Origin of the sequence: Pseudomonas sp. NPDC089406, from assembly GCF_044900265.1 — a bacterium.
Lineage (GTDB): Bacteria > Pseudomonadota > Gammaproteobacteria > Pseudomonadales > Pseudomonadaceae > Aquipseudomonas > Aquipseudomonas fakonensis.
This window is the reverse complement of record NZ_JBJDNC010000004.1, coordinates 57,214-172,556: the sequence shown is the minus strand read 5'-3', so window position 1 is coordinate 172,556 and position 115,343 is coordinate 57,214. Positions and strand designations below refer to the sequence as shown.

Sequence of the window (115,343 nt, the reverse complement as noted above, 5' to 3'; positions counted from 1 at the left end):
TGCGTTCAAGCCAGGCGCGACCTGCAAAGGGTGATCAACTGTTGCATGATGTACCTCCTTTGCTGTCGGGTGAGAGAAGGCGGGCATCTTAGGTGTGTAATTGCCACCTTGCAACAACCTTGATCACAAAAACCATACACTGGCGGTACAGTGCCCAGCTTCCACCCACTTCGCCAAATTACGCTCAACACCAGTAACCACGCTACTTCCAGCTAACTATGCCTACGCCAGGCTAGGCACGGTTTCACTGGGTTTGCAGCGTCTCCAGGCAACGCATAATCCTTTGCGTCCACGGTTCGAGTCCGTGTGGGCCCAGCAAAAACCAAAAAGCCGCGCTATTGCGCGGCTTTTGCGTTTCTGGCCCCCTGAATCATCCGCACACAGGCAATGTGCCTTTAGCACACCCGTCCTATTTTCTCCCTCGCGGCACCGCCCCAGAATCCCGTGCACTGCTTCGGCACCGGGTCGAAGCCCAGCATCCGAGGGAACGTCACATGAACACCAAGGGAATGATCGGGGCTCTGCTCGTTGCCCCCCTGCTGGCCTCGCTTGGCGGTTGCGTAGCGCCTGGCGGGCAGCAGCAAGGCTTTGGCAGCACTCAGGCGGCCAACGCCAACTCGCCCTGCACACCATCGGCCAGCGACAGCCTGATCTCCACCGGGCGCAGCCTGCTGAGCATCGCCAACTCGGTGCTGGAGACCAAGCAGAGCCTGAGCGGCGATTCGACCACCTACGCCCAGCGGGTGAAGGCAGCCGAAAGCGCGCAGAAGGTCGAGAAAGGCAACCAGATGATGGACCAGCTGGCTAGCCTTTCGGGAAGCAGCTCTTCGCCTTGCACGGCAGCAGCAGGGCAGACCAGCGCCTCGCGTTGAGCCCGGCTTACCGCACAACCGCGATGCATGGCACCGGCAGCGCCGGTGCTCGCGGTCAAAGGCGCTCAAGCCCCAGAGAAATGAATTTCGCAAATGCACCAAGGCGAGGGGCAGCACCCGCCTGAAGACCATGCGGTCCCTGTGGGAGCGGCTTCAGCCGCGAAGCAGGCACTGCGGTGGATGGCACCGGCTCTGCCGGTGTTCGCGGCTAAAGCCGCTCCTACAGGTACTCAACAGCGCTGGCAGATGTGTGCAGCGTAACGCCCAGCAACTCGCTTACCCTTACGCCAATACCTTGCCGCCCCGCCGCGAAATCTCGATACGCGCGTACTGCGCCTGCTCCAGCGCATCGATGCGTTCAAGGCAGGCCGCCGGGTCGTTCAGCGGCAGCTCGAGCAATTGCCGGGTGTCCTTCTCCCACCAGCGCGACGCCAGCAGCCGTTCGATCATGTCTTGCGGGTAGCGGTAGCGCATCACCTTGGCCGGGAACCCGGCCACCACTGCATAGGGCGGCACATCGCGGGTCACCAGGGCACGGGTGGCAATGATCGCGCCGGTGCCTACCTCGACACCCTCCATGATCATCGCGCCCTCGCCGATCCACACGTCATGCCCTACGCGGGCCGGGCGGCTCGGCGGCTCGTACTGCCACTGGGTGCCGGTGAACTGGAACGGGTGGGTGCTCAGCCAGTCCGTGGGGTGGGCGTGTTTTTCCTGGCCGATCACCACGCCGCTGCCGATCGAGCAATAGCGGCCGATCGAGCCGACCACCTGCAACGACCCACCACTGCGCATGTAGGTGTTGGCGCCAATCGATACCTCGAGGGTGGCCACGCTCACCTGCACGTCGCCCAGGCGCACATCGCCCTCCAGCGTCAGCCGGGCGCGCTTGCCGAACGCCGAAACGCCGGTGCTGACCTTGCAGCCGTGTTGGCGGATCCAGCGCCGCCAGTACCAGTCCTTGAGACTCATGTGTCGTTCACCCTGCCATCGTCCAGGCTGCCCGATTGCAGCTGGCCGCTATCGTACCGCCTCGCCGGCGGAAAGCCAGTACCGGCCGGGCCTTGCGCAGCCTGGCCGGGGTTCAATAGGCTAGCGGCTCGACCCAAGGGACCTACCATGCCGGCCACCTCCACCATCGCCCTCGACGACATCGACCGCCAGTTGATCGCCCTGCTGCAGATCAACGCCCGTGAAAGCGTCGCCACCCTTGCCCGACAACTGGGTATCGCCCGCACCACGGTGAACTCGCGCCTGGAACGCCTGGAACGGCACAAGGTCATCACCGGCTACGGCGTACGCCTGGGCCAGCGCCTGATCGGTGGTGGCCTGCAGGCCTATGTCGGCATCAAGGCGCAGCCGCGCTCGGGCAAGGAAATCGTGCGTCACCTCAGCGCCATGGGCCAGGTGCAGCAACTGTGCGCGGTCAGTGGCGAGTTCGATTATGTAGCCTGGCTGCACAGCGACTCGCCCGAGCAACTGGACCAGTTGCTCGACCAGATCGGCAGCCTGGAGGGGGTGGAGAAGACCACCACATCGATCATCCTCAGCAGCAAGGTAGACCGTGGGCAACCGGGCTGACGGCACCGCCACCATCAGGCGCCATTGCATCAACCAGGCCCTCCATCAGCATTGGCGACAGGCCGCGTAAGACAATTCTTCGTTTTCGACTGATCTGTAGGAAATAAGCAGCTGCCAACACCCAGCTTGCTGCTTTCAGCCCTTCCAGCACCTCAGGAACTTCAAGAACCTTCTGTTTATCGACATATCCAGCAACTTTCCCCACCTCCTTACTACCTGCCAACCCCATTTAGGCTCAGTCCAGTCCGACCCATTGACGGGCCGCCTATTCCACCTAAAATATACGCAGGTAACGTACAGAGCATGGATGCCCTATTTGTTGAATTGCCCGCTTTCGAGCGCTATCGCCCCGAGTATCTGGACGACGAGGATCTCAGACTGCTGCAACGGCTGTTACTGCTGCATCCGCATGCTGGTGACCTGATCAAGGGTACGGGCGGCCTGAGAAAGCTACGTTTCGCAGATGCGCACCGCCATAAGGGAAAACGGGGCGGCACCCGGGTCATCTACTACTGGTGGACAGCCGGCCAGCAGTTCTGGCTGTTCACGCTGTACGGCAAGCAAATCCAGGACGACCTGAGCCCACCGCAACGCCAAGCCCTTAAGCAGTTGCTCGAGCGCGAGTATCTGAGGAGAACAACCAATGCCACGCAACATCTTCACTGAACTCACCGAAGGCTTCGACGCTCTCGCCGGCGAGCGTGCCGGTAAGCTCACCCTGCGCTCGCACAAGGTCAGCTTCGCAGAGTTGGCCCCCCTGGCCCCGAATGAACTCATCGAGCTGCGCCAGCGCCTGAACATGTCACGCGCGGTGTTCGCCGCTTACCTGCGCACCAACGTACGCACCCTGGAAAACTGGGAACAAGGTCGCTCGCAGCCCAATGCCCAGGCCATAGCCCTGATTCGCCTGGTGCAGAAATACCCGCAGACCGTGGATCACCTGGCTTCTCTGACCTGAACCGTCATATTGGCTAAAGTGTGATACATAACGACCAATAAGAAGGCATAACGACCACACTCTGCATCTTATTTACGAACACCCCGCTCCCTAAAATGACCGCCAGGCATTTCCTATACTCAGGCTCCGCCCGCAGCGCAGCCCCTCTGGCAAGGTCACTCCATGAACAAGAACAACCGCCACCCCGCCGACGGTAAAAAGCCGATCACCATCTTCGGCCCGGACTTCCCCTTCGCCTTCGACGACTGGCTGGAGCACCCCGCCGGGCTGGGCAGCATCCCGGCCGAGCGGCACGGCGAAGAAGTGGCAATTGTCGGTGGTGGCATCGCCGGGCTGGTGGCGGCCTACGAGCTGATGAAGCTGGGCCTCAAGCCTGTGGTTTACGAGGCCTCCAAGCTGGGTGGCCGGCTGCGCTCGCAGGCCTTCAACGGCACCGACGGCATCGTCGCCGAGCTGGGCGGCATGCGCTTCCCGGTGTCGTCCACCGCCTTCTACCACTACGTCGACAAGCTGGGCCTTGAGACCAAGCCCTTCCCCAACCCGCTGACCCCAGCCTCGGGCAGCACGGTGATCGACCTCGAAGGCCAGACCTACTACGCCGAGAAAGCCGCCGACCTGCCGCAGCTGTTCCACGAAGTGGCCGAGGCCTGGGCCGACGCCCTGGAGAGTGGCGCGCAGTTCGGCGACATCCAGCAGGCCATCCGCGATCGCGACGTGCCACGCCTCAAAGAACTGTGGAACAAGCTGGTGCCGCTGTGGGACGACCGCACCTTCTACGACTTCGTCGCCACCTCGCGCTCGTTCGCCAAGCTGAGCTTCCAGCACCGCGAAGTGTTCGGCCAGGTGGGCTTCGGCACCGGCGGCTGGGACTCGGACTTCCCCAACTCGATGCTGGAAATTTTCCGCGTGGTGATGACCAACTGCGACGACCACCAGCACCTGGTTGTAGGTGGCGTCGAGCAGGTGCCCCAGGGCATCTGGCGCCATGTGCCGCAGCGCTGCGCCCACTGGCCGGCGGGCACCAGCCTCAGCGGTCTGCATGGCGGCGCGCCGCGCACCGGGGTCAAGCGCATCGCCCGCGCCAGCGACGGGCGCCTGGCAGTCACCGACAACTACGGCGATGTGCGCCACTACGCGGCGGTGCTCACCACCTGCCAGAGCTGGCTGCTGACCACCCAGATCGACTGCGAGGAAGCGCTGTTCTCGCAAAAGATGTGGATGGCCCTGGACCGCACCCGCTACATGCAGTCGTCGAAAACGTTCGTCATGGTCGATCGGCCGTTCTGGAAGGACAAAGACCCGCAAACCGGCCGCGACCTGCTGAGCATGACCCTCACCGACCGCCTCACCCGCGGCACCTACCTGTTCGACAACGGCGACGACAAGCCCGGGGTCATCTGCCTGTCCTACGCCTGGATGAGCGACGCCCTGAAAATGCTGCCGCACCCTACCGAAAAGCGCGTGCAACTGGCCCTGGACGCACTGAAGAAGATCTACCCGAAAACCGACATCGCCGGGCACATCATCGGCGACCCGATCACCATCTCGTGGGAGGCCGACCCGCATTTTCTCGGTGCCTTCAAAGGTGCGCTGCCGGGCCACTACCGCTACAACCAGCGCATGTACGCGCACTTCATGCAGCAGGACATGCCCGCCGAGCAGCGCGGCATGTTCATCGCCGGCGACGACGTGTCGTGGACCCCGGCCTGGGTCGAAGGCGCGGTGCAGACCTCGCTGAATGCGGTGTGGGGTATCATCAACCACTTCGGTGGCCACACCCACCCGGACAACCCAGGCCCGGGCGATGTGTTCCACGACATCGGCCCCATCGCCCTGGCCGACTGAGCGAAGGAGTAGCACCATGCGCATCGCCCTGTACCAAGGCACCCCCGGCCCACTGGATGTGCCCGGCAACCTCGAGCGCCTGCAACGCCAGGCCGAGCTTGCCGCCAGCCGCGGCGCGCAACTGCTGGTGTGCCCGGAGATGTTCCTCAGCGGCTACAACATCGGCCTGGAGCAAGCCGGCCGCCTGGCCGAGGCCTGCGATGGCCCGGCGGCGATGCGCGTGGTACAGATCGCCCAGGCCCAGCGCATCGCCATCGCCTACGGCTACCCCGAACGCGGCGACGACGGTGCGCTGTACAACAGCGTGCAACTGATCGACGCCCACGGCCGCAGCCTGTGCAACTACCGCAAGACCCACCTGTTCGGCGAACTCGACCGCACCATGTTCAGCCCAGGCGCCGACCACTTCCCGGTGGTCGAGCTGGATGGCTGGAAGGTCGGCCTGCTGATCTGCTACGACATCGAGTTCCCCGAGAACGCCCGGCGCCTGGCCCTGGCCGGTGCCGAGCTGATCCTGGTGCCGACCGCCAACATGACCCCCTACGACTTCGTCTGCCAGGTGACCGTGCGCTCGCGCGCGCAGGAAAACCAGTGCTACCTGGTGTACGCCAACTACTGCGCCAGCGAAGGGGATATCCACTACTGCGGGCAGAGCAGCATCGTCGGGCCGGACGGCAGCCTGCTGGCGATGGCCGGGCGCGAAGAGTGCCAGTTGCTGGCAGACCTTGAGCATGAACAGGTGCTCAAGGGGCGCCTGGCGTTCCCGTATCTGGCAGACCTGCGCCGCGACTTGCACCGGTAACCGGGGCCGCGCTGCCCAATCAACCACGCCAACCCTGTAGGAGCCGGCTTGCCGGCGATGAGGCCAGCACAGACAACCTCGCCACGGCGCGCTAGCATTGCCCCATGCCCGACACCCTCCAGCACCTCACCCTACCCAACGGCCTGCACCTCACCCTGCGCCACGCCCTGCGTCTGAAGCGCGCCGCTGCGGCCCTGCGGGTGCACGCCGGCAGCCACGACGCGCCGCCCAACTGGCCGGGGCTGGCCCACTTTCTCGAACACCTGTTCTTCCTCGGCACGCCGCGTTTCCCACTGCAAGACGGCCTGATGCGCTACGTGCAGGGCCTCGGCGGCCAGGTCAACGCCAGCACCCGCGAACGCACCACCGACTACTTCTTCGAAGTACCCCCCGCCTCACTGGCCGGTGGCCTGGAGCGCTTGTGCCAGATGCTCGCCGAACCGGACCTGGAGCTTGCCCGCCAACGCCGCGAACGGGAGGTGATCCATGCCGAGTTCATCGCCTGGTCACGCAACCCCGAGGCCCAGCAGCAGTTCGCCCTGCTGCAAGCTGTTTCGCCCCGTCACCCGCTCAGCGCCTTCCATGCCGGCAACCGCCACAGCCTGGTGCTAGGCAACCCCGCCTTCCAGCAAGCCCTGGCGCAATTCCACCAAGGCTTTTACCACGGCGGGCAGATCACCCTGAGCCTGGCCGGCCCGCAACCAGTCGAACAGCTGGAACAGCTCGGCCGACAGTTCGCCGCGTTGTTCGTCAAAGGGCAGCGGGTTGCGCAACAAGCCCCACCGCCACTGCTCGACCAGCCATTGGCGCCCGCCCAGAGTGACGACCTGCTGTTCGCCCATGACGGCCTGCCAGCCGGCGCCGAGCAGGCCCTGGGCCTGCTGCTCAGCCACCTCACCGATACCCGTGCCGGCAGTTGGCTGGCCGAGCTGCGCCAGCGCGGCTGGCTGCGTGACTGCAAGGCCCAGCTGCTGCATGCCCACGCCGGGCAACTGTTGTGGCACCTCAAGCTGCAATTGGCCGATGCCGCCAACCGCGACCAGGCCCGCGCGCTGCTGTATAGCTGGTTGGGGTTCTTGCGCCAGCAGGATCGCCAACGCCTCAACCACAGCTACGCCCGCTTGCAACAACGTCTGGAACAAACCGCCAGCGCCCTGGACCTGGCGCGCCACGACAGCGCCGGCGAAACCTTCGACGGGCTAGCCCCGCAAAGCCTGGCGGCGCTTGATGCATTACTGGACGACCTGCCCCACACCCACTCAGGCCAATGGCAGCTGCCAGCAGATGACGCCCTGCTGGACAACACCCTCGGCCCGGCAGCCGCTCCGCTACCAGCCGCCCTGGCTGTCAGCGACGCTGTACCTGCCACCCGCCAGTTCGCCGTGCTGTACCTGCGCTGGCAAGTCAGTTCGCCGCTGCGCGCGCGCTTCTGGCCGATACTCGAACGCGCCCTGCAGCCACTGCAGGCGCGCGCCGAGCGGGCTTCGCTGCAACTGGGGCTGAGCTGCGCCGGGCAGTACTGGCAACTGCGTATCGCCGGGCAACCCGAGCCGGTAATCAAGGCTGTACACGAGGCGCTTGAGCTACTGCGCTGCCCGGCCGCCGAACACTGGCATGCCGCCCTTGCCGCCGAACCAGCGCTGATCCCGCTGAGGGCATTGCTCAAGGCACTGCCAGGCGCCCTGCAACCAGTCGATAAGCACCCACAACCCGCCTGCCTGCTCGAGCAACCCTTGCTCGACAGCCTTTGGCAGCACGCCCGCTGGCAAGGCCTGGCAAGCGGCTTCGACAGTACCCAGCTCGGCGCCCTGGGCGCCGCGCTGCAAGGCATCATGGGCCAGCCGGGCGACCTCGCCCCGCCATCGCCCATGCAGGGCATGCACTGGAGGCAGGTCGACACCTCGGCCAGCGAAGCGGCGCTGCTGCTGTTCTGCCCGCTGCCAGAGGCCTTGCAAGCTGCCGGGCGCCTGCTCGCGCACCTGCTGCAAGGGCCGGTGTACCAGCGCCTGCGGGTCGAGTTGCAACTGGGCTATGCGGTGTTCAGTGCCTTTCGTCAGGTCGAAGGGGTCGGCGGGCTGCTGTTCGGCGTGCAGTCGCCCCACGCCAGCCACGGGCAGATTCTCGGCCATGTGCTCGACCTGCTGCAGCAAGGCATACGCCTGGACGCCACGGCGCGCCAGCAACTGGCCGAGCAGTTCGACGAAAGCGCCATGACCAATGCCGAGGTCAGCGAATGGCTGTGGCAGGCGCATATCGCGAAACACAATTCAGACCTTTCCTACACACGCTGGTCTATTCTGAAAGTCGAGCAGCACTCTCTGGACGTTTTGTTGCAGCAGCTGATCAGCGCCCGCCACGGCTGGCTCTGCCTGGCCAATGCCGCAGCACCGGACGCTCGCTGGCAGTAGGTGCAGGTGGATTGTTACCTGAAACGTAACAGCGCTTTTCGAAGAATTAACCTTTTAGTACAAATAATTCTTGTAAGATAGCGCAACCCCCTTTCAGGGAACCTCCTGCCCCAGGCGGTACCCAATGAACAGTTGTTCAACCCACCCCATCCGGAAGGAGACATCCCATGTGGACTAAACCTGCATACACCGACCTGCGTATCGGCTTCGAAGTCACCATGTACTTCGCCAACCGCTGATCAGCCGTTCTGCGGTTCAACGCCTCGGCCCGCCGGGGCGTTTTTGTTTTCAGCTACGGTTAACTGCATAGATAGAGAGTGGCCATGCACATCCAGATTCTCGGCTCTGCCGCCGGTGGCGGGTTCCCGCAGTGGAACTGCAACTGCGTCAACTGCAAGGGTTACCGTGACGGCACCCTGCGCGCCACGGCCCGCACCCAATCGTCCATCGCGCTTTCCGACGACGGCGAGCACTGGATCTTGTGCAACGCCTCGCCCGATATCCGCGCCCAGTTGCAGGCCTTTGCGCCCATGCAACCGGCCCGCGCCCTGCGTGATACCGGCATCGATGCCATCGTGCTACTGGACAGCCAGATCGACCACACCACCGGCCTGCTCAGCCTGCGTGAAGGTTGCCCGCACAAGGTGTGGTGCACCGACATGGTCCACCAGGACCTGACCACGGGCTTTCCGCTGTTCAACATGCTCAGCCACTGGAACGGCGGCCTTGAGTGGAACCGCATCGAGCTTGAAGGCAGCTTCGTCATCGACGCCTGCCCCAACCTGCGCTTCACCCCCTTCCCGCTGCGCAGCGCCGCCCCGCCCTACTCGCCGCACCGCTTCGACCCGCACCCGGGCGACAACCTCGGCCTGCTGGTGGAGGATACCCGCACCGGCGGCAAGCTGTTCTACGCCCCGGGCCTGGGCCAGGTGGACGACAAGTTGCTGGCGATGATGCACGGCGCCGACTGCCTGCTGGTGGACGGCACCCTGTGGGAAGACGACGAGATGCAGCGCCGCGGCGTCGGCACCCGCACCGGCCGCGAGATGGGCCACCTGGCGCAGAACGGCCCCGGCGGCATGCTCGAGGTGCTGGACGGCTTCGCGCGCCAGCGCAAGGTGCTCATCCACATCAACAACACCAACCCGATCCTCGATGAAGACTCGCCCGAGCGGGCCGAGGTGCAGCGCCGGGGCGTGGAAGTGGCCTTCGACGGCATGAGTATCGAGTTGTAAGGGCTGCCCTTGCACAACCAACCCTAACAGGAGCCCCCATGAGCGATGCAATGCCCCTGTCCCCTGCCGAATTCGAGCAGGCCCTGCGCGCCAAGGGCGCCTTCTACCACATCCACCACCCCTACCACGTGGCGATGTACGAAGGCCGTGCCAGCCGTGAGCAAATCCAGGGCTGGGTGGCCAACCGCTTCTATTACCAGGTCAACATCCCACTGAAGGATGCCGCGATCCTGGCCAACTGCCCGGACCGCGAAATCCGCCGTGAGTGGATCCAGCGCCTGCTCGACCACGACGGCGCCCCCGGCGAGGACGGTGGCATCGAAGCCTGGCTGCGCCTGGGCCAGGCCGTGGGCCTGGACCCCGACCAGCTGCGCAGCCAGGAACTGGTACTGCCCGGCGTGCGTTTTGCGGTGGACGCCTACGTCAACTTCGCCCGCCGCGCCAGTTGGCAAGAGGCCGCCAGCAGCTCGCTGACCGAACTGTTCGCCCCGCAAATTCATCAGTCGCGCCTGGACAGCTGGCCGCAGCACTACCCGTGGATCGACCCGGCCGGCTACGAGTACTTCCGCACCCGCCTGGGCCAGGCCCGGCGTGACGTGGAGCACGGCTTGGCGATCACCCTGCAGCACTACACCACCCGCGCGGGCCAGGAGCGTATGCTGGAAATCCTGCAGTTCAAGCTGGATATCCTGTGGAGCATGCTCGACGCCATGAGCATGGCCTACGAGCTGAACCGCCCGCCTTATCACACCGTCACCGATCAACGGGTATGGCACAAGGGGATCGCCCTATGAGCTTGGACCGCAACCTCACACCCAGCTGGCGCCCCGGCTACCGCTTCCAGTACGAACCCGCGCAGAAGGGCCACGTGCTGCTGTACCCCGAAGGCATGATCAAGCTCAACGACAGCGCCGGGCTGATCGGCGGGCTGATCGATGGCCAGCGTAGCGTCGCGGCGATCATCGATGTGTTGCAACAGCAATTCCCCGACGTGCCCGAAGTCGCCGACGATATCGAGCAATTCATGGAGGTGGCCTGTGCCGAACACTGGATCAGCCTCGCCTGAGGTGCCGGTCGGCCTGCCGTTGTGGCTGCTGGCCGAGCTGACTTACCGCTGCCCGCTGCAATGCCCGTACTGCTCCAACCCCCTGGACTTCGCCAAACAGGGCAAGGAGCTGAGCACCGAGCAGTGGTTCAAGGTAATGGCCCAAGCCCGCGAAATGGGCGCCGCGCAAATCGGCTTTTCCGGCGGCGAGCCGCTGGTGCGCCAAGACCTCGCCGAGCTGATCGGCGAAGCCCGGCGCCTGGGCTACTACACCAACCTGATCACCTCCGGCATCGGCCTCACCGAGCAGAAGATCGCCGCCTTCAAACAAGCCGGGCTGGACCATATCCAGATCAGCTTCCAGGCCAGCGACGAGCAGGTGAACAACCTCTTGGCCGGCTCGAAAAAGGCCTTCGCGCAAAAGCTGGAGATGGCCCGGGCGGTCAAGGCCCATGGCTACCCCATGGTGCTGAACTTCGTGACCCACCGGCACAACATCGACAAGATCGACCGCATCATCGAGCTGTGCATTGCCCTTGAAGCCGACTTCGTCGAGCTTGCCACCTGCCAGTTCTACGGCTGGGCGCACCTCAACCGGTTGGGCCTGCTACCAACCCGCGAGCAACTCGAGCGGGCCGAGCGCATCACCAACCAGTACCGCGAAAAGCTCAAGGCCGCCGGCAGCGCCTGCAAGCTGATCTTCGTCACCCCGGACTACTACGAGGAGCGCCCCAAGGCCTGCATGAACGGCTGGGGCAGCCTGTTCCTGACCATCACCCCCGACGGCACCGCCCTGCCCTGCCATGGCGCGCGCCAGTTGCCGGTGCAGTTCCCCAACGTGCGCGACCACGACCTGCAGCACATCTGGTACGACTCGTTCGGCTTCAACCGCTTTCGCGGCTACGACTGGATGCCCGAGCCGTGCCGCTCGTGCGACGAAAAAGAGAAAGACTTCGGCGGCTGCCGCTGCCAGGCCTTCATGCTCACCGGCGACGCCAGCAAGGCCGACCCGGTGTGCGGCAAGTCGCCGGACCACGGCATCATCCTCAAGGCCCGCGAAGAGGCAGAACACGCCACGCTTAAGATCGAACAGATGACCTTCCGCAACGAACGCAATTCCCAGGTCATCGCCCGTGGCTGATTTCAGCGCCGCCCAGGCGGTGGCCGCCGGTACCGACTTTGCCGAGCTGAAAGCCAGTATCGATGGCCTGTTCTGGGTCGAGTTCCGCCCCGCCGACGGCGCCTGCCGGGTATGGCACTGGCTCTATCACCAGGCCCGCTGCCTTACCCCCGAAGGTTTCAGCGTGCGCAGCCGGGTGTACGAATACGGCGGTGGCAGCTTTTGCCTGGGCGGCGACGGGCTGTTGTTCGTCAACGAAAAGGACCAACAGGTCTACACCCAGGCACTGGACGGTTCGGCCCCCGTCGCACTGACCTGCGACAGCGCCTGCCGCTACGGCGACCTGCAATGGCACGACGGTATGCTGCTGATGGTCGAGGAGCGCCACTGCGAACAGGTGGAGCACCGCCTGGTGGCATTGGCCGACGGCGTGCGCCAGGTATTGGCCGAAGGGGCGGACTTCTACGCCTCGCCAACCCTCAGCCCGGATGGCCAGCGCCTGGCCTGGGTTGAATGGGACCGCCCGGCGCAGCCGTGGACCGTCACCCGCCTGATGTGCCGCGAGCGCGATGGCGAAGGCTGGGGCCCGGCGCGCTGCATGGCCGGTGCTGATGAGTCGCTGCAACAACCCCGCTTCGACGCGGCCGGCCAGCTGTACTGCCTGTCCGATCGCAACGGCCACTGGCAGCCCTGGGGCGAAATCGATAGCCACTGGCAGGCTCTGCCTGCCGCAGCCGCCGACCACGCCGCAGCGCCCTGGCAACTGGGCGCCAGTACCTGGTTACCCTTGGGCCCGGCGAGCTACCTGGCCACCTGGTTCGAGAACGGCTTCGGCCAGTTGGGCCTGCGCGCAAGCGACGGCGAGATGGCACGCTACGCCAGCGCCTACACCCGCTTTCGCAGCCTGGCGATGGACGCCGACCAGCTCTACGCCATCGCCGCCTCGCCCATCAGCCCGCCCGCCGTGATCGCCATCGACCGGCACAGCCACGAAGTCAGCATCCTGGCTGGCGGCGCCGAAGTGCTGCCAGCCGCACGCATCAGCCAGCCCAAACCGATTCGCTACCCCAGCGGTGATGGCGAGGCCCATGGCTTCTTCTACCCGGCCATGACCGGCAAGGGCCCATCGCCACTGGTGCTGTTCATCCACGGCGGCCCCACCTCGGCCTGCTACCCGGTACTCGACCCGCGCATCCAGTACTGGACGCAGCGCGGCTTCGCCGTGGCCGACCTCAACTACCGCGGCAGCAGCGGCTATGGCCGCGCCTATCGCCAGGCGTTGCACCTGCGCTGGGGCGAAGCCGACGTGGAAGATGCCTGCGCGGCGGTGGCGCACCTGGCCGAGCAAGGGTTGATCGACCCGCGCAAAGCCTTCATTCGCGGCGGCAGTGCCGGCGGCTACACCACCCTCTGCGCCCTGGCCTTCCACGATGTGTTCCGCGCCGGCGCCAGCCTGTATGGCGTCAGCGACCCGCTGGCGCTGGGTCGGGCCACCCACAAGTTCGAAGGCGACTACCTCGACTGGCTGATCGGCGACCCGGTGCAGGATGCCGAGCGTTACCGCCAGCGCACGCCACTGTTGCACGCCGAGCAAATTCGCGTGCCGGTGATCTTCTTCCAGGGTGAGCTGGATGCGGTGGTGGTGCCGGAGCAGACCCGCTCGATGCTGGCCGCGCTGCAGGCCAACGGCATCGAGGCGGTCGCGCATTTTTACGAGGGCGAGCGGCATGGCTTTCGCCAGGCGGCGAACCTGGCCCATGCGCTGGAGGAGGAGTGGAAGTTCTATTGCCGGGTGCTGGCTGAAAAGACGCCCCCACTGTAGGAGCCGGCTTGCCGGCGATAGGGCCGGCACAGGCGAATGCTGGCACCGGCTGCGCCGGTGATCGCCGGCAAGCCGGCTCCTACAGGATCGCGCGAAGCCCGAACCAGGCGCCATACCTGTAGGAGCGGCTTTAGCCGCGAACACCGGCGAAGCCGGTGCCATCTAGCGCGGCGCCTGCTTCGCGGCTAAAGCCGCTCCCACAGGTGATCTCCTACAGGCTCATGCTTCTAGCGCTTGGCGATGATGTACACCGCATGCACGATCCCCGGAATGTACCCCAGCAGCGTCAGCAGGATGTTCAGCCAGAACGCCCCAGCGAAGCCGACCTGAAGGAACACCCCCAGCGGCGGCAGAATGATCGCGATGATGATGCGGATGAAGTCCATACGAAGCGCTCCTTGAAGGGTTAAAACAAAGACTCGCCGCGCTGGCCAGAGGTTCCACAGGCAAAAAAAACGCCCCGAGCCAAATACCTCTTGGCCAGGGGCGGTGCGCAGAAACGCGAGACGGTTCGTTGAAATTCGGTTGCCGGGGTGCCCTGTCAGGCGGTCACTGCGCGGCGCTCGTGTTGCCGGGCATGCAGGCGGGCGAAGGCCCGGGCCAGGCGCAGCAGCATCTCGTCGATGCTGCCCCGGCTGACCGTCAGCGCCGGCGAAAAGCGCAGCACATCGGCCTGCGGCGCGCTGAGCAGCAGCCCCTCGTGCAGGGCCTCGGCCAGCAGCGCCTGGGCATCGTTTTCACGCAGTTGCAGTGCCCATAGCAGGCCCTGGCCACGCACCTCACCCTGACCGTAGCGGCCCGCCAGGCGGCTGAGCCCGTCGCGCAGGTGGCGCCCGTTGTCCTGCACCTGCTCGAAGAAGCCCGGCTCCAGCACGGTGTCCAGCACTGCCAGGCCCGCCGCGCTCATCAGTGCGTTGCCATGGTGGCTGCCCTGCAGCTCGCCAGGCTCGGCGCAGCAGGCACTGCCACGGGCCAGCAGCGCCGCCAGGGGCACCCCGCCGCCCAGGCCCTTGCCGAGGGTGATGATGTCGGCGCGCACGTTGTAGGTTTCTTCTGCCAGCAGGGCACCGCAACGCCCTACCCCGGTCTGCACTTCATCGAGGATCAGCAGGATGCCCAGTTCACGGCATAGCTGCTGCACCCCTTGCAGGTACTCACGGGTGGCCGGGATCACCCCGGCCTCGCCCTGGATCGGCTCGAGCATGATCGCCACGGTGCGCGAGTCGACCTCGGCATGCAGCGCCGCCAGGTCGTTGAACGGCACCTTGCTGAAGCCTGGCAGGCCCGGCTCGCAGCGGTTGCACGGCAGCGGGTCGGACGCCGACAGCGCACCCAGGCTACGGCCATGGCAGGCCTGGCTGGCGGTGATGATGTGATAGGCGCCATTGCGGTGCAGTTGGCCCCACTTGCGCGCCAGGCGGATCGCCCCCTCGCAGGCTTCCGAGCCACTGTTGAGCAGGTAGGCCTGGTCGCTGCCGGTGCTCTGGCACAAGCGCTCGGCCAGGCCAAGCAGGGCATGGCTGGCAAAGCCCGCACCAGGGTTGATCAGCGCCTGGGCCTGGCTGCCCAGCGCCTTGACCAGCACGCTCGGGCTGTGGCCAAGGCTGTTGACCGCACAACCCTGGCTGAAGTCCAGGTAGGCGTGGCCGGCGTTGTCCCACAGCCAGGAGCCCTGACCACGCACGAACACTTGCGGTGCCTGCTGAGTGCCAGGCATCAGCCGTTCGGCGCAAGGCTGCGCAGCGGCCACGGCCGGGGCAGGCTTGGGCTCGGCAGCGGCAGGCGCCGGGCGGCGCAGCTTGAACAGGTTCATCGGGGCTCCAGCCAGTCACGGTCAGCGGCGGTCAAGGCCCCCGGTCGAGCGCCGGGTGGTTATTTTGCCTTACCTATCAAAAGTGTTTTTCATGCGGGGTAACAATCACGCTTTGCAGCGCTATAACCTGCTGCAATACGGCGCTAGACTAGGCTTCAACGGCCGTGCGGGCCATTTCGTTTTATCAGCTTTTTCAATAAGTAATACTTATGGATTTTCGCCAACTGCGCTATTTCGTCGCGGTCTATGAAGAAGGCCATGTGGGCCGCGCCGCCGAACGCCTGTCGCTGTCGCAGCCGGCCCTGTCGCAGCAGATCCGCCAGCTCGAGCACAGCCTCGACCTGAGCCTGTTCGAGCGCAGCAACAAACGCCTGTTGCCGACCCTGGCCGCCCACACCCTGTACAACCACGCCCAGCCGCTGCTCGACGGCCTGCAACGCGCCCACGAGGCCATGCGCAACTTCAAGGGCCAGGCCCTGCGCACCCTGGCCATCGGCGTGCTGCAGACCGTGCGCCCGAGCCTGGTGCCGCAGTTGCTCGAGCGGGTGCGCAAGGCCCAGCCGCATTTGGTCGTGCAAATCTATGAACTGTCGGGGCTGGAGATCGAACGGCGCCTGCTCAACGGCAACCTGGATATCGGTATCAGCTACCTGCCGCCGCGCCAGCCGGGCCTGCATGGCCTGTTGCTGTACGAAGACGAACTGCAACTGGTCATCCCCAATACCCACCCGCTGAAAGACTTCAAGAAGGTCTCGATTCGCCAGGCGGCAGAGCTGCCGATGCTGATGCTGGGTGAGGAGTTCCAGATCCGCCAGATCTGGAAGGAACAGCTGGCCAACCAGGGCCGCCGGCCACAGGTGCAAGCCGAGATGAACAACATGGCGGGGATTCTCGACAGCCTGGCGCACACCTCGCTGGCGACGATTTTGCCCGGGCGGGCCAAGGATGCCGCCGAGGATGACCAGGCGCTTTTATGGAAGCCGCTGAGCGAGCCGCGGGTGCCGCTCAAGGTCGGGCTGGTGTTTCGTGATGCCCAGCGCCAGCAGGCTTCTGTGGAGCTGCTGCGTACGCTGCTGGAGGCAGAAACCGAGCCGCGCCAGCCGGCGGGCTCGCCGCTGGATGTGCTGGGCTAAAACACGCGCACAAAGAAAACCCCGCCGAAGCGGGGTTTCCCAGACTGTTTCCCTTGTGACATCCCTTTCGCCCCGCCGTCCTGGCAGGAAATCCTACGTGTGTCCCTGTTCTGTCCATTGCGCTTCCTGCGCTCCGTCCATGTAAGAAAGAGTAACCGTGGATCCAATTGTAGGAAAGAGGAGAAAAGTCACCGCGTGTTGTAGGAAAAAGCTTACACAGGCGCTGTGTTCTCATACATTCCCTGAGCCCCCAACAGCATCGCCGGCAAGCCGGCTCCTACAGAGCTGCAGTCGCCTGTAGGAACCGGCTTACCAATGGTGATTCCATCCTCAGAACTGCGCAGCATCCAGCAGGTACAGCGACTCGCTCCCGGCCTTCACCGACGCCACCAGCGACTGCACCCGCGGCAGCAGGCGTGCAAAGTAGAACCGTGCAGTGCCAAGCTTGGCGCCATAGAACTGTTCATCGCCTTCACCGGCCTGCGCCGCCCGGGCCATCAGTGCCCACATGTAGGCATATGCCACATAGCCGAAGGCGTGCAGGTACTCCACCGAAGCCGCCCCGATTTCATCAGGGTTACCCTTAGCCTTGTGCAGCACCCAGTCGGTCAGCTCATCGAGCTGGCCCAGCGCCTGCTCCAACGGTTGGGTGAACTCGCGCTGCTCGGCGCCGGCACTGGCAATGAACTGGCGGATCTCATCGGCGAACAGCTTGTAGTACGCACCACCGCTGGCCACCACCTTGCGCCCCACCAGGTCCAGGGCCTGGATACCGTTGGTGCCTTCGTAGATCTGCGTGATGCGCACATCGCGCACCAGCTGCTCCTGGCCCCATTCACGGATGTAACCATGGCCGCCGAACACCTGCTGGCCGTGCACGGTGCACTCCAGGCCCAGGTCGGTGAGGAAGGCCTTGGCCACCGGGGTCAGCAATGCCACCAGCTCTTCGCTGCGCTTGCGGGTGGCCGGGTCTTCGCTGTACTTGGCGCTGTCCAGTTGCATCGCCACGTAGGTGGAAAACGCCCGGCCGCCTTCGATCAGGGCTTTCATGGTCAGCAGCATGCGCCGCACGTCGGGGTGGACGATGATCGGGTCGGCGACCTTGTCCTTGGCCTGCGGGCCGGTCGGGGCACGGCTCTGCAGGCGGTCGCGGGCATACTCCACGGCGTTCTGGTAGGAGCGCTCGGCCGAGGCCAGGCCCTGAATGCCGACCCCCAGGCGCTCGTAGTTCATCATGGTGAACATGGCCGCCAGGCCCTTGTTCGGCTCACCGACGATGTAACCCACCGCCTCGTCGAAGTTCATCACACAGGTGGCCGAAGCCTGGATGCCCATCTTGTGTTCGATCGAGCCGCAGGTCGCCGGGTTGCGCGCCCCGAGGCTGCCGTCGGCGTTGACCAGGAACTTGGGCACCAGAAACAGCGAGATGCCCTTGGGGCCCGCCGGGGCGTCCGGCAGCTTGGCCAGCACCAGGTGGATGATGTTCTCGGTGAGGTCGTGCTCGCCGCCGGTGATGAAGATCTTGGTGCCGCTGACCTTGTAGCTGCCGTCGGCCTGGGGTTCGGCCTTGGTGCGGATGATGCCCAGGTCGGTGCCGGCGTGGGGTTCGGTCAGACACATGGAGCCGGCCCAGACGCCGGCGTACATGTTCGGCAGGTATTGCGCCTTCAGCGCTTCACTGGCGTGGGCGTTGATCGACAGGCAGGCACCGGCGGTGAGCATCGGGTACAGGCCGAAGGCCAGGCTGGAGGCGTTGACCATTTCCTCGACCTGCGCCGAGATGGCCTTGGGCATGCCCATGCCGCCGAACTGCGGGTCGCCGCCAACGCCCACCCAGCCACCTTCGGCGTAGGTGTTGTAGGCATCGATGAAGCCGGCCGGGGTGCGCACAGCGCCATTGTCCCAGTGGCAACCTTCTTCGTCGGCGGCGCGGCTCAGCGGGGCGATGGTCTTGCTGGTGACCTTGCCGGCCTCCTCGAGCACGGCCATGGCGGTGTCGGCGTCCACCACCTCGGCAAGGCCCGGCAGTTGCGACCAGAGTTCGGCCACGTTGAAGACTTCGTTGAGGACGAAGCGCATATCGCGCAGGGGCGCTTTATAGTCAGCCATGACAACCTCTCGCTATAAGGGTCGGGGCGGTCCGGCAGGACCGCGGCACTGGGATGCAAGCAGTGTAACCGAACAACTTTTACGAGACATAGGGTCATCATGCGACTGAATAGTCAGCAACAGTCACGCCATGCGAACGGCTCCACGGCGTGATTGCTGACCGTAGGCCATCACGCAGTTACGCCCGGCGCCCTTGGCGCTATACAGCGCCTGGTCGGCAGACTTGAGCACTTCTTCAGGGTTGCGGTGGTCCACCAGGCGTTCGGCCACACCGATACTGATGGTCACCGACACCGTGGTGTTGGCGCCGCCGCTACGCCGCTGGCGCCCGGCGGAATCATCCTGCGGGCGGCTGTTCTGGTCGCGCAGCTGGATGGCGTAGTTGGCGATCATTTCGCGCACCGCTTCCAGGTGCGGCAGGCATTCCTCGATGGTCTTGCCGGCGAACACCAGGGCGAACTCCTCACCGCCGTAACGGTAGGCGCGCCCGCCCCCGGTCACCTTGGACAGCCGGCTGGCGACCAGGCGCAGCACCTGGTCGCCGACATCGTGGCCGTGGGTGTCGTTGAATTTCTTGAAGTGGTCGACGTCGGTCATGGCGATCACATAGTTGCGCCCCAGGCGCTGCATGCGCTCGTTCAGCGCACGCCGGCCCGGCAAGCCGGTCAGCTCGTCGCGGAAGGCCATCTGGTAGGCCTCGTGGGACACCGCGGCGGCGATCATCAGCATCACCTGGCTGCACATGATGTTCAGGGTGAACGGCAGGATGAAGGTCTTGGGCAGCATCCAGAAGACGCCCAGCAGGCCGATGACCTGCGCCGCATGCAGTGGCCGCGGCTCACGCAGGTACTGCACCACCAGCAGGATGAACACCACCAGAAACAGCGGGTAAGCCAGCTGGATCAGGCTCATCCACTGGCCATGCAGCGACGGCCAGCGAATCTCCGCCAGCCAGCCCAGCAGCGCCTCCGGGAAGCTTTGCTCCAGGGCTACCGCCACGCTGCCCACGGCGAACAGCACGGCAAAGCGGGCGAGCATGTCCTGGGCCAGGTGGGTGCGCTCCTGCCAGGCCGCGTACAAGCCGAACAGCGCCGGCAACAGCAGGCACACCAGGTGGAAGATCACCGCAGCGTCCTCGCGCACCCGGCCGTTGTCGCGGTAGTAGTCGGTCTGGGTGTCGAGCAAAAAATAGGCGATGTACACCGTGACCATCAAGAACAGCTCGCGCTGGCGGCGGTACACCGCGCAATAGGCGCCGCCGAGCAGCAGCACCAAGGTTGGCAGCACGTTGAACAGTGAAGTGAAGAAGACGCTGAGGTCTCTTACATAAGCTGCCCCAAGCCCCGCCACCAACAGCAACAGCGAAGGCAGGAAGTGGCTCGGACGTACAGCGGATAAACGAAACAAGGGTAATCTCCGACCCGGCAGATCAATAATGGCATTGTGCCCTTACTTCATCGGCAGCGCACATGAATAGATAAATTTTGACGTCGGTTTAACGGCAGGTCGGGCGGGATGCTTGAGGGTTGATCGTTACCGGATGCGTCGGCCTGCACATATTTCATGTTGAGGCGCGTGGGAGCGGGCTTGCCCCGCGATGGCGTCGGGTCATATTTACGCGCTGCCCAGGATGCCCCCATCGCGGGGCAAGCCCGCTCCCACGCCGTCGCTTGCGCCTCGCCTGGCCCACGGCAAAAAAAAACCGCCTGCCGGTAAAGGCAGGCGGTCTTTCGTACAGCCGTCAGGCTCAGTAAGACAGGCCGAAGTCTTCGTCCTTCATCGCCATCAGGTTGTCGGCACCCGACAGCATGGTCGCCACGTGGGTGCGGGTGCGCGGCAGGATGCGCTGGAAGTAGAAGCGCGCAGTCTGCAGCTTGGCGGTGTAGAACGCCTCTTCGCTGGTGCCGGCAGCCAGCTTCTCGGCAGCCAGGCGGGCGATGTCGGCCCAGAAGTAGGCCAGGCACGCATAACCCGAGTACATCAGGTAGTCCACCGACGCCGCGCCGACTTCTTCGCGGTCCTTCATGGCGGCCATGCCGATCTTCATGGTCAGCTCGCCCCACTCCTTGTTGATCGCCGCCAGCGGCTCGACGAACTCACGGGTGGCTTCGTTGCCTTCCTGGCCCTGGCAGAACTTGTGCACGATCTTGGTGAAGCCCTTGAGCGCCTCGCCCTGGGTCATCAGCACCTTGCGGCCCAGCAGGTCCAGGGCCTGGATGCCGGTGGTGCCTTCGTACAGCATCGAGATACGGCTGTCGCGCACGTTCTGCTCCATGCCCCACTCGGCAATGAAACCGTGGCCGCCGTAAATCTGCACGCCATGGTTGGCCGACTCGAAACCGACTTCGGTCATGAACGCCTTGGCGATCGGGGTGAGGAACGCCAACAGGGCGTCAGCCTTCTTGCGCTCGTCTTCGTCCTGGCTGTACTTGACGATGTCTACCTGCTTGGCGGTGAAGTACACCATCGCGCGGTTGCCTTCGGCGAAGGCTTTCATGGTCAGCAGCATGCGCCGCACGTCCGGGTGGACGATGATCGGGTCAGCGGCCTTGTCCGGGGCTTTCGGGCCGGTCAGGGCGCGCATCTGCAGGCGCTCGCGGGCGTACTTCAGGCCACCCTGGAAGGCCACTTCGGCGTGGGCCAGGCCCTGCAGGGCGGTGCCCAGGCGTGCAGTGTTCATGAAGGTGAACATGCAGTTCAGGCCCTTGTTGGCCGGGCCGATCAGGTAGCCGGTGGCGGCGTCGAAGTTCATCACGCAGGTGGCGTTGCCGTGGATGCCCATCTTGTGTTCGATGGAGCCGCAGCTCACGCCGTTGCGCTCGCCCACGCCGCCTTCGGCGTTGGGCAGGAACTTCGGCACGATGAACAGCGAAATGCCTTTGGTGCCGGCCGGTGCATCGGGCAGGCGGGCCAGGACGATGTGGACGATGTTGTCGGCCATGTCGTGCTCACCGGCCGAGATGAAGATCTTGGTGCCAGACACCTTGTAGCTGCCGTCGGCCTGGGGTTCGGCCTTGGTGCGCAGCATGCCTAAGTCGGTGCCGCAGTGCGGCTCGGTCAGGCACATGGTGCCGGTCCACTCGCCGGACACCAGTTTGGTCAGGTAGGTGTGCTGCTGCTCAGGGGTGCCGTGGGCGGAGATGGTGTTCATCGCGCCATGGGACAGGCCCGGGTACATGCCCCACGACCAGTTCGACTCGCCGACCATTTCGCTCAGGGCCAGGCCCAGCGACTCCGGCAGGCCCTGGCCGCCGTGTTCGATGTCGTGGGCCAGGCTCGGCCAGCCACCTTCGACGAACTGCTCGTAAGCTTGCTTGAAGCCGGTCGGGGTCTTCACGCCCGACTCGCTCCAGGTGCAGCCTTCCTGGTCGCCAACGCGGTTCAGCGGTGCCAGCACCTGCTCACAGAATTTCGCGCCTTCTTCGAGGATCGCATCGACCATGTCCGGCGTTGCGTCCTGGCAGCCCGGCAGGCTCTGATAGTGCGCCTCATAGCCGAGCAGTTCGTCGCGGACGAAGCGGATATCACGCAAGGGGGCTTTGTAATCAGGCATTGCGATGAACCTCTGTGATGAGTTCGGTAGGGAGACCGCGGATACCGACCAGCTCTTGGCGGCTTTCGGTCAAACAGTTGTTTGAAACTTACGTTTAGGGGGCAGTCTTGTCAAGGAGAGGGCATAGCGACATTTACGCCGCCGAACATGGCATTTATGCCACGCCCACCCAAAAGCATCGCGGGGCAAGCCCGCCCCCACGCAGCTGCCGCAAGGCAGGCATGGGGGCGGGCTTGCCCCGCGAGTGGTAACGGCTTGAATCAGGCGTAGGTGTCGATGAACCGGCCGAGCAGTTCGTCGGATGCCTTGGCAACTTTCACACCCAGTTCGACTTCCTGCTTGCCCAGCGCCAGTTCGACGGTGCTGGTGGCAAGGTCCATCTGCTGGCTGCGGTCGACGCCACGCAGGCGTTCGGCCTGGTAGTCGGTGGACTGGCTGGTGCTGCTGGCGATCTGCTGGGCGGCCTGATCGACGCGGTTCTGCCCGGCCTGGATGGCACCGAAGCCCGCGTAGAAGGCGGAGCTGGTGTTGATGTCCATGTCAGTACTCCGTGACGCTGGATGAATTGAACAGTGGCAATTAAAGCAGGGCGCCGGGAAAAAGGCCCGTTTAAATCGCTAATAGCCCAGTGCCAGCTAATAGAGACAAGTGATACCTGTAGGGGATCACCCAGCCCTTTCGGGCTGCGCTGTCGCGCAAAGAACAGAATTCGTAAGCGCGCCACATACCCTGTGGGAGCGGGTTTACCCGCGAACACCGGCGAAGCCGGTGCCAGACTCCGCGTCGCTTGATTCGCGGGTAAACCCGCTCCCACAGGACCCCGCTAAATCAATAAGTTATGTGTTGCTCTACGAGAGCCGGCTTGCCGGCGATAGGGCCCTGAAAGGCGATGGATGGATCGCCGGCAAGCCGGCTCCTACAGAGACCCTGCTAATCCAGCAGGTCCAGTTGCAAGTGCTCGGCAACCGCTTCAGCGGTGGCCTGCTTCAGCCGCGGCACCCGCCCCAGGCACGGCGCCGGCAGGCGCTCGGCCAGGCTGGCGAGGTTTTCTTCAAGCCGCGAGGTGCGCGGGTCGACGATGTTCGCCACCCAGCCGGCCAGTTGCAGCCCATCCCGGGCGATGGCCTCGGCACTGAGCAGCGCATGGTTGATGCAGCCCAGCCGCACCCCCACCACCAGGATCACCGGCAGTTTCAGGGCAATCGCCAGGTCAGACAGGTTGGCGTGGCCGGAAAGCGGCACGCGCCAGCCCCCCGCGCCTTCGACCAAAGTGAAGTCGGCCTGTTGGTCCAGCACATGCTGCATGGCCTTGAGCAGCACCGGCACCTCCAGCGCCACCCCCGCCTCACGGGCAGCCACGTGCGGCGCGATGGCCGGCTCGAAGGCATACGGGTTGACCTCTTCATAGGCCAGCTTGACCGAGCTCTCGTCGATCAGCGCCAGGGCGTCGCTGTTGCGCAGCCCTTTCGGCGTGTTCACGCACCCCGAGGCCACCGGCTTGGCCGCAAGGGTGCTGAGGTTCTGCAACCGCGCCGCGCGCAGCAGGCCGGCGGCGATGGTGGTCTTGCCGACATCGGTGTCGGTGCCGGCAATGAAATACGCCTGGCTCATCTCACAGCCCCTCTGCCATGGGTTTGCGCAACACACCATAGACCACCTGGTAGGTGGCCGGCAGGCCTTGGGGCTGGCGGAACTGCTCGTAAGCCTGCAAAAGGCCCTGCATGCGCGCGCGCCCGGTCAGCCCCGAGGGCCGCCCGGGGTTGAGGTTGTGCGCGCCAAGGGCCTTGAGCTCATGGGTCAGGCTACGTACATCGGGGTAATGCAACACGTGCGGGCGGCGCTGCAGCCCGATCAGTTCCAGGCCGCTTTCAGCACACAACCGCTGGTAATCCTCAAAACGCCGAAAGCGGTTGACGTGCACCATGCCATCCACCGCCTGCCAACTGGCGCGCAGTTCATCCAGGGTGCCAACGCACAAGCTGCTGAAGGCCATCACCCCACCCGGGCGCAGTACCCGCCGCGCCTCACCCAGCACACTGGCGAACTGGCCACACCACTGCACCGCCAGGCTGCTGAACAGCAGGTCGATGCTGGCCTCACGCAACGGCAGGCGCTCGGCGTCGCCGGCCACATGGTGCAGCGCCCCGCCCTGTTCGCGGGCATGGCGCAGCATGCCCTCGGCGATATCCACCGCCACGCCTTCGGCACCCGCGAAACGCTCGGCCAGCACCCGGCTGAAATGCCCGGTGCCGCTGCCCATATCGAGCCAGCGCGCAGGCGTCAGCGCATCGGGCAACTGCCCAAGCAGCGCCAGGCCCACCGCCCGCTGCAGCGCCGCGACGCTGTCGTAGCTGGCCGCCGCGCGGGAGAAGGAAGCCGCCACCTGGCGCTTGTCCGGCAGGCAGCCGGGCAGGGTTGGGTGGGAAAGGTCAGTCATCGCCACTCTCATGCAGGAAACTCTTGATGCCCGCCGCCAGTTCCTGGGGGTATTCCAGCAGGAAGGCGTGGGAACTGTCTTCGACCAGGCCGACTTCCACGTCGGGCAACAGGTCGCTCAGGGCCTTGGCCGCACTGGCCGGTACCAGCGCATCGCTGCCGGCGAACAAGTGCAGTTGCGGGCCGCCGTAGTGCTCCAGGGCATTGCGGGTGTCCAGCGCAGCCAGCACTTCAAGGCCGCTGGCCAGGTACAGCGGGTCGGTGTCCGGCACACCCACGCCCAGCTGGCGCAGCAAGGTGCGCGGCTGCTGCGCGCCGTCGCTGCACAGGGTGCGAAAACGCTTGAGGGTGACCTGGGTGTGGCTGCGGCAACCATCGAGGAAGGTGCCGAAGGTGTCCGGAGCCATGCCGTGGGGCCAGTCCGCCCGGGCCACGAAGCTGGGGTTGCTGGCCAGGGTCAGCAGGCCGCAGCAATGGTCGCCGCGCTTGTGCGCCAAAGCACTGGCGAGCATGCCGCCCAGCGACCAGCCGCCCAGCCAGGCGTCGGTCGGCAGCTTGCGGTCCAGGTGCTCGACCCAGGCTGCGGGGTCGCTGTCGGCGAGTTCCGGCAGCGGCATCAGGTCGATGTGCAGGCGCGGGTCCTGGGCCCGCAGGCTGGCAGCCAGCGGTTCCAGCGACGCGGTGCCCAGGCCCCAGCCGGGCAGAAGGATCAGTCGGTTACGCATCGGCGGACTCCAGTTGTGGGTAACACTCGGCCAATGCATTCAACAATAGCTGGACCTGCGCCTGGCTGTGGGCCGCGCTCAAGGTTACCCGCAAGCGGGCACTGCCTGCCGGCACGGTGGGCGGGCGAATGGCAGTCACCAGCAGCCCGCGCTCGCGCAGCATGCGCGACAGCGCCATGGCCTGCGCGGCATCACCGATCAGGATCGGCTGGATGGCCGTGTGGCTGTCCATCAGGGTCAGCCCCAGCTGCTGCGCACCTTCGCGGAACTGGCGAATCAACGCCGCCAGGTGCTCGCGGCGCCAGCGCTCTTCGCGCAGCAGCGCCAGCGCCTTGAGCGTGGCGCAGGCCAGCGCCGGTGGCTGGCTGGTGGTGTAGATGTACGGGCGGGCGAACTGCACCAGCGCCTCGATCAGCTCTTCGCTGCCGGCAACGAACGCGCCGGAAGTACCACACGCCTTGCCCAGGGTGCCGATCAGCACCGGCACGTCATCGACGCCCAGGCCGTGCTGCTCCACCAGCCCGCCGCCATTGGCGCCGAGGGTGCCCAGGCCGTGGGCGTCGTCGACCATCAGCCAGGCACCGCGTGCCTTGGCAACCGCAGCCAGCGCCGGCAGGTCGGCACAGTCGCCGTCCATGCTGAACACGCCATCGGTGACCACCAGGGTATTGCCGGTCGCCTTGTCCAGGCGGCTGGCAAGGCTGGCCGGGTCGTTGTGCAGGTAGCGGCTGAAACGCGCGCCACTGAGCAGCCCGCCGTCCAGCAACGAGGCATGGTTGAGGCGGTCCTGCAGCACCGTATCGCCCTGCCCTACCAGCGCGGTGATGGCACCGAGGTTGGCCATGTAGCCGGTGGAGAACAACAGCGCCCGCGGGCGCCCGGTCAGTTCGGCCAGGGCTTCTTCCACCGCATGGTGCGGGGTGCTGTGGCCGATCACCAGGTGCGAGGCGCCACCACCCACGCCCCAACGCTCGGCGCCGTCGCGCCAGGCCTTGATCACTTCGGGGTGGTTGGCCAGGCCCAGGTAGTCGTTGCTGCAAAACGCCAGCAACGGCTTGCCGTCGACCACCACCTCCGGCCCCTGCGGGCTCTGGAGCAGTGGCCGCTGGCGGTACAGGTCGGCGGCGCGCCGTTCGGCCAGCCGCGCGGCGAGGTCGAAGGCCATGCTCAGGCCGAGGCTGCGTCGTAGAACAGCTCGCTGCTGCGTTGCTCGACCAGGGCCTGCTCGATGGCCGCCTGGTGCACTTCGTCGGCGTGCTCTTCACGGGCCTCGGGCTTGATGCCCAGGCGGGCGAACAGTTGCATGTCCTTGTCGGCCTGCGGGTTGGCGGTGGTCAGCAGTTTTTCGCCGTAGAAGATCGAGTTGGCACCGGCCATGAAGGCCAGGGCCTGCATTTGCTCGTTCATCTGCTCGCGGCCGGCGGACAACCGCACGTGGGACTTGGGCATCAGAATACGGGCCACGGCCAGCATGCGGATGAAATCGAACGGGTCGACGTCTTCTTCGTTGGCAAGCGGCGTGCCGGCAACTTTCACCAGCATGTTGATCGGCACCGACTCCGGGTGCTCCGGCAGGTTGGCCAGCTGGATCAGCAGGCCTGCGCGGTCGTCCAGCGACTCGCCCATGCCAAGGATGCCGCCGGAGCAGATCTTCATCCCGGCATCACGCACGTAGGCCAGGGTCTGCAGGCGCTCGCTGTAGGTGCGGGTGGTGATGATGCTGGTGTAGAAGTCCGGCGAGGTGTCGAGGTTGTGGTTGTAGTAGTCAAGGCCTGCCTGGGCCAGCGCCGCGGTTTGATCACGGTCGAGCTTGCCCAGGGTCATGCAGGTTTCCAGGCCCAGGGCCTTGACCCCTTTGACCATCTCCAGCACGTAGGGCATGTCTTTGGCCGACGGGTGCTTCCACGCAGCGCCCATGCAGAAGCGGGTCGAGCCGATGGCCTTGGCCCGGGCGGCCTCTTCCAGCACCTTCTGCACTTCCATCAGCTTCTGTTTTTCCAGCCCGGTGTTGTAGTGGCCGGACTGCGGACAATATTTGCAATCTTCCGGGCAGGCGCCGGTCTTGATCGACAGCAGGGTCGACACTTGTACACGGTTAGGGTCGAAGTGCGCGCGGTGCACGCTCTGCGCCTGGAACAGCAAATCGTTGAACGGCTGCTGGAACAACGCCTTGACCTCGCCCAGGGCCCAGTCGTGACGTGTGGTTGCAATTGTGCTGGCGCTCATCGGCGTTTCCTTATCTAGGGTCTTTCTGACGCCGGGACAACAACAGCCCACGAGCGCATCACGGATAGCACGCATAGTCACGGAAGGCCCATGAACTGTCAACCAAAGCTAAATATGCAGGTTTACAACTGTATAAATAATAACCGCACCTGCTTACTCTGCGACGAACCGGCCAGGCAACCCTGGCCGTTGTGCAACGCCTGCGAACAGGAGCTGCCATGGCTCGATGAACAATGCCGACGCTGCGCCCTGCCACTACCGCTGGACGGTTTGCTATGCGCCAGCTGCAAGCGCCGCCCGCCGGCCTTTCGCCGGGTGATCGCGCCCTGGCACTACGGGTTCCCGGTGGACGCGATGGTCAGCCGCTTCAAACACAACAGCCAGTGGCCCCTGGGCCGACTGCTGGCCGAGCTGCTCGGCCAGGCGCTGGAACATCATTACGGCGAAGGCCTGCCGCGTCCGCATTTGCTGTTGCCGGTACCGCTGGCCAAAGGTCGACTGCGCCAGCGCGGCTTCAACCAGGCGGCGATGCTCGCCCGCTGGCTGGCCAGCCGCCTGCACCTGCCTTGCGCCGAGCACCTGCTCGAACGTACCCGCGACACCCCCGCCCAGCAGGCACTGGGCGCCAGGGCCCGGCAGCGCAACCTGCGCCACGCCTTCGCCCTGGCCGGCTCGGCCGAGGTGAAAGGCCTGCACCTGGCCATCGTCGACGATGTGCTGACCACCGGCGCCACCGCCCAGGCCATCGCCAGCCTGCTGCGCCGCCACGGTGCGCGGCGGGTCGACATCTATTGCCTGGCGCGCACCCCAAGGCCCGGCCAGGCTTGACTTGGCCCGGCGGCGGCGGCAACGTCGCCAGACCTTCACAGCCCCCGATACCCGCCCATGTCCCTGCCCGCCCTGCTCACCCAGCACATCGCCCGCCGCCCGCAGCGCATCGCCCTGCTGCAGCACGTGGCCGAACAAGGCTCGATCACCCGCGCCGCCAAGGCCGCCGGCATCAGCTACAAGGCCGCCTGGGATGCCATCGACGAGCTCAACAACCTGGCCGCGCAGCCGCTGGTGGAGCGCAGCACCGGCGGGCGCGGCGGTGGCGGCGCACGGTTGTCGGCAGAAGGCGAACGGGTATTGCGCCTGTACCAGCGCCTGCAAGCGTTGCAGACCGAACTGCTGGAGGCCGCCGAACACAGCAGCGACCTCGACCTGCTCGGCCGCCTGATGCTGCGCACCAGTGCGCGCAACCAGCTGCAAGGGCAGGTCAGCGGCCTGCGCCGCGAAGGCCGCTACGACCAGGTCAGCCTGGCACTGGGCGGCGGGTTGGAAATTCAAGCCCTGATCACCCTGGACAGCACCGAGCGCCTGGGCCTGACCCTGGGCACCACGGTGGTGGCCTTGCTCAAGGCCGGCTGGGTGCACCTGATGGATACCGACGAGGTACCCGAGCCCGGCAGCAACTGCATGGCCGCAACCATCGACGAGGTGCTGGCCGGCGACTCAGGCCCCAGCGAAGTGCGCCTGGTGCTGGGCAACGGCCAGACCCTGTGCGCCTTCGCCGAAGCCGGCTGGCTGGCCGAGCGAGGGCTTGGCGCTGGCAGCGAAGTGCGCGTGCAGTTCCATCCCTCGTTCGTGCTGCTGGGGGTGCCGGCGTGAGTCAGGTCACGTTGCTGAAGATGCCGGTCACCAGATCGATATTCCCCTCATAGGGCACGCGGGTGCCGGCTGCATCGGCGAGAGTGGCCCAAATGCGCTGCATGTCGACGTAGCGGTATTTCGGGTTGCTCTCCAACTGCCGGTCCCACTGATCCGTAATGTTGAAGAAGCGCCCCTTACCGGAACCGTTGCGTAGCAAACCGCTGGCCCCTCCCATCAGCAGAAGCGGCATGTCCCGCATGTGCTCAGGGGCGCCGTCAGCCATCTCGCTGGTCAGCACCACCAAGGTGTGCTGGAGCAGGCTGTCGTCAGGGACATCAGGGTCACGGTAGCTTGCCAGCTGGTCCATGAAGAGCCTCGCCTGGTCTACATACCATTGCCGCGAACCCCGCCAGACTTCCTCTGTCGAGTAGCGATGAGCACAGTCATGGGGGTTAACCGAGTTACTGACGTCAAGAATGTTCAAGGACTCCGCCGATCGTGCTATCTGGATGGTCGCAACGCGGGTGACGCCGCAACTCAATGCCGCGGCCACCACCTTATGGTGGCTCTGCTGCACCTTATTGCGGTAGCTGGCGTCATTGATCGGGTTGTTCACCAGCTCAAACGTTTCGCAGCTCCCGGGCAGCGAGGTTTCCAGATCCTTCTCCACCTGCTCCACTGAGTCCAGATGGGTAACCAGCCTCTCCCGCTGACTACCACGGACAAGTGCCATAACCTCATTTATCTGGTCGCGAATCAGGTCGAAGAAGTGACCACTACGCTGCTTGCCATCCGCGATCCGGCGGCGGTTTACCCCGAAAACCGAGTCATACAGCCGTTGAGGGTTATCCTGGGGCGTGAGCATGGTTTTGCCGTCCCAGGACACGAACCAATGGAACTCGTCACGCTGGGAATGCGGGCCGGCATACAGGCATTTGAGGCTCGGCTGGATACCCGGCAATGCCTCGCCCAGGATCCTGTCGATAGAGCTCATCGTCCCTTTGCTGTCGCGCAAAACGTAGTTCCAAGCTTGATGACCACCCTGCCCGCTAGCCACCATCAAGCCCCTCAAATAGAGCGAATCCTTGCGATAATTCTCCAACCGGCCACTCACGTCATTAAGCCGGAAGTCATCGGTATCGTTCCCTTGTGCATGGGGGAACCACAAGCCCTGCCCGTTGTACTGAGGCCCGCTGAAGGAATCGACCGCCAACCCATCGGGGATGATGAAAAACACCACCTTCAATTTCGCCTGTTGTTTATCACCCAGTTGCGCCAACTGTGCAAAACCGCTGCGGCTCAGCGGTACCATCACGCCAGCGGCGGCCAACTGCATCAAAAAGCGTCGACGACTTTTCAGAATATCCATGTCAGTTCTCCTCATGCCTGTCGAGGTACACAGGGGACGTGGCCAGTTCGCGAATCATCTGAATCAGCGAACCTTCGTGACTCAACGCCTGCGTTGCAGACTTCAATGCTCCGACGGAGCCGGCCGAGACCTTGTTGCCAAACATGAAGCGGAAGTAGCTATCGGCCATGCAAGCCTGCGCAGTGCTGTTCCCAGGCAACTGTTTCGCAATGTCGCGTACATCCTTGATATCGGCCCAGTTCTCGACGCCTGTGTTGCTGATGAAAGGCCCGGATGCGTTGATCGGCACATTGACGCCAGGGAACTGCGCCTGGTTGTAGGCTGGCTCCTGTTCTCGGTAGCGCCCGGCAGCATCGTAGTGCTCCATGCTTGCACCTGTGTCGTTCATGTACTGGTGGCACTGCCAGCAACGCCCGCCCGAGGCGTGCTGGCCATTGACAAGGTCCCAGCGCTCGCGAGTGCTGATGGCCTTGGGTGGGTAGTTCAAGTCCTCCGGGTCGGCATCTACCGGCGCTCCGAATTCGCGGCACAGCAGTTGTTCGCGGATCATGATGCCGCGCTTGACCAGCGAGGTGGCCAGGTAGTCGGAGTTCGCCGCCTGGGTGATACCCAGGTGCAACAGGCCCCCACGCTTGTCGTCGACATCGATGCGCTGCATGCCGTCGCCCGCAGGAGGTGTCAGGCCATAGTGCTCGGCCAACCCTCTGTCGAGGAAGGTGTAACCCGGGTTGAACAGCTTCTCGAAAGAACCGCCGTCCTTGATCACCTGGCTCACCAGCGCGGCCTGCTCCTTGCGCATGCTTTGAATGACCGCAGGCTCGAGCCCCGGCTTCTCCTGGCTGCCCCTGCTGGTCTTGAGGTAGTAGCTGATGAAGCGGTTGAACTGCTCGGCGCCCTTGTCGCTGGTCAGCAGGCGCTGCGCGACGGCACCGATCTGCTCGGGCGTTTCCAGTTGCCCGCTTTCGGCCTCGCGTAACAGGTCCTCGCTGGGGGTAGTGCCCAACAGGGTGAATGACAACGCAGTAGCACGCTCGTCAGCGGTCAGGCGGTAGTGCCCCGCTTCGCCCGTCGCAGCGCCCAGTTCGAACCGGTACAGGAAATACGGCGACAGCAGCAGACTGGCGACCAGCGCCTGCGGCCCATTTTCGCCCTCCTGGATGGCTTTATAGCGCTCCACCTCTTCGCTGCTCAGCGGGCGACGCAATACACGATGCCCCACTTGCGGCACGACCAGCTTGGCCAACGATTCCTGATCGGCTTGCTTGGCCACTTTCCAGGCTACGTCATAGAAGGTTTTCAGATCGTCAGGCTGCACCACGCCTGCACTGGCTTCGCCTGGGTACTTGAAGTGCCCTTTGACTTTATTTGCCGGCAGCGCCTCAGGGTCCACCTCGACCCCGAACAAATCCCGCACGCTGTTGACGTATTCGTCGCGGGTCAGCAGGCGCAGCTGACGCTTGCCGAACGCCTGCTTCGGATCAAGGTAGTCAGCCCACAGGTCGTCGTAGAAGTAGTCGGCGATCTGCCCCGCACAGGACACATCACAATGCCCGCGCACGCTCATGCCCATGATCTGGCGCACCAGCGCCTCCTTGCCAGCCAGGCTCCAGTTGATGGCACGGTTGGCGTCCTGGAAGTACTGCACGGTGTGGCAGGTCGAACAGGTGGTGGCCACCAGCTCCTTGCCCAGTTCGGCGACGTGCTTGTACTGCGCACCTACGGTGACCGGGTCCTTGCTGTCCTCATCGATGCTCACCACCTGCTGGGTGGGCTGGGGCAACTGGCCCTGGTAGTAGGGAAAGTCGAACTTGTGCTCGCCCACCGACAGCAGCATCACCTGCTGCCCACCCCAAGGCACCTTGATGACCTGGTCTCCCCCCGTGCTGCGCACGGTGACCTCCCACTGCTCCGGCACATTGGCGCCAGAGGCCGGTTTGGCGGGCGCCTGCAGCGTAGCCTTGACCGGCTCGAAGGGCGGGCGCTCCATGTAGGCCAGCTCGACGCTGTGCACCGGTGAGCCATCGGTCAGCGTCACCTGCTGCTGGCGAACCTTGGGAATCAGCCCACCGACATCATCGAGCCTGAGTGTGTAGCTACCCGCGCCCAGCCCCAATACAATCAGTGGCTTGCTACCCCAGGCCACATCGAAGCGGCGGCTGAACCCGTTGTGATCGGTCAGCGTGCCGCTGGCCATCAGCGGCCGTACCTCATCATTGGGTGCCTCGGTCGGCTGCAGTTGCAGCGCAGCCTTGCCGGTAATCAGTTGGCGGTCAAAGGTGATGCGGTAGATCACTCCCGCCAGGTCATCGGACACCAGCAACGAATTGTCACTCAACTGCAGCATGTCGGCTGGCCGGCCCACGCAGGAATCATCCAGGCAGTACACGTTGAAGTCTTGCGTGGCGCCGCCCCAGCCGGTCACCAGGGGTATCTGGCTGACCACTCGGCTGTCGTTCTCGATGTTGAGCATGCGCAACTCCATGCCAGGGCTGGCCTTGGTGCCCGTGCCGTGTACAGCCACCAGCAGGCGCTCGTAGGTATTGCCCTGATAGGTATCGTTGTAGAAGCCCTTCCAGAACGCGATACCCAGGGGCGCCGTGTTGCTGCCCAGTTCATAGGCCGGCGCCTGGTAGTCCTCTGGCTTGAGTTGATGCAAGGGTTTGTCCGACACGATGGCACCCTCGGCCAAAGGTGGCGTGATCGAACCCGGCTCCTGGTACTCCTGGGGCGTGAAGCCAGGGGTGTCACGCCCGTAGAAGTAGGGCACGCCAAAGTGCAGCGGCTCGCTGCGGTCCTGGTCCGCCTTGCGGATCAGGTTGATCTCGTCGGAGTTGAGGTAGGTGTCGCGGTTGTTGTCGCTGAACCAGATGTTGCCCTCGCTGCCCCAGGCAAAGCCCACGGCATTGCGCACGCCCTTGGCGATCACCTTCGATGTGCCGGTTTGCAGGTCATAGCGCAGCAACGTGCCATAACGCCCGTCGGCGGGGATCATGCAGCTGTTGCAGGGGATGCCGACAGCCGTGTACAGCGCTTTGTCCGTGCGGTCGAGGGGGTTGAAGTGCAACGGGTGCTTCTGGTGCCAGATGCGCTGCCCTGGGCGCAGCAGCGGGAACTCGCGCCCATCGGCCGGGAAGTCCAGCACCGCCTCGGGGGTGGCATCACGGTAGTGCTGATCGACATCGCGCACGCGGTACAGCTTGCCGGAGGTGGAGAAGTACAGGTCACCGTCGCGATACAACACGCCATGCGGTTCTTCGAGGCCGCTGGCGAGCACGTAAATGCCCGTTGGTTTGCCTGCATCGTCCAGCGGTAGCGCATAGATGGCGTCGGCAGTCTTCCTGTCGTACAGGTACACCGGGATAGCGCTGGAGCCTACGTACAGCACCTTGTTGCCCATGGCCATCTGCCGGGGCTGGAACAAGCCGGTTGCGAACAGTTCGACCTTCACACCCGGCAGGGTCACCAGCTTCGTCAGGTCGAGCGGCTGGCGAAACTTGACCAGCAGGTCTTTGTGCTCGGGCGCGCCTTCCTTGAACTCGACCTGCTCCGGCGTGGTCAGCGGCAGGTAACCCTGTGCGTCATTCACGATCAGGTCGTAGCGGCAGGGTTTGAGGTCGCTCAGGGTCAGTTCCTGGTCGGCCGGGGCCGAGAACGGGATTTCCTCACCCTTGCAGCGCAGCAGCCCGGTCACCTGCAGGTTGCGTTGGGGCTGCGGGCCAACCCCCTTGACCGTGGTCCTGAAGGGTACCTTGCCGGTGACGGTGGCAAAGGAAAGTTTCAGGGTGTTGACCTGAGGGCCAGACGGGCAAACGCCCAGGTCGGTCCAGGCATCTTTCCAGATATCCTGGCCGTTGAAGGGTACACCGGGCGCATACGGCCCCTGGTTGCACCAACCGGCCTCCTTGCACGAGAACGCATGCTCGACGTTGGTCACCAGGTCGCCATTGCGGTACTTGATTTCCCCTGCCGGAGGCGTCGAGTAGGCATCCGCCTGGCACTGCTCCGGGGTGGCCTGGCCGGGCACCGGTTGCGCAGGTACGGGTTTCGTCGCTGGCGGTGAATCCCCTGGCGAGTAGGCGCTGAAAGCAGGATTGAACGCCCAGTACCCCAGAACCCCGGCAGTCAGCACAGCAAGGCAATACCCGTGAATACGGCGCATTTTTTTCTCCCAGTCGAAGCCACCTTGCGCGCGGCGCGAAGCTGGCAAGCGCCCGGCTCAAGCCGGGTCCCCGGACCGTTCATGCGCCACTGCCGATATGCGCGAGCGATTGGCGAACACGCTAAGCCCGTAGGGGAAATGTGAAAACTGGCAAAAATGTCAGGTCCCCCCCAGGATTGCCGTGCACAACCTGGAATACGGGCACGGGCTCCGGCGCCGCTCAAGAGGCCGGATGCGCTACCATGCGCCCACGCCGTCCCGCGCCTGGAGCCCACATGTCCCACCCCTTCGACACCCTCACCCCCGACCTCGTGCTGGATGCCGTCGAAAGCCTCGGCTTTCTCAGTGACGCCCGGGTGCTGGCGCTCAACAGCTACGAGAACCGCGTGTACCAGGTGGGTATCGAGGACAATCTGCCGCTGATTGCCAAGTTCTACCGCCCCGGGCGCTGGAGCGATGCCGCCATTCTCGAAGAACACGCCTTCAGCGCCGAGCTTGCCGACTGCGAAGTACCGGTAGTGGCGCCCATGCAGCACGAAGGGCGTTCGTTGTTCGAACACGCAGGCTTTCGCTTTGCGCTGTTCCCGCGCCGCGGCGGCCATGCCCCCGAACCCGGCAACCTCGACCAGCTGTACCGCCTGGGCCAGCTGCTTGGCCGCCTGCACGCGGTGGGTGCCACGCGCCCGTTCGTGCACCGCGAAACCCTGGCTGTGGACAACTTCGGCCACGCCTCGCTGAACACTTTGCTCGAGGGTAACTTCGTCCCACGCGAACTGCTGCCCGCCTTCGAGTCGGTGGCCCGCGACCTGCTGGCACGGGTCGAGGCGATCTACGCCCGCACCCCGTACCAGCCGATCCGCCTGCACGGCGACCTGCACCCCGGCAACCTGATGCACCGCGACGAGGCCTACCACATGGTCGACCTCGACGACTGCCGCATGGGCCCGGCGGTGCAGGACTTGTGGATGATGCTCGCCGGCAGCCGCGAGGAACGCCTCGGCCAGCTTGCCGAGCTGGTCGACGGCTACAACGAGTTCCACGATTTCGACCCCCGCGAGCTGGCCCTGATCGAACCGCTGCGCGCCTTGCGCCAGCTGCACTACAGCGCCTGGCTGGCGCGGCGCTGGGACGACCCGGCGTTCCCGCCGAGCTTCCCATGGTTCGGCCAGCCGCGTTACTGGGGCGACCAGATCCTCGCCCTGCGCGAGCAGACCGCCGCACTGGACGAAGCGCCACTCAAATTGTTCTAGAACCGCACCGCGCAGTGTCTACAATGGCGGCCGTTTCATTCGCTCCCCAAGCAAGGATTCTGCATGCACGCCGCCAACCCGCGCCGCGGGTACATTCTGGGCCTCGGCGCCTACATCATCTGGGGCCTGTTCCCCCTGTACTTCAAAGCCATCCAGAGCGTCCCGGCGGTGGAGATCATCGTCCACCGGGTGCTCTGGTCGGCGCTGTTCGGCTCGTTGTTGCTGCTGGTGTGGAAACACCCCGGCTGGTGGCGCGAGCTGCGCGACAACCCACGGCGTCTGGCGATTCTCGCCCTCAGCGGCACGCTGATTGCCGGCAACTGGCTGACCTACGTGTGGGCGGTGAACAACGGGCGCATGCTCGAGGCCAGCCTTGGCTACTACATCAACCCGCTGATCAACGTACTGCTGGGCATGCTGCTGCTTGGCGAGCGCCTGCGCCGCCTGCAGTGGCTGGCGGTGGGCCTGGCCGGGCTGGGCGTGGCCCAGCAGGTGTGGCAGGTGGGCAGCCTGCCCTGGGTGTCGTTGGTACTGGCGCTGACCTTCGGCTTCTATGGGCTGATTCGCAAACAGGCGCCGGTGGCAGCGCTGCCAGGGCTGGTGGTGGAAACCTGGATGCTGGTGCCGCTGGCCATCGGCTGGCTGCTGCTGCACCCGGATGCCAACAGCGCAAGCCCGGCGTTCTTCAGCAGCAGCGAGGCGCTGTGGCTGATGGCGGCGGGGCCGGTGACCCTGGTGCCGCTGGTGTGCTTCAACGCCGCAGCGCGCCACCTGCCCTACACCACCCTGGGCTTTCTGCAGTACCTGGCGCCAACCCTGGTGCTGCTGCAGGCGGTGCTGCTGTTCGACGAGCACCTGACCTCGAGCAACCTGCTGGCGTTTGCCTGCATCTGGGCGGGGTTGGCGGTGTACAGCGTGGATGCCTGGCTGTCGCTGCGCAAGCGCGCCTGATCATTTATTGATCAATAGTCTACAGGCCACGTGAGCCGTGGCCTGCAGCAAGGTCTCCAGAGGTTATCCACACCCTCGTCCCCGGCGTTTGTGCACAAGCCACTGAAAACTGGGCGTTTTTTGCTCAAATGGCTGCAAAGCTCGAAGCCATTGGCCTGCAGCCTGACGCCCCCAGGTTATCCACAGGGCCTTCCCCGATAAACCGGGATAACCCCAGGGGCCGCTGCGCGCCCCATCGCGACGCAAGGCCGCTCCTACAGGGGATCGCGTTATCTCTGTAGGAGCGGCCTTGTGTCGCGAAAGGGTTGCGCAGCAACCCCGGCAATTTCGAATCACTCCTGGGGCCGCAAGCGCAACTCCACCATCAAATCATCCGCCAGGCTCTCCAACCGCTGCTGCAAATCCTCCAGCGACAAGGTCAACGGCAACGCCAGCAGTGCATCGGCATGGAACAACGGCTCGCTGCTCATCGGCGCCGGGCGCACTTCGGTGGTGAAGCGTTCCAGATTCACCCCAAGCTCTGCCAGCAGGCGGGTGATATCACGGACGATACCCGGCCGGTCATTGCCCACCAGCTCCATGGCAATCGGCTTCCAGGTGCACGACGGCTCGATGCCGCTTTCGGCAATGAGCACGCGAATGCCGTAGCTGGCCAGCTTCTGCAGCGAAGCCACCAGCTCGTCGTAGTTCTCGGCCGGCACCGCCACCCGCAAAATGCCGGCGAACTGCCCGGCCATGCGCGACATGCGGCTTTCCAGCCAGTTGCCGTTGTGATCGGCGATGCACTGGGCAATGCGTTCGACCTGCCCGGCCTTGTCGGGGGCGATCACGGTAAGTACCAGATGGTCCACAGGCCACTCCTTCTGCAAGCCGTAAACGTAACCGGGTCAGTATAGGCAAGGCGCGGCAACCTGCCGCAGGGCAGTCCGCGCGGCCAATCGTGTACTGTTTCAAGATTTATCTGGAACAATCCACCTATTTTTTGCGAACATACCGCTTCCCAGCGTGACCCCATGCGACCAACCGGTCGCGCGGCGACGCTTTTAGTCTGATGTTCACCTGCCTGCTGCTTCATGTAGTATGCGCCGGCGCGGACTACAAAACGTCGTCTGGATGTCTGCCAAGGCGCCTGTGAAAATACGCCAAACGCCCGCCAGCCTGCCTGGCGAGCCGCACCCAGCCGCCCTTCAGGGCACGCACTGGCCGTGTTTAGAGAAGCGCTACAGGCTTAATACGATGCGCGAAAGCGAAATAGCTGAGCAAAGGTGAGGCAAGCAATGACTGGATACGTTCAAGTCGGTGGCCTTCAGGTCGCCAAGGCCCTGTACGACTTCGTCAACGACGAAGCGATCCCTGGAACCGGCCTCAAGGCCGATGCGTTCTGGGCCGGGGCAGAGAAAATCATCAACGACCTCGCCCCCAAGAACAAAGCCCTGCTCGCCAAGCGCGACGAGCTGCAAGCCAAGATCGATGCCTGGCACCAGGCACGCCAAGGCCAGGCCCACGACGCCGCCGCCTACAAAAGCTTCCTCCAGGAAATCGGCTACCTGCTGCCACAAGCCGACGATTTCCAGGCCACCACCCAGAACGTCGACGAAGAAATCGCCGTGATGGCCGGCCCGCAGCTGGTGGTGCCGGTGATGAACGCCCGCTTCGCCCTGAACGCCGCCAACGCCCGCTGGGGCTCGCTGTACGACGCGCTGTACGGCACCGACGCCATCAGCGATGAAGGCGGCGCCGAAAAAGGCCAGGGTTACAACAAGGTGCGTGGCGACAAGGTCATCGCCTTCGCCCGCGCCTTCCTCGACCAGGCCGCTCCATTGGCTGCCGGCTCCCACGTCGATTCCACCGGCTACCGTATCGAAGCCGGCAAGCTGGTGGTCGCCCTCAAGGGCGGCAGCAACAGCGGCCTGCGTGACGACGCCCAGCTGATCGGCTTGCGTGGCGATGCCGCAGCCCCCACCGCCGTGCTGCTCAAGCACAACGGCCTGCACTTCGAAATCCAGGTCGATGCCAGCACCCCGGTCGGCAGCACCGACGCCGCCGGCGTCAAAGACATCCTGATGGAATCGGCGCTGACCACCATCATGGACTGCGAAGACTCGGTCGCTGCGGTCGATGCCGACGACAAGGTCATCGTCTACCGCAACTGGCTGGGCTTGATGAAGGGCGACCTGGCCGAGAGCGTGAGCAAGGGCGGCAAGACCTTCACCCGCACCATGAACCCGGACCGCGAGTACGCCGCGCCCAACGGCGGCAGCGTCACCCTGCACGGCCGCTCGCTGCTGTTCGTGCGCAACGTTGGCCACCTGATGACCAACCCGGCGATCCTCGACGCCCAGGGCAACGAAATCCCCGAAGGTATCCAGGACGGCCTGTTCACCAACCTGATCGCCCTGCACAACCTCAACGGCAACACCAGCCGCAAGAACACCCGCCAGGGCAGCGTGTACATCGTCAAGCCGAAGATGCACGGCCCGGAAGAAGTGGCCTTCGCCGCGGAAATCTTCAGCCGCGTCGAAGACCTGCTGGGCATGCAGCGCAACACCGTCAAGGTCGGCATCATGGACGAGGAGCGCCGTACCACGGTCAACCTCAAGTCGTGCATCAAGGCCGCCGCCGAGCGCGTGGTGTTCATCAACACCGGCTTCCTCGACCGCACCGGTGACGAAATCCACACCTCGATGGAAGCCGGCGCCGTGGTGCGCAAGGGCGCCATGAAGAACGAGAAGTGGATCGGCGCCTACGAGAACAACAACGTCGACGTGGGCCTGGCCACCGGCCTGCAAGGCCGCGCGCAGATCGGCAAGGGCATGTGGGCCATGCCTAACCTGATGGCCGCGATGCTCGAGCAGAAAATCGCCCACCCGCTGGCCGGTGCCAACACCGCCTGGGTACCGTCGCCGACCGCCGCCACCCTGCACGCCCTGCACTACCACAAGGTGGATGTACAGGCCCGTCAGCGCGAGCTGGCTGCGCGCACCCCGGCGTCGGTGGACGACATCCTGACCATCCCGCTGGCTGCCGACACCAACTGGTCCGCCGACGAGATCCGCAACGAGCTGGACAACAACGCCCAGGGCATCCTCGGCTACGTGGTGCGCTGGATCGACCAGGGCGTGGGTTGCTCGAAGGTGCCGGACATCAACGATGTCGGCCTGATGGAAGACCGCGCCACCCTGCGCATCTCGGCCCAGTTGCTGGCCAACTGGCTGCGCCACGGCGTGGTCAGCCAGGAGCAGGTGCTCGAAAGCCTCAAGCGCATGGCCGCTGTGGTGGACAAGCAGAACGCCAGCGACGCCCAGTACCGCCCGATGGCGCCGAACTTCGATGACAACATCGCGTTCCAGGCCGCCATCGAGCTGGTGATCGAAGGCGCCAAGCAACCGAACGGCTACACCGAGCCGGTGCTGCACCGCCGTCGCCGCGAGTTCAAGGCGCGCAACGCGCAGTAAACCGCGTCAAAGCCAATCGCCGGCAAGCCGGCTCCTACATCAAACCCTGTAGGAGCCGGCTTGCCGGCGATGCTTTTTGCCTCACTCCAATTTCAGTTCCCGGCGCACCAACCCCAGCAACTTGCCCAGGTCCACCGGTTTAAGCAGAAAATCCACCACCCCCAGGTGCATCACGTCCACCGCCTCTTTCACATCGGTGTCGCCCGACACTACGATGATCGACAACGCCGCCCGTTCCGACTCGCGAATCTGCCGAATCAGGTCAATGCCATCGCTGGGCTGCATGCGCAAATCGGTGATCATCAGCGCAATGCGCGGTTCGTAATGCAGCTTGAACATCGCCTCCTGGGCGCCATCGGCACTCATGCACTCGATGCCCCGGCTTTTCAGGTACAGGCGCAGCGCCTCGCTGGTCACCGGGTTGTCATCCACCACCAGCACGATCGGGCTCGGCGGCACGGGTGCACTGACCACAGCCAACGCCGCACGCTCGGCGTCACTCAGAATATCGTCATGCTCAACCATGGCCATCTCGTCAAAAATATCTCGCTCACGCGGTTGGACCGCAAAAGCCGGGCTAGCCGGCCTACCTTTCGTCGGCAATTTGACAGCTGCATTTCTAGACTTACGTCCAATGGGCACCGCCCACCGGCCAGCCGACCATGGGGGCCAGAACAACAAAGCCGAGCCCTATAGATAGATATATATAGTTCGGCGTAGCGATACGGTCAGCTTCATGAGCAAAAAGGACGCCTACACCCAGGCCGGCAGGACTGCGGTACTGCAGAACATCCAGGGCACGTTGCAGTTTCTGCAGCGCTTCCCGCCGTTCAACCAGATGGAACAGGGGCACCTGGCCTACCTGGTGGAAAAGTGCCAGCTGCGCTTTTATGCCAGCGGGGAAAGCATCATCAAGCCCGCCGACGGCCCGGTGGAGCACTTCTACATCGTCAAGCAGGGCCGCGTGGTGGGCGAGCGCCAGCACGTCACCCGCCCCGGCACCGAGACCACCTTCGAAATCGCCGGTGGCGAGTGCTTCCCCCTGGCCGCCCTGCTGGGCGAGCGGGCCACCCGCACCGAGCACCTGGCCGGCGAGGATACCTTCTGCCTGCAACTGGATAAGGCCGCGTTCATTCGCGTGTTCTCCATGTCCGAAGTGTTTCGCGACTTCGCCCTGCGCGGGGTCAGCAGCCTGCTCGACCAGGTCAACCAGCAGGTGCGCCAGCGCGCCGTCGAAACCCTCGGCACCCAGTACTCGCTGAACACCCCGCTGGGCGAACTGGCGCTGCGTCACCCAGTGGTGTGCAGCCCCGACACCCCGCTGCGCGAAGCCGTCAGCCTGATGCACGAGCAGCAGGTCGGCAGCATCGTCATCGTCGACCCGGAGCGCGCCCCCCTCGGCATCTTCACCCTGCGCGACCTGCGCCAGGTGGTGGCCGATGCCAGCGCCGAGCTGACTGCGCCGATCGAGCGCTACATGACCGCCCGGCCGTTCCACCTGAGCCCCCAGGCCAGCGCCTTCGATGCCGCCATGGCGATGACCGAGCGGCACATCGCCCACGTGTGCCTGGTGGACAACCAGCGCCTGTGCGGGGTGATTTCCGAGCGCGACCTGTTCTCGCTGCAACGGGTCGACCTGGTGCACCTGGCGCGCACCATCCGCCATGCCCCGCGGCTGGACAGCCTGGTGTCGCTGCGCGGCGAGATCGGCCAACTGGTCGAGCGCATGCTCGCCCACGGCGCCTCGTCCACCCAGATCACCCAGATCATCACCCTGCTCAACGACCACACCGTGTGCCGGGTGATCGAGCTGGCCATTGCCGAGCGCGGCGACCCCGGCGTGCCGTTCAGCTGGCTGTGCTTCGGCAGTGAAGGGCGCCGCGAGCAGACCCTGCACACCGACCAGGACAACGGCATCCTGTTCGAGGCGCAAAGCAGCGCCGAGGCCGATGCTATCCGCGCCAAACTGCTGCCCCTGGCGCAGCACATCAACCACAACCTCGCCCAATGCGGCTTCACCCTGTGCAAGGGCAACGTGATGGCCGGCAACCCCGAGCTGTGCCTGTCGCGCAGCGAGTGGGCGCGCCGCTTTGCAGGCTTCGTGCGTGAAGCCAGCCCCGAGAACCTGCTGGGTTCGAGCATCTATTTCGACCTGCGGGTGGTGTGGGGCGACGAGCAGGGCTGCGAGCAACTGCGCCGCGCCCTGCTGGAGCAGGTGGCCGACAACCGCATCTTCCAGCGCATGCTGGCCGACAACGCCCTGCGCCAGCGCCCACCGGTGGGGCGCCTGCGCGAGTTCGTGCTGACCCGCCAGGGCGATGACAAGGCCGCCACCCTCGACCTCAAGGTGCAGGGCCTGACGCCCTTCGTCGACGGCGCGCGGCTGCTGGCCCTGGCCAACGGCATCGGCGCCTGCAACACCCTGGAGCGCCTGCGCCAGCTGATCACCAAGGGCGTGATCGAGCCGCTGGACGGCGCCGCCTATGAAGAGGCCTACCACTTCATCCAGCAAACCCGCATGCAGCAGCACCAGCGCCAGACCCGCGACAACCTGCCGTACTCCAACCGCCTCGACCCGGACAGCCTCAACCACCTCGACCGGCGCATCCTGCGCGAGTCGCTGCGCCAGGCCCAGCGCCTGCAAGCCAGCCTGGCCCTGCGGTACCAGCTATGAACCTGCTCGCCTGGCTGCGCCCACCCGCCCCCGAACTGCCCGACACCCTGCGCCAGCGCATCAAGGCCCTGCCCGCCCCGGCGCCACTGGCGGTGTGCTCGCTGCGCGAACAGCGCTGGGTGGTGCTGGACCTCGAAACCAGTGGCCTGAACCTGAACCGCGACCAGGTACTGTCGATTGGCGCGGTGGCCATCGAGGACGGTGCCATCGACCTCGGCCACCCGTTCGAGCGCACCCTGCATCGCCCCGAGCAAAAAACCAACGCCAGCGTGCTGATCCACGGCCTGGGCCCCAGCGCCCTGGCCGCAGGTGCAGACCCCGCCGAGGCGCTGCTGGAGCTGATGGCGTTCATCGGCGACAGTCCCGTGCTGGCCTTCCACGCCCCGTTCGACCAACGCATGCTGGCCCGCGCGTTGAAGGACAGCCTGGGCCTGCGCCTGCAGCACACCTTCATCGACGTAGCCGAACTGGCCCCGCTGCTCAACCCCGACACCGTGCTGCGCGAAGCCGGCCTGGACGACTGGATCGCCCGCTTCGGCCTGGAAGTGGCAGCCCGCCACCACGCCAGCGCCGACGCCCAGGTAACCGCAGAGCTTGCCCTGATCCTGTTCAGCCAGGCCCGCCGCCAGCAGCTCGACAGCCCGCTGCAACTGGAACAGCGCCTCAAGCAGTGGCGCCGACGCAAGGTGCAGAACCACGGGCTGTAACATCATGCCGGACAACCCCGGAACCTGTAGGAGCGGCCTTGTGCCGCGAAAGGGCTGCGCAGCAGCCCCAGGATCTCGGTCTCATGCAAAATCGCCGGGGCTGCTGCGCAGCCCTTTCGCGGCACAAGGCCGCTCCTACAAAGGGCGCGGCGCGCCTGCAATGCCTGCCCTTTGATGATGGCAATCCGATAAGCGTCAATTGCATCCCCACCCCTGCCTCTGCCAGAATCGCGAATAATTATCGTTAGTTAACGCATTCTTTTCGGGAGGCGGCCTTGACCCCCGCACACAGCCCACACGCCGATCTGGTCGGAGCGCTGTACCGCGACCACCGCAGCTGGCTGCTGGCCTGGCTGCAGCGCAGTACCGCCTGCCGCCAACGTGCCGAGGACCTGAGCCAGGACACCTTCGTGCGCCTGCTCGGCCGCGATCGCCTGGACGCCCCCCGCGAACCCCGCGCGTTCCTGGTCGCCGTGGCCAAGGGCCTGCTGTTCGATCACTTCCGCCGCGCCGCCCTCGAGCAGGCCTACCTGAGCGAGCTGGCCCTGCTGCCCGAAGCCGAACACCCCTCGCCCGAGCTGCAGTACCTGATCCTCGAAGACCTCAAGGCCATCGACCGCCTGCTCGGCAAGCTGTCGAGCAAGGCCCGCGCCGCCTTCCTGCACAACCGCCTGGACGCCATGGGCCACGCCGAAATCGCCGAACGCCTGGGGGTGTCGGTTTCCCGGGTGCGCCAGTACATCGCTCAAGGCATGCGCCAGTGCTACATCGCCCTGTACGGTGAGCCGACATGAGCAACGCCCCGGTTTCCAGCCAGGTGCTGGAAGCGGCGATTGCCTGGAAGCTGTGCCTGGACCAGGGCAGCGGCACCCCGGACGAACGCAACGAATTCATGCGCTGGCACGCTGCCCACGAAGAGCACGCCCGCGCCTGGCTGCAACTGGGGCTGCTCGACCAGCGCGTCAACGCCGCCGCCGGCCCTGCGCGCAACGCCCTGCTGCAATCGCGCAGCGGCATGCGCCAGCGCCTCGGCGGGTTGACCGGCATGCTGGTGCTCGGCGGCCTGCTGGCCTGGGCCGGGCTGCCGAGCCTCTCGGCCAGCTACTGGCTGGCCGACCAGCGCACCGGCACCGGCGAGTTGCGCACCCTGCGCCTGGAAGACGGCACCCTGCTCAGCCTGAACACCCACACCGCAGTGGACATCAACTACCAGGGCGATGAACGGGTGATCGTGCTGCACCAGGGCGAGATTTCGGTCGAAACCGGCCACCAGGACCCGCGCCCGCTGCAGGTGCGCACCACCGACGGCCGCCTGCGCCCGCTGGGCACGCGCTTTCTGGTCAAGCGCGAGGCCGCCGGCACGCGCCTTGAAGTGTTGCAGTCGCAAGTGGCGGCCAAACCGCACAACAGCGGCGACGAACAGGTACTCAGCGAAGGCCGCCAGGTGCTGATGAGCGCCGATGGCCTGGGCCCGGTGGAGCCGGTAGCGGCAGGCGCCGACGCCTGGACCCGCGGCATGCTGGTGGTCGACAACGTACGCCTGAAAGACCTGCTGGGCACTCTCGGCCAGTACCGCAACGGCCATCTGGGCGTAACCGACGAGGTCGCCGACCTGCGCGTCAGCGGCAGCTTCCCGCTGACCGACACCGACCTGGCCCTGGCCTCGCTGCTGCCGGCCCTGCCGGTGAAGATCGAGCGCCACACGCAATGGTGGGTCACCGTCAGCGCCCGCTGATACGCATCGATTCGCGCGATGAGCCGCTCCCACAGGTACGGCGCTTGGTTCAGGCTTCGCGCGATCCTGTAGGAGCCGGCTTGCCGGCGATCACCGGCACAGCCGGTGCCAGCATTCGCCTGTGCCGGCGATGAGGCCCTCAGCCTCACCTCACAAAAAATCAGAAATTTCTTACCACCACCCCTGTCACTTTCCCAATCTCACTCGGCAAGGAAGCAACCAGCACATATTCGTCGAGGAGACGCGCCATGTCCCGTGCCGTTGATGCTTTGCTTCGCCCCAGCCTGATGGCCCTGGCCATCGGCCTGGCCACCCCGCTTGCCAGCACCACCCTGTTCGCCGCCGAACAGTCCGCGGTGCGCGCCTACGACCTGCCCGCCGGCCCCCTGGCCAGCACCCTGAACCAGATCGCCAGCCAGGCCGGCATCGCCCTGGCACTGGACCCGGCACTGGCCAGCGGCCGTACCTCGGCGCCAGTCCAGGGCCAGTACAACGGCGTCAGTGCCTTGCAGGCGGCCCTGCGCGGTACCGGGTTGCAACTGCAACAGGGCAGCGCCGGCAGCTACAGCCTGGTGGCCGTCCCCGACGGCAGCCTGGCCCTGCCGGAAACCAGCATCAATGCCAGCAGTGACAGCGAAAGCGCCTGGGGCCCGGTAGACGGCTACCTGGCCAAGCGCACCGCAGTCGGCAGCAAGACCGACACCGCGCTGGTCGAGGCCCCCCGCTCGATCTCGGTCGCCACCCGCCAACAAATGAAAGACCGCGGCGTGCACAGCCTGGATGATGCCGTGCGCTACATGCCGGGTATCGTCTCCGCCAGCTACGGCAGCGACACCCGCTACGACTGGATGCGCGTGCGCGGCTTCGAGCCGACCCAGTTCCTCGACGGCCTGCCGCTGCCACGCGGCGTGTACGCCAACCCCAAAGCCGAAACCTGGAACCTCGACCGCCTGGCGCTGCTGCGCGGCCCGGCCTCCTCGACCTACGGCCAGACCCCGCCCGGCGGCCTGCTGGACATGGTCAGCCGCCGCCCGCAAGCCGAAAGCGCCCACGAAATCGAAGTGCAGTACGGCAGTGACAACCACCGCCAGATCAACTTCGCCAGCACCGGCAAGATCGACGACCAGGGCCAGTTCCTCTATGGCGTCAGCGGTGTGGTACGCGACAGCGACACGCAAATCGACCATATCGAGAACAAACGCTACAACATCGCCCCCAGCCTGACCTGGAACATCGACGACGACACCTCGCTGACCTTCCTCAGCCAGTTCACCCGCGACGATACCGGCGTCACCAGCCAGTTCTATCCGATCCAGGGCACCAAGATCGACATGCCATTCGGCAAGATCTCCCACCACAAGAACCTCGGCGACCCGGATTACGATTTCTACGACCGCACTTACTACGCACTGGGCTACGCGTTCGAGCACCGTATCAACGATGTCTGGCAGTTCCGTCAGAACCTGCGCTATACCAAGTCGGACCTGGCGTTCCAGACCGTCACCGTGCGCAGCTACATTCCAGCCTTCGCAGCCCTCGGCTATGTGGTGGACGACCAGGGCAACACCGGCCGCGGCACCACCAACGTCGACGAAGACATCAGCCAGTTCGCCGTCGACAACAACTTGCAAGGTGACTTCAGCACCGGTGCCGTCAACCACACCCTGTTGCTCGGCCTGGACCACCAGCGCATGAACAACAACTACACGGCGATCTTCGGCAACGCGACGAACATCAATGTGAACAACCCGGTAACCGGCGCCCCCATCACCCGCCCACCGCGTTCCGACGCGTTCTACGACTACGACCAGAAAACCCGCCAGACCGGCCTGTACATCCAGGACCAGATGGCCCTCGACAAATGGCGCCTGACCCTGGGTGGCCGTCAGGACTGGGTGAAGACCGACACCCACTTCGTCAAGGACAACTCCGACAACAGCCAGCTCAATCGCAAGTTCAGCGGCAACGCGGCGATCAGCTACGTGTTCGACTCGGGCTTCGTGCCTTACTTGTCGTACGCCGAGTCGTTCCAGCCCACCAGCAAGGCCGACGTCACCTCGACCAGTTCGCTCAAGCCGACCGAAGGCCAGCAGTGGGAACTGGGCATCAAGTACCAGCCACCGGGTTCCAACACCCTGCTCAGTGCTGCGGTATATGACCTGACCCAGAAGAACGTCTCGGTCACCAGCTTCGTCGGCAGCACCCCGATCACCAGCCAGACTGGCGAAGTGAAGGTCCGCGGCCTCGAGCTCGAAGCCACCTCCGACGTCACCGAGAACCTCAAGGTGATCGCCGCCTACACCCTGGCCAAATCCGAAGTGCAGGACGGCCAGTACAAAGGCAACCGCCTGCAGCTGATGCCCAACCAGCAAGCCTCGCTGTGGGCCGACTACACCTGGCACAGCGGGGTGCTCGACGGCTTCGGTATCGGTGCCGGCGCGCGCTACACCGGCAATACCTACGGTGACCAAGGCAACACCTGGCTGGGCAAGGCCAAGGCCTACACCGTGTTCGATGCGTCCGTGCACTACGACCTCGGCCGCCTGGACAACAGCCTGAAAGGCGCCTCGGTGGCACTCAACGCCACCAACCTGTTGGACAAGGACTACATTTCCACCTGCGACGGCTTCTACTGCTACTACGGCGACCAGCGCAGCGTCGTCGCCAGCGCCACCTACAAGTGGTAAACGCCCATCGCAGGGCAAGCCCGCGCCCACGTTTTCATACGTGGGAGCGGGCTTGCCCTGCGATGGCGTTGCGTAAAACAAAGGCTGAACCCTGATGAAAAGCCAAACCATCCGCCGCTGGTCCTTCATCCACACCTGGAGCAGCCTGGTCTGCACGCTGTTCCTGCTGCTGTTGGCATTGACTGGCCTGCCGCTGATCTTCCACCACGAATTGGAACACCTGCTGGGCGATGCCGCCGAGCTGCGCCAGATGCCCGCCGGCACCCCGCACCTGGACCTGCAGCAACTGGTGCTCAAGGCCGAGGAGCACCGCCCGGGCGAGGTGGTGCAGTACTTCGGTTTCGACAAGGACGAGCCCGACGGCGTGCTGGCGATCACTGCCGCCACTGCCGGCACCGAGCCCAACGCCTCGTACACCTTCATGCTCGACGCCCGCACTGGCGAAGCGGTGGCCATGCCGGCCGCCAACGGCGGCTTCATGATGCTCATGCTACGCCTGCACGTGGACATGTTCGCAGGCCTGCCCGGCAAGCTGCTGCTGGCCTTCATGGGCCTGTTGTTCGTGATGGCGATCATCTCCGGCACGGTGCTCTACGCCCCCTTCATGCGCCGCCTGAAGTTCGCCACCGTGCGCCACGAAAAATCATCACGGCTACGCTGGCTCGACCTGCACAACCTGATCGGCGTGGTGACGCTGAGCTGGGCGCTGGTGGTGGGCGTTACCGGGGTGGTCAGCGCGCTGTCCGACCTGGTCATCGCCGCCTGGCGCAACGACAGCCTGGCCGCCATGGTCGCGCCCTACCGCGAGGCGCCGCCGCTCACTGAGCGCGCACCGGCCACCCAGCTGCTGCAGATCGCTGAACAGGCCGCCCCCGGCATGCGCCCGGACTTCATCGCCTTCCCCGGCACGCGCTTTTCCAGCGAGCACCACTACGCGGTGTTCATGAACGGCAGCACACCGCTGACCTCGCACCTGTTCACCCCGGTACTGATCGACGCCCGCACCCTGGCCGTCACTGCGGTCGGCGAACGCCCTTGGTACATGGATGCCATGGGCCTGTCGCAGCCGCTGCACTTCGGCGACTATGGCGGCCGGCCGATGCAGGTGCTCTGGGCGGTGCTCGACCTGCTGACCATCATCGTGCTCGGCAGCGGCCTGTACCTGTGGTGGGGCAAGCAGCGCCGGCCCAGGGAGGCGCGGGCATGAGCCACAAATCGCAAAGCACCCGCAGGATCTTCGCCTGGCCGACGCTGGTGGCCGCGCTTAGCCTCGCCGGGCTGTTCGCCGCACTGCTGGGCGATGGCGCCTGGGATGTGCTGGCCTGGGTCGGGCTGGGGGTTTCGGCGGCCTTGGGCCTGAGCGGCTTCTGGCGGCGATAGCCGGCTACCACCGCACCCTTGCAAGGCCAGGGCATGGTCCGGCTCCCCCCCACACGGAGCCCGACCATGACTGCATTGCAACGCCTCGAAGACCTCGACCGCCAACTCAGCGACCTGCAACAGGGCCAGCCACGCTTGCAGCCAGAGCTGCCCGCACCGCAGATGCGCCAGCAGCTGTTCAGCGCCCTGGCCGGTTTCTGGAGCGACACGGCACCTATAGGGCGCTCACGCCAGCAGCAACTGCAAGCCATCCGCCGCCAGCAATTGCAGGCAGAAATCGACCTGCGCCTGGCCGACCAGACCTTGCACGACGATCACATCAGCTTGCTGCGCACCTGCCTGGAGCTGCCGCTGGACTGGCAACGCAATCACCTGCCTGCGCCATCCCGCCCGCAAATCTTCCGCCCTGTATTCAGCACCCTCAGCCCCAACCGCAGGCTACAGGTCCCGGGGCTGCTGGTACTGGTTGCCGGCGCCTCCACGGGCAGCACAGCGGACCCCGCGCAAGCCACTGGCAAGGTGCTGCTGTGCAGCCTGGGCAATGGTGTCGAGGCCTTTGCCAGCCTGGCCGAACTGCACCTTGAGCTGTGCGAGCGCCTCGAAGACCCTGTGCAAGGCCAGCCGTTGCTGGGTTTGCTCAGCGACGAGCAGGGCCGCGAGCAGGTTCGCCACGCAGACCGGCTACGCTACGAGCATTTCGACGAAGACCTGGTGGAGTACCAGGCACAGGCCGTGATCGACGTGCAGCAACAACGCCTGGCCCTGGCCTGGAACACTGCCTGGCAGCACGGTGTAGCGCCTGACCTTGAGGCCCTGAGCACGGCGCTTGCACAAGCGCTGGACCTTGCCCCGGTGATCGACAGCCGCCACGCACTAAGCACCCGCAACGCACTGCTGCTGGAGAAGAACCTGCCGGCCTGGCAGCAAACCGCCACGCCCCAGGCCTTGAGCCATGTCATGCAGACCCTGCAGGCGCTGGCGGCGGCCATCACCCAGGCCGCCGCCCCCGGCATTCTCACCCTGGAGCAGTTCCGCCAGCGCGACACGCTGCTGGGCTGGGTACGCCTGCGCCTGCGCGAACGCCTGCGCCGCGACCCCGGGCTGAACCTTGCGCCCGAGGACATCCAGGTCAGCGTCACCCTTGCCCGGCAGGTCGGCCCGCTGCTGAACCCCTTGCTGCCCTCGGCCTACATTGCGGTCTCCAACCTGCCGCGCCCAAGCGGTACCGTCGAGTTCGTTGCGGCCAGTTACCGCCTCGATGAGCTGGCCCTGTACAACATTGCCTGGTTCGACACCGACTACTGGCTGACCGCGCGGGTGTTGCACAAGGACGGTACGCCACTGCCCAGCCTCAGCGCGCAGCGGGTCAAGGCCATGGTGCGCGAGCTGGACGCCGGCAGCGGCTACCAACGCCACCTGCGCAGGCAATTGCTCGATGCCCCCGAAGGCCGCTGGCGCCAATGGGCCTATGCACTGGTCAAGCGCGCACTGATGCACGCCGAACTGGTCAAGGCCCGGTATGCCGGCCACCTGCAAGCAGACCCCTTCGAGCGCAGCTACCACTGGGCACTGGCCACCCTTGGCCTGCCTGGCCAAACCGCGGTGCCACGGCTGGCGGTGCAGCAACTGGTGATCCAGGGCCATACGCTACAGGGTGTGCTGCTGATCAACAGCACCGAGGCCGGGCGGCCGGCCCTGCTGCTGTATACCCCCGATGCACCCGACCGCCGCCCGTGGCGCGACTATCGCAACACCCGGGCGCTGCTCAAAGCGCTGCGCGCCGACAAGGCGCTGCGTGACTATGTGAGCGAACGCATGCCACTGGCCAACGCCGCGTACATCGACAAACTGCTGAGCAAGGGCCGCCTGGGGCCGGAACTGGATACTCCCGCCATCGAAGGTGAACTGTTCAGCGCGCTGTACCGCGCCGAAGTCCAGGCACTGCTGGCCGAGGTCGATGCCGGCAGCAGCAGCAACCGCGAACTGATCGGCCAGGCCGGGGTCAATGCCCTGCGCCTGCTGCTCGACCTGGTGGGGCTGGTGCTGCCGCACCCGGCGCTCTCGGCGCTGGCCTTCGGGCGTGCGGCCATCTGCATCTGGGACGGCTTCGAGGCGATGCACCACGAAGACCGCGAAGCGGCCCTGCACCATGCGCTGGGCGCCCTCAGCCACACGGTGGACGGCATCAACAGTTATGCCGGTTCCGCCGTATTGCGCCGGGCCTTTCGCGGCTTGCCGCACCCGCCACCGGCGCCGCTGGCCGACCACTATGTGGCCAAGCCCGAGGTCAGCCGCTTGCGCCTGCGCAACATCGGCCCGCAAGGGGATGTGATCTATGAAATGGTCGCACCCGAACCGGGCCTGACCCAGTACTTCATCCGCGACAAGCTGGGCCGCCACTATCAAGTAGCCTTCGACGGCCAGCGCTGGCGGGCCATCGACCCGCGCCAGCCGGACGCCTACCTCAAGCTGCCGCTGCGCCGGCAAGCCGAGGGTGAGTGGGTGGTGGACTCGCCCCTGCTATGGCATGACGGGCTGCCGGACCTGCGGCAGTTGCTTGAAAGCTGCCAACTTCCGGCAACGCCGGGGGCCACTGCGGTTAATGGTGAAGAAGCCCTGTTCGATGAAGGCGGGCAACTGCAATTGCGAGTGGGCGACTGGTGCCTGCCGGTACGCCGGCATTTGCTGCCTGGGCGCTATCACCTGCAAGTGCCGGCGAGCCCGGTGCAGGTGTGGGCGGTGCTGCGCAAGGTGGATGAACAATGGCGCATCCGCGTGCGCCAGGCGGGGCGTAGCAGCGAGTGGTTGGCACTGCCGGGTTGACGCAGACCCTTTTGGGTTGGCTGTACCGGCCTCATCGCCGGCAAGCCGGCTCCTACAGGTACAGAGCAAACCTAAAGCCCGTGCGGTCCCTGTAGGAGCGGCCTTGTGTCGCGAAGGGCTGCGCAGCAGCCCCAGGATCTCGACCTCATACAAAATCGCCGGGGCCGCTACGCGCCCCCTTCGCGACACAAGGCCGCTCCTACAGGAATTGCGTCAGCGCTTGGAAATCGAGCAAGGCGACGGCTCAGTCCGCCAACCTTGGCAGCACCTTGTCCAACCGCTGATGCAACGCACTGCTGCTCGGCCAGTTGCGCAGCAAGCGCGCCCGGTCGCGGGCGAAGGCCGGGGCGAAGCTCAGTTGGGTGGCGTGCTGGCACATGGCATCGAGGTCGATCAGCGACCACTGGCCGTTCACCCAGAACAGGTTGTGGCCCTTGAAGTCGCCATGGCTGATGCGCTCGCGAATCAGCTGCTGCATCAGTTGCACCAAGGCCTCGACCTGCTCGTCCGGCGCCTCGCCGCTGTCGACGAAGGGTGCAAAGCACGCCGCCAGGTCCGGCCCGTCGATGTACTCGGTGAGCAGGTAGGCGCGGTTGCGCAGGCCCAGGGTGCGGGTTTCCAGCACCGCCAGCGGGCGCGGCGTGGCGATGTCGAGAAAGCCTAAACGGTGGCCTTCGATCCACGAATGCCAGGCGCGGCTCGGGCGCCAGAAGCGCTTGAACCAGTGGGCGGTGTTCTTGATGTTGTAGCGTTTGAGCACCAGCGGCCGGCCATCGACCTCGATACGCGCCACGCTGGCAGCGCCGCCGGTCTTGTACAGGTGGCCCTGCTCCAGCAGCGCGTCGGCTTGCTGCAATACCGGCAACATGGCCTGCACTTCGCCCCGGGGAATGGCCCGCAGGCCCGACAAGTTGCGCTCGACGCTGAACAGCGTGCACTCTCGCCCGGCCTTGTTCAGGTAATCCTTCAGGCGCCAGTTGCGCACCTTGTCCACCTGCTTTTGCAGGGCTTCCAGCGGCAATGCGTGCTCGGCGTTGGCCATCACATAGTGCACCAACGCCTCTTCGATGAACGGCTCCAGGCGCTTGGGCAACTGGGCGAACAACACCCCGAGGTTTTCCAGCACTCGCTGGCGCGACAGCTGCTGACCGGGGGTTTCGGCCTTGATGCCGGCACCGTCGATCAGGTACAGCTCGCCGTGCTGGCGCAGCAGGTTGTCCAGGTGCAGGTCTTCCTGCCACAGGCCCTTGGCGTGCATGTGCGCAACCGCCGTGAGCGCTTCGCCCAACACCTGATGCTGCTCGTCGGCCAGCATCGGCAGGTGCTCAACCTTGGCCCAGGCGTCGGCCAGGCTCTCGGCGTCTTCCAGAAACTCGAACAGCAGCCAGCCACCCTCGCCTTCCTTCAACCCGTCGGCCAGCAGGCGCGGCGTGGTCAGGCCCTGCCCGGCCAACAGCCGGGCACCCTCCAGCTCACGCTGGAAATGCCGCGCGGCGTGGCGGCCCACCAGCAGCTTGGCCAGCACTTTGGTGCCGCGCCAGATACCGGCGCCGACATAGCGCTGGCCCGGCAGCACCCGCAGCAGGCTCAGCAGTTGCAGGTCGGCCGGCCCGGCGGCATCGGCCAGGGTGACACTCAGCGGCAGCGCCGGGCTGCGCCCGGCGGCCTTGAGTTCGGACAGGCGCATCAGCGGCCCTCCTTGTGGCGGCGGCGCTGGGTCAGGCGTTGCAGCCAGGTACCCACCACCGCGCTGTCTTGTGGCTGCCCGAGGTAGGCGCCCAGCAGCACCCGCACATCAGCTTCGCTCCATACCGCAGCGCGGCGCAGCAGCGGCTCCAGGTCCTTGACCCGGTCACGCATGCCGAACAGCAGCGGGCGGGTTTTCTCCAGGTCGATCAGTTGCGCCTGCCAGCCTTCGCGGCGCTCACGCAGGAAGATGTGCTTGGGGTAGAAGCAGCCGTGCATCTGCCCGGCGCCGTGCAGGGTGTGCGCCAGCAGGCCGCAGGCCTGCAGAATGCCCTGGCGCTGCGCGGCAGGCAGTTGCGCCCATTGGGCCAGCAGTTGGTCGAGGTCGGTCCATTCGTCCAGGGCGCGGGTCAGCAGCACCGCGCGGTGCTGGCCGCCCTGCTTGCGCTCGCCGTAGAACACCGCCTGCAGGGCCGGAATGCCGAGCTTCTGGTAGCGGCTGATGTTGCGAAACTCGCGGGCGAAGGTGGGCTCGCCGAACGGGCTGTGCAGGGTGCGCGTGAGGTAGTCGCTCTGGCGCTTGAGGTAGTAACCCTTGCCCTCCAGCTCCAGGCGAAACACGCTGCTCCAGCCACCGCGGCCGGTGTTGGGCTCGTCCACCGCATCCAGTTGCAGTGCCCACAGCGCCTCGAAATCGCCCAGGCCATGGCGGGTCAGCAGCGCCTTGTCGGCGCCGGCCAGGTAGTCGGTCATTCCCTTCCCTCGAAAAAGCTCAGCACCTGGCGAATGCGCCGCTTGTCGCGGGCGGTCAGGCGGTCATGCCGGCGGTACTGCAGGTAGAAGCGCAGGCGCTGGGTCGCCGACAGGTGGTATTTGGCGACCTTGTCCAGGCACGCCAGGTCCTTGATCAGGCGGTGGCGCAGCATGAAGCCGCGCCAGAAGTCGCCGGTCGGGCAGTCGATGAAGAACAGCGTGCCCTGGTCATCCACCAGCAGGTTGCGCCACTTCAGGTCGTTGTGGGCGAAGTGGTGGTCATGCATCACCCGCGTGTGGCGCGCCAATTGGCGGCTGACATGCTCGACCCAGGCACGGTCTTTCAAGCGTGGGTCGTTGCGCTCGGCCAGCGCCGAGAGGTCCTCGGTGTTGGGCAGCTCGCGGGTGATCATCGCCCCACGACCAAAGGCCAGGCCGTTGCGCTCCAGGCCCCAGGCCACCACCTCGGCGGTGGGGATATCCCACTTGGCGAACTGCTTGAGGTTCTGCCACTCGGCCTTGATCCGCGGGCGGCCCAGGTAGCGGCGCATGTGCTTGCCGGCGCCGGTGTAGCGCTTGACGTAGTAATTGACCCCGTCACGCTGGATGCGAATCACCTCGCTCAGCGGGTCACGGGTCAGGCGCTCGCCCTGCAGGGCGAACACCGCATCGATGCTGCCAAAGTCCGCCGCCAGGTGTGCGTAGCCTGGCGCCAGTGTCCAACCCGCCATCAGAGTGCATCCCCATAGCGTTGTTTACGGTCGTAGAGTTTTTGCGCCTTGCGCTCCAGCCAGGCCAGCAGCGCCGCCTCGTCCTTGAGCACCTGGCGCAACGGCTGGCGGAAGTAACCGCGCAGGAAGCGCAGCTTGTCGCGGCGGGTCAGGCCGATGTCCAAGGCCGAGAAGTACAGGGCGGCCAAGTCCTTGTCGCGCCAGCGGCGGGTGATGGTCGCGCGGGTTTGCGCGCGGTGCAGGTCGATCACCGACAACTTGAAGTCATCCGCCGTCACCGGGCGGTCGGTGTGCAGCAGGAAGTGGCAGATGTAGCAATCGCGGTGGTTGACCCCGGCGCGGTGCATGCCGCCGGTCATCTTCGCCACCTCGGCGATCAGCGCGTGCTTCAGGCGCGGCTCGGGCGGTTGCTTGAGCCAGTTCAGGCTGAAGTCTTCCAGGCTGACGGTGGGTGCCAGCTCTTCGGTGACGATGAACGAGTGCTGGGTGGCCGGGTTGCTGCCACGCTCGCCGTAGGCGACGGCGGTCATGGTTGGCACGCCCACTTCGTGCAGGCGCTGGATGGCCCGCCATTCCTGGCCGGCACCGAGTACCGGCAGCTTGGCGCTGAACAGGTTCTTGAAGATCTCGCCCCAGCCAATGCCGCGGTGGATCTTGACGAAAAAGCCCTCGCCAGCGACTTCGGTGCGCAGGGTACGGCGGCCTTCCAGCTCGCGGTACACCTCGCCCTGCAGTTGCTCCACCGCCTCGAACGGGTCGCGCCCGGCCCACAGGCGCTTGAACGGCTCGGCCAATATCAGCTTCATGCCTGCCCCCCGGCCAGGATCACGTCGGCAGCATGCTGCGGCATGCTGTACAGGTCGGCGCTGTCGGCAAAGGCCACGCCGTTGCGCGACCAGGCCGCGCGGGCCTGGCCGTCTTCGAGCATGCGTTGCAGGTAGCCGTTGAGCTGGTCCTGCTCGAACGGGTCGTCGAGCACCAGGCCGCTGTCGGCCTCGGCGATGTAATGGGCGTAGCCGCACACCTTCGACACCAGCACCGGCAAGCCGGCCACCAGCGCTTCGAGCAGCACGGTACCGGTGTTTTCGTTGTAGGCCGGGTGAATCAGCAGGTCGGCGCCCAGCAAAAAGCGCGGGATGTCGCTGCGCCCCTTGAGGAACTGCACCTGCTCGCTCACGCCCAGCGCGGCGGCCTGCACCTGGAACAGCTTGGGGTCGTCCTGGCCGATGACCATCAACCGGGTGCGCTTGCGCAGCGCCGAAGGCAAGGCCGCCAGGGCCTTGAGGCTGCGGTCCACGCCCTTGGTCTTGAAGCCCGAACCGATCTGCACCAGCAGCAGGTCGTCATCGCCCAGGCCGAACTCCTGGCGGAACTGCGCGCGGATGGCGTCGGCGTCTGCCGGGCGCCGGCGGTCCTGCGAGATGCCCGGCGGCAGCAGGTGGAAGCGCTGCTCAGGGGTGCCGTAGTGCTTGATGAACAGCGGCTGCTGCACCTCGGAGATCATCAGGATCTCGGTGCGCGCATCGCGGGCGAACACTGCTCGCTCGTACTCGGCAAAGTGCCGGTAACGGCCCCAGCGGCGGTACAGGCCGCCGCGCAGGGTCTGGGCCTTGTCTTCAAAGCAACCATCGGCGGCGTAGTACACGTCCAGCCCCGGCATTTTGTTGAAGCCGATCAGGCGGTCGACCGGGCGCTTGGCAAGGTCCGCTTCCATCCAGGCGCTGAGCTTCTCGTTACGGCGGTGGTTGAACAGCGCCTTGACCGGCGCCACCAGCACCTCGAAGCCCGGCGGAATGTCACCTTCCCAGATCAGCGTGTACACGCGGATCTGGTGGCCACGTTTCTGGCACTCCAGGGCGATGCGCATGAAATCGCGCTGCAGCCCGCCGAAGGGGAAGTATTTGTAGAGCACGAAAGCCAGTTGCATCAACGAACATCCTCAGCCAGCAGCAGCGCGCTCAAGCGGCCCGCCACATGCTCGGGATTCAGGCGAGTGAAGCACAGCGGCCACTCGCGTTTGAGATCGAACCGGCGCAGGTCCTCGGCGCTCGGTTTGTAGGTGCACTTCTTCTGCAGGCACGGGGCGCAGGGGAAGTTGCTCGCCTGGTGAACCTGGGCGCGTCCGTAGGCGCCGGTCAAACCAGGGTTGGTGGGGCCGAACAGCGAGATGGTCGGCACATCCAGCGCGGCGGCCAGGTGGCCGAGGCCGGTGTCCACGGCCACGCAGGCCTTGGCGGCGGCCAGTACGCGGGCAACCCCTGCCAGGTTCAATTTGGGGAGTACCTGGCAGTTGTTCAAGCCTTGAGCGATGCGCTCGGCGCGGGCCTTCTCCGCCGGGTTGCCCCAGGGCAGCAGCACCTGCAACTGGCGCCGGCCCATGCGCTCGGCCAGCTCGCGCCAGTAGGCCTCGGGCCAGTGCTTGGTGGCCCAGGTGGTGCCATGCAAAAACACCACGTAGGGCGCGGTGGGCGGCAGTTGCAGGCGCGCAAGATCCAGGCCGTAGTCGCCAAGGCCTTCGGGAATGTCGTAGGCCAGGGCCAGGGCGAACAGCTGGCGCACCCGCTCCACGGCATGCTGGCCGACCGCAACCGACAGGCGCCGGTCATAAAAACGGCTGGCCAGGCCCTCGCGGGCCGAATAACGGTCGAGCCCGGCCACCGGCGCCTTCACGTAGCGGGTCAGCCAGGCCGACTTGACCAGGCCCTGGGCGTCAATTACCAGGTCGTACTTGCGCTCGCGCAGGCGTTGCTTGAACGCCTTCCACTCGCCGCTCTTGAGGGTTTGCCAAAGGTTCTTGCGCCAGCGCCGAATGGCCACCGGAATCACCTGGTCAACCGCCGGATGCCAGCTGGGGATCTCGGCGAAGCCTTCTTCCACCACCCAGTCGAAACGAATGCCGGGGATGGCGTGGGCAGCGTCGGTGAGCGCCGGGAGGGTGTGGATGACGTCGCCCAGCGACGACGTCTTGATAATCAGGACCCGCACTCAGTCGACCTCAGCCACGGTATCGATCAGGTTCGGCCCGCCCAGGCTGTGCAGGGCAGCGATGACTTTTGCAGGGTCCAGCAGGCGCAGGCAGTTGTAGTGGCCGAAGCGGCAGGTGCGCTCGAAGCACGGGCTGCACTCGATGCCGGTGCGCACCACCTCGACCTGATCGGCCAGCGGCGGGGTGAAGCCCGGCGAAGTCGAGCCATACACCGCCACCAGCGGGCGGTTCAGCGCCGCGGCCACGTGCATCAGCCCGGAGTCATTGGACACCACCGCCTGGGCGCAGGACATCAGGTCGATGGCCTCGGCCAGCGAGGTTTCGCCGGCCAGGTTGTACGACTCTTCACGCAGGCCCGGGATCAGCCGGTCGCGAATCTGCTCGCCACCCGGGTGGTCGTTTTTCGAGCCGAACAGCCACACCTGCCAGCCCTGGCGAATCATCGCATCGGCCACTTGCGCGTAGTGCTCGGCCGGCCAGCGCTTGGCCTCGCCAAACTCGGCGCCGGGGCACAGCGCCAGCACCGGGCGGTCCAGCTCCAGGCCGAACTTGGCCAGGGCGGCGTCGCGGCTGGCGGCCTCGATCTGCAGGTTCGGGCGCGGGTAAGGTTGCACCAGTTCGGTGCCCGGCGCGTAGGCCAGGGCCATGAAGCGCTCGATCATCAGCGGGTAGCGGGCCTTGTCCAGCTTGCGCACGTCGTTGAGCAGCAGGTAGCGCATTTCGCCGCGCCAGCCGGTGCGCTTGGGGATGCCGGCAAAGTACGGCACCAGCGCCGACTTGAGCGAGTTGGGCAACAGGATCGCCTGGTCGTACTGGCCGGCCAGCGACTTGCCGATGCGCCGGCGCGTGGCCAGCTCCAGCGCGCCGTGGCCGAGCGGGAAGCTCAAGGCCTGGCGCACCTCGGGCATGCGCTCGAGGATCGGCCGGCTCCACTCGGGGGCCAGCACGTCGATCGCGCACTCGGGGTGCTGCTGCTTCAGGCACTGGAACAGGGTCTGCGCCATCACCATGTCGCCGACCCAGCTGGGGCCAATGATCAGTATTCTCATGCTTTATCCAGAAACATTCGGGGAGGCTGCAGGCTGATCTGCAACCTGGCCTCCCCTCTTTATATTCAGGCTATGTGGCGGACAGTGTACCACCGGTGGTGGGACATGGACCTTTGGGGCTGCTGTGCAGCCCTTTCGCGACACAAGGCCGCTCCTACAGAAGATCGCATTACCCTGTAGGAGCGGCCTTGTGTCGCGAAAGGGCCGCGCAGCGGCCCCAAAATCTCACGTCAGACCCAATTCACCCCACACCCGCCGCACTTCGCGGCGCTCGTCGACGAACTGTCCGGCATCGATCACTCCGGCCTGCTTCTGCAGCGCCTGGCGGTGCGAGGCGGCGCGGAACGCCTTGTACACCTCGCGCAGCAGCACGGCGTCGCTGGCGGGCATCAGCCCGGCCTGCTCCAGCTCTTCGAGGATGCGGATGTTGTCGGTCCAGCGCAGCAGTTCGGGGTGGCCGTGGGACCAGGCCAAAGCGGCGTATTGCACCATAAATTCGATATCCACGATACCGCCGGCATCCTGCTTGATATCGAACGGCTGGCCAGCCTCGAAGGCATTGCCGGCAAGGCCTGCGCCGGTGCCCTTGCTGCCCAGGTTGTCGCGCATCTTGGCGCGCATCTCGCTCACCTCGGCGCGCAGTTTGTCGAGGTCGCGGGCCTGGCCCAGCACCCGTGCGCGCACACCCTCGAAGGCTGCGGCCACCTGCTGGCAGCCCACCAGCACCCGCGCCCGTACCAGCGCCTGGTGCTCCCAGGTCCAGGCCTCGGCCTGCTGGTAGCGCTCGAAGGCGCCCAGCGAACTCACCAGCAGCCCCGAGGCGCCGGAGGGGCGCAGGCGCATGTCCACCTCGTACAGCTGGCCGGAGTTGGTCTGGGTGGTCAGCAGGTGGATGATGCGCTGGCCCAGGCGGGTGAAGAACTGCGCGCCGTCGATGGGCTTGGCGCCGTCGGTTTCGGCGTTGGGGTCGCCGTCGTGGATGAACACCAGGTCCAGGTCCGAGCCATGGCCCAGTTCGATACCGCCGACCTTGCCGTAGCCGACAATCACGAAGCCCGGGTCGCACAGGCTGCCATCGCTGCGCTGCGGCTGGCCGTAGCGCGCCACGGTGTGGCGCCAGGCCAGGGCCAGCACCTGGTCGAGAATCGCCTCGGCCAGCCAGGTGAGGTAGTCGCTGACTTTCATCAGCGGCAGGTTGCCGGTGATTTCCGAGGCGGCCACCCGCAGGCTGTGGGCCAGCTTGAAGTGGCGCAGGGCCTCCATCTGCTGTTCCAGGTCGTCCTCGGGGATGCGCGTCAGCCGCTCGCGCAGCTCGGCCGCAAGCTCCGGCGCCAGCGGCGGGCTGAACAGCCGGCCTTCGTTGAGCAACTCGTCGAGCAGCAGCGGGTAGCGCGCGATCTGCTCGGCGATCCACGGGCTGGCCGCGCACAGGGTCAGCAGGCGGCGCAGGGCGCCGGGGTTTTCGGTAAGCAACACCAGGTAGGCCGAGCGCCGGGCCACGGCCTCCACCAGCGGCAGCACCCGTTCCAGCACCAGGTCGGGGTTGGCGTGTTCCACGGCCTGGGCCAGCAAGCGCGGGATGAAGGCATCCAGGCGCTCGCGGCCAATGCGCTGCATCGAGCGCAGCGCCGGGCTCACGCGCAGGGCGGCCAGGCGCCGCAAGGCCTCGGCTGGGGCCTTGAAGCCAGCCTCCTCCAACTGCCGGCAGGCCGCTTCTTCATCCTGGGCCTGCTCCCACAACGGCGACCACTCGCCGCCCACCACCAGCTCGCCTTCGGCTTCGTCCTCGTCGGGGTCGGCGATCACCTGGCGGAAGTGCCAGTCGATACGCCCGCGCCAGTGCATAAGCTGTTCGTGGAACCCAGCCCAGTCGGCAAAGCCAAGCATGTAGGCGATGCGCTCGCGGTCAGTGTCGCCATCGGGCAGCATCTGCGTCTGCTGGTCGGCGATGGCCTGGATGGCGTGCTCGGTGTAGCGCAAGAACTCATAGCCCTCGCGCAGTTCGGCAACCACCGCAGGTGGCAGGTAGCCCTGGCCTTCCAGGGTTGCCAGCACTTTCAGCAGCGGCCGCTGCTGCAGGCTCAGGTCGCGCCCGCCGTGGATCAGCTGGAAGGCCTGGGCAATGAACTCCACCTCGCGAATGCCGCCGGCGCCCAGCTTGATGTTGTCGGCCATGCCCTTGCGCCGCACTTCCTGCTGGATCAGCTGCTTCATGGTGCGCAGCGCCTCGATGGCCGAGAAGTCCAGGTAACGCCGGTACACGAACGGGCGCAGCATCTCCTGCAACTGCGCGCCGGCCGCCTGGTCGCCGGCCACCACCCGCGCCTTGATCATGGCATAGCGTTCCCAGTCGCGGCCCTGGTCCTGGTAGTACTGCTCCAGCGCGTTGAAGCTGAGCACCAGCGCGCCGGCCGAGCCGTAGGGGCGCAGGCGCATGTCGACGCGGAACACGAAGCCGTCGACGGTCACCGGGTCCAGCGCCTTGATCAGGCGCTGGCCCAGGCGGGTGAAGAACTCCTGGTTTTCCAGCGAACGCTTCACCCCCTCGGTTTCGCCGCCTTCGGGGAAGGCGAAGATCAGGTCGATGTCCGACGACAGGTTCAGTTCCACCGCCCCCAGCTTGCCCATGCCCAGCACCACCATGTGCTGCGGCTGGCCGCTGCGGTTGCCCATCGGCGTGCCGAACTGCTGGCAGTGGCGCGGGTACAGCCACTGGTAGGCTTCATCGATGCTGGCGTCGGCAAGGTCGGAGAGGTCGCGGCAGGTTTCGCCAAGGGCGGCCTGCCGGGTAATGTCGCGCCAGATGATGCGCAGTTGCTGGCGGTTGCGCTCGCGGCGCAGGTTGCGCGCCAGCTCGTCTTCGCTTTGCGCGGCATCGGCTGCGGCTTTTATCTGCCCGCGCAGCTCGCCCGGGGCGAACGGGCGGTCCATCTGGCCGCTGGCCAGCAACTCGAACAGCACCGCCGGTGTGCGCTGGGCCTGGGTGAGGGCGAACTCGCTGGCCGCGCACACCTGGTCGAACTGCTGCTGGTGGGTGGCGCTCCAGGCAGTGGGGGTCAATTCCGGGTGGGCGGCCAGGGCATCGGCCAGGAACTGGCGGTTGCGGGCGACCAGCGGTTGCAGGGTGGCAGGCAGATCGAGCGGCAAAGGCAGGCGCATGGTCTATCCTTGATCGGCGTGAAAGAGAGGGGTTGTGGCGGAAAAAACACAGCTGAATGACGGTTGGACTGTCATACAAAAGTTGTAAATAGCTGAAAAAAGCGAAAACCTGGTTGAAAACATCAAGAATCACCCGATCGCGGCACACCGCCAACCAACAGGAACGTTTTTCTCCACAACCCGGAGTGCGACCAAACGTCGCATTTGTGTAGTTTTACTACTACCCATGGCGCGCAAAAGCATGAAATGCGAAACCATTTGTAGTAAAACTACACCGCGCCGGATGACTGTCCGGTAATCCAAGAATTCACGACGTCTGCCCATAAGGCCAGTCGCAAACTCAGGCCATCGATTCTGGTGGCCTTTCCGCCCTGGAGCAAGCCATGCAAGACCTCGATCCAATCGAAACCCAGGAATGGCTGGATGCCCTGGAGTCGGTCCTCGACAAAGAAGGCGAAGACCGCGCTCATTACCTGATGACCCGCATGGGCGAGCTGGCCACCCGCAGTGGCTCGCAGCTGCCGTATGCCATCACCACGCCATACCGCAACACCATCCCTGTCACCCACGAAGCACGCATGCCTGGCGATCTGTTCATGGAACGCCGCATTCGCTCGATGGTGCGTTGGAACGCCCTGGCCATGGTCATGCGTACCAACCTGAAAGACTCGGACCTGGGTGGCCACATCTCGAGCTTCGCCTCCAGCGCCACGCTGTACGACATCGGCTTCAACTACTTCTTCCAGGCCCCGACCGATGAACACGGCGGCGACCTGGTGTTCTTCCAGGGCCACGCTTCGCCAGGCGTTTACGCCCGTGCCTTCATGGAAGGCCGCATCAACGAAGAGCAGATGAACAACTTCCGTCAGGAAGTGGACGGCAACGGCCTGTCTTCGTACCCGCACCCATGGCTGATGCCTGACTTCTGGCAGTTCCCGACCGTTTCGATGGGTCTGGGCCCGATCCAGGCCATCTACCAGGCGCGCTTCATGAAGTACCTCGAAGCCCGCGGCTTCATCCCGGCCGGCAAGCAGAAGGTCTGGTGCTTCATGGGCGACGGCGAGTGCGACGAGCCGGAATCCCTGGGCGCAATCGCCCTGGCCGGCCGCGAGAAGCTGGACAACCTGATCTTCGTCATCAACTGCAACCTGCAGCGCCTCGACGGCCCGGTTCGCGGCAACGGCAAGATCATCCAGGAACTCGAAGGCGTGTTCCGTGGCGGTGGCTGGAACGTCAACAAAGTCGTCTGGGGCCGCTTCTGGGACCCACTGCTGGCCAAGGATACCAACGGTGCCCTGCAGCGCCGCATGGACGAAGTCATCGACGGCGAGTACCAGAACTACAAAGCCAAAGACGGCGCGTACGTTCGCGAGAACTTCTTCAACACCCCAGAGCTCAAGGCCATGGTCGAAGACCTGTCCGACGACGAGATCTGGAAGCTCAACCGTGGCGGCCACGACCCGTACAAGGTCTACGCGGCGTACCACCAGGCTGTTAACCATAAAGACCAGCCAACCGTCATCCTGGCCAAGACCATCAAGGGTTACGGTACCGGTGCCGGCGAAGCCAAGAACACCGCGCACAACACTAAAAAGGTCGACGTCGACAGCCTGCGTCACTTCCGTGACCGCTTCGACATCCCGGTCAAGGATGCCGACCTCGAGAACCTGCCGTTCTTCAAACCCGAAGAAGGTTCTGCCGAAGCCAAGTACCTGGCCGAGCGCCGTGCTGCCCTGGGCGGTTTCGTGCCACAGCGCCGTGCCAAGAGCTTCAGCGTGCCAACCCCGCCGCTGGAAACGCTGAAAGCGATCCTGGACGGCTCGGGCGACCGCGAAATCTCCACCACCATGGCCTTCGTGCGTATTCTGGCGCAGCTGGTCAAGGACAAGGACATCGGCCAGCGCATCGTCCCGATCATCCCGGACGAAGCCCGTACCTTCGGTATGGAAGGCATGTTCCGCCAGCTGGGCATCTACTCGTCGGTCGGTCAGCTCTACGAGCCGGTCGATAAAGACCAGGTGATGTTCTACCGCGAAGACAAGAAGGGCCAGATCCTCGAAGAAGGCATCAACGAAGCCGGCGCCATGTCGTCGTTCATCGCTGCCGGTACTTCGTACAGCTGCCACAACCAGCCGATGCTGCCGTTCTACATCTTCTACTCGATGTTCGGTTTCCAGCGCATTGGCGACCTGGCCTGGGCCGCTGGCGACAGCCGTACCCGTGGCTTCCTGATCGGCGGTACCGCCGGCCGTACCACGCTGAACGGCGAAGGCCTGCAGCACGAAGACGGTCACAGCCACATGATGGCGGGCACCATCCCGAACTGCCGCACCTATGATCCGACCTACGGCTACGAGCTGGCGGTGATCATCCAGGACGGCATGAAGAAGATGACCGAAGAGCAACAGGACATCTTCTACTACATCACCGTGATGAACGAATCCTACCAGCAGCCAGCCATGCCGGCCGGTGTCGAGGAAGGCATCATCAAGGGCATGTACCTGCTCGAAGAAGAAACCCGCGATGCCGCGCACCACGTCCAGCTGATGGGCTCCGGCACCATCCTGCGCGAAGTCCGCGAAGCCGCGAAGATCCTGCGTGAAGAGTTCAACGTCGGCGCCGACGTGTGGAGCGTCACCAGCTTCAACGAACTGCGTCGCGACGGCCTGGCCGTGGAGCGCGCCAACCGCCTGAAGCCTGGCCAGAAGCCACAGCAGACCTACGTCGAGCAGTGCCTGAACGGTCGCAAAGGTCCGGTCATCGCTTCCACCGACTACATGAAGCTGTTCGCCGAGCAGATTCGCCAGTGGGTGCCAAGCAAAGAGTTCAAAGTCCTGGGTACCGACGGTTACGGTCGCAGCGACAGCCGCAAGAAGCTGCGTCACTTCTTCGAAGTCGACCGCCACTTCGTGGTGCTGGCTGCCCTGGAAGCCCTGGCTGACCGTGGCGAGATCGAACCCAAGGTTGTGGCTGACGCCATCGTCAAGTTCGGCATCGACCCGGACAAGCGCAACCCACTGGACTGCTGAGGAGTATTTTTAAGTGAGCGAACTCATTCGCGTACCTGACATCGGCAGCGGTGAAGGTGAAATCATCGAGCTGTTCGTCAAGGTCGGTGACCGTATCGAGGCTGACCAGAGCCTGCTGACCCTGGAGTCCGACAAGGCCTCCATGGAGATCCCGGCTCCCAAGGCCGGCGTCATCAAAGAACTGAAGGTCAAGCTGGGCGACCGCCTGAAAGAAGGCGACGAGCTGCTGGTCCTGGAAGCCGAGGGCGCCGCTGCTGCGGCCCCTGAGGCTCCGGCCGCCGCCGCTGCCCCGGCTGCAGCGCCTGCGCCAGCCGCCGAAGCCGCCCCTGCTCCAGCCGCAGCTCCGGCTGCTGCCAGCGTGCAGGACATCCACGTGCCGGACATCGGCTCGTCGGGCAAGGCCAAGATCATCGAAGTGCTGGTCAAGGTCGGCGACACCGTCGAAGCCGACCAGTCGCTGATCACCCTGGAGTCCGACAAGGCCTCCATGGAAATCCCGTCGCCGGCTGCCGGCGTGGTCGAAGAAGTCCTGTGCAAGCTCGAAGACGAAGTCGGCACTGGCGACCTGATCTTCAAGCTGAAAGTCGCAGGCGCAGCTCCCGCTGCTGCTCCGGCCCCGGCTGCCGCACCTGCTGCTGCCGCTCCTGCTGCTGCTGCTGCTGCCCCGGCCGCAGCACCTGCTCCGGTCGCTACCGCACCGGCTGCCGGCAACAACGCCAAGGTTCACGCAGGCCCGGCGGTTCGTCAGCTGGCCCGTGAATTCGGTGTCGAGCTGGGTGCTGTTGCCGCCACCGGCCCGCACGGCCGCATCCTGAAAGAAGACGTGCAGGTTTACGTCAAGGCGATGATGCAGAAGGCCAAGGAGGCACCAGCAGCCGCTGGCGCAACCGGCGGCGCCGGCATCCCGCCGATCCCTGTCGTGGACTTCAGCAAGTTCGGTGAAGTGGAAGAAGTGGCCCTGACCCGCCTGATGCAGGTCGGTGCTGCCAACCTGCACCGCAGCTGGCTGAACGTGCCGCACGTGACCCAGTTCGACTCCGCCGACATCACCGAGCTGGAAGCCTTCCGCGTTGCGCAAAAAGCCGTAGCTGAAAAGGCTGGCGTCAAGCTGACCGTGCTGCCGCTGCTGCTCAAGGCCTGCGCCTTCCTGCTCAAGGAACTGCCGGACTTCAACAGCTCGCTGGCGCCAAGCGGCAAGGCCATCATCCGCAAGAAGTACGTGCACATCGGCTTCGCCGTGGACACCCCGGACGGCCTGCTGGTCCCTGTGATCAAGAACGTCGACCAGAAGAGCCTGCTGCAACTGGCTGCCGAAGCCGCAGCCCTGGCAGAGAAGGCGCGCACCAAGAAGCTGTCGGCCGACGACATGCAGGGTGCCTGCTTCACCATCTCCAGCCTCGGCCACATTGGCGGCACCGGCTTCACGCCGATCGTCAACGCGCCTGAAGTGGCTATCCTGGGCGTCTCCAAGGCGACCATGCAGCCGGTCTGGGATGGCAAGGCCTTCCAGCCGAAGCTGATGCTGCCACTGTCGCTGTCCTACGATCACCGTGTGATCAACGGCGCTGCCGCCGCGCGCTTCACCAAGCGCCTGGGCGACGTGCTGGGCGACATCCGCACCATGCTGCTGTAACGCTGCACCAGCCGCCCCTGCGCGCAGGGGCGGCACCGTTTTCGAGCTGCCACGCTCGTACCTCAACCCCGCCCCATGGCGGGGCTTTTTTTGCCTTGAAAAAGCTGGGAGGGCTTCGCCCTCCATCGCGACACAAGGCCGCTCCTACAAGGAGATCGCGGTTCCCTGTAGGAGCGGCCTTGTGTCGCGAACGGGCCGCACCGCGGCCCCGGAATCCAACACCCAACCTACAGATTCCATCCATTTGGCCGACAACCTGTACACAGCATCACGCATGGCCGCTTGCCAGTCCCCGGGACATGATGCAACCTTGCCCAAAGCGTCGCCGCATAGCCCGTGGCCCGCCGCGCCAACCGCCTTGTTCAAGCGAGTCTTCGATGAAAAGCCAACCCGATGCCGCCAGCCGAGTGGCGGCCGAGGTCGTCACGCAGCTACCCGTGCCTTCGCGGCTCGGCATGCTGCGTTTCGAGCGGCTGAACGAAGCCAGCTGGGCCATGCTCTACGTCGACCCGGCCTGCGAACGGCAATTCAGCCTGCCCGCCGCCGAGCTGTGCTCATTGATCAGCTCGCCCTACGCCAGCCTCATGGAGCCCGAGGCACGCTACAAGCTGCATGACGAGATCCAGTTGCAACTGGCCCAGCGCGGCCACTACCGGGTGCGCTACACCCTGCACTGCGGTCCCGAGCCGCTGCGCCTGCTGGAAGTCGGCGAAAGCTACAAGCAGCACAGCCGCCAGCTGCTGCGCGGCTACCTGACGGTGCTCGACGACCAGCCGCTCGAAGGCCCCGAGGTAGACGGCAACGACCTGGAGTCGCGCAACAACCGCCTGCAACTGGCCCTGCAGCTCAACCAGCACGCCCAGCAAGAGCAGCTCGAACACCTCGAGCGCGTACGCGCCCAGCAAGACCTCATCCTGCGCCTGGCGCGCCAGCGCTACAGCGTGGGCAACTCGCTGCTCGAAGCCGCCGAGCTGATCACCCAGAGCGCCTGTGAAATCTACAAGGTCGACTGCGCCAGCATCTGGTATCTGAACGACCAGCGCCTGGAGCCGATCAGCGCCTGGTACAGCCGCGAGCAGCAGCACCGCCTGCCCGAAGCCATCGACGCCAGCCGCTTCCCCGACTACCTCGAAGCCCTGCACGCCAGCCGCGCCATCGACGCCCACAACGCCAGCCACGACCCGCGCACCCGCGAAATGTCCGAGCTGCTGCACGGCGACGACGACAGCGCCATGCTCGATGCCAGCATCCGCATCGACGGCCAGGTGGTCGGCGTACTGTGCCTTGAGCAAAACGGCAAGCCGCGGGCCTGGCAGTCCGACGAAATCGCCTTCGCCGGCGAGCTGGCCGACCAGTTCGCCCAGGTCATCAACAACCACAACCGGCGCACCGCCGCCAGCGCCCTGCACCTGTTCCAGCGCGCGGTGGAGCAAAGCGCCAGTGCCTTCCTGCTGGTCAACCGCAACGGCGTGGTGGAGTACGTCAACCCAAGCTTCACCGCCATCACCCAGTACAGCACCGATGAAGTCCAGGGCCACCACCTGGCCGAGCTGCCGGCGCTGGAAAACTTAAGCGAGCTGTTGTTCGACTCGCCGTCCAGCCTGGCCATGGGCAACAGCTGGCAGGGCGAGTTCAAGAGCCGGCGCAAGAACCTCGAACCCTACTGGGGCCAGCTGTCGATCTCCAAGGTGTACGGCGACAACCGCGAGTTGACCCACTACATCGGCATCTACGAAGACATCACCCAAACCAAGCTGGCCCAGCAGCGCATCGAGCGCCTGGCCTACACCGACAACCTGACCAACCTGGGCAACCGCCCGGCGTTCATCAGAAACCTCGACGAACGCTTTGCCCGCGACAGCGCCAGCCCCATCTGCCTGCTGCTGGTGGACATCGACAACTTCAAGCGGATCAACGACAGCCTCGGCCACCAGACCGGCGACAAGCTGCTGATCAGCCTGGCCCGGCGCCTGCGCAACAGCCTGAGCAGCGGCGGCAGCCTGGCGCGCTTTGCCAGCAACGAGTTTGCCGTGCTGCTGGACGACACCTCGCTGGAGGACGGCCAGGGCGTGGCCCACCAGCTGCTGCGCACCCTCGACAAACCCATGTTCGTCGACAACCAGCTGATCAACGTCACCGCCTCCGTGGGCCTGGCCTGCGCGCCGCTGCATGGCAGCGAGCCGGCCACCCTGATGAAGAACGCAGGGCTTGCCCTGCACAAGGCCAAGGCCAACGGCAAGCACCAGGTGCAGGTGTTCACCGAGGTGCTCAACGCCGAGGCCAGCTACAAGCTGTTCGTCGAGAACAACCTGCGCCGCGCCCTGACCCAGAACGAGCTGGAGGTGTTCTACCAGCCCAAGCTGTGCCTGCGCAGCGGCCGCCTGCTGGGGCTGGAAGCGCTGCTGCGCTGGAACCACCCCGAGCGCGGCATGATCCGCCCCGACCAGTTCATCAGCGTGGCCGAAGAGACCGGGCTGATCATCCCCATCGGCAAGTGGGTGGTGCGCCAGGCCTGCCGCATGAGCCAGCAGTTGCGTGAAGAGGGCTTTGGCAACCTGCACGTGGCCATCAACCTGTCGCCCAAGCAGTTCTCCGACCCGGAGCTGGTGAGCTCGATCGACAGTATTCTCAAAGAAGAAGCCCTGCCGCCGCACCTGCTGGAGCTTGAACTCACCGAAGGCCTGCTGCTGGAGGCCAGCGAAGACACCCACCGCCAGCTCGACGAGCTCAAGGCACTGGGCCTGACCCTGGCGATGGACGACTTCGGCACCGGCTACTCATCGCTGAGCTACCTCAAGAAGTTCCCGATCGACATCATCAAGATCGACCGCAGCTTCATCAACGAAATCCCCGACAACCAGGACGACATGGAGATCACCTCGGCGGTGGTGGCCATGGCCCACAACCTCAAGCTCAAGGTGGTCGCCGAGGGCATCGAGACGCCCGAACAGCTCGCCTTCCTGCGCCGCCACCGCTGCGACGTGGGCCAGGGTTACCTGTTCGACCGGCCGATCCCCGGGCGCGAGCTGAACGAAAAGCTGCGCCGCTACCCGCGCGGGCCATTGGCCTGACAGCGGCGTAAAGCTCGGGCACTATAGACACCATCACTTGCCTTCTGGGGCTGCTGCGCAGCCCTTTCGCGACACAAGGCCGCTCCTACAGGAGTGCGCGATTTCCTGTAGGAGCGGCCTTGTGTCGCGAAAGGGCCGCAACGCGGCCCCAGGTTGTTGAATACCTAAGAGAGGAACGGCCATGACCCTGCGTTCGGAAATCCTGGTGAACAAAAACGTCCTGCCTACCGCGGAACAGGCCCTGCCTGGCCGCGAAACCCCGATGAGCCTGCCCGAGTTCCACTACGTGTTCGAAGGCACCCCGCTGCTGGGCCCGTTCTTCGAAGGCGCCATCGACTTCGCCATCTTCGGCCTGGGCTGCTTCTGGGGTGCCGAGCGCCGCTTCTGGCAGCGTGAAGGCGTGGTCAGCACCGTGGTCGGCTACGCCGGCGGCTTCACCCCCAACCCCACCTACGAAGAAGTCTGCTCGGGCCTGACCGGCCACACCGAGGTGGTGCTGGTGGTGTTCGACAAGGACAAGGTCAGCTACCGCGAACTGCTGGCGATGTTCTGGGAGCTGCACAACCCCACCCAAGGCATGCGCCAGGGCAACGACATCGGCACCCAGTACCGCTCGGCCATTTACTGCACCTCGCCAGAACAGCTCGCACAAGCCAAGGCCAGCCGCGACACCTTCCAGGCCGAGTTGGGCAAGGCCGGCTTCGGCGAAATCACCACCGAGATCGACCAGGCGCCGACCGTGTACTTCGCTGAGGCCTACCACCAGCAGTACCTGGCCAAGAACCCCGACGGCTACTGCGGCATCGGCGGCCTGGGCGTATGCCTGCCGCCCAGCCTGCAAGGTAACTGAGCCATGATCCTGTTCCATTCGCCCTTGTCGCCGTTCGTGCGCAAGGTGATGGTGGTGCTGCACGAGACCGGCCAGCTCGGCCGGGTGACGCTGCAGGCGGTGAACATCAGCCCGGTGAACGGCGACGAGCAGCTCAACCAGGGCAACCCGATCGGCAAGATCCCGGCCCTGCGCCTGGACGACGGCAGCGTGCTGCACGACAGCCGGGTGATCTGCGAATTCCTCGACACCCAGCACGTCGGCAACCCGCTGCTGCCCCGCGAGGGCTCGGCGCGCTGGCGCCGGCTGACCCTGGCGTCCCAGGCCGATGCGATCATGGACGCTGCGGTAGGTACCCGTTACGAAACCTTCCTGCGCCCGGCTGACAAGCAGTGGGACGGGTGGGTGGCAGCGCAGGGCGAGAAGATCCGCAGAAGCCTTGCCAACCTGGAACAGGAACACCTGGCCGAGCTGGCCTCGGGGTTCGACCTGGCGGCCATTGGCGTGGCCTGTGCGCTGGGGTATCTGGACCTGCGCCAGCCCGAATTTGGCTGGCGTGAGCGGCAGCCCGGGCTGGCGGCGTGGTATGCCGAGGTGAGCCAGCGGGCGTCGATGCTGGCGACCACCCCAAACGCCTGACCGGGCCTCTTCGCGGGTAAACCCGCTCCCACAGGGTCTGTACCGTACCTGTGGGAGCGGGTTTACCCGCGAAGGCCTTACCTCGGTATCACAGGAAACAACTGCCCAATCCTCAGGGCCAACCAGCGCCCGACCTCTCTATCCTCCCTCATACCCCCCTCCCCACCCGCGACCAGTCCAACCGGCGGGTCAGCACCATGAACACGCCAAGCAAGCCAAAGCACAGCAGCGAGCCCATCAGCAGCGCGTAGTCCTCAGCGCTGAGCAGCCCGTAGAGCATGCCGTACAACGCCGCCAACCCCGCCGCAAAGCCCACCCCGCGCCCCAGGCTTTGCAGCACGAAGCACAGGTAGAAGCCGATCAGCAGCACACAGGCCGACGCCGACAGCCCGTAGGCCAGGGCAAAGCCCAGGTGTTCCGACAGCGACAGCAGCAACAGGTAGAAGAACGCCAGCGCCACGCCCACCAGCACGTACTGCACCGCATGCACCCGCAGGCTCTTGAGCACCTCGAACAGGAAGAAGCCGGCGAAGGTCAGGGCAATGAACAGCAACGCGTACTTGATCGCCCGTTCGCTCTTCAGGTACTGGTCCACCGGGTCGACGAAGCTCACACCGAGGGTGGTTTGCAGGAACTCTTCGCACTGGTTTGCAGTGGCGCATTTGCGCAGCGCGTCTTCCAGGTTGGTGGCAAAGAACGAGGTCTGCCAATGGGCGCTGAAGCCTTCGTCGTCGATGGCCCGACGACTGGGCAGGTAGCTGCCGATGAAGCTTGGGTGCGGCCAGTTGGCGCGCAGGGCCACCGTGCTGCTGCGGCCCACCGGCAGCACGTGCAACTGGCCGGTACCCTGCAGGGCCAGCTCAAAGCTGTAGTTGAACTCGCCGATATGGCCACCTTCGAACTGCGGCAGCGGCACATGGACGCCACCGCGCATCCAGTCAAGGCCGGTGCCGGCCTCGAAGGCCTGGCGCTGGTCGTCCAGGTTCAGCTCCAGGTTGTTCTCGATGCCTCGGATATCGCTGATACCTACCACCAGGTAGGGCTTGTCGAAGCGGTAGTCGCCGTAGTCCTCGTCGATGCCCCAGTGATCGGGCAGCTTGAAGCGGCCGCTGATACGGCCCTTGGTGTGGAACAACCGCGTCTGGTAGATGCCCCGTGCGCGCAGCTCGGTCTCGGCGCCCATGTCCACATCGAGGGTTTCCGGCAAAAAGTACAAATTGCCGCTGACCGTGCTGGTTTCCTGGGTGCTCTGGCCGTTCTTGTCGACCCAGCGGCGTTCGTACTTGCGGTAGGGCACCACCAGCATCGGGCCGCTGACCTGCTGGCCGTAGGCGGAGCTGCGGGCGATATCCTGCACCACGCTGTCACGCAGCTGCTGGCGTTCGTCGATAAGGCCGCCGATCATCATCAGCGGGATGAGCAGCAGCAGGATCAGCATGGCGATGGTGCCAAGCTTGAAACCCAGGGTCTTGTTCATTGGTGAGGCTCCGTGTGCGATGGCAGGCAGTGTCTGCCGGCTGCGTGGAGCCTTTGGGGTGGGTTTGTGTGGTTTGTGTGGAGAATTGCCAACCAAACTCGAAAGGGCGCCGCGTCCCCTGTAGGAGCGGCCTTGTGTCGCGAAAGGGCTGCGTAGCAGCCCCAGGATCTCGGCATCATGCAAGAATGCCGGGGCTGCTTTGCAGCCCTTTCGCGACACAAGGCCGCTCCTACAAGGGTCGGTGATCAGCCGATCATGGGTTTAGCCGCCGCGCCGGCAGCCACAAGCGCACCTGCACCCCGCCTTCGGCGTTATCCACCGCCAACGCCCCGCCATGCAATTGCATCACCTCGGCAACGAAATTCAGCCCAAGCCCCGTACTCTTGCGCCCGGTGCCAGGGCGCGGCAGTGAATAGAACCGCTCGCTGACCCGCCCCAGGGCGTACTCGGGAATGCTTGGCCCCTGGTTGAACAGGCTCAGCGCCACCCGCTCGCCGTCACGCTCCAGCTCGAACAGCAGTACCCCGCCAGGCGGGGTGAAGTCCAAGGCGTTGTCCAACAGGTTGGCCAGCGCCTGGCGCAGCAGGAACGGGTCGCACAGCAGTTGCGTGCCGGCCGGCATCCGTTGGCGCACCTGCAACGAGTTGGCCTCGATACGCGCCCCCTGGGCCACCAGCAACTCATCCACCAGCCCCGCCAGGGCCACCTGCTGCTCGTCTTCAAGGGCCTGCATCTGCTCGACCCGGGCCAGGTTCAGCAGACGCTCGATCATCTGCTGCAAACGCTCGCTCTCGCGCTCGATGTTGCCGGCAAAGCGCGCCCGCTGCTCGGCCGGCATCTCGCCCTGCAGTAGCTCCGAGGCCCCACGAATCGCTGCCAGCGGGCTTTTCAGCTCGTGGGTCAGGGTGTGCACGTAGCGCTCCACGTAGGCCTTGCCCTCCAGCTGCGTGCGCATGCGCTCCACTGCATTGGCCAGGTGCGCCAGCTCGCCGCCCTTGTAATACGGCACGGCTGCCCGTTCACCCTCGCTGACCGCCTGGGCATAGCGCGCCAGGCGGCGCAGCGAGCGCACCAGCCACCACGACAGCGCCGCGCCGATCAGCAGGCCTAGCCCGATCAGCCCAAGGCCCAGGTTCAGCAGGCGCTGTTCAGAGCGGTCGATGTACGGCTGCAGCGAGCTGTTGGGCTTGGCCACGGTGACCACGCCGATGACCCTGCCCGCATCGAGGATCGGCGCCGCCACATGCATCACCGAGGTGCTTTCGTCGTCGGCAACGCTGCGGGTGGAGCGCGCGCCGTACTGGCCGTGCAGGGTCAGGTAGACGTCGTTCCACTTCGAGTAGTCCTTGCCCAGATCCTCGCCGCTGGAGTCGAGCAGCACGATGCCCTTGGCGTCGGTGACGTAGATGCGGTGGCTGACCTGGGTCTTGGCCAGGCCCCAGATATGCGCGCCGGGGCTGCGCAGGCCGTAGGCCTTGAGCACCTCGGGCAGGCGGCTCTGGGCCAGGGTGCCGGCCTTGACATCGTCGTGGAGGATCTCGGCCAGCAGGTTGGCGGTGTCCACCAGGGTTTCTTCCGAGGACTGGCGCACCACCGGGCGAATCTGCTCGCGCACGGTGTTGAGCAAAAAATAGCCCGCCAGCCCGACGAACAGGAAGTACACCAAAAAGATGCGAATCCCCAGGCGCATCAGGCGTGTTCCGGGCTGTAGCTGTAGCCAAGGCCCCTGTGGGTCTGGATCGGCTCGGCGTCGGCGGCCACCTGGCGCAGCTTGGCGCGCAGGCTCTTGATATGGCTGTCGATGGTGCGCTCGTAGCCCACGTCCGAGGCCACCCCCAGGCCGTCGAGCAACTGCTCGCGGCTGAACACCCGGCGCGGTTGCTCCAGCAGGCATTGCAGCAGGCGGAATTCGTGGCGGGTCAGGGTCAGCAGCTGGCCCTGGTAGCTGATGCGCATGGCCAGGGTATCGAGCTGGAACAGCGTGCTTTCAGTGGCCGGCTCAACGCGCGGCGCCATGCGCTTGAGGATCGCCCGCACCCGCGCCGCCACCTCGCGCGGGCTGAACGGCTTGACCACGTAGTCGTCGGCACCGATCTCCAGGCCCAGCACGCGGTCGATCTCGGCGTCGCGGGCACTGAGGAACATCACCGGCACCTCGCTGAAGCGGCGCAACTGGCGGCAGGTTTCAAAACCACTGATATCGGGCAGGCCGATGTCGAGGATCACCAGGTCCGCCGGGCGCAGGCGCTGCTGCTCCAGCGCGGCGCTGCCGAGGGTCACCCATTCGGTGCTGTGGCCGTCGGCCTGCAGGGCGTAGACCAGGGTGTCGGCGATGGAGGCTTCGTCTTCGACGATGAGGATGTGGGGCATGGCGTCCGGCCTTGCTGGGGGCAAAGCTGGATTCTTAGGGGATTCAAGGGCTGTGGCAAGCAGCGGGATGTAGGTAGTGCGCACCGGCCTCTTCGCGGGTAAACCCGCTCCCACAAGATTGTGCAATACCTGTGGGAGCGGGTTTACCCGCGAAGAGGCCGGTGAGGTTACTGAAAACTCAGCAGTCCGGCTTGCCCGCCGTGAACTTCTTCGCCGGGTTCACCGCCGCCTTGAACTCGCGCAGCGCCTTGGCGCCCACCAGTAGCGGGTAGTTGAAGTTGCTGCGGTCGACCAGGTTCACCTCCACGGTGCGCTTCACATCCCCCAGGCACAGTTCCAGGTCGACCACCGGGCGGCGCGACAGCTCGGGGGCATCGCCCTCCTCGTCCTCGTCGGCGCGGTTCTTGATCTTGCTGATGCGCGACACCTCATGCTCGTAGACCTTGCCATCGGCGCCTTTGGTCGCCAGGCGAAAGCGCACCCACTCCTGGCCATCACGCTTGAACAGCTCGATATCCTTGGCCGACAGCGACGCGGTGTAGGCGCCGGTGTCCATCTTGGCCTTGAGCGTTTCGCCCAGCTCCGGCAGCGTGATGTTCTCGTAACGGCCGTACAGCGTGGGCTCGGCGGCCATCACCGGCAGCGCCAGAAGGGACAACAGGGCAAGCAGGGGTTTCACAGGGCAGGCTTCCTTGAGAAGAGTCAGTGCTTAGACTGCGCAGGCAGCATAGGTTCGTTGTCACAGGTTAAACAACACAATGTGAAACATTTGTCCCACCCGCCGGGCATTCCGCGTTTGGCGTAGGCCGCGGCCCTGCTTATCATTGCCAACCGTAAAATCCACACAACAAGAGTTTCCCTATGCGTCGCCTGCTGACCGGCATCCTTACCCTGACCCTGCTGCTGCTCAACACCCTGGTGATGATCGGCCCGCTGCTGGTGTTCGCCCTGCTCAAGCTGGTGCTGCCCGGCCGCTGGCGCGACTACGCCTCGGCTGCGGTGATGTGGATCGCCGAAGCCTGGTCGGAAGTCGACAAGGCCATCTTCGCCCTGTGCATCCCCACCCGCTGGGACATTCGCGGGGTGGAGAACCTGGGCAAGAACACCTCGTACCTGTGCGTCAGCAACCACCAGACCTGGGTCGATATCCCCGCGCTGATCGAAAGCCTCAACCGCCGGGTGCCGTTCTTCAAGTTCTTCCTTAAAAAGGAGCTGATCTGGGTGCCGCTGCTGGGCCTGGCCTGGTGGGGCCTGGACTACCCGTTCATGAAGCGCTACAGCAAGGCGTTTCTCGAAAAACACCCCGAGCTCAAGGGCAAGGACCTGGAAATCACCAAGGCCGCCTGCGAGCTGTTCAAGCGCCAGCCGGTGACCGTGGTCAACTACCTCGAAGGCACCCGTTTCACCGAGGCCAAGCGTGCCCAGCAGCAATCGCCCTACCGCAACCTGCTCAAGCCCAAGGCCGGCGGCGTGGCCTTCGTGCTGGCAGCCCTGGGCGAGCAGCTGGACGCGCTGCTCGACGTCACCATCGTCTACCCCGGCAAGCAGGCACCGGGGTTCTGGGCGCTGCTCGACGGCAGCATCAGCCGGGTGATCATCGACATCCGCGTGCGTGAGCTGGACCCGGAGCTGAGTGCCGGCGATTACGAGAACGACCCGGCGTTCCGCCAGACCGTGCAGGCCTGGGTGAACCAGCTGTGGGTAGAGAAGGACCAGCGTATCGATGAGTTGCGAGCCGAGATGGGGTAAGCCTGTTGCGGCCCTATCGCCGGCAAGCCGGCTCCTACACAGGCCCCCTGTAGGAGCCTGTTGCCGGCGATAGGGCCGGCAAAACCAACACAAATACCCGATTAAAATCCAGGTTAATAATCGACATTAGCAACTCTTTGTTTGTCACCAACCGCCTTACCAGATAAAAATCGATCAAACACAACTACAAAAAAGCCAGGATTGATCGATGGCAACCCAACCTAGCCCCGCCCCCCAACTGCGCCGTGTCCTCGGCCTGCCCGCCCTGGTGTTCTTCGGCCTGGTATACATGGTCCCGCTGACCATCTTTACCACCTACGGCATCGTCACCGAACTCACCGGCGGGCGTACCGCCAGCGCCTACCTGGTCACCCTGCTGGCCATGCTGTTCACCGCCACCTCCTACAGTTTCATGGTCAAGCGCTTCCCGGTGGCAGGCTCGGCCTACTCCTACACCCACCTGGCGTTCGGCCCCGGCGTGGGCTTTCTGGCCGGCTGGTCGCTGCTGCTCGACTACCTGTTCCTGCCGATGATCAACTACCTGCTGATCGGGCTGTTCCTCAACATCGCCTTCCCGGCCATCCCGGCCTGGAGCATCGTGCTCGCCTCCATCGCCCTGGTGACCGTGCTCAACGTGGTGGGCATTCATTCGGTGGCCAAGACCAGCAACCTGATCGTCGGCGCACAGATCATCTTCATCGGGGTGTTCGTCGCCCTGTCGTGGCAGAGCCTGGCCGGGCAGCCAGTGGATGTGCTGGCGCCGCTGCGCGGTGACGGCAGCCAGCCCGGCTTTGGCGCGCTGATGGCTGGGGCCGCCGTGCTATGCCTGTCGTTCTTGGGCTTCGATGCCGTGTCAACCCTGGCCGAAGAGTGCAAGGACGCTCGCCGCGATGTGCCGCGGGCGATCATCCTTACCACGCTGTTCGCCGGCGTGCTGTTCACCGTGCTGGCCTACGTCAGCCAGCTGGTGCTGCCGGGCAGCCACTTCGCCAACGCCGACGCCGCTGCCAACGAGGTAATGCTCAAGGCCGGTGGCCAGTTCCTCGCCAACTTCTTCACCGCCGCGTTCGTTGCCGGCAGCCTGGGCTCGGCCCTGGCCTCCCAGGCGGCGGTGTCGCGCATCCTGTTCACCATGGGCCGTGACCGTGTGTTGCCACAGCGCAGTTTCGGCTACCTGTCGCCGCGCTTCGGCACGCCGGTGTTCGCCATTGTGCTGGTGTCGGCGTTCTCGCTGCTGGCGCTGGTGATCGACCTGTCTACCCTCGCCTCGCTGATCAGCTTTGGCGCGCTGGTGGCGTTTTCGGCGGTCAACCTCGCAGTGGTCAAGACCCATCTGCTGGCTGAGGGGGCGCAGCGTAACCTCAAGAAGCTGCTGCGTTATGGCGTAGTGCCGCTGGTGGGGCTGGGGTTGACCCTGTGGCTGTGGACCAGCCTGTCGGCGCTGACGCTGGTGATCGGGTTGTGCTGGTTTGCGCTTGGGTTGGCGTACCTGGCGGTACTGACGGCGGGGTTCCGCCGGGCGGTACGGTTGGTGGAGTTCACCGAAGCTGCCTGACCCACGCAGTTGCGCTTTGTGTAGGAGCGGCCTTGTGCCGCGAAAGGGGCGCGGAGCGACCCCAGGATTTCGGCATCATGCAAGAGCGCCGGGGCTGCTCCGCAGCCCTTTCGCGACACAAGGCCGCTCCTACAGAGGGCACATCAGGCGGTTAGACCGATGGCTGGGCCAACGGCGCCGGCGTGGTCCACAAACTGCCCAGGTTCTGCAGCAACGACCCGGCAATCCCCTGCTGCCCCAGGTACTGCAGAATCAACGGGGCAAACTGCCCGATCATCCCGGTATCCATGCCCAGCGCCTTGAACGCATTGTCCAGGTCGTTGCGGTTCTCTACCTCGCCGCCCAGGGCATTACCCAGCGGCGAGGTGCTCTTGTCGCCACCCAGCAACTGCCCCAGCCCGCTCAAGCCACCCAGCGCATTGGCGCCAGACAACAGGTCCAGTCCCGGCACCGCCTTGGTCAGCTGGCCGTAGTCATCACCGCTAAGGTTGTTGCGCGCCAGCCCCAGCATCGCCCCGGCGCCACCGATGGCCTGTTCGGGGGTGATCTTCAGCTCGCTGCCCAAGGTGTTGAGCAGGTTGGCCTGGCCCTCGGGGGCCTGCACCGGGGCGCTTTGCTGCTGGTTTTGCGTGGCAGAAACCGCATTGGCGACATCGCTGAGGTTGAAGGCGAACACCGGGCTTGCGGCCAGGGTCATCAGGGTTGCCAGGGTGAATGCTTTCATCGGGAGGGACCTCATCGGCCGGGATGGCCGGGAAACGAGGCATTCGACTGGACGCTCGAACCTTTGTTCCGGGCCGGTGGTCGGCGCATACGGCCCTGCGAATCGAGCGGGTTTGTTCAAGGCTCGAGGCCTCATCGCCGGCAAGCCGGCTCCTACAGGGGCGCGGCAGGTTTCAAGCAGGCATGAAAAAGCCCCTCGTTTCGAGGGGCTCTGTTCACTTCACATCTGTCACGCCGCGCCCCACATCTTGTGCGGGTCGATCACAAACTTCTTCGGCACCCCGGCATCGAACTCGCCATAGCCTTCCGGCGCCTGGTCGAGGTTGATCACCTGCACGCCCACCACCTCGGCGATGTTGATGCGGTCCCACATGATCGCCTGCATCAGCTGGCGGTTGTACTTCATGGTCGGGGTTTGCCCGGTGTGGAAGCTGTGCGACTTGGCCCAGCCCAGGCCAAAGCGGATGCTCAGCGCGCCGATTTTGGCGGCAGCATCCACCGCGCCCGGATCTTCGGTCACGTACAGGCCCGGGATGCCGATGTTGCCGGCTACGCGGGTCACCTGCATCAGCGAGTTCAGCACCGTGGCCGGGGCCTCGTGCTTGGCGCCTTCGTGGCCGTGGCCGCGGGCTTCGAAGCCGACGGCGTCAACGGCGCAGTCCACTTCTGGCTCGCCGAGAATATCGACGATCTGCTCGTGCAGCGGGGTGTCCTTGGACAGGTCGACCACCTCGAAGCCCTGGGACTTGGCGTGGGCCAGGCGCGCCGGGTTGAGGTCGCCGACGATCACGCAGGCGGCGCCCAGCAGGCGGGCAGAAGCAGCAGCAGCCAGGCCGACCGGGCCGGCACCGGCCACGTAAACGGTGCTGCCCGGGCCAACGCCAGCAGTGACGGCGCCGTGGTAGCCGGTGGGCAGGATGTCCGACAGGCAGGTCAGGTCGCGGATTTTCTCCATGGCCTTGTCGCGGTCGGGCAGTTTCAGCAGGTTGAAGTCGGCGTACGGCACCAGCACGTATTCGGCCTGCCCGCCGGTCCAGTCGCCCATGTCGACATAGCCGTAGGCGCCGCCGGCGCGGGCTGGGTTGACGGTCAGGCACACGCCGGTGTGCATTTCTTTGCAGGAGCGGCAGCGCCCGCAGGCGACGTTGAAGGGTACCGACACCAGGTCGCCGATTTTCAGGCGCTCGACATCGCGGCCCAGCTCGACGATTTCACCGGTGATTTCATGGCCGAGTACCAGGCCGACCTGGGCAGTGGTGCGGCCACGCACCATGTGCTGGTCAGAGCCGCAAATGTTGGTGGACACCACCTTGAGGATGACGCCGTGCTCGATCTTCTTGCCGCGCGGGTCCTGCATCTTGGGGTAGTCGATTTTCTGTACCTCGACCTTGCCTGCGCCGAGATACACCACTCCACGATTACCAGACATGCTCTTACCTCGCTTGATTTGTATTTATGCAGCGGTGGTTGAACCTGCCGCCATCCATGGGCGGCATGTGTTACTGGAATGGGGGGATTGTGGGCCGGATGGGGGATGTCGCAGTGACTGGTTGCGACAAAGGGATGCCTGTTTGCGGCAGTGGGAAATGACAGGGCCAATCGCCGGCAAGCCGGCTCCTACAAAGGTATGCGATCCCCTGTAGGAGCCGGCTTGCCGGCGATTGGCCCTTGATGTCGACTACAAAACGACAGTGCGATTGGCGTTCAAGAACACCCGCCGTTCAATGTGATACCCCACCGCCCGCGCCAGGGTCAGGCATTCGATATCCCGCCCCTTGGCGATCAAATCCTCGGGGTAATGGCTGTGGTCCACCACTTCCACCCCCTGGGCGATGATCGGGCCTTCGTCGAGGTCGTTGTTGATGTAGTGCGCAGTGGCACCGACCATCTTCACGCCCTTGTTGTAAGCCTGGTGGTACGGCTTGGCGCCCTTGAACCCGGGCAGCAGCGAGTGGTGGATGTTGATCGCCCGGCCATCCAGCTGGCGGCACAGCTCGGGCGACAGCACCTGCATGTAGCGGGCAAGAATCACCAGCTCCGCGCCGGTCTGCTCGATCACCTGCAACACCTTGCGCTCTTGCGCCGGTTTGTCGTTGGGGTCGAGGGCAAAGTGGTAGTACGGGATCTTGTGCCAGTGCGCCAGCGGCTCGAGGTCGGGGTGGTTGGACACTACCGCCACCACGTCCATGCCCAACTGGCCGATGCGCTGGCGGTACAGCAGGTCGTTCAGGCAGTGGTCGGCCTTGGACACCATGATCACCACCTTGGGGCGGTGATTGGGTGCGGTCAGCTCGAAGGCCATGCCGAAGGCTTCGCTGCGCTCGGCGAGGCCGGCCCTGAAGCCGTCCTCGTCGAAGCCGTCCGGGGCGCGGAACTCCACGCGAATGAAAAACCGCCCCGACAGCCGGTCATCGAAGGAATGGTGCTCGGTGACGTAGCAGCGCTGCTCGTAGAGGTGACGCGTCACCACATCGACGGTGCCGAGCATGCTCGGGCAGTCGGCAGTGAGAATCCAGGTGTCCGGTGCCCGACTCATGCTGTGCGCTCCTTAGGCTTCGATGGCCAGGCCGTACTCGGCCGAGGCGTCCTGCAGCCACAGCCACCAGTAGTCCGAGAAGCTGCGGCGGATCATCAGCTCCCAGGTGTCTTCGGCGGTACGGCGGATCACCAGCTGCGACTTGGCGAACACGGTGCCGACGGCCTTGCCCACCGGGAAGTTGTTCGGGTGAACATCATAGCTGGTGGACTTCATCAGCACGTCGCGCACGTTCGGGCCGCGCAGCTCCAGCAGGGTTTGCCCGCCGCTGACGTTGACCACCTGGATGTGCTGGCCGTCGAGGGCGGCACGCAGTTTGTTCTCCACTTCCACTTCCTGCCCGCCGGGGACAATCAGCAGATACTCGTCCGGGCCCATCCACTGCAGCGACATCTCGCCGTTGGCGACCACGGTCAGGGCCACTGGCAGTTCCAGGCCCAGGGCCTTGTGCACGGCACCGGCAAAGGCCGCATCATGGCCGTTGCCACGGATGGTCAGGTGGCCGAGGAATTTCTTCTCGCGCAGGGTCACGCCTGCGTTCTTGCGGCCCTTGCCGACCAGGCTGGCCAGGTCGGCGTGGTGCAGTGGCGACTGAGCCTTGGCATCGGCGCCGGGGTTTTGCTGGAAGACGTTGATAGCGCTCATTTCTTACCTGCCTTGAATTCTGTAGTTCCGAGCAACACCTGACCTGTGGGAGCGGGTTCACCCGCGAAGAGGCCCGAGAGGCCAACATCGCATTCGCGGGTAAACCCGCTCCCACAGGGTTCAGCGTCACCATCCGGGGGCCTTAGACGTTCTGCCGCTCACCCTTCGGATCGAAGAACATCGAAGACACGATTTCCGCCTCGATCACGCTGCCATCGGCCTGCGGCGAATACACCCGCTCGCCCATGCGCTTGAGGCCGCCCTTGACCACACCCATGGCGAACGAATAGCCCAGGGAGTTGGCCGCGTAGCTGGAGGTGACGTGGCCGACCATGTCCATCGGGATCGGCTGCTTGGGGTCGAACACCAGCTGGGCGCCTTCGGGCAGCCACACGTTCGGGTCCACAGGCTTGAGGCCCACCAGTTGCTTGCGGTCTTCGCGCAGGCAGTCTTCGCGGTTCATGCCACGCAGGCCGATCCACGAGTACGGCTTGTTGCGGCCCACGCACCAGCTCATGTTGAGGTCGTCCGGGTTCATCGAGCCGTCGGTGTCCTGGCCGACGATGATGAAGCCCTTCTCGGCACGCAGCACGTGCATGGTCTCGGTGCCATACGGGGTCAGGTTGTACTTCTTGCCGGCCTCGATGATCTGCTCGAGCACGCCCATGGCGTAGTTGGCCTGCACGTTGACTTCGTACGACAGCTCGCCGGTGAACGAGATACGGAACACCCGGGCCGGCACGCCGCCGACGTTGCCTTCCTTCCAGGTCATGAACGGGAAGGCTTCCTTGTCCATGTCGATGTCGGTCAGCTCGCTGAGCAGCTTGCGGCTGTTGGGGCCGGACAGGGTCATGGTGGCCCAGTGGTCGGTCACCGAGGTGAAGAACACCTTCATTTCCGGCCATTCGGTCTGGTGGTACAGCTCCAGCCACTGCAGCACGCGGGCGGCGCCGCCGGTGGTGGTGGTCATGATGAAGTGGTTGTCGCCAACGCAGGCGGTCACGCCGTCGTCGAAGACCATGCCGTCCTCTTTGCACATCAGGCCGTAGCGGGCCTTGCCCACGTCGAGCTTGGTCCAGGCGTTGGTGTACACGCGGTTGAGGAACTCGCGGGCATCCGGGCCCTGGATATCGATCTTGCCGAGCGTGGAGGCGTCCAGCAGGCCCACGCTGTCACGCACGGCCTTGCATTCGCGGGCCACGGCGCTGTGGATATCTTCGCCAGGCTTGGGGAAGTACCACGGGCGCTTCCACTGGCCGACGTCCTCGAACTCGGCGCCGTTCTTCACGTGCCAGGCATGCAGGGCGGTGAAGCGCACCGGCTCGAACAGGTGGCCACAGTGGCGGCCCGCTACTGCGCCAAAGGTCACCGGCGTGTAGTTGGGGCGGAACATGGTGGTGCCCATTTCCGGGATGCTGATGCCGATCGAACGGGCGGCGATGGCCAGGCCGTTGATGTTGCCCAGCTTGCCTTGGTCGGTACCGAAGCCCAGCGCGGTGTAGCGCTTGACGTGCTCGACCGACTCGAAGCCTTCGCGGGTGGCCAGCTCGATGCCGGCGGCGGTCACGTCGTTCTGCTGGTCGACGAACTGCTTGGGCCCTTTGGTGCCCTTGTCGTGCGGCACCTGGAACAGCGCCACGGTGGCCTCTTCCTTGCGCGCCACGGTTTTCGGCAGGGTGCCAACGGTCGCCTTGAAGCCAGCTTCGGTGGCTGCGCGGGCGCCGCCTTCAAAGCCATCGGCAATCACGTCGCCCAAGGCGTACACGCCGTTGATGCCACCCACGCATTCGCGTTTTTGCGGGGCATCGCCCGGCACGAAGCCAAGAATGTCGTCGCGCCATACCGGGCGACCGCCCAGGTGCGAGGCCAGGTGGACGATCGGGCTGTAACCGCCGGAGGTGGCGATCAGGTCGCAATCGAGGGTTTCGCCTGGGCTGGTGACCTTGTGCGCCTGCACATCGATGGCGGCCACGCGGGCGCCGGTGACGTGCTTGCTGCCCTTGGCCTCGACCACAGCGCTGGAGGTCAGAATGCGAATGCCCTTGGCGCGCGCTTCTTCAACCAGCGAACCACGCGGGTTGTGGCGGGCATCGGCGATGGCCACCACTTGCAGGCCGGCGTCGTGCCAGTCGAGCGCTGCGCGGTAGGCGTGGTCGTTGTTGGTCGACAGCACCAGCTTGCGGCCCGGGGCCACGCCGTAGCGGCGCACGTAGGTGGACACAGCGCCGGCCAGCATGTTGCCCGGCACGTCGTTGTTGCCGTACACCAGCGGGCGCTCGTGGGCACCGGCTGCCAGCACCACACGCTTGGCGCGCACACGGTGCACGCGGTGGCGTACCTGGCCGATCGGGGCGCGGTCGCCCAGGTGGTCGGTAAGGCGCTCGTGAATGGTCAGGAAGTTATGGTCGTGGTAGCCGTTGACCGTGGCGCGTGGCAGCAGGGTCACTTCCGGCAGGCTTTCCAGCTCTTTGACCACGGCGTTGACCCAGTCGGCGGCAGGCTTGCCGTCGAGGGTTTCGCGGCTGTCGAGCAGGCTGCCGCCGAACTCTTCCTGTTCATCGGCCAGAATCACCCGGGCACCGCTGCGCGCGGCAGCCAGTGCGGCAGCCAGGCCAGCAGGGCCGGCGCCGACAATCAGCACGTCGCAGTGCTGGTTCATGTAGTCGTAGCTGTCCGGGTCGTTCTGCAGCGGCGCGCGGCCAAGGCCGGCGGCTTTGCGGATGTACTTCTCGTAAGTCATCCAGAACGATTTGGGGTACATGAAGGTTTTGTAGTAGAAGCCCGGCGGCATCATGCTGCCGCCCACCTTGCCGAGGATGCCCATGACGTCGTTGTTGACGTTCGGCCAGCCGTTGGTGCTGGTGGCTACAAGCCCTGCGTACAGCGCTTGTTGCGTGGCGCGCACGTTGGGGATCTGGGTAGCTTCGCTGGAGCCGATCTGCAGGATGGCATTCGGCTCTTCGGTACCGGCGGCGATGATGCCGCGCGGGCGCGAGTACTTGAAGCTGCGGCCAACGATGTCGACGCCGTTGGCCAGCAGCGCAGCGGCCAGGCTGTCGCCGGCGTAGCCCTGGTAGGTCTTGCCGTTGAAGGTGAAGTTCAACACCTTGCTGCGGTCGATGCGGCCGCCGCTGGCGAGGCGATAGGTCTGGCTCATACTTTTTCCCCTTGGCCCTTGGCGGTCGCGGATGCCGCGCTTTGCTTGCCGGCAGCGGTGACTTGAGGCTTCTCGCCGATCTTGTAGGTTTCCAGAATTTCGTAGGTCACGGTGTCGCGGGTGACGTTGAAGTACTGGCGGCAGCCGGCGACGTGGTCCCACAGCTCGTGGTGGATGCCACGCGGGTTGTCACGGAAGAACATGTAGGTGCCCCACTCCTCGTCGGAGCAGGCGGCCGGGTCCAGCGGGCGGGCGATGTGGGCCTGGCCCGAAGCGTGGAATTCTTCTTCGGAGCGCAGCTCGCCGCAGTGGGGACAGAAGATTTGCAACATGACGGTTGTCTCCGGGTCAGTGGGCGACGGCAGCAGCGCCGTGTTCGTCGATCAGCGCACCGTTGTAGAAACGGTCGATGGAGAATGGCGCGGCCAGCGGGTGCATCTCGCCCTTGGCCAGGCTCGCCGCAAAGACGTTGCCCGAGCCCGGGGTGGCCTTGAAGCCGCCGGTGCCCCAACCGCAGTTGAAGAACATGTTCTTGACCGGGGTCTTGGAGATGATCGGGCAGGCGTCGGGGGTGGTGTCGACGATGCCGCCCCACTGGCGGTTCATGCGCACGCGCGAGAGGTTCGGGAACATCTCGACGATGGCCTGCAGGGTGTGCTCGATCACCGGGTACGAACCGCGCTGGCCGTAGCCGACCCAGCCGTCGATGCCGGCGCCGATCACCAGGTCGCCCTTGTCGGACTGGCTGATGTAGCCGTGCACGGCGTTGGACATGATCACCGAGTCGATGATCGGCTTGATCGGCTCCGATACCAGCGCTTGCAGCGGGTGCGATTCCAGCGGCAGGCGGAAGCCCGCAAGCTTGGCCATGTGCCCGGAGTTACCGGCGGTGACCACGCCGACGCGCTTGGCGCCGATGAAGCCTTTGTTGGTTTCCACACCGATGACTGCGCCGTTTTCTTTACGGAAGCCAATCACCTCGGTTTGCTGGATCAGGTCCACGCCCAGGGCGTCGGCGGCGCGGGCATAACCCCAGGCCACGGCATCGTGGCGGGCCACGCCGCCACGGCGCTGCACGGTGGCACCCAAAATTGGGTAGCGGGTGTTCTTCGAGCAGTCCAGGTAGGGGATTTCGGCCGCCACCTGGGCGGTGTTGAGCAGCTCGCCATCCACGCCGTTGAGGCGGTTGGCGCTGACCCGGCGCTCGGAATCGCGAATGTCCTGCAGGGTGTGGCACAGGTTGTAGACGCCGCGCTGGGAGAACATCACGTTGTAGTTGATGTCCTGCGACAGGCCTTCCCACAGTTTCATGGCGTGCTCGTACAGCTGCGCCGACTCGTCCCACAGGTAGTTGGAACGCACGATGGTGGTGTTACGGGCGGTGTTGCCGCCGCCCAGGTAGCCTTTTTCGATCACCGCCACGTTGGTGATGCCGTGCTCTTTGGCCAGGTAGTAGGCCGTGGCCAGGCCATGCCCGCCACCGCCGACGATAACCACGTCGTAGACCTTTTTAGGGGTTGGCGTGCGCCACATGCGCTGCCAGTTTTCGTGGTGGCTGAGGGAGTGTTTGAAGAGGCCGAAGCCCGAATAGCGTTGCATGGTTTTCTACTCCACTCAGCGGTAGACCGGGAAGTCGGCGCACAGCGCGGCGACGTTCTTGGCAACATCGGCTTCGACGTCGGCATCACCCAGGTTGTCCAGCACATCGCAGATCCAGCCGGCCAGCGCGACGCACTGGGCCACCTTGAAACCGCGGGTGGTGACGGCCGGGGTGCCGATGCGCAGGCCCGAGGTGACGAACGGCGACTGCGGGTCGTTCGGCACGGCGTTCTTGTTGACGGTAATGTGCGCGCGGCCCAGGGCGGCGTCGGCGTCTTTGCCGGTGAGGCCCTGGCGGATCAGGCTGACCAGGAACAGGTGGTTGTCGGTACCGCCCGAGACCACGTCATAGCCACGCTCGATGAACACCTGGGCCATGGCCTGGGCGTTTTCGATGACCTGCTTCTGGTAGGCCTTGAAGCCTGGCTCCAGCGCTTCCTTGAAGCACACTGCCTTGGCGGCGATGACGTGCATCAGCGGGCCACCCTGGGCACCGGGGAACACCGCAGCGTTGAGCTTTTTCTCGATCTCTTCGTTGCCCTTGGCCAGGATCAGGCCGCCACGCGGGCCGCGCAGGGTCTTGTGGGTGGTGGTGGTGACCACATCGGCGAACGGGATCGGGTTCGGGTACAGGCCAGCGGCCACCAGGCCGGCAACGTGGGCCATGTCGACGAACAGCAGTGCACCGACCTTGTCGGCGATGGCACGGAAGCGTGGGAAGTCGAGGGTTTTCGAGTAGGCCGAGAAGCCGGCGACGATCATCTTCGGCTTGTGCTCGACGGCCAGGCGCTCGACTTCGTCGTAGTCGATCAGGCCGGTATCGGTGTTGATCCCGTATTGAACGGCGTTGTACAGCTTGCCCGAGGACGACACCTTGGCGCCGTGGGTCAGGTGGCCGCCGTGGGCCAGGCTCATGCCCAAAATGGTGTCGCCGGCCTGCAGCAGGGCCAGGTACACGGCGCTGTTGGCCGAGGAGCCGGAGTGCGGCTGGACGTTGGCGTAGTCGGCGCCGAACAGCTGCTTGGCGCGCTCGATGGCCAGCGCCTCGACCTTGTCGACGTGCTCGCAGCCACCGTAGTAGCGCTTGCCCGGGTAGCCTTCGGCGTATTTGTTGGTCAGGCCGCTGCCTTGGGCCTGCATCACGCGCTTGCTGGTGTAGTTTTCCGAGGCGATCAGCTCGATGTGATCTTCCTGGCGCTGTTCTTCGGCATTCATCGCCGCCAGCAGTGCGTCGTCATAACCCTGGATCTGGTCTTGCTTGCTGAACATCTTGTTTCTCCCGGCAGCGATCAGTTCTTGTTGGAGAGGGATTTGTCACCCTTTGCGGCGATGTTATGACTGGGCCGGTGGGCACAGATGCCTGCGCGCGCCTTGCAATGGCGCGTTTACGACATTGGCCGAACATGCACCGCACAACCCTGTAGGAGCCGGCTTGCCGGCGATGGCGTCAGACGCCTAAACCCTGTTGACCTGGCGGGCCTAATCGCCGGCAAGCCGGCTCCTACAGGGGGCTGCGGTGCAATCGGAAAGGTTGTATAGGCAACCATCGAATCAATGGTTTAGAGTGCTTTCCTGCGTCGTAATAAGGACAGGCGTCATGACCAACAACAACCAGCAATTCGCCAGCGACAACTATTCCGGCATCTGCCCCGAAGCCTGGGCGGCGATGCAAAAGGCCAACCTGGGCCACGAGCGCGCCTACGGCGACGACCAGTGGACCGAGCGCGCCGCCGAATACTTTCGCAAGTTGTTCGAAACCGACTGCGAAGTGTTCTTCGCCTTCAACGGCACCGCCGCCAACTCCCTGGCCCTGGCCTCGCTGTGCCAGAGCTACCACAGCGTGATCTGCTCGGAGACCGCCCACGTCGAGACCGACGAATGCGGCGCGCCGGAGTTCTTCTCCAACGGCTCCAAGCTGCTTACCGCCGCCAGCGTCAACGGCAAGCTGACCCCTGAATCAATCCGCGAAGTGGCGCTCAAGCGCCAGGACATTCACTACCCCAAGCCGCGGGTGGTGACCATCACCCAGGCCACCGAAGTGGGCACGGTGTATCGCCCCGACGAGCTCAAGGCGATCAGCGCCACCTGTAAAGAGTTGGGCCTCAACCTGCACATGGACGGCGCACGCTTCACCAATGCCTGTGCGTTCCTGGGTTGCTCACCGGCCGAGCTGACCTGGAAAGCCGGCGTGGATGTGCTGTGCTTCGGCGGCACCAAGAACGGCATGGCAGTGGGCGAGGCGATTTTGTTCTTCAACCGCGCCCTGGCCGAAGACTTCGACTATCGCTGCAAGCAGGCCGGGCAGCTGGCATCGAAAATGCGCTTCTTGTCAGCCCCCTGGGTGGGCCTGCTGGAAGACGGCGCCTGGCTGCGCCACGGCAACCATGCCAACCACTGCGCGCAGTTGCTGGCATCCTTGGTCACTGGCCTGCCGGGCGTCGAGCTGATGTTCCCGGTAGAGGCCAACGGGGTGTTCCTGCAAATGCCCGAGCACGCCATCGAGGCGCTGCGCAACAAGGGCTGGCGCTTCTATACCTTCATTGGTAGCGGTGGTGCGCGGTTCATGTGCTCGTGGGACACCGAAGAAGCGCGGGTGCGTGAGTTGGCGGCAGATATTCGCGCCATCGTCGGCGCCTGACATTTTTGCCAGTTTCTCCGTTTCGGCACGCGCGCTAGTCTGCTCGCGTACCTGGCCAGGTCGCCCAACTGCCGAACTGAAATGGAGAAACACCATGAGCCAAGAACAACATCCTTTTCCGCTGCCAGAGGAACTCGTCGCTCAACGCATCAAGGTGGGCGACAAGTTCAACGAGCATGTGGTGACCGAGAAAGTCTGGACGCGCGACTCGTTCGGACAATGCAGGGTACATATCGTCTATATCGATGGCGACAGTGAAGTGGTTATGGAGCTCGAACCTAATATCCTCTTCACCGGCCTTCCAGGCCTGGTCAGCACCAATGAAGTGTACTTCGGTAAACGCGTCCAAACCCATTACCGTGGCGGCGGGAATGACTGGACGGTCACCGAGACCCATGCCGAGCTGGTGGATATCACCAAGCTGAAGTCGTAAGCCCTCGTCACACGAGCACTCAACCACGGGCATGCTCCCACAGAACTGCGTCAAGCCTGAATCGTGCACGGTACCTGTGGGAGCAACTGTCTTGTGCTGCCTGAACCGGCCTCATCGCCGGCAAGCCGGCTCCTACAGGTACAGCATGAACTGGGGCTCATGCGATCCCTGTGGGAGCGGCTTTAGCCGCGAAGCAGACGATGCGGTGGCTGGCACCGGCTGCGCCGGTGTTCGCGGGTGAACCCGCTCCCACAGGGATGTCACAAGCGTCAAACCTGGTGATGTACCTGTGGGGGCGGGTTTACCCGCGAAGAAGCCAATGCCGATCAAAGCCTGAACCCACCCATCTGCCGCGCCAGGTCATCGGCCAGCCCGCGCAGCGCGTGGCATTCCTCGCGACACCCCTGCACCTCCACCGCCGTCTGCCGCGCCAGGTCCGAAATGCCCTGCACGTTGCGGTTGATTTCTTCGGTCACCGCCGACTGCTCCTCGGTGGCCGTGGCCACCTGGTGGTTCATGTCGCTGATGCGCTCCACCTGGTCGGTGATCGCCCCCAGCGAGGCCCCGGTGTGCTGGCTGGCCTGTACCCCGCCACCGGTGGCCTGCTGCCCGGCCTGCATCGAACTCACCGCAGTGCCGGCGCCGTGCTTGAGGCGCTGGATCATCTGCTGCACCTCGTCGGTGGACACCTGGGTGCGCCGCGCCAGGGTACGCACCTCATCGGCCACCACGGCAAAGCCACGGCCCATCTCGCCGGCCCGCGCCGCCTCGATGGCAGCATTCAGCGCCAGCAGGTTGGTCTGCTCGGAAACACTGCGGATCACGGCAAGCACTTCGTCGATCGAGGCCACTTCCTCGGCCAGTTGCGTCACCGCATCGGCGGCCCGGCCAATGTCGCCCGACATGCCTTCGATATGCTGCACCGACTGACGCACCACATTGCGCGCCTGCAAGGCCTCGTCCCGCGCCGACTGCGAGGCTTCGGCAGCGCTGCCGGCGTTGCGGGCGATTTCCTGCACAGTCAGGCCCATCTCGTGCACGGCGGTGGCGACCATTTCGGTCATCTCCTGCTGGCGCCCCGAGCGCTCGGCGGTGTTGTCCACCACCTGGGCCACTTGCTCCACCGAGTGGTGCAGGCGCTCGGTGGTGCCCAGCACGTCCTTGATCAGCGCACGCTGGCTGTCGAGGAAGCGGTTGAAGCCCCGGGCCAGGTCACCCAGCTCGTCCCTGCGCGAGTCATCCAGGCGGTGGCTGAGGTCACCCGCGCCACTGCCAATCTGCACCAGCGCGGCGGTCACCTGGCGAATCGGCCGCACCAGGCCACGGGCCAGCAGCACCACCAGCAACAACGACACCAGCGCCACGCCGCCACCGATCAAGGTGGTCAACCATACGGCTTCGCGCATCTGCGCGTAGATCTCGGCCTCGGGAACCTCGGCCACCAGCGTCCAGTTCAGGTCGCGCAGGGGTAAACCCAAGGCCAGGTAGTTTTCGCCGTCGCGGCTGAAGCGGGTGCTGCGCAGGCCATCAGCACCGCTGAGCATGGCCTTGGCGGCCTGGGCGTCGAGCTGTTCGGCCAGCGGGCGCTTGCCGCTGAACTGCTGGTCAGGGTGCACCTGGATCAAGCCGTCGTTGCGCACCAGGAACACTTTGCCGTGCTCGCCGAAGCTGAAATCGTGAATCAGCCTGGACAGCTCGGTCATGCGCAGGCCCATGCCAGCCACGCCCACCAATTGCCCGGCTTTTTCTATGCGGTAGTCGATGAACAGCGCCAGCTCGCCAGTGGCACCGTCGATGTCGATATTGACGAAGCGCTCGGCACCGCTGTCGATGTAGCCGTAGAACCACTTGTCCTTGGGGTTGGCGCGGCTGAGGGTGCGGTCCAGGCCCTTCTCGTTGTAGTAGTGGCCGCTGCCGGTGGCGGCGAACAGCGCGGTAAAGGCGTGGTTGCGCTGCTTGGCGGCGTCCAGGTATTCGATGAAGGGCGGGAGGCTGGCCGGGTCTTCACCGGCGGCCAGCCAGTCGCGCAGCAGGGTGTTGCCGGCGATATCCGAAGCGGCCACCAGCGGCTGGCCGAGCATGCGCTCGATATCGTTGCGGATCGCCTCGATGCTGGCCGGCAAGGCGGTGTCGACCAGGTAGCGCTCGGTCAGGCGGTTGACCGCCACGGTGTAGATCGCCACCACCACCAGGATGCTCGCCAGCAGCGCCGCGCCCATGCTCGCGATCAGTTGCCACTGGATACTGCGCCGCCAGATGCCCATGTGTGTGCTCCCCGCAAATTATTGTTTTGCGAGAAGTGTATACACTTAAGTATCCGATCTAGCCATAGATCCAGAACAATAGACGCAACCCCTGTGTAGGAGCGGCCTTGTGTCGCGAAAGGGCTGCACAGCAGCCCCGGGATCTCGACATCATGCAAGATCGCCGGGGCCGCGTTGCGGCCCTTTCGCGACACAAGGCCGCTCCTACACAGGGGTTTGCAGTGTTCTTACTGGTCGCCGATGGTACGGCTGATGGCATCGACCGTGGCGTCGATCTGCGCCTGGGTGCGCTCCAGGGTCTGGGCGTGTTCGCGCTGCAGCTCGATCTGCTTGGAGCACAGGTTCAGGGCGGCCAGCACCAGCAGCTTGTCGCCGATCAGGGTCGGGTAGCTGCGTTTGGTCTCGGCCAGCGCGACATTGAGCATGCGCACCGCCTGCGACAGGGTTTCTTCCTGGCCTTCGGGCGCCTTGAGCGAATAGTCGTTGCCCAGAATCGACACGACGTTGATTGGCTGGGCGTGCAGCTTCATGCGCTGGCCACACCTGCGCTGGCGCGCTCGACCAGTGCCTGGATACGCGCGGCGGTGGCGCCGTGCTTCTCTTCCTGCTCCATCAGCGACAGCTGCAGGGTTTCGTTCTCTTCCTTGGCTTGGGCCAGTTGCTCGCCAAGGCCGGCGTTCTGTTCGGCCAGTTGCGCGTTCTTCTGCATCAGGTCGCTGACCAGTTGCTCGAGTTGATTCAGGGAGGTTTCCAGCATGGAGTTTGTCTCGGTTGTTGCAAAGGGCGCACACGATAAGGAAAAACCTGCGCCCCCGCCATTAAATATCGGATTCATAAGGTTTTTACCTGGCTTGGTTGACCCAGGATCACCCTGCTTGTTCCAACACCTTGCAACCGCCTGTCCGGTATATCGTTAGCAGGCTCACAAATTTCATGTCGCCACTATCAAGACTGGCCAGTCACGACCGATACGCAGGCAGGTCCCATTTTGTCGCAAGGACGCGGCCCCCCTTACTGCCTGGGTATCCCCTCCATGTCCCTACGCAACATGAACATCGCCCCGCGTGCGCTGCTGGGTTTCTCCGTGATCGGCCTGCTGATGCTCGGCCTGGGTATTTTCTCGCTGGTGCAGATGGGCAACATCCGCCAGGCCGGCGTGATCATCGAACAGGTCAGCGTGCCCAGCATCAAGACCCTCGACGAACTGACCGCCCTCAACCTGCGCCTGCGCACCCTGTCCTACCGCCTGCTGCTCAACCGCGAGCCGGCCACCCTGCAAGACACCCTGCGCCTGCTCGAAGAGCGCAACGCACAAATCGACAAAGCCCGGCGCGCCTACGAGCCGCTGATCGCTGCCGGCGACGAAAAGGCCGCCTTCGACCAGTACGTCATGTTGCTCAGCCAATACCGCCAGCTCGAGTCGCGCCTGCGCAGCCTGAGCCAGGCCGGCCAGGTGGATGAATTGCGCGACCTGCTCAACAGCGAACTGCTGAGCAACTCCGAGCAGATCAACAAGGTCATGGACAAGCTGGTCGAGATCAACACCAACCAGACCGCCGACACCAACGCCAAGGCCGCCAGCCAGTACGCCAGCACCTTCGCCCTGGTGGTGGGCCTGCTGGTGGCGGCCACCGTGCTGACCTTGCTGTTCGCCTTCCTGCTCACCCGCAGCATCGTCAAACCCATCGACGAAGCGCTGCACGCCGCCGAGCAGATCGCCGAGGGCGACCTCACCCAGACCATTCGCCCCGACGGCACCGACGAAGCCGCGCGCCTGCTGCAGGCCATGGCCAAGATGCAGGACAAGCTGCGTGACACCCTGCAACTGATTGCCGGTTCCGCCACCCAGCTAGCCTCGGCCGCCGAAGAACTGAACAGCGTCACCGACGAAAGCGCACGTGGCCTGCAGCAGCAGAACAACGAAATCGAGCAGGCCGCCACCGCCGTCACCGAAATGACCAGCGCGGTGGAGGAAGTGGCGCGCAACGCGGTGAGCACCTCGGAAGCCTCCAGCGAAGCCAGCCGCTCGGCCGGCGATGGCCGCGACCTGGTAATGGAAACCGTCGGCGCCATCGAGCGCATGAGCGGCGACGTGCAGGCCACCGCCAAGCTGATCACTCACCTGGCCGAGCAGTCCCGCGACATCGGCAAGGTGCTGGACGTGATCCGCGGCCTGGCCGACCAGACCAACCTGCTGGCGCTCAACGCGGCCATCGAGGCGGCCCGTGCCGGTGAAGCCGGCCGTGGCTTTGCCGTGGTGGCCGACGAAGTGCGGGCGCTTGCGCACCGCACCCAGCAATCCACCAGCGAAATCGAGCGGATGATCGGCAGCATCCAGGGCGGCACCGAACAGGCGGTGGACTCGATGCGCACCAGCACCGAGCGCGCCGAATCGACCCTGAACATCGCCAAGGGCGCCGGCCTTGCGCTGGACACCATCGCCTCGGCCGTGGGCCAGATCAACGAGCGCAACCTGGTAATCGCCAGCGCCGCCGAAGAGCAGGCCCAGGTGGCCCGCGAAGTGGACCGCAACCTGGTGAACATCAACGACCTGTCGGTGCAGAGCGCCACCGGGGCGCATCAGACCAGCGCGGCGAGTGCCGAGCTTTCGCGCTTGGCCGTGGACCTCAATGGCCTGGTAGCGCGTTTCCGCACCTGAAATAACAGGGGCCGCTTTGCGGCCCAATCGCCGGCAAGCCGGCTCCTACAGGGAGATGCAAAACCTGTAGGAGCCGGCTTGCCGGCGATTGGGCTGCGCAGCAGCCCCGGCCATTGCGGATCAATACTCGATCCGCACATCCCCCTTCGGCACACTGCAGCACGACAGGATGTAGCCCTCGGCTTCATCGTCTTCGGTGATGCCGCCGTTGTGCTCCATCTCCACCTCGCCGCCCAGCTTGAGCACCTTGCAGGTGCCGCAGATGCCCATGCCGCAGGCCTTGGGGATCATCAGCCCGACCTTGGCGGCGGCTGCGTGCACGGTCTCGCCCGGCGCCACGCGGATGCTCTTGTCGCTGCCGACGAACTCCACCAGGTTGAGGTCGGCCAGGTCCACTTCCGGCGCATCGGCCGCAGCCTCGGCGTGCTCCACGGCATCGGCCTTGGCCTCTGGCGGCGTAGCCCCGAACGACTCTTCGTGGTAGTTCTTCATGTCGAAGCCGACCGCCTCGAGCATGCGCTTGACCGCCGTCATGTAGGGCGTCGGGCCGCAGCAGAACACCACGCGCTCCATGTAGTCCGGGGCGATCAGCTCCATCAGGCGCTGGTTCAGGTAGCCGCGGTAGCCGGCCCACGGCTCACCCAGCCCGTGCTTCTCGCAGATGATGTGCAGGCTGAAGTTGGGGATGCGCGAAGCCATCTGTTCCAGCTCGCGGTGGTAGATGATGTCCTTGGGCGAGCGGGCGCTGTGCACGAACACCATGTCGACGTTGGCGTTGGTGTCGTAGAACCAGCGGGCCATGGACATCACCGGGGTGATGCCGACACCGCCAGACAAATACAGCGCCTTGCCCGCCGGGAAGTCGATGGCGTTGAACAGCCCCACCGGCCCGTGCACCGGCAGCTCCGCGCCTTCGTGCATGGTGTCGTGGAGGAAGTTCGACACCAGCCCGCCCGGCACGCGCTTGACCGTGATCGAGAAGCTGTAGGGCACCGACGGCGAGCTTGAGATGGTGTACGAACGCATCACCGGTTTGCCTTCGATCTCCAGCTCCAGGGTGACGAACTGCCCGGGCTTGAAGAAGAACATGATCGGCTGGTCAGCCATGAAGCAGAAGGTGCGCACGTCCCAGGTCTCCTGGATGACCTTGACGCAGCGCACGATGTGGCGGCCATTGGCCCAGGTCTGGGTGGTGACCGGATTGAGGAAGGTATCGGACATGTTCATCTCCAGCAGCCGACGATCGGCCTTTCTTATGGCTGCGATAATGCGCACTCCCGGGGCGTCGTACATTCCCATCCACGACATCGGCGTACTTATCGCGACCAGCCCCACCTGGCAAGGGTTACCGAGTCGGAATTCGATTCGGCCATGTCGCCCATGGATATGGTTCGCGCACGCTTCGAACGCACACTCCACGGCAAAACAACGAGCTGTTTGAAGTGAACAGCCTTGCGGCAACCACAACAACGATTAGCCACCTTTTGCCGGCCGCACGCGGCCCCGAGGAATACACGATGGACGTCACCGCAACCCTGAGCCTGGGCGATCCACTGGAACCTGCACGCAAGGCCACCGCCGAGATGCTGCAGACCCGCGAGCGCACCTACTCGCTGCCGCAACCGTTCTATACCGACGAGCGTCTGTTCCAGATCGACATGCAGGAGATCTTCCAGAAAGAGTGGCTGATCGCCGGCATGACCTGCGAGATTCCGGCCAAGGGCAACTACATCACCCTGCAGATCGGCAAGAACCCGATCCTGGTGGTGCGCGGTGCCGAGGGCAAGGTGCATGCCTTCCACAACGTCTGCCGCCACCGCGGCTCGCGCCTGTGCGTCAGCGACAAGGGCAAGGTGGCCAAGCTGGTCTGCCACTACCACCAGTGGACCTACGAACTGGACGGCCGCCTGCTGTTCGCCGGTACCGAAATGGGCGCCGACTTCGACATGAAGGAATACGGCCTCAAGCCTGTGCAGGTAAAAGTGGCCGGCGGCTACATCTTCATCAGCCTGGCCGAGAACCCGCCAGCCATCGACGAGTTCCTGGCAACCCTTGAGCACTACATGGAACCGTACGACATGGAAAACACCAAGGTGGCGGTGCACACCACCTTGATGGAAAAGGCCAACTGGAAGCTGGTGCTGGAAAACAACCGCGAGTGCTACCACTGCTCGGGCTCGCACCCGGAGCTGCTGCAAACCCTGCTGGAATGGGACGACACCAACGACCCGCGCGCCAGCCAGGAATTCAAGGACCACGTGGCCGCCTCTGCCGCCGCCTGGGACGCCGAGAAAATCCCTTACCTGCACAAGAGCCACGGCCTGCGTAACCGCATCGTGCGCATGCCGCTGCTCAAGGGCACCGTGTCGATGACCATGGACGGCAAGCAGGCCTGCCAGAAGCTGATGGGCCGCATCAAGAACCCGGACCTCGGCTCGATGCGCATCCTGCACCTGCCGCACTCGTGGAACCACTGCATGGGCGACCACATGATCGTGTTCACCGTGTGGCCGATCAGCGCCCAGGAAACCATGGTCACCACCAAGTGGCTGGTGCACAAGGACGCCGTCGAAGGCGTGGACTACGACCCCGAGCGCATGCGCAAGGTGTGGGACGCCACCAACGACCAGGACCGCCGCCTGGCCGAAGAGAACCAGCGCGGGATCAACTCCACCGCCTACCAACCTGGCCCTTACTCGAAAACCTACGAGTTCGGCGTGGTCAACTTCATCGACTGGTACAGCCAGCGTGTACTGGAAAACCTGGGGGCGGAGCCAGCGCCTTACTTGAAGGAAGTCAAGGCGCAGTAAAACACCCCAAGGCTTGAAAAAGCGCCACGGCCGAGTGATCGGTCGTGGCGTTTTTACAGGTTGATCCAGAGGAAATCGACAGGTTATCCACAGACTTGTTCAGCAAAGGCTGTGGACAGTTGTCCAGAACCCTGATCTGGTGGTTTGATCATTATTTGATCAAACCATTGCAAGCCTTTAAAAACGGGGCTTACAGCCGATACCAAACACCTTGTCCACAGACACGCCAACAGATTTTGTGGGCACTCGCAGAGCAACGGCAAAAGCACTGTGGATAATCTGCTTCGTCCCTTGAAAATCAGGATGTTGAAGCATAATTACAGTGCTTTGGTCATTTATTGAACAATTCACTGCAAGCCTCTGATTGCAAGGGCTCCAGCGGTTGCCGAACATATTATCCACAGAGGCGCCAACAGCGATTGTGGGCAAGTGAGGCGATGGCGAGCGGGAAAGCTCAGGGTTGCGCTGATCATTAATTGATCAAAGCGCTAGAGAGCTTGATTCTAGAGGGCTGTAGCGAAGCGCAAACACTTTACCCACAGCTTGGCGAACAGATTTGGTGGGCAAAATGCACGCCCCCTGTAGGAGCGGCCTTGTGTCGCGAAAGGGCCGCAGAGCGGCCCCGGCAATCTTGCATGATGCGCAGATCCTGGGGCCGCTTCGCGCCCCTTTCCGGCCGGTCCGGCGTCCCGGCAAGGCCGCTCCTACACGGGACCGTGCAGCACCTGGGGCCTTGCTCAGCGCAAAACCCCCTCCTCCACCAGCAGCTTGAGGATGGCTTCTGCGCCTTCCTGTGCAGATACATCCTTGAGCACCTTGCCCCCGCCGCCACTGGCCTTGGCCGTGGCCGCCTTCATACGGTCAGCGCCGCTCTTGGCCTTGATCACCTTGAGCCGCTTGGGCCTTGGGCGCGCCGGTTGCAGGGCTTCATCGCCGAGCACCGGGTCATCCACCACTGCCACATCATGCGCCGCCAGCACACCACGCCGCGCCGGGCCAAACGCGCTCTGGCGCGGCTTGGGCGCCGCGTTATCCACAGTCGCCAGCAACGGCAGGCGTACTTTCAGCCGGCGCCGCTGGCCCCGTGGCAGGGCCTGCAGCACCTGGGCGGTGCCGTTTTCGATCGATTCCACCTCGGCCAGGCCCACCACCAGCGGCCAGCCAAGCTTCTCGGCCAGCAGAAACGGCAGCATGCCCGAGCCCTCGCCAGTCTCGGCCTGGCTACCGGTCAGCACCAGCTGGGCGCCAGCATCGCGCAAATATTCACCCAACACACCGAGCACATCGGCGCCAGCCGGCTGCTCGAGCACGTCCAGGTGCTCCAGGCCCATGCCCAAATAGGCGCGCAGCGCCTCTTCATGGGGGTCGCCGGCATGCACCACCTGCAAGTTATCCCCAGCCAGCTGCAAGCCCAGCTCCACGGCGCGGGCGTCCTGCTCGGCGCGGCGGGCGCGGCCGGAGCTTGGGTGGGCACCGATGGAAACCAGGCTGATCACTTTGGTAGTCATGCTTGTGCCCTTATGCCGCGTCGCGCTGGCCGCCGCTGCGGAAGTTGTCCACAGCCTCGATCAGTGCCTTGAGAATCGCCGAGCTGTCGCCAATCACCGACAGGTCGGCCCGCTTGATCATGTCGCAGCCCGGGTCCATGTTGATCGCCACCACCTTGTCGCAGGCACCGATGCCCTGCAGGTGCTGGATGGCGCCCGAGATACCCACAGCCACATACACCCGCGCCGTGACCCAGGTACCGGTGGCGCCCACCTGGCGGTTGCGCGGCATGAAGCCGTCGTCCACCGCCACCCGCGAGGCGCCTTCGGTGGCGCCCAGCACTGCGGTGGCCTGGTGGTACAGCTCCCAGTCCTTCACGCCGTTGCCGCCCGAGACGATGAACTCGGCCTCGGCCATGGCGATGGCGGCCGGGTCCACGGCCACCGAACCCAGGTCTTCGATACGCGACAGGCTGCGCGCCACACCTGTGGACAACTCCACTGCCAAGGCTTCGTGGCGGGTTTCGCTGACCGGCTCCGCACATTCGGCGGCGGCCAGAATCAGCCGTGGCAACTGGCGCTGGATATCCTGCTGGCCGGCGCCGGCACGGCCGATGCACTGGCCGTCCTTGACCTGCCACACCCGTGTGGCCGGGCGCTCGCCCAGGGCGGCAGCAAAGCGTCGGCCCAGTTCGCCGCCACCGGTGCGGCTGTCGGGCAACAGCCAGTGGCGCGGGGCGAACTGGTTATCCACAGCCCGCAGGCCCTGAACCAGTTGCTCCGGTGCATACCCCTCGAAAGCCTCGCCCTCGATGACCAGCACCCGGTCGACGCCGGCTGTGGAAAAGTTACTTTCCTTGTGTTCGCCGAACACGATGGCCAGCACCGCGCCGTCACTGCCGGCCAGGCTGTGGGCCAGGCCCAGCAGGTCGCGGTCGTGGCTGCCCAGGCGGCCACCGACCATATCTGGTACCACGGCAATGTAGAACGCAGGCTCCGCCACCTGATGCAGCGGCAGCTGCACTTCGGCGGCGGCAGTACGCCGGCCGCCGACGCCAGTGCCCTGCTGGGCACCGCTGCGGTCGATGCGCTTGAGCCCGGCCGGGCCGGTGAAGCCGGCGGCGATGGCATGCGGGTTCTTGCGCATCAACCCGTTGGGGCCCATCCAGCTGGTTTGCTGTGTTTGCATGGCCGCGTGCAGCGGGTGCAGGCGGTTACGGGCGATCCACTCGGCGCGTGGGTCGCGGCGGATGATGTCGCTCATCAGTGCACCTCCGCAGGTTCACGTTTGGCCGGCTGCGACTTGGCGGCGGCCGGGGTTTGGTCTTCGATCAGCACGTCGGCCACAAGCTCGGCCAGGTCCTTGATCTGCGGGCGCGGTTCGACCACGCCTTCAAGCATGGCGGTGCACTGCGGGCAACCCACGGCAACCAGCTCGGCCTCGGTTTCGCGAATGTCGTCCATACGCATGTCGGGGATACGCTGCTTGCCCGGGATGTCGGTGATCGGCGCACCGCCGCCACCGCCGCAGCAGCGCGAACGGAAGCCCGAGCGCTGCATTTCGCGCACCTCGATCCCCAGGGCCTTGAGCACGTCGCGCGGGGCTTCGTATTCGCCGTTGTAGCGGCCCAGGTAGCACGGGTCGTGGTAGGTGACGCTGCCGCCCTTGTGCTGGCCGAGGTTGAGCTTGCCTGCTGCGATCAGCTCGGCAATGTAGGTGCTGTGGTGCTGCACCTGGTACTCGCCGCCCAGGGCGCCGTATTCGTTTTTCAGTACATGGAAGCTGTGCGGGTCGCAGGTGACGATGCGCTGGAAGCGGTACTTGGCCAAGGTCTGGATATTGCGCTTGGCCAGTTGCTGGAAGGTCGCTTCATCGCCCAGGCGCCGGGCCACGTCGCCGCTGTCGCGCTCTTCAAGGCCGAGCACGGCAAAGTCCACGCCCGAGGCCTTGAGCACCTTGACGAAGGCACGCAGGGTGCGCTGGTTGCGCATGTCGAAGGCGCCATCACCGACCCAGAACAGCACCTCGGTGGTTTTCACCTCTGACAGCAGTTTCAGGTTGAGGTCGGCCGCCCAGTTCATCCGCCCGCCCGGCGCGAAACCGCCGGGGTTGTCGGTGGCGATCAGGTTGTCCAGCACCTCGGCGCCCTTGTTCGGGGTGGCGCCTTTTTCCAGCGTCAGGTGGCGGCGCATGTCGACGATGGCGTCAACGTGCTCGATCATCATCGGGCACTCTTCCACACAGGCGCGGCAGGTGGTGCACGACCACAGGGTTTCGGCGTCCACCAGGCCGTTGACGATCGGCTGGTGCGGGTGGCCGCCGTGCTCGCCCAGCGGCTTGCCGGGGTACGGGCTGCCGGCAAATTTGGCGTCGGTGCCACCGGCCAGGCCAATGACCATGTCCTGGATGAGCTTTTTCGGGTTCAAGGGCTGGCCGGCGGCAAAGGCCGGGCACATGGCCTCGCATTTGCCGCACTGCACGCAGGCGTCGAAGCCCAGCAGCTGGTTCCAGGTGAAGTCCACTGGTTTTTCCACACCCAGCGGCGCGTTGGGGTCTTCCAGGTCCAGCGGCTTGAGGCCGGTGGAACGGCCGCCGCCGAAGCGCTCGGCGCGGCGGTGCCAGGCCAGGTGCAGGGCACCGGCGAAGGCGTGCTTCATCGGCCCGCCCCAGGTCATGCCGAAGAACAGCTCGGACACGCCCCACATAACGCCCAAACCGAGAATAGCGACCATCACCCAGCCGCCGGTGTCGGCAGGCAGGATGCCGGCCACTGGCAAGGTGGCGATGAAGAAGCTCGCGGCGAACACCAGCAGGCTTTTCGGCAGGCGCATCCACGGGCCCTTGGACAGGCGCGAGGGCGGGTTGAGGCGGCGTTTGAAGACGAACAGCGCGCCGGTGAACATGATCACCGTGGCCACCAGCAGCGCGTAGCCGAGGATTTTGCTCTGCAGGCCGAAGCCATGCACCAGGATCGCCAGCGCGGCCGACAGCACGAAGCCGCCAGCGGTGGCCACGTGGGTCTTGGACATGTACTTGTCGCGCTCGACCACGTGGTGCAGGTCCACCAGGTAGCGCCGCGGCATGGCCAGCAGGCCGGCCAGCAGGTTGACCTGGCTCGGCCGCCCGCGCCGCCACATGCGCACCCGGCGCGCAGCGCCAAGCACCGCCAGGGCGAGGGCGGCGAACAGCAGGATGGGTAGAAGGGTGTTCAACATGGGAGGCTCCCACAACAGCTGGAATCGTGCGCCACCTCAAGGGCGGCGCGGACCCCTGTAGGAGCGGCCTTGTGTCGCGAAAGGGCTGCGAAGCGGCCCCGGCTATTCATCAACGCTGAGAATGCTGGGGCCGCTTCGCGACCCTTTCGCGACACAAGGCCGCTCCTACAGGGGGGCCAGTCCCGCCACTAGAAAGGCGGTGCGATCAGAAATCCTTGCACAGGCGCAAGGCGTCGTAGATCGCCGCATGCACGTTGCGCTGGGCCACGCAGTCGCCGATGCGGTACAGCAGGTAGCCCTCGCCCGGCTGGCTGAGAATCGGCTGCGGCTTGATGGCGAACAGCGCCTCCACGTCGATCTGGCCCTTGTTGCGCGAGCCGTCCTTGAGCGCGTAGTACAGCTGCTCGTCAGGGCGCACGCCGTTCTCCACCACCACCTGGTCGACTACCCGCTCTTCCTTGGCGCCGGTGTACTCGTTCTCGAGCACCGCCACCAGCTTGTCGCCCTCGCGGTAGACCTTTTCCAGCATCATGTCGCCGGTCATGATCACTTCTTTCGGGTACATGCTGCGGTAGTAGGTCGGGAAGGTGGTGCCGCCCATGGCCACGCCTGGCTTGATGTCGTCGGTGACGATCTCGACCTGGCTGCCCTTGTCGGCGATGAAGTCGGCCACCGACATGCCGGTGAATTCGCAGATGGTGTCGTACACCAGCACGTTCTTGCCCGGCGCCACCTTGCCGTCCAGTACATCCCAGCTGCTGACCACCAGCCCTTCGGCGGCGCCCCAGTGCTCGTTCTGCTCGAGGAACGAATGCCCGCCCACGGCCAGCACGATCACGTCCGGGCGCAGGTCCTGGATGGTCGCAACGTCAGCGGCGGTGCCCAGGCGCAGGTCGACCTTCAGGCGCGCCAGCTCCAGCTGGTACCAGCGGGTGATACCGGCAATCTGGTCACGCTGCGGTGCTTTTGCGGCGATGGTGATCTGCCCGCCGATCTGCTCTTTCTTCTCGAACAGGGTCACGTCGTGGCCACGTTCGGCAGCCACGCGGGCCGCTTCCATGCCGGCAGGGCCTGCGCCAACCACCACCACCTTGCGTTTCACGCCGGTGGTCTTCTCGATGATGTGCGGCACGCCCATGTATTCACGGGAGGTGGCGGCGTTCTGGATGCACAACACATCCAGGCCCTGGTACTGGCGGTCGATGCAGTAGTTGGCACCGACGCACTGCTTGATCTGGTCGATCTGGCCCATCTTGATCTTGGCGATCAGGTGCGGGTCGGCCATGTGCGCACGGGTCATGCCGACCATGTCGACGTAGCCGCCTTCCAGAATACGCGTGGCCTGGTTCGGGTCCTTGATGTTCTGCGCGTGCAGCACCGGGACCTTGACCACTTCCTTGATGCCGGCCGCCAGGTGCAGGAACGGCTCCGGCGGGTAGCTCATGTTGGGGATGACGTTGGCCAGGGTGTTGTGGGTATCGCAACCCGAACCCACCACGCCGATGAAGTCGAGCATGCCGGTGGCGTCGTAATAGGCGGCGATCTGCTTCATGTCCTCGTGGCTGAGGCCATCGGGGTGGAACTCGTCACCGCAGATGCGCATGCCTACGCAGAAGTCGTCGCCCACTTCGGCGCGTACGGCCTTCAATACTTCCATGCCGAACTTCATGCGGCCTTCGAAGCTGCCGCCCCATTCGTCGGTACGCTTGTTGACCCGCGGGCTCCAGAACTGGTCGATCATGTGCTGGTGCACCGCCGACAGCTCGACGCCGTCCAGGCCGCCCTCTTTGGCCCGGCGCGCAGCCTGGGCGTAGTTGCCGATGACCCGCCAGATCTCTTCCACCTCGATGGTCTTGCAGGTGGCGCGGTGTACCGGTTCACGAATGCCCGACGGCGACATCAGGGTCGGCCAGTTGAAGCCGTCCCAGCGCGAGCGGCGGCCCATGTGGGTAATCTGGATCATGATCTTGGCGCCATGCTTGTGCATGGCATCAGCCAAATTCTGGAAGTGCGGGATGATGCGGTCGGTGGACAGGTTGACCGACGCCCACCACTCCTGCGGGCTGTCGATGGCCACCACCGACGAGCCGCCGCAGATGGCCAGGCCGATGCCGCCCTTGGCCTTTTCTTCGTAGTACTTCACATAGCGGTCGGTGGTCATGCCGCCGTCGGTGGCATACACCTCGGCGTGCGCGGTGCTGAGCACGCGGTTGCGGATGGTCAGTTTGCCGATTTGAATCGGCTGGAACATTGCTTCGAATGCCATGACGCGGTCTCCGGCTTACAACGGCTTTGTAACGAACAGGCCATCTTCGTGGCCTTCTTCCGACCCGCCGTAGACCTGCTCGGCCACGGTGCGGATCTTGCTGCCGCGGGCAGCGAGAATCTGGTCCATGGCACCGGCGAACCAGCCGGTGAACATGTAGTCGACCTTGCGCCCGCACTTGCCGTACACGTACACGAACGCCGAGTGCTCGAGCTTGACGCTGCAGGTGCCTTTATCCAGGTCGATGTCCTGGATCTTGAACAGGCCCCAGCCGCGCTGGCTCAGGCGCTTCATGTAGTGCTCGAAAACCGCCACGCCTTCCAGGCCATGGCACTCGGCTTCTTTTTCACACCAGTGCCAGGCCGACTTGTAGCCCGCCTTGTAGAGGATCTCGGCATAGGCGTCGGCGCCCAGTACTTCTTCGATGCCGATGTGGTTGTTGACGAAGAAATGCCGTGGCACATACAGCATCGGCAGGGCGTCGCTGGTCCATACGCCGGTTTCGGTATCGACTTCGATTGGCAATTGCGGGGCGATCTTGGCCATGGAAACTCAACTCCAGTAATTTTTTTGTTTGGATGCCCCGGCGTTGCTGGCAGGGGCTTTCAGGCTTGGAGAGCGGCTTACTCGCCCCAGACGTCTTTTAAGACATTGACCCAGTTCTCGCCCATGATCTTGCGCACCACGCGCTCGCTGTGGCCGCGCTTGAGCAAGGTTTCGGTGAGGTTGGGGAATTCGCCGACGGTGCGGATGCCCAGCGGGTTGATGATCTTGCCGAAGTTGGTCAGGCGGCGGGCGTAACCCTTGTCGTGGGTCAGGTACTCGAAGAAGTCCTGGCCGTGGCCCTGGGTGAAGTCGGTACCGATACCGATGGCGTCTTCACCGACGATGTTCATGGTGTACTCGATGGCCTCGGCGTAGTCGTCGATGGTCGAGTCGATGCCCTTGGCCAAAAACGGCGCGAACATGGTCACGCCGACGAAGCCGCCGTGGTCGGCGATGAACTTGAGCTCTTCGTCCGACTTGTTGCGCGGGTGTTCCTTGAGGCCAGACGGCAGGCAGTGCGAGTAGCACACCGGCTTTTTCGATTCGAGGATGACTTCCTCGGAAGTCTTGGAGCCCACGTGCGAGAGGTCGCACATGATGCCGACGCGGTTCATCTCGGCGACGATCTCGCGGCCGAAGCCCGACAGCCCGCCATCGCGCTCGTAGCAGCCGGTGCCCACCAGGTTCTGGGTGTTGTAGCACATCTGCACGATGCCCACGCCCAGTTGCTTGAACACGTCTACATAGGCGATCTGATCTTCGAACGCGTGGGCGTTCTGGAAGCCGAAGAGGATGCCGGTCTTGCCCAGTTCCTTGGCCTTGCGGATGTCGGCAGTGGTGCGCACCGGCATTACCAGGTCGCCGTTGTCGCGGATCAGCTTCTGGCTGGCGGCGATCTGGTCGACCGTGGCCTTGAAGCCCTCCCACACCGACACCGTGCAGTTGGCAGCAGTGAGCCCGCCCTTGCGCATGTCCTCGAACAGCTCGCGGTTCCATTTGGCAATGATCAGGCCGTCGATGACGATGCTGTCGGCGTGAAGTTCGGCTGGGCTCATCAGGCTGTCCCCTTTTATTGAAGTTTGCGGGCGCCGGGCCGTGTGCCCGTGCTTTGGGGCCAGCATATGCCTGTGCTCCAAGGCGCCCCGATGCAAAAACGACAGGGGGTTTGCCGAAAGCGTCAATGGCCGACAGGGCACGCTCTGGCACGCTGTTCACAGATGAGATTCAGTCTCGACAAGGGCTTCATGAACATTTCGTCAGGGAGCTATCGCGCAGGCGTTGGCTGAGGGAGAATCCCTGCGATTCGTCAGCCTGTTCAGGAGAAAACGGATGAAATCAATGGCATGGCTGGTGTTGCTGGCCGCAGCATGCGGCGCCCACGCCGCCGAAGAAGACAGCACGCCCTGCGACAACGTCGAAACCGACCAGCAGGGCTATGCCTGCGCCGCCTATAACAAGCAGACCGCCGAGCGGGAACTGAAGGCTGCCTACGACGACCTGATCCAGCGCATCCGCGACCAGTACGCCGACGAAAGCGACAAGGCCGCGGCACTGAGCGGGCGCATGGAGGCGGCTGAAAAGCTGTGGGCGCAACTGCGCGATGCCGACTGCAAGGTCGAGACCTATGCCGAAAAGCCGGGTAGCAAGGCCTTTGAGGCGGCGTGGAATACCTGCGTGGCGCAGCGCAGCGATGAGCGCTCGGAATATCTGCAGGGCATCGGGCAGCAGTGATTGCCTGTTCCGGCCCTATCGCCGGCAAGCCGGCTCCTACAGTGGATCGTGTAAACCTGTAGGAGCCGGCTTGCCGACGATAGGGCCATCAGCTTATGACGCCAACCGGTCCTCGCGCGGGCAGCGCTCGAACCGCGCCCGGTAGCAGCGGGTAAAGTACGAAGCCGAGTCGAACCCGCACGCCACCCCCACCTCCAGCACGCTCATCTCGGTCTGGCGCAACAGCTGCCGGGCCTTGTCCAGGCGCAAGCGCAGGTAAAAGCCACTGGGCGTGTCGTCCAGGTGCAGGCGGAACAATCGCTCCAACTGACGCCGGGTCACCTGCACCGCATCGGCCAGTACCTGCGTGTTCAGCGGCTGCTCGGTATTGCGCTCCATCTCGCCGATCACCTTCACCAGCTTCTTGTTGCGCAAACCAAAGCGCGTGGCGATCTGCATGCGCTGGTGGTCCTGGCGCGGGCGAATGCGCCCCAGCACGAACTGCTCCGACACCTGCACCGCCAGCTCGCTGCCATGGGCCTGGGCGATCAGGTCGAGCATCAGGTCGATGGACGCGGTGCCGCCGGCACAGGTGATGCGCCGGCGGTCGAGCTCGAACAGTTCTTGCGTGGCCTGCAAGCGCGGGTAGCGCTCCTTGAAGGCCTCCAGCGCCTCCCAGTGCAGGGTCGCCCGGTGGCCGTCGAGCAGGCCGGCCTCGGCCAGCACCATGGCGCCAGTGTCGATACCGCCCAGCACCACGTTGTCATGGTCGAGGCGGCGCAGCGCCTGCTGCAGCGCCGCCCCGTAGCAGGCCAGCGGCTCGAAGCCGGCCACCACCAGCAGCATCTGCGCCGCGCCAGCCTCGGCCAGCGCACCGTCGGCGTTCACCGACATGCCGTTGCTGGCCAGCACCGCGCCGCCGTCCAGGCTCAGCACCTGCCAGCGGTACAGCGCCCCGCGAAAGCGGTTGGCCACCCGCAGCGGCTCCAGAGCACTGATGAAGCCCATCGCCGAGAAGCCCGGCAACAACAAAAAGTGAATGGTTTGCGGCATCGCCTGCTCCACGTGAAGGTGGTCGCCATAGTGCAATTGTTGGTCGCCAGGGTGCGATTTTCCACCCCGGCGCCAGCGTAGCGTATCTACACGGTCCGCAAGAGGCCGCCCCTATAACAATACGTACTGCCGATGGAGAGCCACCATGCATCGCTTTGTCCGCCGCAGCCTGTTATCCCTCGCCCTCAGCTCGACCCTGGCCACCCCGCTGTTCGCCGCCGAACCCGCCGCTTGCAAGGACGTGCGCCTGGGTGTGGTCAACTGGACCGACGTCATCGCCACCAGCGCCATGGCCCAGGTGCTGCTCGACGGGCTGGGCTACCAGACCAAGCAGACCAGTGCCTCGCAGCAGATCATCTTCGCCGGCATTCGCGACAAGCGCCTGGACATGTTCCTGGGTTACTGGAACCCGATCATGACCCAGACCATCACCCCGTTCGTCGACGCCCAGCAAGTGAAGGTGCTGGAAAAACCCAGCCTGGAAGACGCCCGCGCCACCCTGGCGGTGCCCAAGTACCTGTACGACAAGGGCCTGAAAACCTTCGCCGACATTCACAAGTTCCAGAAGGAGCTGGGCGGCAAGATCTACGGCATCGAGCCTGGCTCGGGCGCCAATACCCAGATCAAGGCGATGATCAGCAAAAACCAGTTCGACCTGGGCAAGTTCCAGCTGGTCGAGTCCAGCGAGGCCGGCATGCTCGCTGCCGTGGACCGCGCGGTACGGCGCAAGGAAGCCGTGGTGTTCTTCGGCTGGGCGCCGCACCCGATGAACGTGAACATCGACATGGCCTACCTGGGTGACAGCCAGGACGCCCTGGGCCCGGACGAAGGCCGCGCCACGGTGTGGACGGTGACCGCGCCGGACTACGCCCAGCGCTGCCCCAACGCCCACCGCTTGCTGGCCAACCTCAAATTCAGCGCCGAGGACGAGAGCCGCATGATGCAGCCGCTGCTCGACCACAAGGACGCCCTGGAATCGGCCCGCCAGTGGCTCAAGGACCACCCCGAAGACAAGGCCCGCTGGCTGGAGGGGGTGACCACCTTCGATGGCAAGCCGGCTGCTGAAAACCTCAAGCTCACCGCCAACTGACAGGGCCTCATCGCCTGTAGGAGCGGCCTTGTGTCGCGAAAGGGCTGCGCCAGCAGCCCCGGGTTTTGTGCGCGCTGCTGAAAGCGCAGGGCCGCTTCGCGCCCCTTTCGCGACACAAGGCCGCTCCTACAAGCGATAGGGCCAGACCTGCAAAAGGAACCCCCATGAACCACGACGTCATCATCACCTGCGCCCTTACCGGCGCCGGCGACACGGTCGCCAAGAGCCACCTGGTCCCAGTCACCCCGAAACAGATCGCTGAAGCCGCAGTAGAGGCCGCCAAGGCCGGTGCCACGGTGGTCCACTGCCACGTTCGCGACCCGCAAACCGGCCGTTTCAGCCGTGACGTGGCGCTGTACCGCGAGGTCATGGAGCGCATCCGCGAGGCCGACGTGGACATCATCGTCAACCTCACTGCCGGCATGGGCGGCGACCTGGAGATCGGCCCGGGCGAGACGCCCATGGAATTCGGCGCCGGCACCGACCTGATCGGCCCGCTGGAACGCCTGGCCCACGTCGAGGCGCTGCTACCAGAAATCTGCACCCTGGACTGCGGCACCCTCAACTTCGGCGACGGCAATGCCATCTACGTGTCCACCCCGGCGCAACTGCGCGCCGGCGCCAAGCGCATCACCGAGCTGGGGGTCAAGGCCGAGCTTGAGATCTTCGACACCGGCCACCTGTGGTTCGCCAAGCAGATGATCAAGGAAGGCCTGCTGCAAGACCCGCTGTTCCAGCTGTGCCTGGGCATCCCCTGGGGCGCGCCGGCCGACACCACGACGATGAAAGCCATGGTCGATAACCTGCCGGCCAATGTCACCTGGGCCGGCTTCGGCATCGGCCGCATGCAGATGCCCATGGCTGCACAAGCCGTGCTGCTGGGCGGCAACGTGCGGGTGGGGCTGGAGGACAACCTGTACCTGGACCGCGGCGTACTGGCCAGCAACGGCCAGTTGGTGGAGCGCGCGGCTGAAATCATCACCCGCATGGGCGGCCGCGTGCTGAGCCCGGCCGAGGGCCGGGAAAAGATGAACCTCAAGCGCCGCTGACCCGCATCCACGCATTCCCCCTGTAGGAGCCGGCTTGCCGGCGATCACCGGCATCGCCGGTGCCAGGCATCGCATCGCCTGAATCGCCGGCAAGCCGGCTCCTGCAGGGCCCCAGCCAAACAGGAGTTGCACATGCCTTTCATCACCGACATCAAAACCTTCGCCGCCCTCGGCAGCGGCGTCATCGGCAGCGGCTGGGTCGCCCGCGCCCTGGCCCACGGCCTGGACGTGATCGCCTGGGACCCGGCCCCCGGTGCCGAAGCTGCCCTGCGCAAGCGCATCATTAATGCCTGGCCGGCACTGCAAAAACAGGGCCTGGCCCCCGGCGCCTCGCCAGAGCGCCTGAGCTTCGTCGCCACCATCGAAGAATGCGTGCGCAACGCCGACTTCATCCAGGAAAGCGCCCCTGAACGGCTGGAGCTCAAACTCGAACTGCACGCAAAGATCAGCGCCGCCGCCAAGCCAAACGCGATCATCGGCTCCAGCACCTCGGGCCTTCTGCCCAGCGAGTTCTACGAGTCGGCCAGCCACCCCGAACGCTGCGTGGTCGGCCACCCGTTCAACCCGGTGTACCTGCTGCCGCTGGTGGAAATCGTCGGCGGCAAGCACACCAGCCCCGAGGCCATCGAAGCCGCGAAAACCATCTACACCGCCCTGGGGATGCGCCCGCTGCACGTGCGCAAGGAAGTGCCCGGGTTCATTGCCGACCGCCTGCTCGAGGCGCTGTGGCGCGAAGCCTTGCACCTGGTCAACGACGGCGTGGCCAGCACCGGCGAAATCGATGACGCGATCCGCTTCGGCGCCGGCCTGCGCTGGTCGTTCATGGGCACCTTCCTCACCTATACCCTGGCCGGCGGCGATGCCGGCATGCGCCACTTCATGGCGCAGTTCGGCCCGGCGCTGAAACTGCCCTGGACCTACCTGCCGGCACCGGAGCTGACCGACAAGCTGATCGACGATGTGGTCGAGGGCACCGCCGAGCAACTGGGCGAGCGCAGCATCGCTGCGCTGGAGCGCTACCGCGACGACACCCTGCTGGCAGTGCTGGAGGCGGTGAAAACCAGCAAGGCCAGCCACGGCATGGCCTTCGGCGACTGAGGAGACTGCGATGCCCGCACTGATCACCTACCGCACAGCGGTCTCTCAAGACTGGGTCGACTACAACGGCCACCTGCGCGACGCCTACTATTTGCTGATCTTCAGCTACGCCACCGATGCGCTGATGGAGCGCATCGGCCTGGACGCCGACGCCCGCGGGCAAAGCGGGCATTCGCTGTTCACCCTGGAGGCGCACATCAACTACCTGCACGAGGTGAAGCTCGATACCGAAGTGTGGGTGCAAACGCAGATCATCGGTTTCGACAAGAAGCGCCTGCACCTGTACCACAGCCTGCACCGCGAGGGCTTCGACGAAGCGCTGGCGGCCAGCGAGCAGATGCTGCTGCATGTGGACCTGGCGGGGCCGAAGTCGGCGCCGTTCGGCGAGCGCAGTGTCGGGTTGCTGTCGGGGCTGGTGGAGGGGCAGCGGGATTTGCCTGGGGCCGCGTTCGCAGGCCGGGTGATTGCGCTGCCTGGATAGCCGGAACACGCCATCGCGGGGCAAGCCCGCTCCCACGCAGATCAGCGTGGGAGCGGGCTTGCCCCGCGATGGCGTTTGCAGGCAAAAAATAACCCCGCAAAGCCGTGAGCTTGCGGGGCCAAGAGCGAGCAACATCCACTGTGCGAGAAGTGAGGGTGACCAAACCCTCGGGTGCCGTGAATGGCCCCAGTGTGCTGGCTTGCCGGCGATCCGATTTAGCCGTAAACGACCTGTTCTTAGCCAAAGCAGCCATCGCGACAATCTGTCCTTGCCGGGCTGTCGCAGGCGACACAGAATCGGTCGCAAACAACAGCGACAAAAGGGGCAACAGCCATGATGCATGCGGATCTGATTGACCAGGACGACCTGCTGGGCCACCTGCGCGCCCGGGGCTTCGACATCCCCGCCGGGGCCAGCGCCGAGCAGGCTTGCGAGGTGGTGGTACGCGGCCTGACCGAACCCAATGCCAAGGCGCTCAAGGGCATGGTCGAGCAGATGTACACCGGCAGCGCGACCATTTTGCCGGCCGTGCGCCAGGCCATCGACAAGCAGCTGCTGCCGGCGCTGGCGCAGTTCAGCCAGCGCGGCTGAACGGCAACCGGCAAATGCTCAATGCGGGGCCATTGGCGGCTGGCCCCGCGCAGAAGCTCGATCCCAATAAAAAACCGTATCGATCTTGTCGTTGACCGAATCGCCCACGCGCGCACGATAAACCCCTGCTGGCAGCGGGTCGGTGCTCGCAAACGCTGCTATCTCCAGATCCCCCTGGTAGCTTTGGCTGGTGTACCTCTCCTCGGCCCGGCCGCGCGGCGTCTGGAAATAGACCTGGGAATCAGGCGTGATGCCATGGACCCTGGCTGAGGAAATCATGCCCTCCCACCCCTCACCGCAGGCCTTGCCAACGAGTTTCCCCGAGGTGCCAACCAGCGCTAAGGTGCAGGAGCGACCTTCGAAGTTGCTGTGCTCGTACACAGTCACCGTCAAGGTCCGGGGGTAGAAGTTCTCCACGGTTTCGCGGTACTCGTTGAAACGCCTGGCCACATCTTCATGTTCCACGGTGCCCATGGGTATGCCGTCGAACTGCAAACGCGGGTTGGAAAAATACGGAATCGCCTTGTGCGAGGTGCGCATGACCGTATGGAACGCCCTTGGCGAGGTAACGCCGTAACCGAACATGTAAGGCGGGCCCCGGTCATCTTCGACACCCTTCCATTCATGGGTCGTGCCCAGGTTGTGGCCCAACTCGTGGGCCAGCACGCCGTCAAAACACTCGAACAATGAATAAGCCGTTTGCTTGGTCGAGGTCACATAGGCATAACCACATCCCTCGATGTTCCAGGTGAGCATGGCCACCAAGTCCGCGCCCAACGCGTCGCGCTGTACATAAACAGCTTTGCCCAGCGCCCTGTCGCTGTACCTCAGGTCCCGCAACTGTTGGTCGCGATCACGCCCCGTGCCGTTGTAGCTGGCATCGAAAAAGCCCGCCAGTTCATAGGTAAGGTCGACACGGCTGTTGATCAGGAACTGGTTGGCCAACTGAAACGCGTGGGCCACCTGTAGTCGATGATCGGGGAATTTGGCCCTTGACTCGTCGGTTGTCACCAGCAGCACACGAATGGTGCTGTGACTCGAGGTTGGCGCCTGCCCCAATGGGGCCTTCTGACCGCCGGGCGGCCCCTGCACCGTGTCACCTGCTTGCGAAGGCAAGCGGCTCTCATCGACCTTGACCAGCACATGCTTGCCCGCACCGATGGGCTCGAGGCGGTAAGCCTGGCCGGCAACATGGATGCTGCCCACTACCTTGTCACCCTCACGCAGCAGGGAAACCCAGTTGAACGGGTCCATGTCCACTTCGGCAGGTAACGTGAAACGTTGCTTGCGGTCCGACGGTATGTCGCCGACCCAGCCAGTCATGCCGGGCATGGACTGGTCGATGCGCATCAGTTTGAAGCGCGCGGTGCTGCCGTCCGGTAGCGGGATGGAAAGGGTCTGGTTATTGGCGGCAACTCGCAGCGCCTGCACATCCACCAGGCGGATATCCACACTGGCCGGGCTCTGCAGCAGGGTCTGCAGGTAGGCGTTTGCCCCGGGAGTTTGCGCCAGGGCCTGCCGGCTCTGCACAGGTTGCAGGCTGAACAGCGCGTCGTCGGCGGGGGCGGCCCCTGGGGGCTGTTGGCCGGGGGACGCGCACGCGGTCAGCAGCAACGCCAGGGCAATGCCCAACCAGCAACGGATGCAGAAGAAGTTCGACATGGTTCTAACCCTCGTGGAGATGGCTCACTACACCACCAGTTACAGGGCCGGAAAACTGGCAAAAATGTCAGGTCGAACGGGCCTTGCCGGCGATCACCGGCAGAGCCGGTGCCAGCTTTCGCCTGGGCCGGCCCTATCGCCGGCAAGCCGGCTCCTACAGGCACAGCGCTGGCCTGAGGTTATTGCAATCCATGCGGGAGCGGCGATCAGGCCGGGGCAGGTTGCGCCGCCTGTTCCAGCTCCACCGTGCGCTCAAACAAAGCAGCCAACCCTTCCTGATGGGTCACGCCCACCACCGTGCACCCCGGCAACTCGCGCCGGAGCATCTGCAACAGCGCTTTCGCGCTATTGATGTCCAACTGGCTGGTCGCCTCGTCCAGATACAGCGTATCGGGCCGGTACAGCAGTG

The 115,343-nt window shown here is 65.0% G+C and carries 94 protein-coding genes and 1 pseudogene (1 of these 95 running past the window's edge); 45 read left to right on the top strand and 50 right to left on the bottom strand.

The genetic code is table 11. From position 1 onward, the window contains the following. The first annotated feature begins 494 nt into the window (after nt 1-494). Nucleotides 495-872, top strand: coding sequence for a hypothetical protein (locus tag ACI2KK_RS04525; protein ID WP_404668037.1), 378 nt, complete (start codon nt 495-497; stop codon nt 870-872). Nucleotides 873-1,154: 282 nt separating this feature from the next. Here ACI2KK_RS04525 and ACI2KK_RS04520 read toward each other — a convergent pair whose 3' ends face one another. Further along, nucleotides 1,155-1,844, bottom strand: a complete 690-nt coding sequence (locus ACI2KK_RS04520) for a CatB-related O-acetyltransferase (protein ID WP_404668036.1) — start codon at nt 1,842-1,844, stop codon at nt 1,155-1,157. A 147-nt stretch (nt 1,845-1,991) separates the two neighbouring features. On the opposite strand from ACI2KK_RS04520, the gene ACI2KK_RS04515 reads away from it, so the two are divergent. Continuing rightward, on the top strand, nt 1,992-2,453 hold the full coding sequence (locus ACI2KK_RS04515) for an Lrp/AsnC family transcriptional regulator (RefSeq protein ID WP_217887456.1): 462 nt from the start codon (nt 1,992-1,994) through the stop codon (nt 2,451-2,453). Here ACI2KK_RS04515 and ACI2KK_RS04510 read toward each other — a convergent pair. Next, nucleotides 2,419-2,682 carry a hypothetical protein gene (locus tag ACI2KK_RS04510; RefSeq protein WP_404668035.1) on the bottom strand — a complete coding sequence of 88 codons (264 nt, stop codon included), beginning with the start codon at nt 2,680-2,682 and terminating at the stop codon, nt 2,419-2,421. The genes ACI2KK_RS04515 and ACI2KK_RS04510 overlap by 35 nt on opposite strands. A gap of 74 nt (nt 2,683-2,756) precedes the next feature. Between ACI2KK_RS04510 and ACI2KK_RS04505 the strand changes: the two genes are divergently transcribed. The 11 genes from ACI2KK_RS04505 to ACI2KK_RS04455 all read left to right on the top strand — a co-directional run bounded on the left by ACI2KK_RS04505 (nt 2,757) and on the right by ACI2KK_RS04455 (nt 13,688). Further along, the gene (locus tag ACI2KK_RS04505; RefSeq protein WP_404668034.1) at nt 2,757-3,119 is read left to right on the top strand and encodes a toxin; all 363 of its coding nucleotides are present in this window, start codon (nt 2,757-2,759) and stop codon (nt 3,117-3,119) included. Further along, nucleotides 3,097-3,411, top strand: coding sequence for a helix-turn-helix domain-containing protein (locus ACI2KK_RS04500; protein WP_404668033.1), 315 nt, complete (start codon nt 3,097-3,099; stop codon nt 3,409-3,411). The genes ACI2KK_RS04505 and ACI2KK_RS04500 overlap by 23 nt, the downstream gene beginning before the upstream one ends. A 162-nt stretch (nt 3,412-3,573) precedes the next feature. Beyond that, nucleotides 3,574-5,256 (top strand): flavin monoamine oxidase family protein, encoded by a 1,683-nt coding sequence (locus ACI2KK_RS04495; protein WP_404668032.1) that lies wholly within the window; start codon nt 3,574-3,576, stop codon nt 5,254-5,256. A gap of 16 nt (nt 5,257-5,272) precedes the next feature. Beyond that, nucleotides 5,273-6,058: a carbon-nitrogen hydrolase family protein gene (locus ACI2KK_RS04490; protein WP_404668031.1), complete on the top strand. Its 786-nt coding sequence runs from the start codon at nt 5,273-5,275 to the stop codon at nt 6,056-6,058. Between the two features lie 104 nt (nt 6,059-6,162). Then, nucleotides 6,163-8,466: a pyrroloquinoline quinone biosynthesis protein PqqF gene (pqqF, locus tag ACI2KK_RS04485; RefSeq protein WP_404668030.1), complete on the top strand. Its 2,304-nt coding sequence runs from the start codon at nt 6,163-6,165 to the stop codon at nt 8,464-8,466. Between the two features lie 167 nt (nt 8,467-8,633). Further along, the gene (gene pqqA, locus ACI2KK_RS04480) at nt 8,634-8,705 is read left to right on the top strand and encodes a pyrroloquinoline quinone precursor peptide PqqA (protein ID WP_003243383.1); all 72 of its coding nucleotides are present in this window, start codon (nt 8,634-8,636) and stop codon (nt 8,703-8,705) included. Nucleotides 8,706-8,789: 84 nt separating this feature from the next. Then, on the top strand, nt 8,790-9,701 hold the full coding sequence (gene pqqB, locus ACI2KK_RS04475; RefSeq protein WP_217841470.1) for a pyrroloquinoline quinone biosynthesis protein PqqB: 912 nt from the start codon (nt 8,790-8,792) through the stop codon (nt 9,699-9,701). 38 nt (nt 9,702-9,739) lie between these two features. Further along, the gene (gene pqqC, locus ACI2KK_RS04470; RefSeq protein WP_217887450.1) at nt 9,740-10,495 is read left to right on the top strand and encodes a pyrroloquinoline-quinone synthase PqqC; all 756 of its coding nucleotides are present in this window, start codon (nt 9,740-9,742) and stop codon (nt 10,493-10,495) included. Further along, the gene (gene pqqD, locus ACI2KK_RS04465; protein ID WP_404668029.1) at nt 10,492-10,767 is read left to right on the top strand and encodes a pyrroloquinoline quinone biosynthesis peptide chaperone PqqD; all 276 of its coding nucleotides are present in this window, start codon (nt 10,492-10,494) and stop codon (nt 10,765-10,767) included. The genes pqqC and pqqD overlap by 4 nt, the downstream gene beginning before the upstream one ends. Continuing rightward, a complete protein-coding gene (gene pqqE, locus ACI2KK_RS04460) occupies nt 10,739-11,887 on the top strand; it encodes a pyrroloquinoline quinone biosynthesis protein PqqE (protein ID WP_404668028.1) in 1,149 nt (382 codons plus the stop codon). The genes pqqD and pqqE overlap by 29 nt, the downstream gene beginning before the upstream one ends. Continuing rightward, entirely contained in the window at nt 11,880-13,688 is a 1,809-nt protein-coding gene (locus ACI2KK_RS04455; protein WP_404668027.1) for a prolyl oligopeptidase family serine peptidase, read from the top strand. The genes pqqE and ACI2KK_RS04455 overlap by 8 nt, the downstream gene beginning before the upstream one ends. Nucleotides 13,689-13,915: 227 nt before the next feature. Here ACI2KK_RS04455 and ACI2KK_RS04450 read toward each other — a convergent pair whose 3' ends face one another. Beyond that, on the bottom strand, nt 13,916-14,074 hold the full coding sequence (locus ACI2KK_RS04450; protein ID WP_033696002.1) for a YqaE/Pmp3 family membrane protein: 159 nt from the start codon (nt 14,072-14,074) through the stop codon (nt 13,916-13,918). Between the two features lie 155 nt (nt 14,075-14,229). Further along, on the bottom strand, nt 14,230-15,501 hold the full coding sequence (locus ACI2KK_RS04445) for an aspartate aminotransferase family protein (RefSeq protein WP_404668026.1): 1,272 nt from the start codon (nt 15,499-15,501) through the stop codon (nt 14,230-14,232). 209 nt (nt 15,502-15,710) lie between these two features. Here ACI2KK_RS04445 and ACI2KK_RS04440 point away from each other — a divergent pair, with 209 nt between their 5' ends. Beyond that, nucleotides 15,711-16,634 (top strand): LysR family transcriptional regulator, encoded by a 924-nt coding sequence (locus ACI2KK_RS04440; protein WP_369989313.1) that lies wholly within the window; start codon nt 15,711-15,713, stop codon nt 16,632-16,634. A 330-nt stretch (nt 16,635-16,964) separates the two neighbouring features. Here the strand turns inward: ACI2KK_RS04440 and ACI2KK_RS04435 are convergent, their stop codons facing one another. From ACI2KK_RS04435 to bioB, 9 genes are all read right to left on the bottom strand, one after another. After that, nucleotides 16,965-18,743 (bottom strand): acyl-CoA dehydrogenase C-terminal domain-containing protein, encoded by a 1,779-nt coding sequence (locus ACI2KK_RS04435; RefSeq protein WP_404668025.1) that lies wholly within the window; start codon nt 18,741-18,743, stop codon nt 16,965-16,967. 123 nt (nt 18,744-18,866) lie between these two features. Beyond that, complete coding sequence (locus ACI2KK_RS04430; RefSeq protein WP_404668024.1) at nt 18,867-20,150, bottom strand: diguanylate cyclase; 1,284 nt, start codon at nt 20,148-20,150, stop codon at nt 18,867-18,869. Between the two features lie 340 nt (nt 20,151-20,490). After that, a complete protein-coding gene (locus ACI2KK_RS04425) occupies nt 20,491-22,296 on the bottom strand; it encodes a phenylacyl-CoA dehydrogenase (RefSeq protein ID WP_404668023.1) in 1,806 nt (601 codons plus the stop codon). A gap of 260 nt (nt 22,297-22,556) precedes the next feature. After that, nucleotides 22,557-22,835: a pyrroloquinoline quinone biosynthesis protein PqqE gene (locus tag ACI2KK_RS04420; RefSeq protein ID WP_404668022.1), complete on the bottom strand. Its 279-nt coding sequence runs from the start codon at nt 22,833-22,835 to the stop codon at nt 22,557-22,559. Between the two features lie 391 nt (nt 22,836-23,226). Continuing rightward, complete coding sequence (bioD, locus tag ACI2KK_RS04415) at nt 23,227-23,907, bottom strand: dethiobiotin synthase (RefSeq protein ID WP_404668021.1); 681 nt, start codon at nt 23,905-23,907, stop codon at nt 23,227-23,229. 1 nt (nt 23,908) lies between these two features. Continuing rightward, entirely contained in the window at nt 23,909-24,733 is an 825-nt protein-coding gene (gene bioC, locus ACI2KK_RS04410) for a malonyl-ACP O-methyltransferase BioC (RefSeq protein WP_404668020.1), read from the bottom strand. Next, the gene (locus tag ACI2KK_RS04405) at nt 24,726-25,457 is read right to left on the bottom strand and encodes an alpha/beta fold hydrolase (protein WP_404668019.1); all 732 of its coding nucleotides are present in this window, start codon (nt 25,455-25,457) and stop codon (nt 24,726-24,728) included. The genes bioC and ACI2KK_RS04405 overlap by 8 nt, the downstream gene beginning before the upstream one ends. Next, complete coding sequence (gene bioF / locus ACI2KK_RS04400) at nt 25,450-26,622, bottom strand: 8-amino-7-oxononanoate synthase (RefSeq protein ID WP_404668018.1); 1,173 nt, start codon at nt 26,620-26,622, stop codon at nt 25,450-25,452. Before bioF ends, ACI2KK_RS04405 begins: the two co-directional genes overlap by 8 nt. Nucleotides 26,623-26,624: 2 nt before the next feature. Continuing rightward, nucleotides 26,625-27,683 (bottom strand): biotin synthase BioB, encoded by a 1,059-nt coding sequence (gene bioB / locus ACI2KK_RS04395; protein WP_217841457.1) that lies wholly within the window; start codon nt 27,681-27,683, stop codon nt 26,625-26,627. 90 nt (nt 27,684-27,773) lie between these two features. Here bioB and ACI2KK_RS04390 point away from each other — a divergent pair, with 90 nt between their 5' ends. Both ACI2KK_RS04390 and ACI2KK_RS04385 read left to right on the top strand, forming a co-directional pair. Continuing rightward, the gene (locus ACI2KK_RS04390) at nt 27,774-28,511 is read left to right on the top strand and encodes a ComF family protein (protein WP_404668017.1); all 738 of its coding nucleotides are present in this window, start codon (nt 27,774-27,776) and stop codon (nt 28,509-28,511) included. Between the two features lie 57 nt (nt 28,512-28,568). Continuing rightward, nucleotides 28,569-29,333, top strand: coding sequence for a TOBE domain-containing protein (locus ACI2KK_RS04385; RefSeq protein WP_404668016.1), 765 nt, complete (start codon nt 28,569-28,571; stop codon nt 29,331-29,333). A gap of 1 nt (nt 29,334) precedes the next feature. On the opposite strand, the gene ACI2KK_RS04380 is transcribed toward ACI2KK_RS04385, so the two are convergent. Next, entirely contained in the window at nt 29,335-30,684 is a 1,350-nt protein-coding gene (locus ACI2KK_RS04380) for a DUF1552 domain-containing protein (protein WP_404668015.1), read from the bottom strand. A 1-nt stretch (nt 30,685) separates the two neighbouring features. Next, nucleotides 30,686-34,843: a DUF1592 domain-containing protein gene (locus ACI2KK_RS04375; protein ID WP_404668014.1), complete on the bottom strand. Its 4,158-nt coding sequence runs from the start codon at nt 34,841-34,843 to the stop codon at nt 30,686-30,688. 275 nt (nt 34,844-35,118) lie between these two features. Here ACI2KK_RS04375 and ACI2KK_RS04370 point away from each other — a divergent pair, with 275 nt between their 5' ends. Together ACI2KK_RS04370 and rarD are read left to right on the top strand one after the other, a co-directional pair. Further along, on the top strand, nt 35,119-36,093 hold the full coding sequence (locus tag ACI2KK_RS04370; protein WP_404668013.1) for a serine/threonine protein kinase: 975 nt from the start codon (nt 35,119-35,121) through the stop codon (nt 36,091-36,093). Nucleotides 36,094-36,156: 63 nt separating this feature from the next. Further along, the gene (gene rarD / locus ACI2KK_RS04365) at nt 36,157-37,044 is read left to right on the top strand and encodes an EamA family transporter RarD (protein ID WP_404668012.1); all 888 of its coding nucleotides are present in this window, start codon (nt 36,157-36,159) and stop codon (nt 37,042-37,044) included. 332 nt (nt 37,045-37,376) lie between these two features. Here rarD and ACI2KK_RS04360 read toward each other — a convergent pair whose 3' ends face one another. After that, nucleotides 37,377-37,895, bottom strand: coding sequence for a glycine cleavage system protein R (locus tag ACI2KK_RS04360; RefSeq protein WP_217841452.1), 519 nt, complete (start codon nt 37,893-37,895; stop codon nt 37,377-37,379). 426 nt (nt 37,896-38,321) lie between these two features. Between ACI2KK_RS04360 and ACI2KK_RS04355 the strand changes: the two genes are divergently transcribed. After that, nucleotides 38,322-40,499, top strand: coding sequence for a malate synthase G (locus ACI2KK_RS04355; RefSeq protein WP_404668011.1), 2,178 nt, complete (start codon nt 38,322-38,324; stop codon nt 40,497-40,499). A gap of 81 nt (nt 40,500-40,580) precedes the next feature. Here ACI2KK_RS04355 and ACI2KK_RS04350 read toward each other — a convergent pair whose 3' ends face one another. Beyond that, nucleotides 40,581-41,024, bottom strand: coding sequence for a response regulator (locus ACI2KK_RS04350; RefSeq protein WP_404668010.1), 444 nt, complete (start codon nt 41,022-41,024; stop codon nt 40,581-40,583). Nucleotides 41,025-41,235: 211 nt separating this feature from the next. Between ACI2KK_RS04350 and ACI2KK_RS04345 the strand changes: the two genes are divergently transcribed. The 8 genes from ACI2KK_RS04345 (at nt 41,236) to ACI2KK_RS04310 (ending at nt 52,505) form a co-directional block, all read left to right on the top strand. Next, nucleotides 41,236-43,173 (top strand): DUF294 nucleotidyltransferase-like domain-containing protein, encoded by a 1,938-nt coding sequence (locus tag ACI2KK_RS04345; RefSeq protein ID WP_404668009.1) that lies wholly within the window; start codon nt 41,236-41,238, stop codon nt 43,171-43,173. Then, nucleotides 43,170-43,880, top strand: coding sequence for a PolC-type DNA polymerase III (locus ACI2KK_RS04340; protein ID WP_404668008.1), 711 nt, complete (start codon nt 43,170-43,172; stop codon nt 43,878-43,880). The genes ACI2KK_RS04345 and ACI2KK_RS04340 overlap by 4 nt, the downstream gene beginning before the upstream one ends. A 275-nt stretch (nt 43,881-44,155) precedes the next feature. Then, nucleotides 44,156-44,674: an RNA polymerase sigma factor gene (locus ACI2KK_RS04335; protein WP_404668007.1), complete on the top strand. Its 519-nt coding sequence runs from the start codon at nt 44,156-44,158 to the stop codon at nt 44,672-44,674. Then, nucleotides 44,671-45,615 carry a FecR domain-containing protein gene (locus ACI2KK_RS04330; protein ID WP_404668006.1) on the top strand — a complete coding sequence of 315 codons (945 nt, stop codon included), beginning with the start codon at nt 44,671-44,673 and terminating at the stop codon, nt 45,613-45,615. The genes ACI2KK_RS04335 and ACI2KK_RS04330 overlap by 4 nt, the downstream gene beginning before the upstream one ends. A gap of 248 nt (nt 45,616-45,863) precedes the next feature. Further along, on the top strand, nt 45,864-48,302 hold the full coding sequence (locus tag ACI2KK_RS04325) for a TonB-dependent siderophore receptor (RefSeq protein WP_404668005.1): 2,439 nt from the start codon (nt 45,864-45,866) through the stop codon (nt 48,300-48,302). A 94-nt stretch (nt 48,303-48,396) separates the two neighbouring features. Then, the gene (locus tag ACI2KK_RS04320) at nt 48,397-49,509 is read left to right on the top strand and encodes a PepSY-associated TM helix domain-containing protein (protein ID WP_404668004.1); all 1,113 of its coding nucleotides are present in this window, start codon (nt 48,397-48,399) and stop codon (nt 49,507-49,509) included. Beyond that, a complete protein-coding gene (locus ACI2KK_RS04315; protein WP_404668003.1) occupies nt 49,506-49,682 on the top strand; it encodes a hypothetical protein in 177 nt (58 codons plus the stop codon). Before ACI2KK_RS04320 ends, ACI2KK_RS04315 begins: the two co-directional genes overlap by 4 nt. Nucleotides 49,683-49,748: 66 nt before the next feature. Then, on the top strand, nt 49,749-52,505 hold the full coding sequence (locus tag ACI2KK_RS04310; RefSeq protein ID WP_404668002.1) for a dermonecrotic toxin domain-containing protein: 2,757 nt from the start codon (nt 49,749-49,751) through the stop codon (nt 52,503-52,505). 244 nt (nt 52,506-52,749) lie between these two features. Here ACI2KK_RS04310 and ACI2KK_RS04305 read toward each other — a convergent pair whose 3' ends face one another. The 8 genes from ACI2KK_RS04305 to glnE form a co-directional block, all read right to left on the bottom strand. Then, nucleotides 52,750-54,192 (bottom strand): lipopolysaccharide kinase InaA family protein, encoded by a 1,443-nt coding sequence (locus ACI2KK_RS04305; RefSeq protein WP_404668001.1) that lies wholly within the window; start codon nt 54,190-54,192, stop codon nt 52,750-52,752. Further along, on the bottom strand, nt 54,192-54,944 hold the full coding sequence (locus ACI2KK_RS04300) for a lipopolysaccharide kinase InaA family protein (protein ID WP_404668000.1): 753 nt from the start codon (nt 54,942-54,944) through the stop codon (nt 54,192-54,194). The genes ACI2KK_RS04305 and ACI2KK_RS04300 overlap by 1 nt, the downstream gene beginning before the upstream one ends. Then, nucleotides 54,941-55,675, bottom strand: coding sequence for a lipopolysaccharide kinase InaA family protein (locus ACI2KK_RS04295; RefSeq protein ID WP_404667999.1), 735 nt, complete (start codon nt 55,673-55,675; stop codon nt 54,941-54,943). Before ACI2KK_RS04295 ends, ACI2KK_RS04300 begins: the two co-directional genes overlap by 4 nt. After that, the gene (rfaP, locus tag ACI2KK_RS04290) at nt 55,675-56,481 is read right to left on the bottom strand and encodes a lipopolysaccharide core heptose(I) kinase RfaP (RefSeq protein WP_217887417.1); all 807 of its coding nucleotides are present in this window, start codon (nt 56,479-56,481) and stop codon (nt 55,675-55,677) included. Before rfaP ends, ACI2KK_RS04295 begins: the two co-directional genes overlap by 1 nt. After that, nucleotides 56,478-57,602, bottom strand: a complete 1,125-nt coding sequence (locus ACI2KK_RS04285; RefSeq protein WP_404667998.1) for a glycosyltransferase family 4 protein — start codon at nt 57,600-57,602, stop codon at nt 56,478-56,480. Before ACI2KK_RS04285 ends, rfaP begins: the two co-directional genes overlap by 4 nt. Beyond that, nucleotides 57,602-58,660, bottom strand: a complete 1,059-nt coding sequence (gene waaC, locus ACI2KK_RS04280) for a lipopolysaccharide heptosyltransferase I (protein WP_369989272.1) — start codon at nt 58,658-58,660, stop codon at nt 57,602-57,604. The genes ACI2KK_RS04285 and waaC overlap by 1 nt, the downstream gene beginning before the upstream one ends. Continuing rightward, nucleotides 58,661-59,710, bottom strand: a complete 1,050-nt coding sequence (gene waaF, locus ACI2KK_RS04275) for a lipopolysaccharide heptosyltransferase II (RefSeq protein WP_404667997.1) — start codon at nt 59,708-59,710, stop codon at nt 58,661-58,663. It abuts the gene before it with no gap. Nucleotides 59,711-59,935: 225 nt separating this feature from the next. After that, nucleotides 59,936-62,869, bottom strand: coding sequence for a bifunctional [glutamate--ammonia ligase]-adenylyl-L-tyrosine phosphorylase/[glutamate--ammonia-ligase] adenylyltransferase (gene glnE / locus ACI2KK_RS04270; protein WP_404667996.1), 2,934 nt, complete (start codon nt 62,867-62,869; stop codon nt 59,936-59,938). 383 nt (nt 62,870-63,252) lie between these two features. On the opposite strand from glnE, the gene aceE reads away from it, so the two are divergent. The 5 genes from aceE to ACI2KK_RS04245 all read left to right on the top strand — a co-directional run bounded on the left by aceE (nt 63,253) and on the right by ACI2KK_RS04245 (nt 72,070). Beyond that, nucleotides 63,253-65,898, top strand: a complete 2,646-nt coding sequence (aceE, locus tag ACI2KK_RS04265) for a pyruvate dehydrogenase (acetyl-transferring), homodimeric type (protein WP_404667995.1) — start codon at nt 63,253-63,255, stop codon at nt 65,896-65,898. Nucleotides 65,899-65,911: 13 nt separating this feature from the next. Further along, nucleotides 65,912-67,531 carry a dihydrolipoyllysine-residue acetyltransferase gene (gene aceF, locus ACI2KK_RS04260; RefSeq protein WP_404667994.1) on the top strand — a complete coding sequence of 540 codons (1,620 nt, stop codon included), beginning with the start codon at nt 65,912-65,914 and terminating at the stop codon, nt 67,529-67,531. Nucleotides 67,532-67,908: 377 nt separating this feature from the next. After that, nucleotides 67,909-70,602 carry a putative bifunctional diguanylate cyclase/phosphodiesterase gene (locus tag ACI2KK_RS04255; RefSeq protein ID WP_404667993.1) on the top strand — a complete coding sequence of 898 codons (2,694 nt, stop codon included), beginning with the start codon at nt 67,909-67,911 and terminating at the stop codon, nt 70,600-70,602. Between the two features lie 181 nt (nt 70,603-70,783). Continuing rightward, entirely contained in the window at nt 70,784-71,452 is a 669-nt protein-coding gene (gene msrA / locus ACI2KK_RS04250) for a peptide-methionine (S)-S-oxide reductase MsrA (protein ID WP_404667992.1), read from the top strand. Nucleotides 71,453-71,455: 3 nt separating this feature from the next. Beyond that, nucleotides 71,456-72,070 carry a glutathione S-transferase gene (locus tag ACI2KK_RS04245; RefSeq protein ID WP_404667991.1) on the top strand — a complete coding sequence of 205 codons (615 nt, stop codon included), beginning with the start codon at nt 71,456-71,458 and terminating at the stop codon, nt 72,068-72,070. 148 nt (nt 72,071-72,218) lie between these two features. Here ACI2KK_RS04245 and creD read toward each other — a convergent pair whose 3' ends face one another. The 4 genes from creD to ACI2KK_RS04225 form a co-directional block, all read right to left on the bottom strand. Further along, nucleotides 72,219-73,547 (bottom strand): cell envelope integrity protein CreD, encoded by a 1,329-nt coding sequence (gene creD, locus ACI2KK_RS04240; RefSeq protein WP_404667990.1) that lies wholly within the window; start codon nt 73,545-73,547, stop codon nt 72,219-72,221. 253 nt (nt 73,548-73,800) lie between these two features. Beyond that, a complete protein-coding gene (creC, locus tag ACI2KK_RS04235) occupies nt 73,801-75,237 on the bottom strand; it encodes a two-component system sensor histidine kinase CreC (protein ID WP_404667989.1) in 1,437 nt (478 codons plus the stop codon). Then, nucleotides 75,237-75,917, bottom strand: a complete 681-nt coding sequence (gene creB / locus ACI2KK_RS04230) for a two-component system response regulator CreB (protein WP_404667988.1) — start codon at nt 75,915-75,917, stop codon at nt 75,237-75,239. Before creB ends, creC begins: the two co-directional genes overlap by 1 nt. Nucleotides 75,918-76,095: 178 nt before the next feature. Continuing rightward, entirely contained in the window at nt 76,096-76,596 is a 501-nt protein-coding gene (locus ACI2KK_RS04225; RefSeq protein ID WP_404667987.1) for an ATP-dependent zinc protease, read from the bottom strand. A 182-nt stretch (nt 76,597-76,778) separates the two neighbouring features. Here ACI2KK_RS04225 and ACI2KK_RS04220 point away from each other — a divergent pair, with 182 nt between their 5' ends. Continuing rightward, nucleotides 76,779-77,666 carry an acyltransferase gene (locus tag ACI2KK_RS04220; protein ID WP_404667986.1) on the top strand — a complete coding sequence of 296 codons (888 nt, stop codon included), beginning with the start codon at nt 76,779-76,781 and terminating at the stop codon, nt 77,664-77,666. A gap of 208 nt (nt 77,667-77,874) precedes the next feature. Then, nucleotides 77,875-79,221, top strand: coding sequence for an APC family permease (locus ACI2KK_RS04215; RefSeq protein WP_404667985.1), 1,347 nt, complete (start codon nt 77,875-77,877; stop codon nt 79,219-79,221). Between the two features lie 151 nt (nt 79,222-79,372). On the opposite strand, the gene ACI2KK_RS04210 is transcribed toward ACI2KK_RS04215, so the two are convergent. The 8 genes from ACI2KK_RS04210 to ACI2KK_RS04175 form a co-directional block, all read right to left on the bottom strand. Further along, entirely contained in the window at nt 79,373-79,945 is a 573-nt protein-coding gene (locus ACI2KK_RS04210) for a DUF2780 domain-containing protein (protein WP_404667984.1), read from the bottom strand. A gap of 228 nt (nt 79,946-80,173) precedes the next feature. Next, nucleotides 80,174-81,373 carry a formaldehyde dehydrogenase, glutathione-independent gene (gene fdhA, locus ACI2KK_RS04205; protein ID WP_027917538.1) on the bottom strand — a complete coding sequence of 400 codons (1,200 nt, stop codon included), beginning with the start codon at nt 81,371-81,373 and terminating at the stop codon, nt 80,174-80,176. Between the two features lie 249 nt (nt 81,374-81,622). Beyond that, nucleotides 81,623-82,480: a formyltetrahydrofolate deformylase gene (gene purU, locus ACI2KK_RS04200; protein WP_404667983.1), complete on the bottom strand. Its 858-nt coding sequence runs from the start codon at nt 82,478-82,480 to the stop codon at nt 81,623-81,625. Nucleotides 82,481-82,492: 12 nt separating this feature from the next. After that, nucleotides 82,493-83,125: a sarcosine oxidase subunit gamma gene (locus ACI2KK_RS04195; RefSeq protein ID WP_217886664.1), complete on the bottom strand. Its 633-nt coding sequence runs from the start codon at nt 83,123-83,125 to the stop codon at nt 82,493-82,495. A 142-nt stretch (nt 83,126-83,267) separates the two neighbouring features. Beyond that, nucleotides 83,268-86,282, bottom strand: a complete 3,015-nt coding sequence (locus tag ACI2KK_RS04190) for a sarcosine oxidase subunit alpha (RefSeq protein WP_404667982.1) — start codon at nt 86,280-86,282, stop codon at nt 83,268-83,270. Beyond that, a complete protein-coding gene (locus ACI2KK_RS04185; RefSeq protein ID WP_217841413.1) occupies nt 86,279-86,614 on the bottom strand; it encodes a sarcosine oxidase subunit delta in 336 nt (111 codons plus the stop codon). The genes ACI2KK_RS04190 and ACI2KK_RS04185 overlap by 4 nt, the downstream gene beginning before the upstream one ends. 16 nt (nt 86,615-86,630) lie before the next feature. Beyond that, on the bottom strand, nt 86,631-87,881 hold the full coding sequence (locus ACI2KK_RS04180) for a sarcosine oxidase subunit beta family protein (RefSeq protein ID WP_317660163.1): 1,251 nt from the start codon (nt 87,879-87,881) through the stop codon (nt 86,631-86,633). 15 nt (nt 87,882-87,896) lie between these two features. Then, nucleotides 87,897-89,150 carry a serine hydroxymethyltransferase gene (locus tag ACI2KK_RS04175; RefSeq protein ID WP_404667981.1) on the bottom strand — a complete coding sequence of 418 codons (1,254 nt, stop codon included), beginning with the start codon at nt 89,148-89,150 and terminating at the stop codon, nt 87,897-87,899. A gap of 328 nt (nt 89,151-89,478) precedes the next feature. Between ACI2KK_RS04175 and ACI2KK_RS04170 the strand changes: the two genes are divergently transcribed. Both ACI2KK_RS04170 and ACI2KK_RS04165 read left to right on the top strand, forming a co-directional pair. Further along, nucleotides 89,479-90,519, top strand: coding sequence for a threonine aldolase family protein (locus ACI2KK_RS04170; protein WP_404667980.1), 1,041 nt, complete (start codon nt 89,479-89,481; stop codon nt 90,517-90,519). Nucleotides 90,520-90,613: 94 nt separating this feature from the next. Then, nucleotides 90,614-90,952 carry a hypothetical protein gene (locus ACI2KK_RS04165; protein WP_404667979.1) on the top strand — a complete coding sequence of 113 codons (339 nt, stop codon included), beginning with the start codon at nt 90,614-90,616 and terminating at the stop codon, nt 90,950-90,952. Between the two features lie 326 nt (nt 90,953-91,278). On the opposite strand, the gene ACI2KK_RS04160 is transcribed toward ACI2KK_RS04165, so the two are convergent. The 3 genes from ACI2KK_RS04160 to ACI2KK_RS04150 all read right to left on the bottom strand — a co-directional run bounded on the left by ACI2KK_RS04160 (nt 91,279) and on the right by ACI2KK_RS04150 (nt 93,973). Then, nucleotides 91,279-93,216, bottom strand: a complete 1,938-nt coding sequence (locus ACI2KK_RS04160) for a methyl-accepting chemotaxis protein (RefSeq protein ID WP_404667978.1) — start codon at nt 93,214-93,216, stop codon at nt 91,279-91,281. A 227-nt stretch (nt 93,217-93,443) separates the two neighbouring features. After that, nucleotides 93,444-93,746 (bottom strand): cell division protein ZapA, encoded by a 303-nt coding sequence (locus ACI2KK_RS04155; protein ID WP_404667977.1) that lies wholly within the window; start codon nt 93,744-93,746, stop codon nt 93,444-93,446. Beyond that, entirely contained in the window at nt 93,743-93,973 is a 231-nt protein-coding gene (locus ACI2KK_RS04150; protein WP_404667976.1) for a hypothetical protein, read from the bottom strand. Before ACI2KK_RS04150 ends, ACI2KK_RS04155 begins: the two co-directional genes overlap by 4 nt. Before the next feature lie 276 nt (nt 93,974-94,249). On the opposite strand from ACI2KK_RS04150, the pseudogene ACI2KK_RS04145 reads away from it, so the two are divergent. Then, nucleotides 94,250-95,020, top strand: a pseudogene (locus tag ACI2KK_RS04145) (MCP four helix bundle domain-containing protein); the annotation flags it as partial. Beyond that, nucleotides 95,003-95,875, top strand: a complete 873-nt coding sequence (locus ACI2KK_RS04140; RefSeq protein ID WP_369992088.1) for a methyl-accepting chemotaxis protein — start codon at nt 95,003-95,005, stop codon at nt 95,873-95,875. The pseudogene ACI2KK_RS04145 and the gene ACI2KK_RS04140, both read left to right, overlap by 18 nt. A 120-nt stretch (nt 95,876-95,995) precedes the next feature. Here the strand turns inward: ACI2KK_RS04140 and gbcB are convergent, their stop codons facing one another. Continuing rightward, the gene (gbcB, locus tag ACI2KK_RS04135) at nt 95,996-97,096 is read right to left on the bottom strand and encodes a hybrid-cluster NAD(P)-dependent oxidoreductase (protein WP_217841406.1); all 1,101 of its coding nucleotides are present in this window, start codon (nt 97,094-97,096) and stop codon (nt 95,996-95,998) included. Nucleotides 97,097-97,392: 296 nt separating this feature from the next. On the opposite strand from gbcB, the gene gbcA reads away from it, so the two are divergent. After that, nucleotides 97,393-98,685 (top strand): glycine-betaine demethylase subunit GbcA, encoded by a 1,293-nt coding sequence (gene gbcA / locus ACI2KK_RS04130; protein ID WP_404667975.1) that lies wholly within the window; start codon nt 97,393-97,395, stop codon nt 98,683-98,685. Nucleotides 98,686-99,422: 737 nt separating this feature from the next. Here the strand turns inward: gbcA and ACI2KK_RS04125 are convergent. The 6 genes from ACI2KK_RS04125 to ACI2KK_RS04100 all read right to left on the bottom strand — a co-directional run bounded on the left by ACI2KK_RS04125 (nt 99,423) and on the right by ACI2KK_RS04100 (nt 107,255). Then, nucleotides 99,423-100,193 (bottom strand): electron transfer flavoprotein subunit beta, encoded by a 771-nt coding sequence (locus ACI2KK_RS04125; protein WP_404667974.1) that lies wholly within the window; start codon nt 100,191-100,193, stop codon nt 99,423-99,425. Nucleotides 100,194-100,203: 10 nt separating this feature from the next. Next, the gene (locus ACI2KK_RS04120; RefSeq protein WP_404667973.1) at nt 100,204-101,436 is read right to left on the bottom strand and encodes an electron transfer flavoprotein subunit alpha/FixB family protein; all 1,233 of its coding nucleotides are present in this window, start codon (nt 101,434-101,436) and stop codon (nt 100,204-100,206) included. Then, nucleotides 101,436-103,388 (bottom strand): dimethylglycine demethylation protein DgcB, encoded by a 1,953-nt coding sequence (dgcB, locus tag ACI2KK_RS04115; RefSeq protein ID WP_404667972.1) that lies wholly within the window; start codon nt 103,386-103,388, stop codon nt 101,436-101,438. Before dgcB ends, ACI2KK_RS04120 begins: the two co-directional genes overlap by 1 nt. Nucleotides 103,389-103,593: 205 nt before the next feature. Further along, entirely contained in the window at nt 103,594-105,654 is a 2,061-nt protein-coding gene (dgcA, locus tag ACI2KK_RS04110) for an NADH:flavin oxidoreductase (RefSeq protein WP_217841400.1), read from the bottom strand. Between the two features lie 15 nt (nt 105,655-105,669). Then, on the bottom strand, nt 105,670-106,200 hold the full coding sequence (locus tag ACI2KK_RS04105) for a DUF5943 domain-containing protein (RefSeq protein ID WP_217841399.1): 531 nt from the start codon (nt 106,198-106,200) through the stop codon (nt 105,670-105,672). Between the two features lie 77 nt (nt 106,201-106,277). Then, nucleotides 106,278-107,255 carry a dipeptidase gene (locus ACI2KK_RS04100; protein ID WP_033703163.1) on the bottom strand — a complete coding sequence of 326 codons (978 nt, stop codon included), beginning with the start codon at nt 107,253-107,255 and terminating at the stop codon, nt 106,278-106,280. 274 nt (nt 107,256-107,529) lie between these two features. Between ACI2KK_RS04100 and ACI2KK_RS04095 the strand changes: the two genes are divergently transcribed. Further along, nucleotides 107,530-107,931 carry a lysozyme inhibitor LprI family protein gene (locus ACI2KK_RS04095; protein WP_404667971.1) on the top strand — a complete coding sequence of 134 codons (402 nt, stop codon included), beginning with the start codon at nt 107,530-107,532 and terminating at the stop codon, nt 107,929-107,931. A 93-nt stretch (nt 107,932-108,024) separates the two neighbouring features. Here ACI2KK_RS04095 and ACI2KK_RS04090 read toward each other — a convergent pair whose 3' ends face one another. Next, nucleotides 108,025-108,963 (bottom strand): GlxA family transcriptional regulator, encoded by a 939-nt coding sequence (locus tag ACI2KK_RS04090; protein WP_404667970.1) that lies wholly within the window; start codon nt 108,961-108,963, stop codon nt 108,025-108,027. Nucleotides 108,964-109,108: 145 nt separating this feature from the next. Between ACI2KK_RS04090 and choX the strand changes: the two genes are divergently transcribed. The 5 genes from choX to ACI2KK_RS04065 all read left to right on the top strand — a co-directional run bounded on the left by choX (nt 109,109) and on the right by ACI2KK_RS04065 (nt 113,272). Continuing rightward, nucleotides 109,109-110,053, top strand: a complete 945-nt coding sequence (gene choX, locus ACI2KK_RS04085) for a choline ABC transporter substrate-binding protein (RefSeq protein WP_404667969.1) — start codon at nt 109,109-109,111, stop codon at nt 110,051-110,053. Between the two features lie 164 nt (nt 110,054-110,217). Continuing rightward, a complete protein-coding gene (locus tag ACI2KK_RS04080) occupies nt 110,218-111,102 on the top strand; it encodes a 3-keto-5-aminohexanoate cleavage protein (protein WP_404667968.1) in 885 nt (294 codons plus the stop codon). A gap of 132 nt (nt 111,103-111,234) precedes the next feature. Beyond that, the gene (locus ACI2KK_RS04075; protein ID WP_404667967.1) at nt 111,235-112,200 is read left to right on the top strand and encodes an L-carnitine dehydrogenase; all 966 of its coding nucleotides are present in this window, start codon (nt 111,235-111,237) and stop codon (nt 112,198-112,200) included. Nucleotides 112,201-112,210: 10 nt separating this feature from the next. Beyond that, nucleotides 112,211-112,681 (top strand): thioesterase family protein, encoded by a 471-nt coding sequence (locus tag ACI2KK_RS04070; RefSeq protein WP_404667966.1) that lies wholly within the window; start codon nt 112,211-112,213, stop codon nt 112,679-112,681. 333 nt (nt 112,682-113,014) lie between these two features. Next, nucleotides 113,015-113,272: a hypothetical protein gene (locus ACI2KK_RS04065; protein WP_369989221.1), complete on the top strand. Its 258-nt coding sequence runs from the start codon at nt 113,015-113,017 to the stop codon at nt 113,270-113,272. Between the two features lie 18 nt (nt 113,273-113,290). On the opposite strand, the gene ACI2KK_RS04060 is transcribed toward ACI2KK_RS04065, so the two are convergent. Further along, entirely contained in the window at nt 113,291-114,934 is a 1,644-nt protein-coding gene (locus ACI2KK_RS04060; RefSeq protein WP_404667965.1) for a M12 family metallo-peptidase, read from the bottom strand. Between the two features lie 206 nt (nt 114,935-115,140). Then, nucleotides 115,141-115,343: the 3' end of an ABC transporter ATP-binding protein/permease gene (locus ACI2KK_RS04055; protein ID WP_404667964.1), read on the bottom strand. Its footprint extends 1,471 nt past the window's final position; the window shows 203 of its 1,674 coding nt (coding positions 1,472-1,674); the start codon falls outside the window, past its right edge — the gene reads right to left on this strand; the stop codon is at nt 115,141-115,143.

Coding starts and splice junctions, on each gene's coding strand:
- ACI2KK_RS04215 (WP_404667985.1), top strand. CDS start 77,875: ATGGCAACCCAACCTAGCCCCGCCCCCCAACTGCGCCGTGTCCTCGGC.
- ACI2KK_RS04525 (WP_404668037.1), top strand. CDS start 495: ATGAACACCAAGGGAATGATCGGGGCTCTGCTCGTTGCCCCCCTGCTG.
- ACI2KK_RS04070 (WP_404667966.1), top strand. CDS start 112,211: ATGCCCGCACTGATCACCTACCGCACAGCGGTCTCTCAAGACTGGGTC.
- ACI2KK_RS04370 (WP_404668013.1), top strand. CDS start 35,119: ATGTCCCACCCCTTCGACACCCTCACCCCCGACCTCGTGCTGGATGCC.
- ACI2KK_RS04375 (WP_404668014.1), bottom strand. CDS start 34,843: ATGCGCCGTATTCACGGGTATTGCCTTGCTGTGCTGACTGCCGGGGTT.
- ACI2KK_RS04155 (WP_404667977.1), bottom strand. CDS start 93,746: ATGAAGCTGCACGCCCAGCCAATCAACGTCGTGTCGATTCTGGGCAAC.
- ACI2KK_RS04160 (WP_404667978.1), bottom strand. CDS start 93,216: ATGGGCATCTGGCGGCGCAGTATCCAGTGGCAACTGATCGCGAGCATG.
- bioB (WP_217841457.1), bottom strand. CDS start 27,683: ATGAGCGCCAGCACAATTGCAACCACACGTCACGACTGGGCCCTGGGC.
- dgcB (WP_404667972.1), bottom strand. CDS start 103,388: ATGTTGAACACCCTTCTACCCATCCTGCTGTTCGCCGCCCTCGCCCTG.
- ACI2KK_RS04505 (WP_404668034.1), top strand. CDS start 2,757: ATGGATGCCCTATTTGTTGAATTGCCCGCTTTCGAGCGCTATCGCCCC.
- ACI2KK_RS04495 (WP_404668032.1), top strand. CDS start 3,574: ATGAACAAGAACAACCGCCACCCCGCCGACGGTAAAAAGCCGATCACC.
- ACI2KK_RS04060 (WP_404667965.1), bottom strand. CDS start 114,934: ATGTCGAACTTCTTCTGCATCCGTTGCTGGTTGGGCATTGCCCTGGCG.
- ACI2KK_RS04435 (WP_404668025.1), bottom strand. CDS start 18,743: ATGGCTGACTATAAAGCGCCCCTGCGCGATATGCGCTTCGTCCTCAAC.
- ACI2KK_RS04420 (WP_404668022.1), bottom strand. CDS start 22,835: ATGGACATCAACACCAGCTCCGCCTTCTACGCGGGCTTCGGTGCCATC.
- dgcA (WP_217841400.1), bottom strand. CDS start 105,654: ATGGCATTCGAAGCAATGTTCCAGCCGATTCAAATCGGCAAACTGACC.
- ACI2KK_RS04405 (WP_404668019.1), bottom strand. CDS start 25,457: ATGCGTAACCGACTGATCCTTCTGCCCGGCTGGGGCCTGGGCACCGCG.
- ACI2KK_RS04300 (WP_404668000.1), bottom strand. CDS start 54,944: ATGACCGACTACCTGGCCGGCGCCGACAAGGCGCTGCTGACCCGCCAT.
- ACI2KK_RS04065 (WP_369989221.1), top strand. CDS start 113,015: ATGATGCATGCGGATCTGATTGACCAGGACGACCTGCTGGGCCACCTG.
- ACI2KK_RS04120 (WP_404667973.1), bottom strand. CDS start 101,436: ATGAGCGACATCATCCGCCGCGACCCACGCGCCGAGTGGATCGCCCGT.
- ACI2KK_RS04170 (WP_404667980.1), top strand. CDS start 89,479: ATGACCAACAACAACCAGCAATTCGCCAGCGACAACTATTCCGGCATC.
- ACI2KK_RS04150 (WP_404667976.1), bottom strand. CDS start 93,973: ATGCTGGAAACCTCCCTGAATCAACTCGAGCAACTGGTCAGCGACCTG.
- ACI2KK_RS04330 (WP_404668006.1), top strand. CDS start 44,671: ATGAGCAACGCCCCGGTTTCCAGCCAGGTGCTGGAAGCGGCGATTGCC.
- ACI2KK_RS04175 (WP_404667981.1), bottom strand. CDS start 89,150: ATGTTCAGCAAGCAAGACCAGATCCAGGGTTATGACGACGCACTGCTG.
- ACI2KK_RS04450 (WP_033696002.1), bottom strand. CDS start 14,074: ATGGACTTCATCCGCATCATCATCGCGATCATTCTGCCGCCGCTGGGG.
- bioF (WP_404668018.1), bottom strand. CDS start 26,622: ATGGCCTTCGACCTCGCCGCGCGGCTGGCCGAACGGCGCGCCGCCGAC.
- ACI2KK_RS04390 (WP_404668017.1), top strand. CDS start 27,774: ATGAACTGTCAACCAAAGCTAAATATGCAGGTTTACAACTGTATAAAT.
- ACI2KK_RS04345 (WP_404668009.1), top strand. CDS start 41,236: ATGAGCAAAAAGGACGCCTACACCCAGGCCGGCAGGACTGCGGTACTG.
- pqqD (WP_404668029.1), top strand. CDS start 10,492: ATGAGCTTGGACCGCAACCTCACACCCAGCTGGCGCCCCGGCTACCGC.
- ACI2KK_RS04190 (WP_404667982.1), bottom strand. CDS start 86,282: ATGAGCCAGACCTATCGCCTCGCCAGCGGCGGCCGCATCGACCGCAGC.
- glnE (WP_404667996.1), bottom strand. CDS start 62,869: ATGCGCCTGCCTTTGCCGCTCGATCTGCCTGCCACCCTGCAACCGCTG.
- ACI2KK_RS04355 (WP_404668011.1), top strand. CDS start 38,322: ATGACTGGATACGTTCAAGTCGGTGGCCTTCAGGTCGCCAAGGCCCTG.
- ACI2KK_RS04510 (WP_404668035.1), bottom strand. CDS start 2,682: ATGGGGTTGGCAGGTAGTAAGGAGGTGGGGAAAGTTGCTGGATATGTC.
- msrA (WP_404667992.1), top strand. CDS start 70,784: ATGACCCTGCGTTCGGAAATCCTGGTGAACAAAAACGTCCTGCCTACC.
- ACI2KK_RS04325 (WP_404668005.1), top strand. CDS start 45,864: ATGTCCCGTGCCGTTGATGCTTTGCTTCGCCCCAGCCTGATGGCCCTG.
- ACI2KK_RS04165 (WP_404667979.1), top strand. CDS start 90,614: ATGAGCCAAGAACAACATCCTTTTCCGCTGCCAGAGGAACTCGTCGCT.
- waaF (WP_404667997.1), bottom strand. CDS start 59,710: ATGAGAATACTGATCATTGGCCCCAGCTGGGTCGGCGACATGGTGATG.
- ACI2KK_RS04445 (WP_404668026.1), bottom strand. CDS start 15,501: ATGAACCTGTTCAAGCTGCGCCGCCCGGCGCCTGCCGCTGCCGAGCCC.
- ACI2KK_RS04125 (WP_404667974.1), bottom strand. CDS start 100,193: ATGACTACCAAAGTGATCAGCCTGGTTTCCATCGGTGCCCACCCAAGC.
- ACI2KK_RS04425 (WP_404668023.1), bottom strand. CDS start 22,296: ATGCCTGATTACAAAGCCCCCTTGCGTGATATCCGCTTCGTCCGCGAC.
- creD (WP_404667990.1), bottom strand. CDS start 73,547: ATGAACAAGACCCTGGGTTTCAAGCTTGGCACCATCGCCATGCTGATC.
- ACI2KK_RS04080 (WP_404667968.1), top strand. CDS start 110,218: ATGAACCACGACGTCATCATCACCTGCGCCCTTACCGGCGCCGGCGAC.
- pqqB (WP_217841470.1), top strand. CDS start 8,790: ATGCACATCCAGATTCTCGGCTCTGCCGCCGGTGGCGGGTTCCCGCAG.
- ACI2KK_RS04520 (WP_404668036.1), bottom strand. CDS start 1,844: ATGAGTCTCAAGGACTGGTACTGGCGGCGCTGGATCCGCCAACACGGC.
- gbcA (WP_404667975.1), top strand. CDS start 97,393: ATGGACGTCACCGCAACCCTGAGCCTGGGCGATCCACTGGAACCTGCA.
- gbcB (WP_217841406.1), bottom strand. CDS start 97,096: ATGTCCGATACCTTCCTCAATCCGGTCACCACCCAGACCTGGGCCAAT.
- ACI2KK_RS04245 (WP_404667991.1), top strand. CDS start 71,456: ATGATCCTGTTCCATTCGCCCTTGTCGCCGTTCGTGCGCAAGGTGATG.
- ACI2KK_RS04090 (WP_404667970.1), bottom strand. CDS start 108,963: ATGCCGCAAACCATTCACTTTTTGTTGTTGCCGGGCTTCTCGGCGATG.
- purU (WP_404667983.1), bottom strand. CDS start 82,480: ATGAGTCGGGCACCGGACACCTGGATTCTCACTGCCGACTGCCCGAGC.
- ACI2KK_RS04490 (WP_404668031.1), top strand. CDS start 5,273: ATGCGCATCGCCCTGTACCAAGGCACCCCCGGCCCACTGGATGTGCCC.
- ACI2KK_RS04315 (WP_404668003.1), top strand. CDS start 49,506: ATGAGCCACAAATCGCAAAGCACCCGCAGGATCTTCGCCTGGCCGACG.
- ACI2KK_RS04220 (WP_404667986.1), top strand. CDS start 76,779: ATGCGTCGCCTGCTGACCGGCATCCTTACCCTGACCCTGCTGCTGCTC.
- pqqC (WP_217887450.1), top strand. CDS start 9,740: ATGAGCGATGCAATGCCCCTGTCCCCTGCCGAATTCGAGCAGGCCCTG.
- ACI2KK_RS04105 (WP_217841399.1), bottom strand. CDS start 106,200: ATGGCCAAGATCGCCCCGCAATTGCCAATCGAAGTCGATACCGAAACC.
- ACI2KK_RS04295 (WP_404667999.1), bottom strand. CDS start 55,675: ATGGCGGGTTGGACACTGGCGCCAGGCTACGCACACCTGGCGGCGGAC.
- ACI2KK_RS04440 (WP_369989313.1), top strand. CDS start 15,711: ATGGATTTTCGCCAACTGCGCTATTTCGTCGCGGTCTATGAAGAAGGC.
- ACI2KK_RS04310 (WP_404668002.1), top strand. CDS start 49,749: ATGACTGCATTGCAACGCCTCGAAGACCTCGACCGCCAACTCAGCGAC.
- ACI2KK_RS04100 (WP_033703163.1), bottom strand. CDS start 107,255: ATGAGCCCAGCCGAACTTCACGCCGACAGCATCGTCATCGACGGCCTG.
- ACI2KK_RS04255 (WP_404667993.1), top strand. CDS start 67,909: ATGAAAAGCCAACCCGATGCCGCCAGCCGAGTGGCGGCCGAGGTCGTC.
- ACI2KK_RS04195 (WP_217886664.1), bottom strand. CDS start 83,125: ATGAGCGCTATCAACGTCTTCCAGCAAAACCCCGGCGCCGATGCCAAG.
- aceE (WP_404667995.1), top strand. CDS start 63,253: ATGCAAGACCTCGATCCAATCGAAACCCAGGAATGGCTGGATGCCCTG.
- fdhA (WP_027917538.1), bottom strand. CDS start 81,373: ATGTCTGGTAATCGTGGAGTGGTGTATCTCGGCGCAGGCAAGGTCGAG.
- bioC (WP_404668020.1), bottom strand. CDS start 24,733: ATGACTGACCTTTCCCACCCAACCCTGCCCGGCTGCCTGCCGGACAAG.
- bioD (WP_404668021.1), bottom strand. CDS start 23,907: ATGAGCCAGGCGTATTTCATTGCCGGCACCGACACCGATGTCGGCAAG.
- ACI2KK_RS04380 (WP_404668015.1), bottom strand. CDS start 30,684: ATGGATATTCTGAAAAGTCGTCGACGCTTTTTGATGCAGTTGGCCGCC.
- ACI2KK_RS04305 (WP_404668001.1), bottom strand. CDS start 54,192: ATGCGCCTGTCCGAACTCAAGGCCGCCGGGCGCAGCCCGGCGCTGCCG.
- rarD (WP_404668012.1), top strand. CDS start 36,157: ATGCACGCCGCCAACCCGCGCCGCGGGTACATTCTGGGCCTCGGCGCC.
- ACI2KK_RS04140 (WP_369992088.1), top strand. CDS start 95,003: ATGGCCAAGATGCAGGACAAGCTGCGTGACACCCTGCAACTGATTGCC.
- creB (WP_404667988.1), bottom strand. CDS start 75,917: ATGCCCCACATCCTCATCGTCGAAGACGAAGCCTCCATCGCCGACACC.
- ACI2KK_RS04180 (WP_317660163.1), bottom strand. CDS start 87,881: ATGCAACGCTATTCGGGCTTCGGCCTCTTCAAACACTCCCTCAGCCAC.
- pqqF (WP_404668030.1), top strand. CDS start 6,163: ATGCCCGACACCCTCCAGCACCTCACCCTACCCAACGGCCTGCACCTC.
- ACI2KK_RS04515 (WP_217887456.1), top strand. CDS start 1,992: ATGCCGGCCACCTCCACCATCGCCCTCGACGACATCGACCGCCAGTTG.
- ACI2KK_RS04350 (WP_404668010.1), bottom strand. CDS start 41,024: ATGGTTGAGCATGACGATATTCTGAGTGACGCCGAGCGTGCGGCGTTG.
- ACI2KK_RS04285 (WP_404667998.1), bottom strand. CDS start 57,602: ATGCAACTGGCTTTCGTGCTCTACAAATACTTCCCCTTCGGCGGGCTG.
- ACI2KK_RS04500 (WP_404668033.1), top strand. CDS start 3,097: ATGCCACGCAACATCTTCACTGAACTCACCGAAGGCTTCGACGCTCTC.
- rfaP (WP_217887417.1), bottom strand. CDS start 56,481: ATGAAGCTGATATTGGCCGAGCCGTTCAAGCGCCTGTGGGCCGGGCGC.
- ACI2KK_RS04095 (WP_404667971.1), top strand. CDS start 107,530: ATGAAATCAATGGCATGGCTGGTGTTGCTGGCCGCAGCATGCGGCGCC.
- ACI2KK_RS04210 (WP_404667984.1), bottom strand. CDS start 79,945: ATGAAAGCATTCACCCTGGCAACCCTGATGACCCTGGCCGCAAGCCCG.
- ACI2KK_RS04075 (WP_404667967.1), top strand. CDS start 111,235: ATGCCTTTCATCACCGACATCAAAACCTTCGCCGCCCTCGGCAGCGGC.
- choX (WP_404667969.1), top strand. CDS start 109,109: ATGCATCGCTTTGTCCGCCGCAGCCTGTTATCCCTCGCCCTCAGCTCG.
- ACI2KK_RS04385 (WP_404668016.1), top strand. CDS start 28,569: ATGTCCCTGCCCGCCCTGCTCACCCAGCACATCGCCCGCCGCCCGCAG.
- ACI2KK_RS04320 (WP_404668004.1), top strand. CDS start 48,397: ATGAAAAGCCAAACCATCCGCCGCTGGTCCTTCATCCACACCTGGAGC.
- creC (WP_404667989.1), bottom strand. CDS start 75,237: ATGCGCCTGGGGATTCGCATCTTTTTGGTGTACTTCCTGTTCGTCGGG.
- ACI2KK_RS04185 (WP_217841413.1), bottom strand. CDS start 86,614: ATGTTGCAAATCTTCTGTCCCCACTGCGGCGAGCTGCGCTCCGAAGAA.
- ACI2KK_RS04340 (WP_404668008.1), top strand. CDS start 43,170: ATGAACCTGCTCGCCTGGCTGCGCCCACCCGCCCCCGAACTGCCCGAC.